Genomic DNA, 113682 nt, shown 5'->3' with positions numbered 1-113682 from the left:
GTCGTGAGGAGGCGGCCGATGCTCCTGACGGTGGCGTCGGAGCGTCGATCCACTGGGAGCGGCTGACCTGATCAGCCACCGACGACGTCGGTAAGGCCCAGCCAGCGGGCCATCTGGGCCAGCTCCTCGCTCAGCTCCCGCCTGTCGTCCGCTCCCCCACGGCCGGGTTCCCAGGTGATCCGGCGAGCGAGGAGTGCGCCGACGGCCCGGTCGGCCTTGAGGTCCACCCGCCCGACGAGCTCGTCGCCCAGGAGGAAGGGCAGCACGTAGTACCCGTGTACTCGCTTGGCGGCAGGTGTGTAGATCTCGAGCCGGTAGTGGAAGCCGAAGAGCCGCTCCACCCGCGGGCGGCACCACACCATGCTGTCGAAGGGAGACAGCAGCGCCCTGCCGTGCACGGCCCGTGGCCGGCGGGCGTCGACGTGCAGCCACGCCGGCTGCGGCCATCCCGTGACGGCCACGGGCTCGAGCTCCCCGACCTCCACGAGGGTGTCGATGGCCGGCCGGACCTGCCGACGCTCGAGGCGGAAGTAGTCCGCGAGGTCGGCCTCGGTCGCCACTCCCATGGCGCGGGCCGAGATGCGGATCAGCTCGACGTAGGCATCGGGCTCGGAGTGCCTGGCCGTGGGGTCGAGCCACACCTGTGCATGTGCCGGCGGGACGACGCGCTCGAGTGCCGCGTAACGACGCTCGAACTGCGTGGTGCGCCCGGCGGAGGAGATCTGGCCCGCCCAGAAGAGGTGCTCGAGGGCGTGCTTGGCGAGCGACCAGTTCCAACCCCAGTGCTCTCGCTCCCCGTCACGTCGGTGCCCGAGGGCGGCCTCCAGCTCGCGGGTGGTGCGCGGACGACCGGACCTGACCTCCTCCAGCACTGCGGCGACCACCTCGGGGTGCTCTCGCGCGACGCGCTGCATCCCACCCCAGGAGCCGTCGAGGGCCCGTCGCATCCGCGGGTGCTCCATGAGCGGCCAGGTGCTCGGCGGCATCAAGCTCGCCTCGTGGGCCCAGTACTCCACGAGCCGCCGCGGTGCGCGATCGCGCATCCGGTCCAGGAGCGTGCTGTCATAGGGACCCAGCCGGGAGAAGAAGGGCAGGTACTGGCTGCGGGCCACGACGTTGACGCTGTCGATCTGCACCAACCCGACGGTCTCGACCACTCGCTGCAGGTCCCGGGTCGTCGGGGTGTGCTGCGGTCTGGGCCGCGCCAAGCCCTGGGCAGCGATGGCGATGCGACGGGCGGCAGCCGGAGTCAGAGTGCGCACGTCGTCAAGACTGCCGTACCCCACCGACATCCTCGATCCGGCCGCGAGCCCAGGGCGAAGGTCGGGGCGGCAGGACTCATGGGCCAAGCCCGGCCGGACGACCGCACGCGAGGTGGCAGTCGCCCGAGCCGGGCTTCGTCGTCAGAGCCGTCCGAGCCCTCGCCCGGACCACTGAGCCATGGGATCGTCAGCGGACAGAGACCGGCTCCTCGACGGGCGTGCCGTTGACCGGCGAGGCCTCGTCGTGGTCCTGCACGTCGAGGTGGATGACGCCGTAGGACCATCCGCGTCGGCGGTAGACGACGCTCGGGCGGCCGTTGTCGGAGTCGTGGAAGAGGAAGAAGTCGTGCCCGACGAGCTCCATGCGTCGCACGGCCTCGGCGAGAGGCATCGGCACCGACTCGTGGATCTTCTCGCGGACCTCGATCGGACTGTCGCCGATCGTGCCGAAGGGGTCTGGCTCGTCCGCGAAGTCCTCGGTGGGCTGGTCGCCCGCGAGCGGCTCGGTCAGCGCGGCGGTTGCCTCGGCGACGGAGGTGCGGCGGCGACCGCGCAGGACGTTGCGCTTGTCGTGGGCCCGGCGCAGTCTCTCGAGGAGCTTGTCGACGGCGAGGTCGACGGCCGCCTGACGGTCGTCGTGGCCGGCCTCGGCGCGGATGACAGGGCCCTTGGAGCGGCAGGTGATCTCGACCCGCTCACTCGTCTTGGCCCTGCGTGGGTTGGGCTCGTGACTCACCATGACCTCGATCCGCTGGACGCGAGGATCGAGTTGCGGGACCTTCGACAGCTTGGTGTCGAGGTACTCGCGCAGTCGATCGGAGACATTGACGTTGCGTCCGGTGATGGCAATTTCCACGGAGTCCTCCTGGGGACGTCGGTGTTGCGAGTTGTCACGCCTGGCGAGGGCGTCCTGCTCCTGGCACCACCACCCATCCGGGGTGTGCGATCGTCGCGGGCTGCCGCCCGCGGACGCGGAAGGCCCCTGCGCCGCTCCGGTTAGTCCGGCCGTACGAGGGACCCATGACGACACGTTAGTCCGGGGGGCTGGATAAAGGTAGGGCGAGCGCTGGCAACCTTCGTGGGGTGACCATGCAGACGGCCATGCGCACCGTCCGGGCGTCGGCGGCCAGGAGTGCTCGGTGGCCCTCGGCGAGGGTCGCCCCCGAGGTGAGGACGTCGTCGACGAGCACGCAGTCCCGCCCGTGCACGGCCTCCGGTGACACCACGCGCATCGCCGTCGCCAGGTTGTCCTGCCGGGCTGCCCGGTCGAGGCCCGCCTGGTCCGCCGTCCCTCGCGCCATCGAGAGGACCGGAGCCATGACCACGTCCGACCCGACGAGTCGGGCCGCACGCCGCACGAGGATGGCGGTCGGGCGGTCACCGCGTCGCCGGGTGGTTGCCGGCGCGGACGGGATCGGGACGAGCACGACCGGGCGGTGGTCGACGTGGGGTGGGACCGCTGCCACGGCACGGGCCACGGCGTCCGAGAGCAGCCGCGCGAGCAGGTCGGCCAGGTCGCGCCGCCCACCGTCCTTGAAGGCCTTCATCAGGCGGGCGGACACCCCTTCGTAGCGCAGGGTCCCCGTGCACCCGGGCCAGTCCCGCGGCACCGGGCTCGGAGCCAGCGGACCGAGCTCCTGCAGGGCGAGACCAGCCAGCTCCCGGCGGCAGGACGCACAGACCCCCTCACCGGGTCGGCCGCACCCCGCGCAGGCGAGGGGCAGCACGAGGTCCAGCGCTGCCCGCAGCGTCTCCCCGACCCTCGCGCCACCCACGATCGAAGTCTCGACCGTCGCGCGGCACCCGGCCACCGACCCATCGGGGCGGTGGACGCGTCGTCCGACCAGATCGCCCCTGTGGATCACCTGCGGGGTCGCCCGCCCGGGTCACACTCCTGCCGCGACCGCTCCCGTGAGTGCCTTCAGCTCCTGCCAACGGCCTCCCGAGCGCTGGAAGACCCGGTCTCCCTCGGTCGTGAGGACGACATCCTTGTCATCGCCCGTGGTGGTGATGTCGACGGCTCCGGGCCGCTCGGTCATCGGCTCGACCTGCCCTCCCACGTGCACGAGATAGGGCTGCAGCACCGCTTGCTTGTCGCGTCGTCCGATGACCGCCAGGGTCGTGGGACCGACCCACACCGCGTCGATCATCTGGACGAGCGATGCTCCGAGCCGGAAGGTCTTCGGCGAGGTCTTGATCGGCAGGCCGTTGGCTCGCCGCACCACCCCGGTGACCTCCAGGGTGCTGCCTGCGCCGGGGACCTCCTCGGAGATGACCGCGATCCGGCTGCCCTCGGGCGAGACGACCGCTGCCTGGACGAGTCGCGAGCCGAGCCACGGGGTGGGGACGTGCCGCGGGGCAGCGGCCTTGACGTCGGTCGCGTCGACCGTCGCGTTGATGGCCCACAACCGGTTGCCGCTCTCGCGCCCGAGGCCGGACCCGCCGACCCACAGCACCCCTCCGTAGTCGTAGCAGGGGTCGGACATCCCTGCGGCGAAGGTCGGGACGTCGATGTGGTCCCCGTCCTCGCGGTACCTCACGAGGTCCCGGCCCGAGCGCGAGACCGCCGCGACCTCCTTGCCGTCAAGGCGGAGGGCCAGACGTCGTGACGAGGCGGGGATCGGCTTGAATGCCGAGGCTGCCGAGGTCATGTGCTGTCGTGAGACCGACCCGAGTCGGTCACCCACCCGCACCAGCTTGGTGCCGCTCCGCGCCATGACGATGGGGGTGCTGGTCTGCGTCCGGTCGACGAAACCGAGCTGTTCGGGCGTGGTGAGCGCGTCCTTGACCCCGAGGTCCATCTTGTTGCCCGAGAGGGTGATCACGACCTCGGTGACGGCAGGTAGCGACATCAGGGTCGCGACCATCTGGGCGGCCAGCTGCTTGCGAGTGGTCGCGTCCTCGGAGACCGAGTCGCTGTCGAGGTCGACGCGCGCGACGCCGTCCCGGACCGGGACCGCGTCGACGACGAGCCGGGCGCCCACGTCCGTGGACACGGCATCCTCGAGGTAGTCGGGTACCCGGCCCAGCTGGGCTCGGACCAGCCGGGTCGCCAGCTGGTCCTGGGGGAACCAGCGTTGGTCGACGACGAGGGTGTTCCACCCGATGGCCGGGTAGTGCACCGGGTAGTCGCGGAAGATGAAGCCGACCTCCTGCGCCTGCAGGATCCGCCCGAAGCCGCTGTCGAGCTCGCTGATGCGCCACTCGCCCCCCACCGTCATCACGGAGAAGTCGAAGGTTTCCCACAGGTTGGGCGGGGCCACCGAGTAGCGGCCCTCGGTGTCGATCGTGGCCTGGACGTGGACCCTCAGCCGGTAGGTGTCCTTCTGGCCCTTCACGGCGCGGACGGGCGGCTCTCCCCCGCCGTAGATGACGGTCTTGCTGTCCGGGATCCAGCCGCGGGCGAGGGTGTCCGTCAGATAGGAGCGCGTGACGTCGAGCCGCTCCCCGCTCGTGGCGCCCGCGTGGAGGAACCCGATGATGATCTGCTCGGGCGTGGCTCCCACGTCGGGCTTGTTGGGGATGCGGTTGAGCGGCACGGGCGGCTCGCCGTCGACCTTCAGACCGGGACGGACGGTCGGGTCCGCGCTCAAGCCGCACCCGGCGAGCGCCCCCACCGCGGCCAGGCCCAGCACACCGCGGCGCGTCATCCCCGGTCGGCGGGTCATGCGCTCGCTCCCGGGAGGTCTCCCTCACGTGGCGTGAGCGGAAGGGGGGAACCCGCGAGTGGTCCACCGGCGACCTTGGGAACGGTCAGCCGGAAGCGCGACCCGGCCCCGGGCTCGCCCCAGGCCTGCAGCCAGCCGTGGTGCAGCCGTGCGTCCTCGAGCGCGATCGCCAGCCCCAGGCCGGATCCGCCGGTGGTGCGGGTCCGGGCGGGATCGGCCCGCCAGAAGCGGTTGAAGACCAGCGAGGCCTCTCCTGCCTTGAGCCCCACGCCGTGGTCCTCCACCAGGACGGCAGCGGCCTCGTCGTCGGAGCCCACCCAGACGTTGACGGGCCGCCCTTCGCCGTGCTCGATGGCGTTGACGACGAGGTTGCGCAGGACCCGCTCGATGCGGCGGGCATCGACCTCGGCGATGGCCGTCTGCCCCGGTGCACGGTGCACGGTGACCTCGCTGCCGCGCGCGTCGGCGATCGACGTCGTGGACGCCACCACCCGGTCGATGATCGCGAAGAGGTCGACAGGGTCCTGCTCGAGCACCGCCGCGCCCGCGTCGTAGCGGCTGATCTCGAGCAGGTCGGCCAGCAGCTCCTCGAAGCGGTCGAGCTCGTCGTGGAGCAGCTCTGCGGAGCGTCCCGAGATGGGATCCATCTCGTCCCGCGAGGAGTGGAGCAGGTCGGCGGCCATGCGGATCGTCGTGAGCGGTGTCCGCAGCTCGTGCGAGACGTCCGAGACGAAGCGCTGCTGGACCCGGGAGAGGCCCTCGAGCTGACGGATCTGCGTCTGCAGGTTGTCGGCCATCTCGTTGAAGGACTGCCCGAGGAGGGCGAGGTCGTCGTGGCCGCGCGCCGACATCCGCTCGTTGAGGTGGCCGGCGGAGAGACGCTCGGCGGCCGCCGCGGCACGTCGCACCGGGGTGACGATCATGCTCGTCACGATGTAGGCGATCGCCGAGACGAGGGCGATGAGGAAGAGCGCACCGAGGATGAAGGACCTCGAGATCGTGCCGAGGGTCGCTTCCTCCTGGTCCATCGGGTAGATGAAGTAGATGTCGTACTTGTCGGCGCTCGGCACCTCGACCTGCGACCCGACGACGACCGCTGGGATGGTCTCGGAGCTGGCCGACTGCCCCGGGAAGGCGGACCCGACGGCATCGGGGGTCGGTCGATCGAGGTCGATGACCATCGTCTGCTGACGACTGGGGTCTGCCGAGACCGCCTGGCGCAGGGAGGCCGGGACGGACTCGAGGCTCACGTCGTCGGACTCCTCCGACGGGATCCGAACGTCAGAGCTGTTGTCGATGCTGCGGGTGAAGATGACGTAGCGGCTCTCGTCCCCCGCCGGCGCCTTGAGGGTGCGGTTGACGAGGTTGCTCGCGAAGACCGGCAGCTCAGGGGTGCCGGTGTAGCCGTTGAACCCGGCCTGCGCGTCGTCCGTGAGCTTGCGGGACTCGGTCTGGGCGAGCTTGATCCGGTTGTCAACCAGGCCGTCGGCGATCGACCGGTACATCGTCAGGCTGATGATCGAGACGACCACGAGACCGAGGATCAGCGTGCTGGTGACGACTCGGAAGCGCAGCGAGCGACGCCAGAGGTCGACGAGTGCCTTGACCTGACGCACGACGAAACCGTCACCGCGCGGCGCGGCGCCTGCCTCGACCTCGGGGCTGGACGCGTCCGGGGCCTCGGTCTCCTCCGTGAGGGGGCCCGAGGTCATCGTCAGGACGGCCCTGCCTTGTACCCGACACCCCGGACGGTGACGACGATCTGGGGGTTCTCGGGGTCGTGCTCGATCTTGCTGCGCAACCGCTGGACGTGGACGTTGACCAGTCGTGTGTCACCGGCGTGCCGGTAGCCCCACACCTGCTCGAGGAGCACCTCACGGCTGAAGACCTGCCACGGCTTGCGGGCGAGCGCCACGAGGAGGTCGAACTCGAGCGGCGTGAGGGCGAGGGACTGCTCGCCGCGCTTGACCGAGTGACCGGCCACGTCGATGGTCAGGTCCCCGATCGTCAGGCGCTCGGGCTCGGGCTCGTCACCGCGACGCAGCCGGGCTCGCAGACGGGCGATGAGCTCCTGCGGCTTGAAGGGCTTGACGATGTAGTCGTCGGCGCCCGACTCGAGGCCCACGACGACGTCGACGGTGTCGGTACGCGCCGTCAGCATGACGATCGGCACACCGGACTCCTGCCGCAGCCGGCGGCAGATCTCGATGCCGTCCATGCCGGGGAGCATCACGTCGAGGAGCACGAGGTCGGGGCGGGCCTCGTGGAAGGCGTCGATCGCCCGGGCGCCGTCGGCGACGTGCGCGACGTCGAGCCCCTCCTTGCGCAGGACGATCCCGAGCATCTCGGCCAGAGCCTGGTCGTCATCGACGACGAGGACACGTCCCTTCACGGTCTTCCCTCTCCCACGGGTGCTGCGGTCGGCCCATCATCACACAGGCCGCAGGTGACAGTGAGGAGCCGGCGCCGTAGCGTGGACGGCAGGTCCGGCGATCGGGCCTGCGGACGAGGGAGCCGTACCCGCACAGCGACAAGACGGACTCGGCAAGGAGTCCCATGTCCTGGATCGTGCTCATCGTCTCGGGGATGCTCGAGGCCGTCTGGGCCAGCGCCCTGTCCGCCTCCCGCGGGTTCACCCGCCCCGTTCCCTCCGTGCTCTTCCTCGTCTCGCTCGTCGCCAGCATGCTCGGCCTCGCGTGGGCGATGGCCAGCATCCCGACGGGTACCGCCTATGCGGTCTGGGTCGGCATCGGCGCGACGCTCACCGTCCTGTGGTCCATGGCGAAGGGGGACGAGCTCGCCTCGCCCGCCCGGCTGGCCCTCATCACCCTGCTCGTCGCCTGCGTCGCGGGCCTGAAGGTCGTGGCCTGATGCCGTGGATCATCCTGCTCGTGAGCGCCGTCTTCGAGGCCGTCTGGGCCACTGCGCTGGGCCACTCGGAGGGCTTCAGCAAACCCCTGCCGACCGTCGTCTTCCTCGTCGCCCTGGCCATCAGCATGGCCGGCCTGGGCATCGCCGTCCGTTCCATCCCCATCGGTACGGGCTATGCCATCTGGACCGGGGTCGGTGCCGCCCTCACCGTCATCTGGGCCATGGCCACCGGCGAGGAGGCCTTCTCCCCCGCCAAGGCCCTGCTCATCGCGGGGATCGTCGCGGCCGTCGTCGGACTGAAGCTCGTCCCCAGCCGCGCACGACCTTAGGGAGATGCGCCCCACGAGCGCACGACCTTAAGGAGATGCGGACAAGGTGCGCACGACCTTAAGGAGATGCGGACAAGGTGCGCGCAGAGGCCCGAAACCGGCCCCGCGGGCAGGTGCCCACGGGGCCGAGGTCGAGGCGGCTCAGTACCGGTAGTGCTCCGGCTTGTACGGGCCGGCGACGTCGACGCCGAGGTACTCGGCCTGGGCCTTGGTCAGCTCGGTCAGCTCGACGCCGAGGGCGTCGAGGTGCAGGCGGGCGACCTTCTCGTCGAGGTGCTTGGGCAGCACCGTGACGGACGGGTTGCCGTCGCTGTCGACGTACTCCTCTGCCTTGCCGAAGAGCTCGATCTGGGCGATCGTCTGGTTGGCGAAGGAGTTGCTCATGACGAAGCTCGGGTGACCCGTGGCGTTGCCGAGGTTCATCAGGCGCCCCTCGGAGAGCACGATGATCGAGCGGCCGTCGGGGTAGGTCCACTCGTGGACCTGCGGCTTGATCTCGGTCTTGGTGATGCCCTCGGTGCGGCCGAGACCGGCCATGTCGATCTCGTTGTCGAAGTGGCCGATGTTGGAGACGATCGCCTTGTTCTTCATCGCCGCCATGTGGTCGGCGGTGATGACGTCGTAGCAGCCGGTGGTGGTGACGAAGATGTCGCCGTAGGTGGCGGCCTGCTCCATCGTGGTGACCTGGAAGCCGTCCATCGCCGCCTGCAGCGCGCAGATCGGGTCGACCTCGGTGACGACGACGCGAGCGCCCTGGCCCGCGAGTGCCGCGGAGACGCCCTTGCCCACGTCGCCGTACCCGGCAACGACCGCGACCTTGCCACCGACGAGGACGTCGGTGGCGCGGTTGAGGCCGTCGAGGACGGAGTGACGGGTGCCGTACTTGTTGTCGAACTTGGACTTGGTGACCGCGTCGTTGACGTTGATCGCGGGGAAGAGCAGCTCGCCGGCCTCGGCCAGCTGGTACAGGCGGTGAACACCCGTGGTGGTCTCCTCGGTGACGCCCTTGATGGTGGCGGCGACCTTGGTCCACTTCTGCGGGTCGGTCTCGAGGGTGCGACGCACCAGAGCCTTGAAGACGGTGAACTCCTCGGAGTCCTCCTCGGTCGTGGGCGGCACCTGGCCGGCGGCCTCCCACTCCTTGCCCTTGTGGACGAGCATGGTCGCGTCGCCACCGTCGTCGAGGATCATGTTGGGCGCGGCGTCGTCGGCCCAGGTGAGGATCTGCTCGGTGCAGTCCCAGTACTCCTCGAGCGTCTCGCCCTTCCAGGCGAAGACCGGGACGCCCTGCGGGTCCTCGGGGGTGCCGGCGCCGACGACGATCGCCGCGGCGGCCTCGTCCTGCGTCGAGTAGATGTTGCAGCTGGCCCAGCGCACCTCGGCGCCGAGGGCAGTGAGGGTCTCGATGAGGACCGCGGTCTGCACGGTCATGTGCAGCGAGCCGGCGATCTTGGCGCCCTTGAGCGGCTGCGACTCCGCGAACTCGTTGCGGATGCTCATCAGGCCGGGCATCTCGTGCTCGGCCAGACGGATCTGGTGACGGCCGGCCTCGGCGAGGCCCAGGTCGGCGACCTTGTAGTCGAAGGACACGTGAAAACTCCTGTGACAGGTGGGGTTCGGACCCGGCGCGACCCTTCTGGGCTCTCGCGGGTCATCACCCACGCCGGCTGCGACCAGTCTAGGCGCTCGGGCCGGCGCAGCCCTCCAGGGCGGCAACGAGGCGGTTCGAAGAAGGAGCGCGACCTCGCAGTCGCGATCCTTCTTCGAATCCATCAGTCGTGCCCGGCGCCGTGCCTCACCATCCGCAGCTCGTCCGCGCCGACCCGGTCGTCGCGCTTGACCAGTCCGTCGGGCGCAAAACCCGCCGTGCGATAGAAGGTGATGGCCCGATCATTGCCCCTCACCACCCACAGGTGCGCGGGGGCGGACGAAGGGAGGACCGCGGCCAGCAGTCGTCGGGCCACCCCGCACCCGTGGTGCTCGGGAGCCACGTAGAGGGACCACAGCTCGGTGGCCGTCGGCGGGTCCGCGTCCCTCGGTGGCCCGGTCGTCGCCCATCCGATGGCCGTACCGCGCTCGTCATGCGCCACGAGGGTACGCGCTCCCTCGGGCGAGACTCCAGCGCTCTCGTGGGCAGCCGCCCGGTCACGCCAGACCCCGATGTTGGTCTCGTCATCCCGCGCCGCCAGAACGTCCGGCGGCAGCAGCCCCGCATAGGTGAGTCGCCACAAGCTGTTCTGCAGCACCGCGATCGTCCCCGCGTCCTCGACACGGAGCGGGGTGATGCGCAGGTCCACGTCGGTCTCAGTGCGCGGCGGCGCTCTCCCCTTCGGCCTTCTTGCCGAAGGGCAGGACGTGCATGATCGCGACGACGACCGCGCCGACGATGGCGCCGAGGACCGCGGAGGCGACGGTGTTGGTCAGCCAGCCGAGGATCCCGCCGAGGGGGCCGGTCGCGTCGTGGACGACCACCTCGAGGCGGTGGACGAACTCGTAGGGCTGCGGTAGCCACCCAGTCTCCTCGAGACCGACGAGGATGATGTGCCCACCCACCCACAGCATCGCGGCGATCCCGACGACGGACAGGACGGTGAGCAGCTTGGGCATGCCGGCGACGAGCGCGCGGCCGACCCTCTGCGACAGGCCCGACTCCCGCTTGGACAGCGCGAGCCCGATGTCGTCCATCTTCACAATGAGTCCCACGGTGCCGTAGACGGCGAAGGTGATGAGGACGGCGACGACCACCATGATGGCCAACAGGTACCAGAAGGAGTCGTTGAGACCCTCGTCGAGCACAGCCTTGAGCGAGATGACCATGATCTCGGCCGAGAGGATGAAGTCGGTGGTGACTGCCCCCTTGACGATCTCGTCCTCGTCCTTCTCGGCGGCTTCGAGCTCCGCGTCCGCGCCGTGGCCGGAGAGCTTCTCCCAGATCTTCTCGGCGCCCTCGAAGCACAGGTAGGTGCCACCCAGCATCAGGAGTGGTGAGAGCAGCCACGGCAGGAAGGCGTTGAGCAGCAGGATCGCCGGGACGATGAAGACCAGCTTGTTGCGCAGCGAGCCGAGGGTGATGCGCTTGATGATCGGCAGCTCGCGCTTGGGGTCGATCCCCTCCACGTAGCGCGGTGTGACCGCAGTGTCATCGACGACCACACCGGCCGCCTTGACGCTGGCCCGACCGGACGCGGCTGCCACGTCGTCGATCGATGCAGCCGCTGCCCTTGCCAGGACAGAGATGTCGTCGAGGAGCGCGAAGAGTCCGCCGCTCATCGCAGGGATCCGGTCGTCACGTGGGTGATCAGCACGGGCACAGCGTATCCGCGCGACGACGAAGGGTGGGCCTCACGCGAGCGGCGGCGACTCGCTGAGGTCCTCGCTCGGGTTGAGGTCGAGACCGAGGAGGGCGTTCTCGACGACCTCGGTGAGCGCGGGATGGATCCAGTACTGCCCACTGACCATCTCGGCCACCGGCTGGTCGAAGGCCATCATCTGGATGAGCGGCTGGATCAGCGTGGACGCCTGCGGCCCGACGAGGTGCCCGCCGACGAGCCGCCCCGTGCGACGGTCGGCGATGACCTTGCAGATGCTCGTCGTGTCCTCCATCGCCCAGCCGTAGGCGGTGTCTCCGTACTGCTGCACCTTGATCGTGATGTCGATGCCCTGCGCCCTCGCCTGCTCCTCGGTGAGGCCGACGGAGGCGATCTGCGGGTGGGTGAAGACGGCGGCAGGAACGGCGGTGTGGGTGTACGACCGGAGGTCGTCCGGGTGGGCGAGGTTGTGCGCGACGACCCTGGCCTCGTGGTTGGCGACGTGCTTGAGCTGGAAGGGGGAGCTGGCGTCACCGAGGGACCACACCCCCTCTGCGGTGGTCCGGCCGTGCTGGTCGACGACGACCCGCGCGTCGTCGTGCAGGTCGACCCCGGCGAGGTCGAGCCCCATGTCACGAGTGCTGGGACGGCGGCCGGTGGCCGCGAGGACGACGTCCGTGGTCACGGTCGAGCCGTCGCTGAGAGTGGCGGTGATGCCGTCCTCCACGCGGCGCAGGTCGGTCACGACGGTGCCGGTGCGCACGTCCCACTGCTCTCGGGCCGCGGCGGTGAAGGCCTCGGAGATGTCGGTGTCCTGGTGCCGCAGCAGGCTGTCGCCCCGTGCCGAGACGACCACCTCGGTACCGAAGGCGGAGAAGACGTGCGCCATCTCCATGGCGATGTACCCGCCGCCGATGACGAGCATGCGGGCGGGCAGCTCGGGCAACCGCATGACCGTGTCGGAGGTGTGGATCGTGATGCCCTCGCGCGTGGCGGCGAGGCCCAGCTCCTCCGGCCAGGTCGCGTACGCCCCCGTGGCGATCACGACCTGCCCGGCGCGCACGTGCTCGGTCGTGCCGTCGCGCAACTCGACCTCGAGATCGCGAGGTCCGGTGAACCGGGCCCGACCGCGCAGGAGGTGGACGTTGTCGCCGTCTCGGCGGTAGGCCTCACCGGCCTGGGAGATGGGGTCGATGCGGCCGAAGACCCGGTCGCGGACGTCGGTGAAGCGCACCTGCTCCAAGGTCGCGTCGACACCCAGGCGGCCCCCTTCGCGGATCGTGGTGGCCACCTCGGCGACGTGCACGAACATCTTGGTGGGGATGCACCCGACGTTGAGGCAGGTGCCTCCGAAGACGGCACCTGCCTCGATCATCGCGAAGGTGCGGTCCGCCAGGTCATCGGTGAGCAGGCTGTTGCCCGATCCGCTGCCGATGATGGCGATGTCGACGTCGATCACTCTGTTGCCTTCCGTGGGAGATGCAGGTCGGAGAGCCCGGGGACCGACGCCGGGTCGAGCCCGTGGCCGACCGCGAGGTAGACAGCGGCGAAGTCACCCAGGGCGACCAGCTCGGCCAGCCGCTCCAGGTCGTGCCCGGGAGTGGACAGGTGCTCGAGCACCCGCACACCGGACGAGGTTGCCCGGTCGGCCACCGACTGGGCGGTGTTGTGGCGCTCGTGCTCGGCGGGGTCGGCGTCCTCGGAGGGGACCGGGTCGCGCAGCAGCACCAGGCCCAGCTTCGGTCCGCTCGGTCCGTCGAGGTAGGGATCGGTGAAGATGTCGTGCGCTCCGCCGGTCCCTCCAGCCGGACCCGCGTAGGGACCGGAGAGACAGGCGACCACCTGGGCTGCCGCGTCGGGCAGCCGCCCCCACGTCGCGGGGGTACGCGCGGTGCGGGCGAGCATGGCGCTGGTCCGCTGGGCCGCCACACCGGCGACGGGTCCGTCACCGAGGACGACCGGCGTCAGCGCGGACAGGTCCAGTGCGAGCACCTTGGCAGGGTTGACGAAGTACTCCGCGTCGGGCCGGAACCGCTCCGCCTGCTCGTCGAGACGGTCCGCGACGGCGGACAGGACGGCCGGGCGGATGTCGATGACGTTGCAGGCGCTGATGGCCAGCACGGCCCGAGCGACCATGCCCCACAACGCCGCCCGGGAGTGACCGACTCCGGGGCCGATCGCCAGGTGGACCCCACGCGCCGCCGCGGCGGCCGCTGCCAACGGACTGTCAGCGGCCCCGATCGTCAGGACGTGCGCACCGCGACGAGCCGCCTCTCTCGCCTGGCGGACGGGACCCTCGGCGCGACCGGACAAGGAGATCGCCACGACGAGGTCGAGCGGGCCGACCCACCCCGGCAGGGGGCCCGAACCGTCACAGGTCAGCAGGACGGGACCGCTGCGGGAGATGAGCAGGTCGAGCACCGTGCTGACGCTCTCGGCGCCACCGACGGCGGCGACGTGCACGGCCCGGGGTCGCTCGCCGCCGGCCACCCGCGCCAGTTCGCTCTCGGCCGCGAGGGTGATCGCCTCGCGCACCTGGGCACCAGCGCCCGCGAATGCCCGCAGGAGGTCGGCCCGGTCGACGGCGCGGCGGCGCCCTTCGTCGTCGAGCAGCGTCTCGTCGAAGGGAGCCACGGTCGCCTCAGCCCCTCGGCCGGGCCTCGTCGACGAGGAGGACGGGGATCCCGTCGTCCACGCGATAGGTCAGACCGCACGACTCGCTGGTGCACGCGAGCTCAGGACCGGTCGCCCCGGTCTCGTCACGCAGCTCGGCGCGGCACGCGGGGCAGCGCAGGATCTCGCGCAGCCAGGGCTCGATCGTCGACTCACTCATGTCAGGCCTCTCGGATCATCGTCAGGACATCGTCTCGCACGCGCGCCATCGTCGCCTCGTCGGCCGCCTCGACATTGAGACGCAGGAGCGGCTCGGTGTTGCTCGGGCGCAGGTTGATCCACCACATGGGCTCGTCGTCGTCCCCCGGCTGGGTGATCGTCAACCCGTCGAGCTCGTCGACCGTGGTCGCGCCCGTCGCCCAGCGGTCCCGGACCCGCTGGGTGATCGCCGCGGCATCGGTGACCGTCGAGTTGATCTCGCCGCTCGCGACATAGCGCTCGAAGGGGGCCATCACCTCGCTGAGCGGGGCATCGGTCTCGCCCAGCGCGGCCAGGACGTGCATCGCCGCGAGCATGCCGGTGTCGGCGAACCAGAAGTCGCGGAAGTAGTAGTGGGCGGAGTGCTCGCCGCCGAAGACGGCGTCGTGCTCGCTCATGACCGCCTTGACGTAGGAGTGCCCGACGCGGGTGCGCACCGGACGGGCACCGTCCTGCGCGATGATCTCGGGCACCGCGGCCGAGGTGATGGCGTTGTGCACGATCGCCACGTCGGAGGCCGAGCGGCCGGCCGCAACCTCGCGCGCGATCTCGCGGCGGGCGATCATCGCGGTGATGGCGCTCGGGCTCACCGGATCGCCCAGCTCGTCGACGACGAAGCAGCGGTCGGCGTCCCCGTCGAAGGCGATCCCGATGTCGGCGCCGTGGGACCGGACGCGCTCCTGGAGATCGACGAGGTTCTTGGGGTCGAGCGGGTTGGCCTCGTGGTTGGGGAAGGTGCCGTCCAGCTCGAAGTACATCGGGTCGATCGTCAACGGCAGCTCGGGCAGTCCGGAGTCGGTGCCCAGGACGGCCGGCACGGTCAGCCCACCCATGCCGTTGCCGGCGTCGACGCTCACCCGCAGCGGGCGGCTGCGCGACAGGTCGACCAGGCCACGCAGGAAGCCCGCGTAGTCCGCCAGGACGTCACGCTGGGTGACCGAGCCGGGACGCACGCCGTCGAAGGCGGAGACTCCGCGGTCGAGGTGCTGCTGGGCGAGGTCCCGGACCCGGGCCAGGCCAGTGTCCTGACCGACGGGACGGGCTCCGCTGCGGCAGAACTTGATCCCGTTGTACTGGGCCGGGTTGTGGCTCGCGGTGAACATCGCGCCCGGGAGCCCCAACGCACCGCTGGCGTAGTAGAGCCCGTCGGTGCTGGCGAGCCCGATGAGGACGGCGTCGACTCCTCGCGCCGTGATGCCACGAGCGAGCGCGTCGACGAGCTCGGGCGAGCTCGGACGCATGTCGTGCCCGATGACGACGGCCGAGGCCCCCTCTGCGAGCGCGACGACCTCGGCGAAGGCAGCACCCAGGGCGTGTGCCACGTCGATGTTGAGCTGGTCGGGGACGACGCCGCGCACGTCGTATGCCTTGACGAAGTCAGAGAGCTGGGTGGTCACGTCGCCAGCCTAGTTCGCCACGGGAGTGGCTCCGCGTCGCACCTGCGGGGGTGGTGTCTCAGTCGAGATCGCGCAGGACACGCAGGTGGCCGCGTCGTCCCGTCTCGGTGACGCTGCTCGGCTCCGGACGCGAGGCCGTCGTCAGGTGCGCGGTGCGCTCCGAGTCGGTCGTGGCCTCGGGGCGCTTGCGCACGGCCTCGGCCACGGCGACGAGGTCGTCGTAGGTCGCCGGCGCCGGCTGGTCGATGGCCAGCCGCACGACGTCCCACCCGCGCGGAGCGGTGAGACGCTGCGCGTGGTCCTCGCACAGATCGTAGGCGTGCGGCTCGGCGTAGGTGGCGAGCGGCCCCAGCACGACCGTGGAGTCGGAGTAGACGTAGGTGAGGGTCCCGGCAGCCGGGCGTGCGCACGCGGCACGGGAGCACTGGCGGGAGAGAGTCACTCGTGCAGGTTAGGCCACGACACCCTCGATCCTCGCAGGCACGCCGAGGGCTGGAGCCTACGATCGAGGCGTGAGTCGCCATCGGGATCGTCGCGGCCGGGGCCTGCGAGGGCCGCTGGCACACCCCGCCGTGCCCTCCATGCCCACTCGCGCGGAGGCCTTCGACGACCTCGTCGTCGACACGGCACAGCGCTTCCGCCGAGTCCTGGGGCGGCGCTGGACGAGCGTGGAGTTCGCCGTCGAGGACGTCCCTCCGTCCGACCCCGCGCGGTGGGAGGACGCCGTTCCCCTGGCTCGGCTGTGGCCGGCCCAAGGGCCCATGCCGGCACGCATCGTCGTCTACCGGCGTCCGATCGAGAGCATCGTCCGCGGCGGAGACCTGGTGGAGCTGGTCCACGAGGTCATGGTCGAGCAGGTCGCCCTGCTCCTGGGGGTCGACCCCGACGAGGTGGACCCGGACCGTCGCTGACCCGACGCCGCCGACCTGCGCCCGCCTGTCTGCGGCAGATGGTCTCGAGGCCGGCCGGTCACCGCACCAGGGTCACCGGCCGGTCGCGCACGGCGACCCGCACCGGGAGGACCGGCAGCGACGTCGCCGCAGCGCGCGCGGCCCCGGGTCCCCCCACGATCATGACGGCCGCGTGCACCCGGCCGCGGCTCGGTCGCACCCAGACGGCACGTGCCCCGCGGGCATCGACCCGAGCACTGCGATCCTGCTCGATGTCGAGGCGCTCGGTCCGGACCTGGCCGTCCTCGAGCAGGAGCACGTCCACGCTCGCGGGACCTGCGGTCGCGGTGACGTCGACATACCGACGCACCCCGCTCGCCGGCACGGCAGGGAGCGCCGTGCCACCCAGGCTGCCGACGGACGGCGTCGCCACGGACCAGGCCATGTCGGAGCGCCCGGCGGCGTCCGTGGTGCTCAGGTGCGCTGCGCCGACGACGGGTTCGTCCGACTCGACGACCCAGCCCTGCACCCCGCTGACGTCGGGCAGGTCGACGTCCACCACGGTGTCGGCAGGGACCGTGACGACCTTGACCCCCCGGGACGCGCCCTCTCCCAGACGCCGGATCTGGACGACGGCGTCCTTCGACCCCGGTACGGCCAGCACGACCCCGCGGGCGCTCGCGTCGGCACTGCCGCTCAATTCGGCGCTGCCCGGCAGGACGAGCCGCTCGGCCGGAGCCGCAGTGGGCGAGACGGTCTCGACCCCGGCGGGGGTGAGCCCGTCGAGGTGGTGGTCGACGATGGTGGGGACGACGAGCCCCCCGGTCGTCGTGACGTGCACGGCCTGGGCCTGGTCGGTCCCAGCGATCGCGTCGAGGAGGACGACGCTTCGGCCGTGGGCCGGGACGACGATCGAGCGGTCGGCGGAGTCGGCGGTCTTGGTCCCCACGAGATCGAGTCTCGCAGTCACCGGGTTGCCGCCGGGGTTGGTCAGGACCAGTCGCTCCTGACGCCCCTCCGCTCCGCCGCCGGCCACCAGCCAGGCGTCGGCCGTCGGTGCGAGGCAGGGAGTGGCTGCGAGCCCGCTGACCTGCTTGCCGCTGGCCACGAACCCCTGCGCGGCGAGCAGACCCGGCGCACGCTCGGCGTTGCCACGCACCCGCTGCGGGTGCTGGTCCAGACGCTCGACGCTCTCGCTCATCGGCCCGCTGCGAGGCTTCGCGTCGGTCGATCCTTGCGGAGTTGCGCCGAGGTCCTCGATGGTGATCTCACCGGGCTCGTCGGACGGCGTGACGACGCCGTCGAGGACGGTGGGTGGTGCCGCTTGCGCGGCCACGCTCCCTCGGACGTCTGCCTTCGGGGTCCCCTTCTCCCCTGCGGCGAAGGGGTCCCCCGGGCAGTACGAGGTCGTGAGCGAGGTGGGCACGGACGGCAGTGCCGCCGGGGTCCGTGGTTGCGTCGGCGCGGCGCCCAGCCGCCCGGCTCCCAGGACGAGCCCGGTGGCCACTCCGGCCACGACGACCACCCGGCCGACGCCGTGCAGCCAGCGGCTGGGCAGGGAGACTCGGCTCATCAATCCTCCTCCGGGTCGACCCGGCGCTCCGTGGGGAGGGCCAGGTAGAGGGCGAGCAGGAGGGCCAGGCCCTGGAGGACCTTCCACACCGGGTGGCCGGCACCGACGGCGATGCTCACCCCGTCGCTGCCCTCGGGCAGGTCGTAGGTCGGGATCGCACTGTGGGTCTGGGCCTGCAGGAGCCGACCGTCGGCACGCACCTCGACCCGGTCGCCCCAGTCGAGGGACTGGGCCACCACCAGCTCGTCGGCCCCCGACACCGGCACCGAGCCGTCGGTGTCGCCATGACTGCGGCTGGGCAGCGGCTGGCTCGAGCCACCGGCCACTGCTCGCACCCGGCTCGGCGTGGCGCCATCGGTGACCGGTGCGCGGACCGCCCAGGTGGTGCTCCCCCCGCTCGAGCCGAGCCGGGCAAGCCCCGGCGAGGCGTCGACCAGTCGACGTTGCGCGTCACGGGAGCCGACCAGGACGAGGTGGGAGACACCGTGGCGAGCGAGCACGTCGCTCGGGACCCGGTCCCCTTCGCCCGCGCCCAGGAGCTGGGCCACCGCCGCGGCGACCTCTTCCTCCCCCGGCACCGGAGGCTCGGCGACGGGCAGGTCACGCACGAGGTCCCCCGGCTCGGAGCCGACGAGGCGATAGGTGACCCCGGTCTCGGTGCTCTCGACGACGAGGGTGCGGGCGGCCTGCGGCCCCTCGGCCGCCGCCGACGCCACGAGGGGGCGAGGGTCGCGCCAGGTGGTCAGGCCGTCGCCGTAGGAGTGCTGCCCGACGACGATCCCGCTGCCGATCGCCGCGACGGGCAGCACCAGGGCGGGCAGCAGGAACCATCGGCGGCGCCCGGTACCGCGCAGACTGTGGGGCAGCACGTCGGCCGCCGCGAGGATCGACACCACGGCAGCGCCGACGAGCAGCATCTGCCCGGTCCCGACCCACGGCGTGATGGCAGCCCCCGCATCGGCGACACCGTCGGGCCGGTGACCGAGGACGAGGCGCGGGGCCCCCACGGCCCACCCGAGACCCAGGACGGCGAGGAGCGCGGCTCCCCAGGAGGCCGGGCGACGGCCGGGGACCAGCAGCGCGACCAGGCCGAGGGCCAGGATCGCGGCGGTCCACCACGTGGTGACGGCCCCTCCGGGGAGCTGGCCGAGGGCGAGCCGGCCGATCGGGCCGACTCCGGGGGTGTCCGTCAGGCCCCAGCCAGCGAGGAGGCGGCGCGGGTCGCCCTGGAGTGCCAGCAGCCACGGACCGGCGAGCACGAAGGGGGTTGCTGCCAGCACGATGCCGCGGCCGCGCCGACGAGCGTCACCCACGAGCACGAGGCCCAGGCCGACCACGATGATCGCCACACCGGCGAAGGGAGCGACGGTCGCCAGCAGGCTGCCCCACAGGGCGGTCCGCACGACGTCGCTCAGCCTGCTGCTGCGCCGGGTCGCTCGCACGAGACCGGCCGCGAGCCGAGGGGCGAGGACGAGGAGGCACAGGGCGCCGATCCGGCCCTCCCCCACCGCCATGGCCGCGGGCACCGAGGTCACCCACGCGAGGGCTCCGGCGGCACGCAACCACCGGTGCTCGGTGAAGGTGCGGGAGGAGACGTAGGCGACGGCCGCGGCAAGCGGGAGCGCGGTCACGACGAGGAGGGAGAGCACGAGACCCGCCGGCGAGTGGGCGGACCCCAGGCCCGGGACCCACTCGACGACCTTGGCCAGCAGGGCGAGCACCACGAGCGCGGGACTCTGCTCGGTCGCGCCACCCCACCCCTGGCCGCGCCAGCCCATCCACCACGAGTCCCACAGCTGACCGGCGGTGGCCCGACCGCCGAGCAGCTCGCCACCCACCAGGCCGGAGCCGAAGCCCTGACGCAGCTCTCCGGTGATGTGCCGGGCGGACCAGCCGGACAGCAGGCTGGTGAGCAGGAGCAGCCACAGGAGGGGGTGGGCGAGCCAGCCGCCGCCGCGCTCCACCTCGAGCGAGCGCGCCTCGACCCCATCATCCCCGCCGACGGACCCGCGGGCCTCGTCGACCAGGCGTCTGCGCGCATCCTGCACGGAGACGAAGAGTGCGTCGAGGTCACCGCGGGAGACCTCGCGCGGAGCACGACCGCGCAACCGCGAGCGCAGGGTGCGCAGGTCGAAGGCTGCGGGGAGGCTGGCCAGCTCGTCGGCGCCCATGCCGGGGCGCTTGAGCACGACGAGGACCAGCCCGGTGAGCAGGCTGCTCACGGCGATCCACAGGGCGAGGAAGGGGGCCGTCGTGACGTGGGCGCGCGTGAGGGCGACCCGGCGGGCCTGGCGGCGATGACTGGCGGTCGGACGTCGCTCCGCGCTGGTCGGGCGCACCGCGACATGGGCGTCGGGGACGCGGACGACGCGACGGCCCGCGCGCTGCGAGCGCCACCCCAGGTCGAGGTCCCCGCCGAAGTCACCGAGAGTCGGGTCGTGACCGTCGAGGGACTCGTAGACCCCTCGGTCCACCAGGAGCCCGTCGAGCGGCGCGGCGATCGCGTCGACATCGGCGTCATGCTGCCCCTGGTCGGTCGTGCCGGCCATCGGGCCCGGGACGATGCGACCGGCACGCGTCACCTGCAGGCCGAACCGCACGATCAGCGTCGGGTCGCTCTCGTCGACGAGCTTGGGAGCAGCCATCCCGACACCTCGGCCCGAGGCCGCGACGAGCCGGCTCAGCGCCTGGGGGTGAGGGCGCGCACGTGAGGTCAGCACCCACACCAGGTCCCGTCCGACCGGGGCGCGCGGGAGGCGCTCGATCATCGCCGGCAGCACCCGGCGGATGCCTCGGCGAGGTCCCAGCGTGCTCGTCAGGACATCGATGCCCGCCTCGTCGACGGGGGCGAGGAGGGCCGTGGTGTCGCCCAGTCCGTCGAGGGAACCGTCGACGAGGAGGAGTCGATCGGGGAGACGGTCCTGCGCGAGGAGGGCGCTCAGGACCTGTCCCGTGTCTTCCCTGGTGCGTGCCACGACGACCGTGGTCACGGTCACCGGGGGCGCTGTCGTCCGCCGGGATGGAGAGGCGGAGGGCGACGTGGGGCTGGGCTGCGTCACGACCTCGTCAACGGTCAGACTGCGCGCTTCTTGAGCTTGCGACGCTCGCGCTCGGACAGACCGCCCCAGATGCCGAAGCGCTCGTCGTGCGCCAGCGCGTACTCGAGGCACTCCTGACGCACCTCACAGCCGACGCAGACCTTCTTGGCCTCGCGCGTGGAGCCACCCTTCTCGGGGAAAAAAGCCTCCGGATCCGTCTGCGCGCAGAGCGATCGCTCCTGCCATGACATCTCTGACGACTCGTCGGTGGTCTCGCCACCCATGATCAACTGAAGTTCGTGCATGGTCCCTCCTCGACCTCGGCACCCGACCCTGTCCTTCACGCCAGCACCGATGGTCCCGGTGCGTGACATGTCTGTAATTACATGCGTGTCATGCGTGCGTCGTCAAGCCGAGCAGGCTATGGAGTCTGCGAACGGTAGCCGAGTCACCGCCCCGACCGCCGGCCTGCGACGATGTGCGCATGCGCATCACCGTGATCTCCGGCGGGCTCGCCGGCGCCCAGCTCGTCAGCGGCCTCGTCGACCAGCTGCAGGACTCGCACGACCGGGCGGAGGTGACGGTCATCGCCAACACCGGCGACGACATCACCCTCGCGGGACTTCGCGCCTGTCCCGATCTCGATGCACTGCTCGCGCAGCTGTCCGACGCCTCGCCCGCCGCCACGACCGTGGTGAGCGACGAGCTCACCTCGCTCGGCGTGCACCCCGACTGGTACCGGGTGGGCGACGGCGAGCTCGCCGTCCAGCTGGCCCGCACGGCCTGGTTGGGCCAGGGCGCGACGCTCAGCGAGGTCACCGCCACGCTGGCGGAGCGACGAGGCCTGACCGAGCGGGGCGTCCGGCTGCTGCCGATGAGCGACGTGCCCGTCGAGACGCACGCCGTCCTCGACGGCGAGCAGGAGCAGCAGGCCGTCCACGTCCAGCAGTGGCGGCACGACCTCGGCGCTCCCCCCGCGACCCGCTTCATCGTCGCCGGGATGGACCGGGCCACCGCCGCCCCCGGCGTCCTCGACGCCCTCCGTGAGGCCGACGTCGTCGTGCTGGCGCCGGCCGACCCCGTCCTGTCGATCGGCATCGTGCTCGGTGTCGCCGGTGTCCGGGACGCCCTGCGTGGCACCTCTGCCCCGATCGTGGGCGTCACCCCCGATCTCGCCGACCTCGGCCCCTCCCTCGCGGCCGTCGACGTCGAGCGCACCGCCGACGGCGTCGCCTCGCTCTACCGCGACCTGCGCATCACCTGGCTCCCCGCGGACGCCTCCCCCGCTGACGTCCTCGCCATCACCAGGACCGGCTGACCACGCTCAGGGGCCAGTTCTCGTCCGAGGCCAGTTCTCGTCCGTCGCGGGCGACGACCGGGGTGGCCCTAAGGACGAAGCCGGCCCGTCTCCCTGTGCCTCACGCTGGTTCGCCAGCCGGCTTCGCCCATGAGTCGGGCCACCCCGGTGTCGCCCGCTCCTTCAGCCAGCCAGCCGTCCGCGCCGTCGGTCAGGTCCCCACGCGTCAGAAGCGCGTCGGCAGGTGCGTGGGCAGCGAGCGTCGGGGCCCGCGACGAGGGCGGTGGCCGGCCGTGGCCTGGATGATCCGCTGCGCGCGGTACCGGTGCCCCGCGTAGGGCGCGAGCAGCTCGGCCATGCGGGCGTCATCGCCGATCTCGCCGTCGAGCGCCAGGGTCACGTCCTTGGCGACGTGGTAGTCGCCGAAGCTCGGCGAGTCGGGATCTCCGAGGGCTCGTTGCGCGACCTCGGCGGCCGTCCAGACACCGATGCCCGGGAGTGAGCGCATCCGGGTGTGCGCCTGCTCAAGGGGCAGGTCGGCGCACTCGTCGAGGCGTCCTGCCACGCGCATGGCGCGGACGACGACGCGCGAGCGGGCTCCGTCGACGCCGGCCCGCAGCCAGGCCCACGAGGGGATCTGCGCCCAGTCGGCGGCGCTCGGAGGGCAGACCAGGCCGAGGGCCTCGCCAGCGCCCGGGGCCGGCGTGCCGAAGCGGCGCACGAGCTGGCGCTGGCTGGAGAAGGCCTCGCGTCCGGTGACCCTCTGCTCCAGGACGGAGCAGACGAGCATCTGCGCCACGAGGCCGTTGGCCGGGACCCGCCAGCGGGACAAGCGCGGCCAGCCCCGGGCGACGACGTCGTGGTGCGGTCTGAAGCCGCTCGCGTCGTCCCGCGCGCCGAGCAGGTCGGGCACCCGCTCGAGCATCCAGCCCGCCCCCTCGCCCCATGCGGAGGCCGCGGCTTCGCCCCCTTCGTCGACGAGGTGGAGCGTCACGGGCCCGTCCGGCGTCGTCCAGGCGAACCACCAGCCGTCCCGGCCGACCTGGCTCGTGGGGTCGCCCGCCCCCCGGACGAAGGGGGGAAGCACCAGATCGAGATCCACGGGAGCGGACGGTCGGTGCCGTCGGGTCATCGCTGCGGCCTGCGTGCTCACGGCTCGATTGTGCCTGCCCGCGTGCCCTACCGTGACGCGCATGCGACCGAGCGAGCACGTGCTGGACCTCTTCGCGGTGCCCGGCGACCTCGCACCGGTACCCGGCGGGCAGGGCCGCAGCGTGCGCGCCGGCGACCTCGTCCTGTCGCCGGACCGCGACCCAGCCACCCTGGACCGGCTCAACCCGGCCCTGGCGCGGCTGGCGGCCGACCTCGACACCCGTCCGGGGAGGGACCGCCGCGACCTGCGCATCGCCATGCCCGTCCCGGCACGCGACGGCAGCTGGGTCGTCGAGGGGTGGGGCGCGACCCGCTACGAGCCGGGGACCCAGCAGCTGAGGGACCTGACGGCGACCAGAGCGGTCGGCGCGATCCTCCACGCGGAGCTGGCCCGTGCCGTCTCGTCGTGGCCGCCAGCCGACCGCCTGCCCACCGACCCGACCGTGGCCGATCGCTGGTCGGTGGCGGAGCGGACCGCCTTCGAGCAGCTGCCGCTGCCCTCAGGCACCCTGGACGCAGCCGGTGAGCGGTTGCTACGCCGCCTGTCGTGGGCCCGCGACACCACCGACCTGGGCCCGGACCAGCTCGTCCACGGCGACCTCGCCGGCAACATCCTGCTCGATCCCGACGGTGCACCGGTGGTGATCGACGTCAGCCCGTACTGGCGGCCGGCCCTGTGGGCCGAGGCCATCGCGGTGCTCGACAGCGTGCTGCGGCTCGCCGCCGACCCCGACACGATGACCTCTTGGACCCGGGGCGCGCGGCGGCAGGCGATGCTGCGAGCGGCGATCTTCCGGTTGCTCAGCGACCGGCCGGCCGATGGCGCCGCCTACGAGGAGGTCCTGGCGCCGCTGCTCGTCCCCCTGCCACGGTGACCGTCGGCTCAGCGCCTGCGGAAGGTCAGGAGGATGAAGGTGTAGTCGAGGTCGACCCTGCCCCAGTGGACGGGCCGCTCCGTGTGCGACAGCGCCCGGTCGTCGAGCGTGCCGACCAGCTCGAGGTCGTGACGGTCGGCCATCGCCACGAGGTCGCGGATCTCCTGGGGCGAGAAGATGTGCACCTGGGACCCGTAGATCACCTTGCCGGTCGTGTCCGGCGGGTCCTGGTCGTAGTCGGTCGAGACCGCGAGGACGCCTCCGGGGCGCAGCAGCCGGGCCGACTCCGCGATGAAGCCCTCGAGCGGCACCCCGTGCTCGATGACCGACATGCAGGTGATGGCGTCGAGGTGGCCGGTGGGCAGCCCGGTGTCGGTGACGTCGCCGTAGCGGAAGACGACGCCGTCGCGGGTGACCTGCGACCCGAACTCGAGGTTGATGCCGATGAGCGAGCCGGCTGCTGCGCCGAAGCCGTAGAGGCGCAGCCACGGCAGGACCGGTGAGTACCGCGCGCTGCCGGCGTCCATGATCCGCGCGCTGCGCGTCCCGTCGTCGACGAGGTCGAGGACGGCGGCGACGGCACCGAGCGCATCCCAGTTCTTGGGCAGGTCCCGGTGCAGCGGGAGGCGCAGTCGCTTGGCCTCGGCCGTGGCCCGGCGCCAGGTGGCGGCATCCGTGAGCACCCCCGTGGGCGGGACGCTCGTGGGGACGGGGCGCGCTCCCCTGGTTCGGGCCTCGATCCGTCGCTGGACGGCCACCCGGCCCCACAGGAGGTGCTCGGCGCCCCGCTTGGCGACGGCCAGGAGCCGCCCGCCGGGGGGTGCAGCGACCTGGCTGGAGGAGGTGGAGTCAGACATGGAAGATCACCTTACGAGGAGGGAGTCGGGTCGAGGTCCGGCGCGGGGCCGGGCAGCAGGTGGTGCGACTTGGCCCAGAGCCAGCCGATGGCCGCCCAGACGACATCGGCGAGGACGGTGAGGAAGCGCGCGACGACGACGACCGCCGTGGCGGCCGAGATCGGCATCTGCGTGGTGAGGAGCAGGACCATGACGCCGTCGCGCACGCCCACACCGGCCGGCACCACGATGCTGAACATGCCGATGCCGGCTGCCAGCAGGTAGCCCGAGACCGCGACGAGCAGGAGCCTCGAGGCGTCGGCGTCGTCGGGCGCGACATTGCGGGCCATGACCCACACGGACAGGCCACCCACGAGCCACGACAGCAGGAACCACAGGCTCGACAGGCCGACCGCGGCGGGGGTGAGCGCGTGCTCCAGGGGCTCGCGACCGAGGAGCCGCAGCATCCTGCGGATGCCCCAGTTGAGCAGTGGCGGCCAGAGCAGGACGCCGAGCGCCACGATGATGAGCAGCAGCGACCACCACGGGATGACGGTGTCGCCGCGGGTGAGGAGCACGGGCAGGGCCGGCAGACCGGCGATCATCCCGGTGAGCGCCGACAGCGCGATGCACAGGAGCCCGACGACCGCGCTCCGACGCCGCGGCACGCCGAGCTTGGCGGCCATCTCGGTCTGCACGACGACCGACCAGACCGACCCGGGCAGGTACTTGCCCAGCTGTCCGACGAAGAAGACGCCGCTGGCCGGGGCGATGTGCAGACGCGAGCCGAGGTCGGCGAGCAGCACCCGCCACCCCAGGACGGTGAAGAAGGGCGACAGCAGCGCGAAGGCCGTGGCGCTGAGCAGGGTCACCGGCCCCAGCCTGCGCAGGTCGCCCCGGACCTGCGCCCAGTTGCTCCAGAGCGCGATGCCCACCGCGGCGAGCACGACGACGAGGAAGCCGATGCGCAGCACGTCGAGCACCCGCTTGCGGCCGCTGCGGCGCGGTGGCCGCGGGCTGGTCCCGGTCGTGCTCATCGGCGGCGCAGGGTCAGCCGGACGAGCGCGTGGGCCGCGTCCGGGTCAGAGCTGACCCGGGAGGCATGCCTCAGTCGCGCGGTGAGGTCGCCGTCCACGTCGCCGACGAGGTCCAGGCCGGCATCGGCGGCCCGTGCGACGACGGCCCGCAGGTCGGCGGCCCCGCCGATGACGTCGTCGGCGCTGCCGCCGATCGGCAGCGTCAGGCACAGCAGGCCACCCGCGCGCAGCGCCCACCCTGCCTGGGTGAGCGTCTCGTCGACGTCCGTGGCACTGGCGTCGTCGGGGTGCAGTCGGGTGACGAAGTCCAAGGTGGCGGTGTCGACGTCGAGCAGCGTCATGGACGATCGGGCGCCGGTCAGCTCGACCTCCACGGGTACGTACCCGGCGGCCCGGGCCCACCGGCCGAAGGGGGACCCGCCTCCGGAGGCGTCGATGATCAGGGCCTCGCGCCGGCCCCGGTCGCGCATGGTGACGAGCACCTCGAGTGCGCCGAGTGCGGCCCACTCGGCGATCTCGTCGCCGCCGCGCGGCAGACCGATCTCACGGGCGGCCTCGTGGGCACGTCGCGCGTCCTCGTCGTGGACCAGGACGTCGGTGGCGCGCACCCAGGACGGGAAGTCTGAGCGGTCGAGGTCCAGCCGGGGGCGGCGACGGGCCCGAGCAAGCCTCGCGAGCGTCACGAGGTCCTCCGCCCGGTCGGCCACCTGACCGAGACGGGACCGGCGCCGCACGGGCGCCGGGCGGGTGGGGTCGGCGAGCACGTCGGCCGAGCTGAGCGCCTCGAGGGTGCCCACGTAGCGGACCCACGGCTCCTGCAGGTCCGGCTGCGTGACGCCGGCGCGGATGCGGGCGACCTCGGCGGGGTCGCTCAGCCCCTGCAGCACCTCGACGAGCGCGTCCTCGTCCTCGGGCGGCACGAGATAACCGTCGACGCCGTCACGCACCTGGTCACCGAAGGTGCCCACGTCGGAGGCCAGGACGGCCAGACCGTGCTGGTGGGCGAGCAGGACGTTCTGGCTGGCGGTCGCGCTGCGGTAGGTCAGCGACAGCACGTCGTGCTGGGCCAGCAGCGGAGCGATCCGCTCGGCCGGGACGTAGCCGCTGTGGATCTGCACGCGGCCCCGCAGGTCGCGGTGCTCGGCGAGCCGCCGGATCTCCTCACCGGTGTCGCCCCACATCTCCCCGGCGACCGTGAGCGTCACGTCGGGCACCCGCACCATCGCGCGCAGGAGCACGTCGATCCCCTTGTAGCCCCGCACGAGCCCGAGGGCGAGGAGGCGGGCCGGCCCGTGGTGGGCGCGGCGCTCGACGGGGTCTCCCCCGGGCAGGTGGGGCGGCAGGTCCGTGACGACGACGTGCTCGGCGTCGAGCTCGCGCGCCAGCCGCGACTGCTCCGCGGAGTGGACGACGACGGCGTCGACCCGGCGGAAGAAGGTGCGCATCAGGGCCGCGTCACCCGGGTGCGGCTCGTGCGGCAGCACGTTGTGCGCGATGACGGCCGTGCGCGGACCGCGGCCGGTCAGCGCCGTGCGCCCGACCCCCGCAGCGCGCAGCAGGGTGAGATGGAGGGGCACGACGGGTGGGATGACGTGGACGACGACGATCAGGTCGACGTCACGCAGGCGGCGGCCGGCTCGCACGAGGGAGTCCGGGCGAGCCCACGACAGGGCCCGCACCGTGCGGGCGAAGGGAGGGACGTCCGGGTCGCCGGAGCTGGGGACCGACTGCTCCCCCGGGTAGAAGAAGCTCGGGTAGAGATGGCTCCACGAGACCAGGGTGACGTCGTGGCCGGCGGCCTCGAGCTCGTGGGCGAGGGTCGTGGTGTGCGACGCGACTCCACCCTTGTAGGGATGGGTCGGTCCGACGATCGCGATCTTCAGCGAGGCGTCACTCATCGGGGACGGTCGGCTCGGTGTCGTGGGGCTCACTCATCTCGGGGGGAAGCCTATGCGACCGGTGTGGTCATCGCGGGACGCGACCCGTCCACACGACGAGGCGCAACGGGTCCAGCCCCTCGGGCCTGCGGGTCAGTTCTTGGGCGTCCTCCATGAGCTGCGTGTCGAGGACCACGCGGACGTCGGTGGCACCCAGGTCCTGCAAGGTCTGCGGCTCCTTGTGGGCCACGAGCAGCACCCTGCCGCCGCGCGCGCGGACGCGCTCGTCCAGTCGTCTGGCGGCGGCGAGGACCTGCTGGGGGTCGTCCCGCAGCTTGCCCGTCGTCGCCACGGAGGGCACCCCGCACATGCCCCGGGTCACCTGGGTCCAGTGGTTGACCGCCCAGTCGTCCACGGCCAGCACGACGTCGTCCGGCTCGAGCGCGTCGCAGTACGTCCTGGCAGCGGCCAGCCCGCCAGCCTCCACCCGCTCGGCGCGGTGGGGCCACGTCGCCATGGCGGTCGGGACGGCGGTCGCGGCCAGGAGGACGACGAGGACGGTGGCACCCGCCGCGCTCCCCCACCGCTCCCGGGCGCGGGCCCCGGCCCACCATGCCGCGGCGACGCACAGGACCAGCGCGAGGGGAAGGGCGATGAGCAGCCGCCTGTCGGCCCAGGGGTGGTCCGGCGTGATCCCCGGACGCACCAGCGTCAGCAGGGTCGACCCGGTCGTGACCACGAGGGCCGCGCTCCACGCCGGGAGGGGACCTCCCTTCGCCCACCAGGTCCCGAGGCGATGGGCCAGGACCGCCAGCACCACGAGGGAGATGGTGACGGCGATCGGGCCGATCCACCACGCGAGCCAGTCGACGGAGTGCTCGGCATAGGTGCGACCGCCGTCGATCGGCAGACCCAGCTCGGCCTGCATGCGGGCGACGTACATGGCCCCGGGGTCGCGCGGGTCCTGACGAGTCGTCATGAAGGAGGGCCGCAGGGCCAGGAGCACGCCGACGACGACCACTGCCCCGGCAAGGACCACCGGCAGGCGGGCCGTGAGCCGATCCGGCAGTGACCAGCCGGCGCGAGCGCGGCGCAGCAGCCACCAGCAGCCGATCGACATGAGCACGACGAGTCCGACGAGCGGCACGAGCGACCCGCCGATCTCGCCGAGGTAGCGCCAGCTCATGACGCCGGCGACGGCAAAACCCGCGAGGGTGGTGCCGACCGCACCGCCCAGGAGATGACGTGCCCAGCCCCTCGACCTCGCAAGCAGCACGGCCGCGACGGGGATGAGCAGCATCGTCTCGCGCAGTGCGTCGATGCGCACGATCGCGGTCCCCCCGATGAGCGCACCGGCGACCAGCGCCGCGCCCCGCAACCTCCGGTCCGCAGTCTGCGCAGCCGACTCCTCGCGGGTGTCGTCGGCTGCCCGCAGGAGCAGGGTCAGGGCGAGGAACCCGGCGCCCAGCGTGAGGCCGGCGAGGGGTTCGGAGTAGGTGGAGCGAGCCGTGTGCAGCCACGGGAAGCAGGCACCGACCAGCAGTGCGGCCGGCGCCGCGGCGGACGGTGCCACGACCCGACCGACGAGCAGACCGATGGCCAGCAGCGCGAGGCCACCGATGACGGCGGGGGTCCACAACGTGGCGGTCGACCCGCCTGCCCACCACGGCAGCGAGTAGACCAGTGCCGGGCCGGGCATGAACTGCGGCTGCACCGAGGGGTCGGCCGGGGAACCGATCTCGTAGAAGGCGGGGGCCTCGAGGGTCAGCCCGTCCTCGGCGAGGGTCTGCGGCCCACCGATCGTCGCGGCATCGACGGCCACCGGCCGGCTGCCGGTCTCGGCCAGGTAGATCGTCGCCTGCAGATAGCTCGCGGAGTCCCGACGTGGGAGAACCTGCTCGGAGTGCGTCGCACCCGTCCAGACGGTCACCGCGATCACCCCGAGGACGAGTGCGCCCGCGGCCGCCGGTCCCAGCGGTCGCCCCGCGGGCGCGGGCAGATGCCGCGAGAGACGCACGGCCAGCGCCGCCGTCACGAGCGCCGTCGTGAAGCCCACGGCCGGGATCCACGCGCCGAGCCAGGCGATGACGGAGCCGACGAAGCCCAGGAGGACCACCCACAGTCCCGCTGCGACGACGGTGCGCTCGAGCAGGGGGGCCAGGTCTGCGCGCTCGGCCGTCGGGGTGTCCACGGCGGCCACGGTATCCGCCGGTGCGACCCTCCCTTCGTAGGCTGGGCCCATGTCCACTCCTGCAGAGGTCCTCGCCACGCTCCAGCGCACCGACTCCGCGGCGCCGCGGATCACCTGCTACGACGACCTGCCCGGCCCCACGGCCGGCGAGCGGGTCGAGCTGTCGGCGCGGGTCCTGGGCAACTGGGTCAGCAAGGCGGCCAATGCGTTGCAGGAGGAGTGGGACATCGAGCCCGGGTCCGTCGTGCACCTCGCGATGCGGCCGCACTGGCGCTTGGCCTACTGGGCGTGGGCGATCTGGTCGGTCGGCGCCGTGCTCGACCTCGACGGCGAGGGCTCGCCCGACCTGGTCGTGACCGACGACCCGGCCCGGCTGCCCCAGGACGGGCCGGCCGTGCTCGTCACGCGGGCCGCGCTCGCCCGCAGCGCAGGGGTGCCGCTCCCCGACGGGGTCATGGACGAGGCGGCCGACCTGTCCACCCACGGCGACCTCTTCGCGGCCTGGGCGGAGCCGCAGGGTGATGACATCGCCCTGCGCGTGGCCGGGCAGGAGACGAGCTATGAGGACCTCGGCGCCACGAGCACCCCCACGGCGAAGGGGGCGAGGGTCCAGCTCGTCGACCCGTCGGTCGAGGCCCTCCTGCGCACGGCCCTCACCGTGTGGTCGGCGCAGGGCTCGCTGGTCGTCCACCTGGGTCCGACCGACGAGCAGACACTCGCCCGCCGGGCAGACGCCGAGGGCGTCACCGCCTGACCGACGTGCGGTCGCGGTGACGCCCTCGGCGGCCGTCGCGCGTCAGCTCTTGGAGCGGATCTCGCGCTCGAGGGCCTGCCACGTCACGCTGCCGACATAGCCGGTCCGGGTGAGCTTGTGACGCGCCTGCAGCTCACGGACCGCGGCCTTCGTCGCCGAGCCGTAGCTGCCGTCCGCCTCCAGGCCCAGCGCGCTCTGGAGGGCGCGGACGGCCTGACCCGACGAGCCCGGCTTGAGGACGGTGCTGCGGTACCGCAGGAAGGGGTAGGCACGCCGCTCGAGCATGATCCACAGCTTTTCGTCGGCGATGCCGGTGACCCGCAGGCCCTCCTGCTCCTGGAAGGCACGGACCGCCTTGACGGTGCCACTGCCGTAGGAGCCGTCCACCGCGATGCCGCCCAGTGCGCGCTGGAGCACCTTGACCTCGGCGCCACGAGCACCGTTGGCCAGGACCGTCGAGCGCAGCTTGTCGAACTCGGTCGTGGTGACGACCTTGGCGCTCGCCGGGCGGGTCGTCGGCGTACTCGTCGCGCCGTCCTTGGTGTAGGTCTTGCCTGCCAGGGCCTTCCACACGTTGGGGGTGACGACACCGTCGACCTTGAGCTGCTTGGCCTTCTGGAAGGCCTTGACCGCCTGCTCGGTCTGCGGACCGAAGGCACCATCAGCCGTGACCTTCAGCTCCCGCTGCAACGCCTTGACCGCATCCCCACGCGAGCCCGACCGGATCGTCGTCGTCAGGTAGGCACCCAGACCTGTGGTGGCACCCGAGGTCGCACCGTCCTTGGTGTAGGTCTTGCCCGCCAGGGCCTTCCACACGTTGGGGGTGACGACACCATCGACCTTGAGCTGCTTGGCCTTCTGGAAGGTACGCACGGCCTGCTCGGTCTGCGGACCGAAGGCACCATCAGCCGTGACCTTCAGCTCCCGCTGCAACGCCTTGACCGCATCCCCACGCGAGCCCGACCGGATCGTCGTCGTCAGGTAGGCACCCAGACCTGTGGTGGCACCCGAGGTCGCACCGTCCTTGGTGTAGGTCTTGCCCGCCAGGGCCTTCCACACGTTGGGGGTGACGACACCATCGACCTTGAGCTGCTTGGCCTTCTGGAAGGTACGCACGGCCTGCTCGGTCTGCGGACCGAAGGCACCATCAGCCGTGACCTTCAGCTCCCGCTGCAACGCCTTGACCGCATCCCCACGCGAACCCGACCGGATCGTCGTCGTCAGGTAGGCACCCAGACCAGTGGTGGCACCCGAGGTCGCACCGTCCTTGGTGTAGGTCTTGCCCGCCAGGGCCTTCCACACGTTGGGGGTGACGACACCATCGACCTTGAGCTGCTTGGCCTTCTGGAAGGTACGCACGGCCTGCTCGGTCTGCGGACCGAAGGCACCATCAGCCGTGACCTTCAGCTCCCGCTGCAACGCCTTGACCGCATCCCCACGCGAACCCGACCGGATCGTCGTCGTCAGGTACGCGTCCAGACCAGTGGCGGTGCCCGAGGTCGCACCGTCCTTGGTGTAGGACAGGCCAGCCAGCGCGCGCCACACGTTGGGGGCCACGACGCCGTCGACCTTGAGCTGCTTGGCCTTCTGGAAGGCCTTGACCGCCTGCTCGGTCTGCGGACCGAAGGCACCGTCAGCGGTCACCTTCAGCTCACGCTGCAGCGCCTTGACCGAGTCCCCCGTGGACCCCAGGCGGATGGTGGTCTTGAGGTACTTGTCGAGCGCGCCCCCGGGCGTGGCTGCGCCACGGGCCGGGATGTCCCCGTTGCTCACCATCGCGTCCCAGGTGGCCTCGTCCAGGACCCCGGTGACCGCGACGCCGTTCTTGCTCTGCCAGGTGCGCAGTGCCGCCTTGGTCGCCGGACCGAAGACTCCGTCGGCCGTGACGCCGATGACCTTCTGGGCGAGCTGGACGTCCGGACCGGACGCCCCCTCGCGCAGGGTCGGGTACGAGGTCGCGTCCGGGAGCGGCACGACGGGACCGCCGGGACCCTGGGTGACACCTGTCCACGCGGCCCCGGTCCACCACGACGTGCGCTGCATCGCGCCGTCCCAGCTGAAGCTGAAGTGGATGTGGTCGGTGTGCGGGCTGCTGCCGTTGTAGGGGCGCCACCCGTCCTCCATCTGGTAGGTGCCCCAGATCTGGCGGTCGAAGATCATGTACATGATCCCGAAGCGGCGCGCCATCGCTGCGGGTCGACCCTCGGAGTCCGGTGCCAGGAGCCAAGACAGGACGCCATCGGCGACGGCCCGCTCACGCGGGTCGGAGGCGTCGAGCATCCAGTCCAGCGCGCGTCCCTCGGAGTGCTCCGTGAGGCCGTAGTTGCAGGCGCGGGAGATGCCGTAGTTGTACTCGTCGTAGTTGTTGGCCATCAACCGGGCGAAGGCCGTGACGCCGGGCTTCGGCGTCGGGTCGCACACCGACTGCGGGAGGTACGGCGACGCGACGTCGAGCTCCTTCGGGAGGTTCTTGTTCGTCGGCGGCGGCGGGATGTCAACGCTGCGAGCGGTGGCTGTGCCAGCCAGCGGCAGGGTGAAGGCCGGGATGAGGACAGCGCCGACCATGCGGACGGAACGAGACACGCGAGGCTCCTTGTGTGGACGCGGGCAGGGGACCCGATCAGGGGTGGCTGCTCGGTCTCGTCACACTTGCCACAGTGCTCCCAGCCATCACAACCAGTCACTCTTATTCCACGAGTCACACCTGACACGCCAGCCCCACGGGGGTAGTTACGTCCCTGTAATTCACTCCTGCTGCCAAGTGCCCGACGCGCACCACGCGTCCGGGCTGTGTCGTCCGCACCCGCGTGGCTGCCTGGTTCATGTCCTGCCCCCACACTCGCCGGGGTGGTCCTGACGGATACGGTGGCGGCATGGACAAGGTCGTCACCACCCCAGCCGAGGCCGTCGCGGACATCCCCGACGGCGCAACCCTGGCGGTGGGCGGGTTCGGGTTGTGCGGCATCCCGAGCGTGCTCATCGCGCAACTCCAGACGAAGGGGGTGCGTGACCTCGAGTGCGTCTCCAACAACTGCGGCGTGGACGACTGGGGCCTGGGCGTCCTGCTCGTCGGAGGCCAGATCCGACGGATGGTCTCCTCCTACGTCGGGGAGAACAAGGAGTTCGCGCGGCAGTACCTCTCCGGTGAGCTGGAGGTCGAGCTGACGCCCCAGGGCACCCTCGCCGAGAAGCTACGGGCCGGCGGAGCCGGCATCGCCGGCTTCTGGACCCGCACCGGCGTCGGCACCCAGATCGCCGACGGCGGCCTGCCCTGGCGCTACGACGACCAGGGCGCGGTCACCCTTTCCTCCCCCGCCAAGGAGACGCGCACCTTCGCCGTCGCCAGCCGAGAAGCAGACGGCACCACGACCACCGAGGAGCACGAGTTCGTCCTCGAAGAAGCCATCGCGACCGACTACGCGCTGGTGCGCGCCTGGAAGGGCGACCGTCACGGCAACCTCGTCTTCCGCACCACCTCCCGCAACTTCAACCCCCTGTGCGCCATGGCCGGTCGCGTGACGATCGCCGAGGTCGAGGAGCTCGTCGAGCCGGGCGAGCTCGACCCGGACTCGATCCACCTGCCCGGGATCTACGTGCACCGCGTCGTCCAGCTCACCCCCGAGCAGGCCGCCGACAAGCGCATCGAGAAGCGCACCGTCACGAGCAATAAGGAGGCCTGACATGGCACTCACCCGTGAAGAGATGGCCGCCCGCGCTGCCAGCGAGCTGACCGACGGCGACTACGTGAACCTGGGCATCGGCCTGCCGACCCTCGTGCCCAACTACGTCCCCGACGACGTCGAGATCGTGCTCCAGTCGGAGAACGGGATCCTGGGCGTCGGTGCCTACCCCAGCGATGACGCGGTCGACGCCGACCTGATCAATGCCGGCAAGGAGACCGTCACCCTGCGCAAGGGCGCCTCCATCTTCGACTCCGCCACCAGCTTCGGCATGATCCGCGGCGGCAAGGTCGACGCCGCGATCCTCGGCGCCATGCAGGTCGCCGAGAACGGCGACATCGCCAACTGGATGATCCCCGGCAAGATGGTCAAGGGCATGGGCGGCGCGATGGACCTCGTCCACGGCGCCAAAAAGGTCATCGTCCTCATGGAACACGTCGCCAAGGACGGATCACACAAGATCGTCCGCGAGTGCGCGCTGCCCCTGACCGGCAAGGGCGTCGTCCAACGCATCATCACCGACCTCGCCGTCATCGACATCACCGACGACGGCCTCGTCCTACGCGAGCTCGCCCCCGGCATCACCACCGAAGAGGTCATCGCCAAGACCGGAGCCGACCTGCGGGTCGAGCTCGACCGACGACCACCGCCGGGCCATCCGCAGCCCTCGCCGGTCAGGCGTCCCTGACCCGGGCGAGGGCTGTGGCCGTGACCCTCGTGGTCGAGCCGAAGGCCACGACGAGAGGCCATTGCGGGCTGCGCTGCACGAGACCGGTCGTCGGGGACGATGCGGACGAGGACACCACGAGAACGGGGGCGCCGAGCCCCGCCGCGAGGGCCGCGTCGCTCGTCTGGCCTGACGAGGTCCTCGCCAGGACGACGCTCGTGCCTGCATAGCTGCGCCGGAAGTAGTGCGCCAGATCTGCCGAGACCTGCGACGAGGTGGCGGCCCCGAAGCGCGAGGTGCGGAAGCCGTCACGCACGAGGTCGGCCTCGACCGCTGGCGGGACCTTCGTCGTCGACCCGAGCAGCCGCACCGAGCGCGCCCCGGCCCGGATCAGGGCCGCGGTGCTCCTCGGACCGACACCTGTCGACTCGGCCCACACGATGGGCTCGTGGCGCAGGCCCGCGACGGCGGAGAAGGCGCTGGCCTCCAGAAGCGACGACGCCGTCGTCACGCCCGCCCTCGTCACCGTTCCGCCCTGCGCCATGAGGTCGACGATCGCGGCGGACGTGTAGTCCTTGTTGCTCATCCCGACACGCGTCACCGAGATACCCCGGGCGCGCAGCTCGGCAACAACGGGGGTGCCAACCATGGGTCCCCCGGCCACGAGGTAGGCGCGCCTGACCCGCGAGCCGCGGCGATCCAGCTCACGGCGGGTTGCCGCGGTGAGCTGGCTGCGCCCGCTCAGCAGGAGCGGCGCCTGGAGCGACCCGGCCAACGGACGAGCCATGACAAGGTGCGCGACATCCGCCTCGTAGCTGCTCGCGATGACGACGGTGCTCGCGCTCAGGGGTGCGGTGCGTGCGGACGCGGCGGCGAGGTCCGGCGGGGTGGACCCGGCGACGCGAGTGGTCGGGCGGTGGATGGCCGCTGACGAGGTCCCCACGGCCCGCCGCATCTCGTCGCCACCCAGGGTCCTGGTCGTCCCGGCGCTCGAGGTCGCGAGGGCCTGCCGGACGGTCCCGGCGCTCGTGCGCTCGGACAGGTCGAGCGACGCGACGTCGGGCAGGCCGAAGGCCGAGGCCAGGCGCGCCGAGGTCACCGAGGCGCTCCACGTGCGTCGAGGGTTGTCCGCAGTGGTGCTCCACGAGTCAGCGACTCCCCGCAGGTATGGCACGGGGGCGCCCGGCCAGACGTCCTCGTTGTTGACCGTGCGGCCGCCCGAGGACGACGAGTAGAGGGCCTCGATGACCTGACCCTGGTACCGAGGCACGTATCCGGTCGTCGAGCTCCCACCGACTGCCACCGCCGACTGCCAACGCGACCAGTACGTGGCCTCGCCGCCCAGCGGGACAGGGCCGTAGACCTGGTCGCTGACTCCGTCCCGCACGTGGCACGCGCACTCGGCCCGCACGCCTGCCGACACCTTGCGCACCGCGTAGGCCCTGGCGGCGGCCGCCTGAGCCTCGAGTGCGGCGGCCGGCCAGGACCAAGGCACCTCGCGCAATTGATCGAGGTATTCGTCGGCCAGCCGGAGGTGCAGGACCCCTTCGAGCGTGGCCGCACCCGGTGTCGGCGTGATGACGAAGGGGGCGTGACGGTAGCGCCGACCCGAGACGGACAGCTCGGTGCGTTGCTCGTCCCAGGTCGCGGTGATCGAGGTGCCGCGGATCGACGTCGGGGTGCACGTGGAGCACGTGGCGACCACGGCGGCTCCCGAGCGCCCGATGGAGATCGTCTGCCCCGGGTCCGCCCGCATGCTCGTCTGTCCCGCAGTCACCCGCACGGCGCCACCTCCGCTCGAGCGCGTCCGGCCCACGACGGACGTCGAGGTCCGCCCACGCACGATGTTGACCCGGATCGTCTGGGTGTCCGGTACGGCGTCGTAGGTCGTCCCCCGGTAGTAGAAGGCCAGGATCTGCTGCGCGCTGCGACCGGCCTTCGCCTGCGCGAGCGCGCCGTACTGGCTCATGCCGACGCCGTGGCCGAACCCGGCCCCGCTGAAGGTCCACGGACCGGGTGCGGCGGACGAGACCGCGTGGTCGGCTGCTGCCGACGTGGTCGCGGCGCGCGCTCCGGTCGACGGCACCAGGACGAGGGACACGGTGAGCACGGTGCCGAGGAGGGCGGTGAGGCAGCGACGGCGAAGGGGGTCCGGCATGCCGTGATTGTGCACCGGTCAGTCCGTCGTGGACAGCCCTGCTGACAGGTGGGACGGGGAGGTGATGAAGCCCAGGCCCCACGACCAGTGCATCGTCGCGATCGCGACGGGGACCCGCACGCGGACCGCCGGGTCCTCCCCCTTCGAGATGGCCCATCCACCGAGGGTGACGCCCGCTGCATACCCCACCGGGACGAGCCACGCGGGGCGCCAGGCGAGACCGACCAGGGTCGCGGCGACGGTGCCCACCACCATCGTGGGCGGCGCGAGGTACCGGGAGTTGGCCGTGCCGGGGTGGAGGCGCGCGACGACGCGGCGCCACCGGCCGTAGTTGAAGTACTGGTCGGCGAGCGTCGACAGGCTCGAGCGCGGTCGATAGGTGACCACCAGGTCCGGCGTGAACCACACGCGCCCACCCGTCGTGCGGATGCGGTGGTTCATCTCCCAGTCCTGGGCCCGGGCGAAGTGCGGGTCGTAGCCACCGACCCGCTCGAGGGCCTCCCTGCGGAAGACCCCGAGGTAGACCGTGTCGGACTCGCCTGCCGTGCCCCCGACGTGGAAGCGGGAGCCGCCCACCCCGAGCGGGCTCTTCATCGCGCAGGCGATCGCCCGCTCCAGGGCACTGACCCCGACCGCGTCCATGATCCCGCCCACGTTGTCCGCGCCGGTCTCCTCGAGGACCGCCACGGCGTCCCGCAGGTAGTCACGGGGGATCTCCGCGTGCGCGTCGACGCGGGCGACGATCTCGCCGGTCGATGCAGCGATCGCGGCGTTGAGGCCTTCGGGGGTGCGCCCCGAGGGGTTGGGGACCGTCCGCACGCGAGGGTCGGCGGCGCTCAGCCGGGCCGCGATCTCGTCGGTCGCGTCGCTCGAGGGGCCGAGGGCCAGCACGAGCTCCAGCTCGCCGGGCCAGTCCTGGTCGAGCACCATCGCCACCGAGTCGGCGAGGTGCCGGGACTCGTTGAGGACGGGCATGATCACGCTGACACGGGGAGGCACGCCCTCAGTATGGACAAGGTCATCGTCGCTTCCTCGGGGACTCGCCGCTCTCGTACGGCGGGGTGCCAGCCTTTGCTCCTATCCTCCTTGACATGCCTGATCGTCCCCCCCGTCCCGGCCGGCCCGCCGGCGAGCGCCCCAGCGGCCGACGCCCCAGACCCCGTCGTCCCGACGACGACGCGATGACCTTCGACGTCCGCAAGGGTCCGCGCAGCGGCGACGACGCCCGCGCGATCCCCACCGGCAAGCGCCAGCGCCCTCGTCGTCCCGACCCCGCCGAGCAGGCCCCGCGCCCCCGGGCGCAGCGCCCCCCCCCCCCGGACCAGGCCCGCCCCCAGGACCAGGCCCCTCGCCAGGGTCAGACCCCTCGCCAGGGTCAGGCCCCTCGCTCGTCCTCTGGTCGCCGGCCCACCGAGGAGCCCCGCACGCGGGTCATGCCGGCCGGCACTCCCCCTTCGCGCCCGACCGCTGACCGGCCGGAGCGGCCGCAGCGCCGCACCCCTCCACCCGGAGGGTCGGGACCACGACGTCCCGCCGACCGCCCTCGTGACGCGGGCGGCCCCTCCGGCCGTCGTCGCCGACCGATGCGCACCTTCCTCACCGTCGTGCTGGTCCTCGCGCTCCTCTGGGGCGGCAGCATGGTCTGGGCGGTCAACTCCGCGTGGAACGAGGTCGCCAAGGTCGATGCCACCCCCGATGGCGATCGTCCGCAGGGCGGGCAGGGCCGCAACGTGCTGCTCGTGGGCAGCGACTCGCGCGCCGGTCTGTCGGCCGAGGACCGCAAGCGGCTGGGTACCGGCTCCGACACCGGAGGCGCACGCACCGACTCGATCCTCGTGCTGCACACCGGCAGCGGCAAGTCGACGCTCATGTCGATCCCTCGCGACTCCTACGTGGAGATCCCCGGCCAGGGGATGAACAAGATCAACGCGGCCTTCAGCATCGGCGGGCCCAAGCTGCTGGGTCAGACGATCGAGCAGAGCACCGGCCTCAAGATCGACGGCTACATGGAGATCGGCTTCGGCGGCTTCGCGAATGTCGTCGATTCCGTCGACGGGGTCAACATCTGCGTCAAGAACGACATGAACGACGAGAAGGCGCACATCAACCTCAAGAAGGGCTGCCAGGTCCTCGACGGCAAGAACGCCCTCGGCTACGTGCGTGCCCGCTACTCCGACCCGGAGGGCGACCTGGGTCGGGCCAAGCGCCAGCGCCAGTTCCTCGGTGCCCTCATGGGCAAGATCGCCACGCCGAGCACCGTCCTCCAGCCCTGGAAGGTGCACTCCATCGGCACCAAGAGCGCCGGAGCACTCACCGTGGGTGAGGACGACTCGCTCTTCGGCACCGCGCGGGCCTTCTGGGCCTTCCGCTCGATCGCCAAGGGCGACGGGTACTCCGTGACGGTCCCGGTCTCCAACAACGCGCTGCCGACTCCCGCCGGCACCGCGGTCCAGTGGGACGAGGCGAAGTCCAAGCAGCTCTTCGACGACCTGCGCGAGGACCGTCCGGTCGTGGTGCAGCCCAGCGACTCCTGATCAGTCACCGACGAGCAGCACGACGAGCGTCCGGGGGCCGTGCACGCCTTCGACGCGGCTGAGCTCGATGTCGCTCGTGGCGCTCGGTCCGCTGATCCACGTCTGGGGCCGCTGGGGGTCCAGCCGCCGGACGGCGTCGGGCACGTCGGGGACCACCTGCCCGGAGCGCACGATGCACACGTGCAGGTCCGGCAGGAGGGTCAGGGCCCGGCGGCCCTGGCCCTCACCGTGGTCGAGGACGACGGTCCCCGTGGCGGCGATCCCGGCCGCACACGTGGTGACGACCGCGTCGAAGCCCTCGAGCTCGCCGTGGTCGGCCGCGTCCCGTGCGACGGCGTCCTCGGCCAACCGCCCGACGACGGCCTCGACGACGGCCTCGGGCAGCCCCTCGGGCAGGATCACCCGCTGCGCGTCACGCAGTGCCTTCAGGACGTGAACGGACACCTGCGAGGACTCGCACCTGACGACGGTGGCCCGGTAGTCCGCGACGAGCTCGGCGAAGCGCTCGAGCATCGCCGCCCGGTCGACGGGAGGCACCGTGGGCTGCGGGGCGGGTGGCTGGCCACGGGGGGCGTCCCGGACGGCCTCGCGGACCGCGGCCAGGATCTCGTCGCGCGCGCTCATCGGGTCCTCTTCCACCAGCGTCGGAAGGATTCTGTGGGTGGGACCGGCAGGTCCCGGGTGCGGGTCCACGCGGAGCCGGGCGAAGGGAGCCAGCCCAGGACCTGTCGTCCGGACGAGTTGGTCCGGCGGCTGACCCGCCCCAGGACCGCTCCGGCGAGCCCGCTCGCCCGTTGCCCCAGGGCCATCCGACGCGAGGAGCTCAGGGCCCACGCGCTGGCCCGCATCACGGCCGGCTCCGCGTGCGGGCGCCGGTCCTCACGGTGGGCGTCGACGACCTGCGCACGCAGGTCGACCAGGACGGTCGGGATGTCGATCTTGACCGGGCAGACCTCGTAGCAGGCCCCGCACAGGCTGGAGGCGAAGGGGAGGGAGTCGACCTGCTCGTCGTGCCCCACCCCCTTCAGCAGGGGGTTGAGGATGGCCCCGATCGGTCCGGGGTAGACCGAGCCGTAGGCGTGCCCCCCGGTGCGCTCGTAGACGGGGCAGATGTTGAGGCAGGCCGAGCAGCGGATGCACCGCAGGGCCTGCCGGCCGACCTCGTCGGCGAGCGCGCGGGTGCGGCCGTTGTCGAGCAGCACGACGTGGCACTCCTGCGGGCCGTCGCCCTCGGTGACCCCGGACCACGTCGAGGTGTAGGGGTTCATCCTCTCGCCGGTGCTCGAGCGAGGGAGCAGCTGGAGGAAGACGTCGAGGTCGTCCCACGTCGGCACGATCTTCTCGATCCCCACGACGCTGACGAGGACCTCGGGCAGGGTCAGGCACATCCGGCCGTTGCCCTCGGACTCGACGACGACGAGGGTCCCGGTCTCGGCGACCGCGAAGTTGGCCCCGGACACCGCCATGCGGGCCCGCAGGAACTTCTCGCGCAGGTGCAGCCGGCTCGCCTCGGCGAGCTCCGCCGGGTCGTCGGTGAGGTCCTCGGGCGCGGCGCGGCCCACCTGCCCCATCTCGGAACGGAAGATGTCGCGGATCTCGGTGCGGTTGCGGTGGATGGCCGGCACGAGGATGTGGCTCGGCAGGTCGTGCCCGAGCTGGACGATGAGCTCCGCGAGATCGGTCTCCCAGGCGGAGATGCCCCGCGCCTCGAGCGCCTCGTTGAGCTCGATCTCCTGGGTGGCCATGGACTTGACCTTGACCACCTCGCTGACGTCGTGCGACTGCGCGATGTCACCGACGATGTCGCACGCCTCCTCGGCGGTGCGGGCCCAGTGGACCGTGACGCCGCGTGCGACCAGCTGCTCCTCGAGCTCGACGAGGTACCGGTCGAGGTCGTGCAGCGCCGTGTCCTTGATGAGAGCCGCCCGGGTCCGCAGCCCCTCCCAGTCGTCGAGCTCGTCGATGACGTGGGCCCGCTTGTCCCGGATCGTGCTCGTCGCCCGGTGCAGGTTGCGGCGCAGCTGCTCGTTGCCCAGCGCCTCGTGGGCCGCCTCGGGGAAGGGCGGCATCCCGAGGAAGGTCGGTGCGTCGGTGCTCATGCCGTCTCCTCCTGCGCCGCGAGGACCTCCGCCAGGTGCATGGTGCGCACCCCGGCTCGCTGGCGGGAGAGGACCCCGCCGATCTGCATGAGGCATGACGAGTCGCCGGCCACGAGCACCTCGGCCCCGGAGTGGACGACGCCGGCGGCCTTGTCCTGGCCCATGGCGCTGGACACCTCGGCGTTCTTGAGTGCGAAGGTCCCACCGAAGCCGCAGCACTCCCGCTCCCCCGGGAGGTCGACGAGCTCGAGCCCGCGGACCGCCTCGAGCAGGCGGCGGGGCCGGTCGCCGACCCCGAGCATGCGCAGCGAGTGGCAGGTCGGGTGGTAGGCGACGGTGTGGGGGAAGCTCGCGCCCACGTCGGTCACCCCGAGGACGTCCACGAGGAACTCGCTGAGCTCGTAGGCGCGGGGGGCCTGGCGCTCGACGGTGGCCACCAGGCCGGCGTCGCCGGAGCGCCGGGCGACGATCTCGTGCTGGTGGCGCACCGAGCCTGCGCAGGAGCCCGAAGGGAGCACCACGGCGTCGTGGTCCGCGAAGGCCCGGTGGTAGGCCCGCACCACGGGCTCGGCCTCGTCGAAGTAGCCGGTGTTGATCATCGGTTGGCCGCAGCAGGTCTGTGCCGCAGGGAAGTCGACGTCCACCCCCAGCCGCTCGAGCACGGTGACAGTGGCCTTGGCGACATCGGGGAACATCGTGTCCCCGATGCACGTGGCCATGAGCGCGACCCGCATGCGTGGCCCCCTTCATCGATGTTCGGCGGTCGGTCCTCAGGCTATGCCCCAGACCCGGTGCTGTGCGTCGCGTCACATCGACATATCGTGCAGTCCATGGACAACACGCTGCAGAAGATCGGGGTCGTGGGATGCGGCCTCATGGGTGCCGGCATCGCCGAGGTGTGCGCCCGGGCCGGCTCCGACGTCATCGTCGTCGAGTCGAGCCAGGAGCGCGCCGACGCGGGACGCGGCCGGTTGGAGAAGTCGCTGCGCCGCGCGGAGGAGCGCGGCCGCCTCGACAGTGCCGACGAGGTACTCGGGCGCATCCGCGTCGTCACCGAGCTCGGTGACCTCGCCGACCGCGACATGGTCGTCGAGGCGATCGTCGAGGACGAGGGGGCCAAGGTCGAGCTCTTCAAGCAGCTCGACGAGATCGTCACGTCACCCGACGCGATCCTCGCCTCCAACACCAGCTCCATCCCGATCATGAAGCTCGCGACAGTCACCAAGCGGCCCTCCAACGTGCTGGGCGTGCACTTCTTCAACCCGGTGCCGGTCCTCAAGCTCGTCGAGCTGGTCCCCTCGCTGATGACGGCGGACGACACCGTCGAGCGGGCCCGCACCTATGTCGACGGTGAGCTCGGCAAGCACGCGATCACCTGCCAGGACCGGGCCGGCTTCGTCGTCAACAGCCTGCTGATCCCCTTCATCCTCAGCGCGATCCGCATGTACGAGTCGGGCTTCGCGACGGCCGAGGACATCGACCAGGGCTTCGTCCTGGGCGCCGCGCACCCGCAGGGCCCCCTCGCCCTCGCCGACCTCATCGGCCTCGACACCACGATGGCCGTCGCCCAGTCCCTCTACGAGGAGTTCAAGGAGCCGCTCTACGCTCCCCCGCCGCTCCTGCAGCGCATGGTCGACGCCGGCCTGATGGGCCGCAAGTCCGGCCGCGGCTTCTACACCTACGACAGCTGACCGACGCGCACGTCCGGGTGCGGATGGAGGCTCGGACGGCCCCAAGACTCCGGCCGTGAACGGCCTGCGTCATGAGTCGGGCCGCCCCGACCTCCACCCACGCCCTCAGTGACCTCGTCGCTGCCTGGCGTCGTTGTGCGCGCCCGGCCCACCCTCTCGGGGGGACCGGGTGTGCACAACGACGACGGGCCCAAGGGGGGAAGCCGCCTCGAGTGTGGAGTGGCGCGCATCAAGAAAAGTCCGGACCGTCTACGCAACGTGACGTATGCGTAGAGCGGTCCGGACTTTTCAGTGCGCCACCCCATCCTCGAGGCGGCGTACCCGATCGAGGCGGCGTACCCGATCGGGGCGACGAACCGATCGGGGCGGCGAAGGGAGAGGGCTCAGCGAGCGGTCGGCAGGCCCTTGAGGAGCTGACGTGCCATGACGATCCGCTGCACCTGGTTGGTGCCTTCGTAGATCTGGGTGATCTTGGCGTCGCGCATCATCCGCTCGAGCGGGAAGTCGCGGGTGTAGCCGGCGCCGCCGAGCAGCTGGACGGCGTCGGTGGTGACCTTCATCGCGACATCGGAGGCGAAGCATTTGGCGGCGGCGCCGAAGAAGGACAGGTCTGCGTCGTGGCGCTCGGACTTGGCGGCGGCGACGTAGACCATCTGGCGGGCGGCCTCGAGCTCCATCGCCATGTCGGCGAGCATGAACTGGATGCCCTGGAACTCGGCGATGTTCTTGCCGAACTGCTTGCGCTCCTTGACGTACGCCAGGGCCTCGTCGAGGGCGCCCTGGGCGATGCCGACGGCCTGGGCGCCGATGGTGACGCGGGTGTGGTCGAGGGTGCGCAGGGCGATCTTCAGCCCCTCGCCCTCGGCGCCGACGATGCGGTCGCCGGGGATGCGGCAGTTGTCGAAGTGCAGCTCGCGGGTGGGCGATCCCTTGATGCCGAGCTTGCGCTCCTTCTCCGAGAAGCCGAAGCCCTCGTCGGACTTCTCGACGACGAAGGCGGAGATGTTGTTGCCGCGGGCGCCGTCGGGGTCGGTGACGGCGAGCACGGTGTAGAGCTCGGACTCGCCGGCGTTGGTGATCCACGCCTTCTGGCCGCCCAGGATCCAGTCGTCGCCGTCCTTGGTGGCCTTGCACTTCATGCCGGCGGTGTCGGACCCGGCCTCGCGCTCGGACAGCCCGTAGCTGAAGCCCTCGCCCTTGGCCAGGCGCGGCATGTACCGGGCGTTGATCTCGTCGGACCCGCCGAGGATGACGGGCATCGAGCCGAGCTTGTTGACGGCCGGGATGAGGGACGAGGAGGCGCACACCCGGGCGACCTCTTCGATGATGATGCAGACGGCGAGCGCATCGGCACCGACGCCGCCGTGCTCCTCGGCGACGTGGGCCGCGTGGAAGTCGCTCGCGATGAGCGCCTGGTTGGCCTCGGTCGGGTAGCGGGACTCCTCGTCGACCTCCGCGGCGAAGGGCTTGATCTTCGCCTCGGCGACCGCCCTCACCGCCTCGCGGATGGCCTCGTGGTCCTCGTTGGTCCGGAACAGGTCAAAGTCTGGGTTCGCGCTCACGGAGCCTGATGCTACCCGTGCCTCGCCGACCCGGTCCCGGACGTCCGGCGCAGGCTCGGGTCAGGAGTCGGTGCCGAAGAGGTCGCGGGTGTAGACCTTGTCGGCGACGTCTGCGAGGTCGGTGGTGCGGCGGTTGGCGATGATGACGTCGGCCTCGCGCTTGAAGGCCTCAGCGTCGCGGACGACGCGGGAGCCGAAGAAGGTCTCCTCCTCCATGGCCGGCTCGAAGATGATGACCTCGATGCCCTTGCCCTTCAGGCGCTTCATGATCCCCTGGATGGAGGAGGCGCGGAAGTTGTCGGACCCGGCCTTCATGATCAGCCGGTGCACGCCCACGACCTTGGGCTCGCGGCGCAGGATGTCCTCGGCGACGAAGTCCTTGCGGGTGCGGTTGGAGTCGACGATGGCCTGCATGAGGTTCTGCGGGACGTCCTCGTAGTTGGCCAGCAGCTGCTTGGTGTCCTTGGGCAGGCAGTAGCCGCCGTACCCGAAGGACGGGTTGTTGTAGTGGGTGCCGATGCGCGGGTCCAGGCCGACTCCGTCGATGATCTGGCGGGTGTCCAGGCCCAGTCGCGCGGCGAAGGTGTCCAGCTCGTTGAAGTACGCCACCCGCATGGCCAGGAAGGTGTTGGCGAAGAGCTTGATCGCCTCGGCCTCGGTGGAGTGGGTCAGCAGCACGGCGGTGTCGCTGTCCTCGGCGGCGCCCAGGAGCAGGTCGGCGAACTGCTGGCCGCGGTCGCTGACCTCGCCGACGACGATCCGGCTGGGGTGCAGGCTGTCGTGCAGCGCCTGGCCCTCGCGCAGGAACTCGGGGCTGAAGACCAGATTGTCCGTGCCCAGCTGCTCGCTCAGGCTGGCGGTGAAGCCGACGGGGATCGTGGACTTGACGACCATGACCGCCTGCGGGTTGATCCGCATGACATCGCGCACCACGCCTTCGACCGACGAGGTGTCGAAGTAGTTGGTGTCCGGGTCGTAGTCCGTCGGGGTTGCGATGACGACGAAGTCGGCGTCTGCGTAGGCCTGCTCGTTGTCGAGGGTGAAGGTCAGGTCCAGGTCGCGGTTGGCCAGGAAGTCGACGATCTGCTCGTCGTGGATCGGACTGCGGCCGGAGTTGAGCATCTCCACGCGGCGGGCGTCGATGTCGAATCCGACCACGTGGTTGTGCTGGGCCAGCAGGACGGCCATGGACAGGCCCACGTAGCCCGTCCCGACGACGGCGATCTTGGTAGTCACATGATCCTCACGGAGCTTGGTGGCGGGTGGTTCCTCGGCGCAGTATGACCGAAGGAGGAGGACATTCCATGAACAGCATGGCGTGGACCGTTGATTCCCGTCCTCGGGGAGCGTTGGATGGGTCACATGAGCCTCACGCACAAGAACGACACGGAGACGATGCGACGTCTCATCGCCGACCCCGGCACCTGGGTGGTCGTCGGGCTGAGCAACAACACCGAGCGTGACGCCCACCGCGTCGCCAGGTGGCTCAAGCACGAGATGCACAAGGCGATCGTCCCGGTCCACCCCGAGGCCGAGGAGGTCGACGGCGACACCGGCTACGCGACGATCTCCGACATCCCCGATGGTGACGTCAAGGTCGTCGACCTCTTCGTCAACAGCAAGGAGGTGGGAGCCGTCGTCGACGAGGTCATCGCCAACAAGGACCGCCTCAAGATCGACGCCATCTGGATGCAGCTGGGCGTCGAGGACCCCGCCGCGGCCGACCGTGCCCGCGAGGCGGGGCTGCTCGTCGTCATGGACACCTGCCCCAAGATCGAGTGGCGCCAGCTGCGCAACGAAGGCGCCTCCCGCTGACCGAGCGCCGGGTCAGTCCCCGGCGACCTGCCGACGCAGCCGCTCACCCTTGGCGTGAGCCTGCGCGGCCAGGTCGGTCGCGAAGTCCGCGAGCGCGGAGCGCAGGCGCGCCGCCTCATCGCCCTCGCCGGAGGCGAGGATGCGCACGGCCATCAGCCCGGCGTTGCGCGCCCCACCCACGGCCATGGTGGCGACGGGGATCCCGGCAGGCATCTGCACGATCGACAGCAGCGAGTCCATACCGTCCAGGTGCTTCAGCGGGACGGGCACGCCGACGACCGGCAGTGTCGTGACCGAGGCGAGCATGCCCGGGAGGTGGGCCGCTCCCCCGGCGCCCGCGATGATGACCCGCAGCCCGCGGTCGGCGGCCTCCTGCCCGTAGGCGATCATCTCGGTCGGCATCCGGTGCGCGGAGACGACGTCGGCCTCGTAGGCGATGCCGAAGTCGGAGAGGACGAGCGCTGCCGCCTCCATCGTGGGCCAGTCGCTGTCGCTGCCCATGACGAGACCGACCGTGGCGGTCGTGTCGACACTCGTGGCTGCGGTCATTCGGTGATCACTCCCTGGATGTAGTCGGCTGCGTGCCGGGCCCGCTCCCGCAGGTCGTCCAGGTCGCTGCCGCTGACGTTGACGTGCCCGATCTTGCGGCCGGGGCGCACGCTCTTGCCGTACATGTGCACCTTCAGCTCCGGGTCGCGGGCCATGAGGTGGCGGTAGGTCGGGTACAGGTCCGTGGGCTCCCCGCCGAGCACATTGCCCATGACGGTCCACGGCTCGCGGGCGCGGGGGGAGCCGAGCGGGAGGTCGAGGACGGCGCGCAGGTGCTGCTCGAACTGCCCGGTGACGGCGCCGTCCATGCTCCAGTGGCCCGAGTTGTGCGGTCGCATCGCCAGCTCGTTGACGACGACCGACCCGTCCTCGAGCTCGAAGAGCTCCACGGCCATGACGCCGGTGACCTCGAGGGCGGCAGCGATGTCGAGACCGATGACGGTCGCTGCCGATGCGGCCTGCGCGTCCAGCCCCGGGGCCGGCGCGATGACCTCGGTGCAGACCCCGTCGGTCTGCACCGTCTCGACGACGGGCCAGGCCGCGGCCTGGCCGGAGGGGCTGCGGGCCAGCAGGACCGACAGCTCCCGGACGAAGGGGACACGCTGCTCGAGCAGCAGCTGCTCGCCACGCTCGGCGGCCGCAGCCAGCCACTCACGGACGTCGTCGATGCGCTCGGCGAGGAGCACCCCCTTCCCGTCGTAGCCGCCCCGGGGGGTCTTGACGACGACCGGCCAACCCAGCTCGTCGGCGAAGGCGATCACGTCCTGCTCGCTGCTCGCCGCCGCCCACCGGGGGCACGGCACACCGGCCTCGGTGAGGGCCGCACGCATGACGAGCTTGTCCTGGGCGTGCAGGAGCGCTGCCGGTCCGGGATGGACGGCCACACCGTCCGCGAGGAGCGCATCGATCACCTCGGCAGGCACGTGCTCGTGGTCGAAGGTGATGACATCGCAGTGGCTGGCGAACTCGCGGACCGTCGCGACGTCGGTGTGGTCACCGACGGGGGCGAAGGGGGTGACGAGCGCTGCGGAGACGTCGGGCGCCTCAGCAAGGACTGCCAGGGTCACGCCGAGCTCGGCAGCAGGGCCTGCGCACATGCGTGCGAGCTGGCCACCGCCGATGATGCCGACGACGGGGAAGCCACCAGGGGCACGGGGGGGAATCGACACGTGCCGAAGGATACGTTGCGCGCATTCGGCCCGCCCGCGATTACGCTGCTCGAGATGTCCGAATCCACGCAAGCCTCCCGAGACGCCCCGACCGGCACGCCGTCCGCGCGCCGTCGAGGCGGCTTCGCACGCCTTGTCGACACTGTGTGGCACGAGATGGCGAAGTTCGGCCTCATCGGCGCGATCTCCTTCGTCATCGACCTGGGCGGGATGAACCTCCTGACGCACACCGTCCTCGACGACAAGGTGACGACGGCGCGCATCATCAGCGGGGTGACCGCCACGGCCTTCGCGTGGTTCGGCAACCGGAGCTGGACCTTCGCCCACCGGCGCTCGCGACCGGTCCACCACGAGGTCACCCTCTTCTTCGTCGTCAACGGCCTGGCCCTGATCATCTCCACGGCCTGCCTGGTGCTCTCGCACTACGGCCTCGACTACACCTCTCGGTTGGCGGACAACATCGCCACCGTGATCGGGATCGGGCTGGGCACGCTCTTCCGCTTCTGGGCCTACAAGCGCTTCGTCTTCGCCAACGAACCGATGGACGAGGGCACCTCGCCCCGGGTGCACGAGCCGGACGTCCAGGAGCTGGACGAGCCTCCCACGGTCTGAGTGGTCAGGCCGTGGTCAGGACCGGCTGCACGGCTGGCCCCGGGGCCGGAGGTCAGCGGCTCCCCGGCCCGGACAGGAAGAGCGCGAAGACGGCCGGCTGGGTCCTCACCAGCTGCAGCCTCCCGCCGTTGCGCTCCGCGAGCTGTCGGGCCAGGCCCAGGCCGAGGCCGGAGCCGTGGGAGGTGACCGAGCGCTCGAAGATGTGCGGCGCGATGGCCGCGGGCACGCCCTCCCCCTCGTCGCGGACCTCGATGACGACCGACCCTCCCGAGCCGCGCATCTCGATCTCGACGCGTCCGGCACCGTGGTCGAGCGAGTTCTCGATGAGGGTCTGCAGGATCTGCGCCAGGTCGACCGGCGCGGCCCGGACGGCGAGGCCCGGCGGGCCCTGCACCCGCATGCTGCGGTGGGCCGCGGTGAAGGCCGGCTGGTACTCCCGCTGCAGGCCGGCGAGGACGGAGTCCAGGGAGATCTCGGGCAGCTGCGCCTTCTCCCCCTTCGAGCGGGTGCGCATGGTGTCGACGACGCCGGTGAGCCGCTCGACCTGGGTCACCGCGACGGCCGCCTCGTCGCGCACGACCTCGATGTCGTCGGTCAGCCCGATCTCCTCCAGGCGCATCAGCAGCGCCGTCAGCGGGGTCCGCAGCTGGTGCGAGGCGTCCGCGGCGAAGTCACGGTCCAGCGCGCGCTGCTGGGCCAGCTCGCCCGCGAGCCGGGCGAGCTCCCCGGCGATCCCGTCGACGTCGCTCAGGCCCACGACCGCGCGGGGAAGCGCTCCGCCGCCGTCGCGGATCGCCGCCACCTGGTCGTGGATGTAGGTGATCCCCTGGGCTCGCCGCCGGTCGATGGACCGCAGGACGACCAGCGCCAGGCCGCCGCTGGCGGCCACGGCCAGGGCCGGTGCGATCAGGATCCACGCCAGCATGTCGATCCCGAGGACCCGCACCCCCTGCGAGCCCGTCGCCGCGATCGCCACGACGCCCAGGACCAACGCGGTGAGGGCTGCCGCACCGACCACGGCGGCAGCCACCATGCGGTGGACCTGGGTCGAGAAGGTCACGAGTCGAAGCGGAACCCGACACCACGGACGGTGGCGATGTGGCGGGGATCGGCGACGTCATCGCCGAGCTTGCGGCGCAGGACCGAGATGTGCATGTCCAGGGCCTTGGTCGAGCCGTACCACTCGGTCTCCCAGACCTCAGCCATGAGCTGCTCACGGGTGACGACCCGGCCGGTCTCCCTGACGAGGACGCTGAGCACGGCGAACTCCTTGGCGGTGAGCGACAGCTCGTCGCCGTGGAACCACACGCGGCGGCTGTCGAGGTCGATCCGCAGGGGTCCGGTGGGCTCGAGGGTGTCGTCGCTGCGGCGGCGCAGCAGGGCGCGCACGCGGGCCATCAGCTCCGCGAGGCGGAAGGGCTTGGTGACGTAGTCGTCGGCGCCCGCGTCGAGGCCGACGACCGTGTCGACCTCGTCGGCACGCGCGGTGAGGACGAGCACCGGGACGTCGGAACCCGTCGCCCGCAGCCGGCGGCACACCTCGAGGCCATCGAGCGTCGGCAGGCCCAGGTCGAGCACAAGGAGATCGGGAGGCGTGCCGAGGGCGGACTCGAGCGCGTCGCGCCCGTCCTCGTGGACGGTCACCTCGTATCCCTCACGGATGAGAGCCCTCGCCAACGGGTCTGAGATGGCGGCGTCGTCCTCGGCCAGCAGAACTCGAGTCATGGTCGGATCATAGGAAGAGTTCCTCAGACATGCGCGGTGACATCTCGAGATCGACGCACACCGGTCACCCGCACGAGGCGACTCGGGACGACCTCGCCGATGCCCCGCAGGGCTCGGGGGCGCGTGGGCAGGGTGGAGAAGCCACTCAGGGGTTCGAGCAGCCGGGCGAGCGCGTCGTCGACGAAGACACCCCCGGGAGGGGCCGCCGCCGTCAGGCGGCTCGCGCGGTTGACGGTCGTGCCGAAGACGTCCCCGAGCCGGCGCACGACCGGGCCGTGCGCCATGCCGACACGGGCCGAGGGCAGCAGGTCGTCCTCGCTCATCGCCTCGACGAGGTCGAGCGCGATCGCGGCGGCCGGGGCGACCTCGAAGGTCTGGAAGAGCACCTCGTCACCGACGGTCTTGATGACGCGGCCGCCGTGCGCGGTCACCACGTCGGTGCACAGGTCCTCGAAGCGCTGGACCATCCGAGCCAGGTCGCTCTCCGTGAGCCGGCGCACCACGGAGGTGAAGTTGACGAGGTCGGCGAAGCCGATGATCGAGGCCCGGGTGCTGTCGTCCTCGACGGTCAGCAGCCGTTGGATGGACGCAGTGAGCTGGCGCCGCCACACGTAGACGACGAGCGGCTCCAGCTCGTCGGTGAGCGAGGTCAGCCGGGCAGCGGCCGCGGCGGAGTCGCCGGCGGCGGCCTCGTCGGGGGCATCGCCGTGACGCAGGCGACCGATCTCCTCGCTGACGAGCTGCACCTGCCAGGCAGCGAGGCGGTCCATGGTCCTGGCGATGGCCCGGGTCATCGCCAGGGCGAAGTCCTCGGGGAGGCCCTCCTCGCGCACCATCGCGGCGACGCTGCTCAGCGCGGCGAGGTCGGCCTCGGTGAACATCGTGTCGCCCTCGTGGACGACGGGGAAGCCCATGGCGTGCCAGAACTTGCGGGCCGAGCGGATGGAGACACCCGCGCCGCGCGAGACCTCACGTCGGCCCATCGATGCGGGCCGCCCCAGGAGCGCGCGCTCGAAGGCCTCGAGGTCGGCCTCGGTGCCGGCAGGCTCGAGGGCCGGCTCGCCGTCGGGGACCTCGGGAGCTGCGTCGTGCGACAACGGCACCTCCGCGAGTCGGGATCGGGCAGGGCGGGAAGGGGGTGGCTCCCGTCAGGGGCGAGGCGGCACTCCCGCAGGGCGGATGTGCTGCACGTCACCAGCGGCCACGGTAGCGGAGCCCTCGGCGCCGGTGACGACGAGGCGACCGTCGTCGTCGACCCCGGTGGCGACCACCTGCTCCACCGAGCCGTCGGGGCGGTGCACGTCGACCTCCTTGCCGATGGTCGTGCACGCGACGCGATAGGCGGCGTGGACCCCCTTCGCCCGCTCCCCGCCGGCCACGAGGTCCTCGTGCCGGGCTCGCAGGTGGCGCAGCACGCCGGCGGCGAGGTCCGTGCGGTCGACGTCGGCACCGAGGAGGCGAAGGGAGGTGGCCGTCGGTACCGGCAGCTGGTCCCGCTCGTGGTGGACGTTGATCCCGATGCCGACGACGACGCCAGCGCCGTCGGGCAGCATCTGGCAGAGGATCCCGCACAGCTTGCGGTCGCCGTCGTCGGTGGCCAGCACGTCGTTGGGCCACTTCAACCCGACCGCGACTCCTGCGTCGGACAGCGCGGCCCTGACGGCCACCCCGGTCGCCAGGGGCAACCACCCGGGGGTCGGGGGGATGGGGACGAGCACGGACATGGCCAGCCCCGCTCTCGGCACCTCCTGCCAGGCCCGCCCGAGGCGCCCACGTCCAGCGGTCTGCAGATCTGCCAGGACGGGGGACCACGGCCGGGCGCGCTCGGCCGCCTCGGCATTGGTCGATCCGGTGACGTCGAGATGCACGACCGGGCCCCACGCGTGTGACGTCGGCAACTCTGTGGTCAGACGCTGGACGTCGATCGGAGTGAGCATGTCGGCAAGGCTAGGCTGCCGAGCATGTCCCAGAGCACCGAGACCACAGACGCTCAGGCGATCGGTGGCACCGACGTCCCCGCTGACATCGACATCCACACGACGGCCGGCAAGCTCGCCGATCTCAAGCGTCGCGTGGCCGAGGTGGCCAACGCCGGATCCGAGCGAGCCATCGAGAAGCAGCACGCGCGTGGCAAGAAGACCGCCCGTGAGCGCATCGCCCTCCTCCTCGACGACGACAGCTTCGTCGAGATGGACAAGTACGCGCGCCACCGCTCGACCGCCTTCGGGCAGGAGGCCAACCGTCCCTACGGTGACGGTGTCGTCACCGGCTACGGCACGGTCGACGGTCGGCAGGTCGCGATCTTCGCCCAGGACTTCACCGTCTTCGGCGGGTCGCTCGGTGAGGTCTTCGGCGAGAAGATCACCAAGGTCATGGACTTCGCGATGAAGATCGGCTGCCCGGTCATCGGCCTCAACGACTCCGGCGGCGCGCGCATCCAGGAGGGCGTCGTCTCCCTCGGTCTCTACGGCGAGATCTTCAAGCGCAATGTCCACGCCTCGGGTGTCATCCCCCAGATCTCGCTCATCCTGGGCCCCTGCGCCGGCGGCGCGGTCTACTCCCCCGCCGTCACCGACTTCACCGTGATGGTCGACCAGACCTCGCACATGTTCATCACCGGCCCCGACGTCATCAAGACCGTCACCGGTGAGGACGTCGCGTTCGAGGACCTCGGTGGGGCCCGCACGCACAACACCAAGTCCGGCGTCGCCCACTACATGGGCACCGACGAGGAGGACGCCATCGACTACGTCAAGGCGCTCCTGTCGTACCTGCCGAGCAACAACCTCGAGACCGCGCCCGTCTTCGGCGGCGAGCTCGACCTGGCGGTCACCGACACCGACCTGGCGCTCGACACGATCATCCCGGACTCGGCCAACATGCCCTACGACATGAAGGCCGTCATCGAGTCCATCGTCGACGACGGTGACTTCCTCGAGGTGCACCAGCTCTTCGCGCCCAACATGATCTGCGGCTTCGCCCGAGTCGAGGGCCAGTCCATCGGCATCGTGGCCAACAACCCGATGCAGTTCGCCGGGACCCTCGACATCGACGCGTCGGAGAAGGCCGCACGCTTCGTGCGTACCTGCGACGCCTTCAACGTCCCGGTCCTCACCCTCGTCGACGTCCCCGGCTTCCTGCCCGGCACCGACCAGGAGTGGAACGGCATCATCCGCCGCGGCGCCAAGCTCATCTACGCCTACGCCGAGGCCACGGTCCCGCTCGTCACCGTCATCACCCGCAAGGCCTACGGCGGCGCCTACGACGTCATGGGCTCCAAGCACCTCGGTGCCGACATCAACCTCGCCTGGCCCACGGCCCAGATCGCGGTCATGGGCGCCCAGGGTGCCGTCAACATCCTCTACCGCAAGCAGCTGGCTGCCGCCGAGTCCGAGGGGCGCGACGTCGACGCCGCGCGCCAGGAGTTCATCAGCGCCTACGAGGACGCCCTGGCCAACCCGTACGTGGCGGCCGAGCGTGGCTACATCGACACGGTCATCTCGCCGAGCAACACGCGGATGAATGTCTCCAAGGCGCTGCGGGCCCTGCGCACCAAGCGCGAGACGCTGCCGCCCAAGAAGCACGGGAACATTCCGCTATGAGCACCGCTCCCGAGCAGGCTCAAGGCTCCGAGTCCGTCGACGGCCCGGCGGCGCCGGCGGGCCCGCGCATCGAGGTCCTCGGTGATGCCTCCCCCGAGCAGGTCGCCGCGCTCGTCGCGGTCCTGTCCGGACTCGGTGGTGGCGAGGAGGAGGCCCCGCAGGCCCCCCCTTCGCGCTGGTCCGCCCCCGCGCGGCTGGTGCGCCACGAGGTGCACCCCTCGCCCGGTGGCTGGGTGGCCTCCGGCCTCCCCCGCTGACCCGAGCACAACCACAGCAGCTGATTCGAAGAAGGACCGCGACTCATGAGTCGCGGTCCTTCTTCGATCCACGCCCCTGGCCGGTGCACAACCGCGACCGTCCGCAGCGCTCCATCCACAGCGCAACCTCCCCGGTGCCACAGGCACCGACATGCGGAGACGCTCGTGACCATGGGCATCCGCCGAGACGTCGCCGACCGACTGCTGCGGGCGGCGAGCGACGCCGCAGACCCGAGGGACGGCGTGCTGTCCCGGGCCGACCTCCGGGCGCTGGGGGTGGGGCGCGACCGCGTGTCCTCGCATGTCCGCGCCGGCAGATGGAGGCTGCACGGGCGCCATACCGTGGCACTGCACACCGGTGAGCTGTCACCCACCGCTCACGCCTGGCGGGGTGTCTACGAGAGCACGGGCGACGCCAGGGTCGACGGCGTCACGAGCCTCAAGGCCGCCGGCGTCACAGGGCTCACCGACACGGTCGTGCACATCTCACTCCATCACCTGTGCCAGGTGCGCTGCATCGACGGCGTGGTCCAGCACAAGGTCTCGCGACGTCTGCCGGACGAGTGCGCGCTGCCCGGCCTCCCGCGGACCCCGCCGGCACTCGCTGCCTTGCGCGCCGCGCAATGGGCCGTGAGCGATCGACAGGCCGCGCTCTTCCTGGTGCTCCCCGTGCAGCAGCGGATCACCACGGCCGAGACCCTGCACGTGACGCACAGCCAGTACGCCGGACGACGTCGGCGCGCACTGATCGCCCAGCTCATCGACGACATCGCCGACGGCGCCCACTCGCTCGGCGAGCTCGACCTCGTCCCCGCGCTGCGTCGACGCGGTCTTCCCACCCCGACCCGGCAGGCGATCCGTCGGGTCGATGGCCGCACCCGATACCTCGACGTCTGCTGGGAGGACATCGGTCTGGCCCTCGAGATCGACGGTGCCGCCCACTCCGCCGGGCTCGAGGTCACCTTCGACCACTTCCGTCAGAACGCCATCACGCTCGGCGGAGACATCATCCTGAGGATGAACCTCATCGGCCTACGGCTGGGCCGTGAAGAATTTCTCGATCAGGTGGTGCGGGCCCACGCGGAGCTGACCGCTGGTCGGCGTGGATGAGCATGTGGCGACCGTGCACCGGTCACGATGCCGTTGGTTCGAAGAGGAGTCGCTGCTCATGGGTCGCGCTTCTTCTTCGAACCAGCAGTGGTGGGCGGCGGGCGGGTGGTCTTGGGCGACGACGGACCTGCCGAAGGGAGCGACGTAACCTCTCCTCGTGCCCTCCCCCATCCCCCACGTCCTGTCCGTCAACATCGGCCGCCCGATGGTCCAGCGGATCCCCAAGGGTCGACCCACGGGCATCGGCAAGCACCCCGTCGACGTCATCCGGGTGAGCGACCCGGGGCCCAAGCGGGTGGTCGACGGTGCGGGTGTCTCCGGGGTCGACGGCGACCACGTCGGCGACGGCCGCCACCACGGCGGCAGCGACCAGGCCGTCTACGCCTTCGCCCGCGAGGAGCTCGACGAGTGGGAGCGCGCCCTCGGGCGCGAGCTGCCCCACGGGATGTTCGGCGAAAACCTCACGACCCGCGGCCTCGAGGTCGACGCGAGCGAGGTCGGCGACCGCTGGCAGGTGGGCTCGGCCCTCCTCGAGGTGCGCGGCCCGCGCGTGCCCTGCGCGACCTTCGGCGAGCGCATGGGCGAGCGCGGCTGGGTCAAGCGGTTCGCCGCGCACGGCCGCAGCGGCGCCTACCTGCAGGTCGTCGAGCCCGGCGAGATCCGGTCCGAGGACACCATCGTCGTCACCCCGTCGGGGTCAGGGCTGAGCCTGCCGACCTACCTGCGCGCATGGTTCGGGGACGGTGACGCCGCCCGGGCCGCACTCGACTCCGGCGCGCTGACCGGCGAGCGCCGGGCGGAGCTGGAGCAGATCGCCGCCCGCTCCTAGAAGAGCGACAGCGGCTCGTCCGGCTCCTGCTCTGACTGCTGGACCGCGTGCTCGACGACTGCCTCCGCCGTACCCGACCGGGCACCCGGGATGCCGGGCCCTCTCTCGGGGGCGACCCCCTTCGCCCATGCGGCAGCCGCGGTCGTCGCGAGCCGGTCGGCCTCCTCGTTGAGCGGGTGCCCCGCGTGGCCCTTGACCCACTCGAAGGTCACCCGACGCCCGGCCATCGCCGCGTCGAGCGCCTGCATGATCTCGAGGTTGAGGACCGGCTTGCCGTCCTTCTTGCGCCAGCCCTTGGCCTTCCACCCCGGCATCCAGGACGTGATCGAGTTGATGACGTACTTGCTGTCGCAGATGACGTGCAGGTCCTCGTCGAGGTGGGCCGTCTGCTGCAGCAGGTCGAGCACCGCCGTCAGCTCGCCCATGTTGTTGGTGCCGTGCGGCCAGCCGCCGAGGTCCCAGCGGTCCGCGTCGATGTACCACCCCCAGCCGGCGGGGCCGGGGTTGCCGAGTGCGGAGCCGTCGGCGGCTGCGGTCAAGGTCATACGGTCACTCCGGGGGACGAAGGGGGACAAGGCTGCGGCTGTTTGTATCAGACGAAGATCATCAGGCGCGGGCGAGGACCTCGCCGTGCACGATGACGAACCACCCGTCCGGTGACGCCGTCCACTCCCGCCACCCCTCGACGACGCGAGCGATCTCCCCGTCGTCGGCCAGGCCCTGGGCGAGGACCTGGTCGCGGAAGCCGGAGTCCACGGCTCGCCGCTGCCACTGCCCGCCCCACCACTCGCGCGCCTCGTCGTCGGCGAAGCACCACACCGAGGCGGTCGCGGTGACCTCGGTGAGGCCGGCCTCGTGCGCCCAGCGAAGCAGGTGGCGCCCGGCGTCCGGCTCGCCGCCCGTGCCGCGTGCCGCCGCCCGGTAGAGCTCCAGCCACCGGTCCAGCCCGGGGTGCGCAGGCGCCCAGGTCATCGCCTCGTGGTCGGCGTCCCGCGCGGCGACGAGACCACCGGGTCGGGCGACCCGGGCCATCTCGCGCAGCAGACCCACCGGGTCGGGCACGTGCTGGAGCACCTGGTGGGCGTGGACGACGTCGAAGCTGTCGTCGTCGAAGGGCAGCCGCATCGCGTCCGCCACCTCGAAGTGGGTGTGCTCGTCGCCCGCGGCCTCGGCCGCTGCGCGAGCGGTGGCGATCACCGACTCCGACGCGTCGACGCCGACGACCTCACCCGGAGCCACGCGCTGCGCGAGCTCCAGGGTGATCGACCCGGGTCCGCAGCCGACGTCGAGCACGCGCATGCCCTCGCGCAGATGACCGGCGAGGTAGGCCGCCGAGCTGTCGACGGTGCGGGCGGCGTGGGCGGCGACGACGGGGGCGGCGTGGCCGTGGACATAGGACGTCATCGATCGATCGTGGCACCGTCGGCGCCCCTGGCCGGGCCACTCACTCATCGCGAGACGATCCGCGCCAGATGGCGAGACGCCGCCGACTGATGCCGCGACGGACGGGCGCCACAATGAGCGGGTGGACCTCGCCCTCACCCTCCTGGCCATCGCGGTCGCCTCCCTGCTCGTGCACGGGATCGCGTCGCGGCTCGGCCTGCTCACGCCGCTGCTGCTGCTCGCGGCGGGCGCGGCGGCCTCCTTCGTCCCGTGGTTCCCCGAGGTCACCCTCTCGTCGGAGGTCGTGCTCATCGGGCTGCTCCCACCGCTGCTCTACGCCACCGCCATCTCGACCTCGCTCGTCGACCTCAAGGCGCAGCGCGTGGCCATCGCAGGACTGTCCATCGCCCTCGTCCTCTTCACCGCCCTCGGGGTCGCCGTCGTCGCGAGCGCGCTGCTCCCGATCAGCTTCGCCCTGGCCTTCGCGCTCGGTGCGATCGTCGCCCCACCCGATGCCGTCGCCGCGACCGCCGTGGCCAGGAGCATCGGGCTGCCCCGACGCGCCGTCACGCTCCTCGAGGGCGAGTCCCTCCTCAACGACGCGACCGCCTTGGTCTCGCTGCGCACCGCCCTGGCGGTCGCGGGGCTGGCCGCGGGGCAAGGGAGCCAAGGTGTCCTCGACGTCTCGGTCCAGTCCGTCACCCTCGACTTCCTGCGAGCCGCGATCGGTGGCGTCGTCATCGGCGTCGTCGCCTACAAGCTCATCGCCGTGCTACGGCTCCACGCCAACTCGCCCGTGGCCGACACGACGATCAGCTTCATCGCCCCCTTCGCCGCCTACCTGCCCGCCGAGCTGCTCCACGCCTCGGGCGTCCTCGCCGTCGTGACCACCGGGCTGCTCCTCGGCCACCGCTCCCCCGTGCTGCAGAACGCCCGCTCGCGACTGTCGGAGCGGTCCAACTGGGCGAGCATCCAGTTCATCCTGGAGAACGCGGTCTTCCTCGTCATCGGGCTGCAGCTGAACAGCCTCGTCGAGGACGTGCAGGCCACCGATCTCGGTCTGAGTGCCACGCTGCTCGCCGGGCTCGCGGTCCTGGCCACCGTCCTCGTCCTGCGCCCCGTGTGGATCTTCCCCTTCCGCTGGCTGCGCTCCCTCACCTCCCACCGCGAGCGCGACGTGCTCAGTCCCTTCGGCGAGGGCGTGATCGTCAGCTGGGCCGGCATGCGGGGAGTCGTCACGCTGGCAGCCGCGCTCCTGCTCCCGCAGGAGACCCCGCACCGCCCCACACTCGTGCTCATCGCGATGATGGTCACCATCGGGACCCTGCTGATCCAGGGCACCACCCTGCCGGTCCTTGCCCGGGCGCTCGGGGTCCACGGGCCCGACCCACGCGAGGACGCGCTGCAGGAGGCCACCGTCACCCAGTCCGCGGTGAGCGCCGGGCTGCGCCGTCTCGACGAGCTGGACGACGTCGACCCGGACGTCGACGAGCGGCTGCGCCAGCAGGCCGCCATGCGGGTCAACCGGGTGTGGGAGCGTCTGGGCGGTCGCGACTCCGTGTCACCGAGCGATGCCTACCGGCGGGTCCGGCTACCGGTCCTGCAGGCCGAGCGCACCGAGCTGCTGCGCATCCGCGACCAGGGGGTCGTCGACCACCAGGTCCTCGCCGACGTCCTCGCCGCACTCGACGTCGAGGAGTCGACGATCGAGTCGATCGGCGCGCGGGTCGAGGCGATCCGAGAGGCTCCCCTCCGCGCCCCCGACCGGCTCACCGGTGAGTGCCAGCACCAGCGCGAGCTGCCCGAGTGCGTCGTCCCCCGGCAGCCCGAGGGCTGCGAGGAGTGCCTCGCCGACGGATCGACCTGGCTGCACCTGCGCGTCTGCCTCTCGTGCGGGCACGTGGGCTGCTGCGACTCCTCGCACGGCCACGCCTCGGCGCACTTCCGCGAGACCGGGCACCCGGTCATGCGCTCCCTCGAGCCGGGCGAGGCCTGGCGATGGTGCTTCATCGACGAGACGCTCGTGTGAGCAGCGGGGTAGTACCGTCCTGCGGGTGACCCAGGAGCAGAGCCGTCCCCAGACCGACATCGACCGCATCGCCGAGGCGCACCTCGACCGCGAGGTCGCCCTGTCCCCCATCACCGCGACCTACCTGGGCCTGCCGGGCCACGAGAGCGATCTCGACGACCTCTCACCGGCGGGCTACGCCGCGGCGTCCGCCCTGCGCCAGGAGACGCTCGCCGCGCTCGAGCAGGCCACTCCCGTCGACGACGTCGACCGCGTGACGCTCGAGGCGATGCGCGAGCGACTCGGGCTCGCCGAGGAGATCCACGCTGCCGGCCTGGACCTGCAGGAGATCAACGTCATCGCCTCGCCCATGCAGTCGGTACGGGACGTCTTCGACATCATGGCGACGGCGACGGCCGACGACTGGGCGACCATCGCCACCCGCATGGGCAAGGTCCCGCTCGCCCTCGAGCAGTGGACGCAGTCGCTGACCGCTGCCGCGGCGAAGGGGAGGATCGCCCCCCTTCGTCAGTACGAGCGGTGCATCGAGCAGTGCGCGGACCTCACCGCCCCGGACGGCTACTTCGCCGGGTTGCTCACCGGGGCCACCCTCGACGACGGCGCGCCCCTGCCCCAGGCGGTCGCCTCCGACCTGCGGCAGTCCGTCGAGGCCGCCGCCAGCGCCTACCGCGACCTCGCGGTCCGGCTGGAGCCCCTGCGCGACCGGGCTCCCGAGAGGGACGCCTGCGGTCGAGAGTCCTACCAGCTGCACTCCCGCGCCTTCCTCGGAGCCACGATCGACCTCGAGGAGACCTACGCGTGGGGCCAGGAGGAGCTCGCTCGGATCACCGCCCAGATGGAGTCGGTCGCCGAGGAGTTCCGCCCCGGGGCGAGCGTCAAGGAGGCCATCGCCCTCCTCGACGCCGACGAGCGCTACCAGCTGCACGGGACCGACGCACTGCGCGAGTGGATGCAGCGCACCGCCGACGAGGCGATCGAGCTGGTCGCCCCGCACATGGACATCCCCGAGCCGGTACGCACCATCGAGTGCCTCATCGCGCCGACCGAGACCGGCGGGATCTACTACACCGGGCCGAGCGACGACTTCTCCCGACCCGGCCGCATGTGGTGGTCGGTGCCCAAGGGCGTCACCGAGTTCGGCACCTGGCGCGAGCTGACGACCGTCTACCACGAAGGCGTCCCGGGCCATCACCTCCAGGTGGGCCAGACGATCTTCCGCAAGGAGCTGCTCAACCGCTGGCGCCGACTCGCCTCGTGGACCTCCGGGCACGGCGAGGGCTGGGCCCTCTATGCCGAGTGGTTCATGGCCGAGCTGGGGCACATGGACGACCCCGGCAACCGGATGGGCCTGCTCGACGGCCAGTCCCTGCGGGCGGCCCGGGTCGTCCTCGACATCGGCGTGCACTGCGGCTTCGAGGCTCCCGCCGAGGTCGGGGGCGGCGAGTGGACCTATGACAAGGCCTGGGCCTTCTTGTCGGCGCACGCCAACATGGACGACGGCTTCCTGCGCTTCGAGCTCGACCGCTACCTCGGCTGGCCCGGCCAGGCACCGAGCTACAAGATCGGCGAGCGGCTGTGGATGCAGCTGCGCGAGGAGACGGCACGCCGCGAGGGCGAGGACTTCGACCTCACCGCCTTCCACCGGCGGGCACTGGACATCGGCAGCGTCGGCCTCGACACCCTGAGGTCGGCCGTGCTGGGCAGCGCGCAGAGCTGAGCACGATGGCCCATGCACGGTCGCTGGACCGCACTACGATCGCAGGTGTGAGGTATTTCCGAGGGTCCCTGTGCATCGTGGCCGTGACGGTCGTCGTGACCGGGTGCTCCGCGCGCTCCGAGGGCACGCCTCCCGGACCCGAGACGGTCACCGTCACCTACTCCAGCTCGACGAGCAACGCCCCGACGACCCAGACGGTGACCAGCTCCCCGTCGTCGACGCGCGGCCCGCGGACCACGACCTCACCCGCCGCGTCGTCCTCCTCCACCTCCTCGTCCGCGTCGTCGGCGTCGGCGTCCTCGACGTCCGGCACCCCGTCATCGACCTCGACATCGACCTCGTCGCCGACGGGGACGCAGACGTCCAGCCCGAGCAGCAGCACGTCCCCCGACGACGAGGCGCGGCCGAGCCGCCCGGGCGACTACGCCGACGCCTTCATCCGTGCGTGGGGGCGGGGGGACCGCGCCTCGGCAGCCACCTATGGCACCGCTGCCGCCGTGAGCGCCCTCTTCGGTCAGATGCCCGCGGGGGGCCCCAGCTGGAGGCGTGCGTCGACGACCGAGTACGCCGGCAGCAGCGAGGTCACCTACTCCGACGGGTCACGCAGCCTCACCGTCGTCGTCGACCACGGCCGACTCGGCTCGGGCGCCGACCCCGCTGTGACCTCGGCCGTCCTGACCGGGTCGTCCACGCCCACCGACGCGCCGTCCACCGGCGCGCCGTCGCCGACGACGACCAGCTACGCCGACTCCTTCGGGCAGACCGGCAACGGCGACGGCCGCACCTGACGAAGGGAGCGGCACCGGTGATCGGTGTCGCTCCCTTCGCGTGGTGCCGGTCAGAGCCGCCAGCAGCTGTTCGGCTGGTTGCGTCCGGCGAAGCGGTCCTCGAAGAAGACCATCGACTTCGCGACGTGCGGCAGCATGCCCCCGACGTGCGTCGGGATGAGGCCGGCGTTGAAGGTCACTCGCGCGCCCTTGTCGCACCAGTCGCTGCCGAGCTGCTTGCCCACCGCGTAGGGGATGGTGTCGTCACCGATGGCGTGGTTGATGACGACCGGGGCGTTGGGCTTGATCTTGCCGATCCGCTGTCGCTCGACCGCTGCCCGGAAGGGCTGCTCGTCGAGCAGCTCGGACAGCTTCTTGCCGCTCACGGTGTACGTGCCCGAGTCCTTGAAGGCGTACTCGAAGAGGTCGAAGACGCACTTGTTCTCGACCCCCGCAGCCAGCTTCTGGCCCTCGGCGTTGAGGTAGGGGTTGGGGTCGATCCCCTCGGACTGGGCGACGCCCAGCAGGGCGAAGGTCGCGAAGGCGAAGTAGAGCGAGCCGTCGATGTTCTTGCCGACCTTGGCCAGGTCGGCAGGCGGGGCACCGATCGCCGAACCCTTGATGGGCAGCTCCGGGGCGTAGCTGCTGGCGAGCTCGGCCGCGGCGGCGGCCGCCCCGCCACCCTGCGAGTAGCCCATGAGACCGATCGGGTTGGCATTGGTGATGCCACTGCCCTTGAGGTTCTTGGTGGCGCGCGCCATGTCGAGCACGGCGCGGCCCTGCGCCTCGCGGACCATGTAGGTGTGCGTCCCCGGTGTGCCCAGGCCCTGGTAGTCCGTCATCGAGACGGCGTACCCGCGGCCGACCAGCGGTGCGATGCCCAGGCCTTCGTACTCGACGAGGTTCTCCATCTGCTTCGACGGTGCACAGGCATCACCCATGCCCTGCGTCCCGGCCGCGTACGAGACCAGCGGACGGGCGGACCTGCCGACGTACGTCGCCCTGGGCACGAAGACCGTGCCGGTCACGGCGATCGCGCGGCCCTTGCCGTCGGTCGAGGAGTACATGACGCGGGTCGCGGTGACCACGTTCTCGGACAGGCCCAGCGGGTCCAGGAGCAGCGGTGCCGGCTCTGACCGGATGAGCGTGCCCGGCGTCGAGGGGATGGTGGCCGGCGGCTCGTAGAAGGGGTCGCGGGCCGGCTCGGGGGTGTTGGTGAGGGTCTTGGCTCCGGCCGTGCCAGGCACGTCGGTGCGGTCGGCGCTGGCCTGGCCGGCGAGCGGGAGCGTGACGGCGACCGCGAGGGTCGCGGCAGCGACGGCACGGGTGGTGAAGGAGGTCATCTGGGTCCTGTCCTGAGCTGGTGAGCTCTTCGACCCGCGGGGGGTGGCCCGGGACTCGACGACCTCGACGATGTGGCGGTGAAGACAAGTTACTGGTGAGTTGGGCCGCTGACAACCAGAGGATGATGTGGGCATGCGCTCACTCGTCCTGGCCTCTGCATCATCCGCACGTCTGCATCTGCTGCGTTCCAGCGGCATCGATCCGCTGGTCGTGGTCAGCGCTGTCGACGAGGATGCCGTCGAGGCGGCCGCCCGCGAGCAGGATCCGCAGTTGTCGCCCTCCCGGCTCGCCCAGCTGCTGGCCGAGGCGAAGGGAGCGGCCGTCGCCGCGCTCTCCCACGAGGGACCGCCCCCCTTCGTCCTCGCCTGCGACTCCGTCCTCGAGGTCGACGGCCTGGTCCACGGCAAGCCGGGGACCGCCGACGTGGCGCGCGAGCGCTGGCGGCAGGTCCGGGGCCGCTCGGCGGTCCTCCACACGGGCCACCACCTCATCGACATGCGTGACGGCCGCACCGCCGGGGGTCCGGCGAGTGCGACCGTCAGGTTCGCCTCGTTGAGTGACGCCGAGATCGAGGGCTATGTCGCGACGGGCGAGCCGCTGCACGTGGCCGGCGGCTTCACGCTCGACGGGCTGGGCGCCCCCTTCGTCGAGTCGATCGAGGGCCACCCGAGCACCGTCGTCGGGCTGTGCCTGCCCCTGCTACGACGTCTCCTCGGCGACCTCGGGGTCGACTGGTGGTCCGTCGCCTCGGGTCAGGAGACCGGCGTGGCCACCGCGGCCTCGGCATCGACGATGCCGCGCCCGTAGAGCGGGCTGAAGCTGCCGCGCAGACCGAGCAGCGGCTGCCGCGAGGTCGTGAGGATCGCCTGCTCGACGCCGTCCAGGTCGCGGCCCTGCGCGAAGAGGAGCGCAGCGACACCGGCGACGTGGGGGGTGGCCATCGACGTGCCGGCGAAGGCTGCGTAGTCCTTGCCCTCACCGCACTCGTCGGTGCCGGTGCCCTGCGGCACGGTCGAGATGATGTCGTCGGAGCAGGGGCCACCGAGCAGACGCCCGGAGCCGCCCGGTGCGGCGACGCCCTTGCCGGAGAGCTTGATCGGCAGCTCGGAGAAGTAGGACTTCATCTCGTCGCGGTCGGTCGCGCCGACGCAGATCGAGTCGCTGCTGAAGGCGGGGTCGTTGCACAACAGGGTCGATGAGTTGCCTGCTGCCGCGACGGTCAGCGTGCCCTTGTCGCGGGCGTACTGGATCGCGTCCTTCATCGTCGTGTCGGCACCGAGGATGGTGAGCAGCTGGGTACCGGGCAGACCGCCGAGGCTCAGGTTGACGACATCGGCGCCGTTGTCGGCAGCGTAGCGGACCCCCTCGGCGATGTCCTCGGTCGTGCCGGAGCCGTCCTCGAGGACCTTGATCGGCATGATCTTGGCGTCCGGCGCGACACCGGCGACACCGATGCCGTTGTCGGCGACGGCCGCGATCGTGCCGGACACGTGGGTGCCGTGGACGTCGGGGTCCTGCCCGACACCGTCCCGGCCCTTCCAGCTGCCGTCACCGCAGGAGCCCGTGACGCCCTCTCCGCAGACGAAGTCGGCGCCCGGCACGAGACGCCCGGCGAGGTCGGGGTGGGTGAGGTCGACGCCGGTGTCGACGACGGCGACGACGGCACCCTCGCCCCGGGTCGTCGCCCACGCCTGCTCGGCCTGGACCTGGTCGAGGCCCCACAGGTCGGGGCGGAGGGGGTCGTTCGTGGCGGCACCGGCGGAGCCGGCGGTGGCCACGAGGCCGATCGCACAGGCCGCGGCGGCGAAGGGAGCGGTGAAGCGCTTCATCAGGGGATCCTTCGTCAGGGGAACGTTGGTTACCAAACGGTAACGACGAAACGCCACGCTCGCAGCGCGAGCGGATGGGAGGCAGGTCACTCCCCCCGTGACAGCCGTCCCACGATCGTCGACGACGACACCCTCCCTCCGCAGGAGGTGCGAACTCGTGCGAAGGGAGGGTGTCGGGTCACTCGAGGACCTCGCGGGCCCGGTCAGACCGGCGGGATCCCCCGGCGACGCTCGGAGAAGCTGCGGTCGCGACCCCGCGCGTGGCGCAGTCGCGCGAGCAGCTCGTCACGCAGCTGCTCCGGCTCGATGACCTGGTCGAGGACGAGGTCGGCCGCTAGCCGCTCGAGGTCGACGTCCTCCTCGTACTCGGCCCGCTGGGCGGCGATGTACGCGTCGCGAGCGGCCTCCCCTTCGTCGGCCTCGACCTGCGCGATCTTGTTGGCGTAGACGGCGTTGACCGCCGCCTCCGGCCCCATGACCGCGATGCGGGCGGTGGGCAGCGCGATCGTCGCGTCCGGCGCGAAGCCGGGGCCACCCATCGCGTAGAGCCCGGCGCCGTAGGCCTTGCGGATGATGACGCAGAACTGCGGGACGGTCGCCGACGCGACGGCCGAGACCATCTTGGCGCCGTGGCGGATGATGCCGCCGCGCTCGACCTCGGAGCCGATCATGAAGCCGGGCACGTCGGCCAGGTAGATGAGCGGGATCGAGTAGGCGTCGCACAGCCAGATGAAGCGGGCCGCCTTGTCGGCGCTGTCGGTGAAGAGCACGCCGCCCTTGGCCATCGAGTTGTTGGCGACGATGCCGACGGTCTCCCCCGACATCCGGCCGAGACCGACGACCAGCTCGGGGGCGAAGAGCGCCTTGACCTCGAAGAAGGAGTCGTCGTCGACGAGACCGTCGATGACCTCGTGGACGTCGAAGGGCTGCGACTCACGCTCGGGGATCGTCGCGCCCGTGAGCCGGGCGGAGGGCTCCTCCGGCGCGTACGAAGGGAGGGCACTGCGCCAGTTGAGCGGGAGGTAGCTCAGCCACAGCCGCGCCGTCTCGATCGCCTCGGTGTCGTCCTGGACGAGGACGTCGCCGACACCACTGACGGTGCAGTGCATGCGGGCACCGCCCATCTCGTCGAGCGACACCTTCTCGCCGACGACCATCTCGGCCATCCGCGGACTGCCGAGGTACATCGACGCATTGCCCTCGACCATGATGACGAGGTCGGTGAAGGAGGGGATGTAGGCCCCACCGGCAGCGCTCGGGCCGAAGAGGCAGCAGATCTGCGGGACCTTGCCCGACAGCGCGACCTGGTTGTGGAAGATGTGCCCGGCGCCGCGGCGGCCCGGGAACATCTCGACCTGGTCGGTGATCCGCGCGCCGGCGGAGTCGACGAGCCAGAAGACCGGCAGCTCCTCGCGCAGGGCCGTCTCGGTGGCGCGCACGATCTTCTCGACGGTGCGCGCACCCCACGAGCCGGCCTTCACGGTCGGGTCGTTGGCGATGATGATCACGGGCCGGTCGTCGACGAGAGCGCGACCGGTGACGACACCGTCAGCAGGGAGCCCCGCGGACAGCGAGTTGGCGTAGCGGCCGTCCTCGACGAAGGTCCCCTCGTCGATGAGCAGGGCGATGCGGTCGCGGACGTAGAGCTTGTTCTGCGACTCCAGCTTGGCGGCGGCCTTGTCGGTGGGCCGCTCCGAGGCGGCGTGTGCCTCACGCAGTCGCCGGCGGACGTCCTCGACCTTGGGGTCCAGGGGGTGAGTGGTCATGGTGCTCCTTCGCTCGGTCCGGCGCTCAGACCGGGAGGCCGAGGTGGCGGGCGATGACCATGCGCTGGACCTCGGAGGTGCCCTCGCCGATCTCGAGGATCTTGGCGTCGCGGTAGAAGCGCGCGACCGGGTACTCCTCCATGAAGCCGTTGCCACCGAAGATCTGGGTCGCGATCCGGGTCGCGCTCACCGCGGCCTCGGAGGTGTAGAGCTTGGCGATCGAGGCGGCCTTGGCGACCTCCTTGACCGAGCGACGGCCACGGTCGGCCTCGTCCTTGAGCCACGCGGCCTTGTAGGTGAGCACGCGCGAGGTCTCGGCCATGACCGCGAGGTCGGACACCTGGAAGGAGACGCCCTGGTTGGCACCGATCGGGCGACCGAAGGCGGTGCGGGTGTTGGCGTACTCGGTCGACAGCTCGAGCATCCGCTGGGTCAGGCCGGTGGCGAGCGCGGAGATCGCGATGCGGCCGTCGTCGAGGGTCTTGAGGAACTGGCGGAAGCCCTGCCCCTCGCCACCGACCAGGTTGTCGGCGGGCACGCGGCAGCCGGAGAAGCTCAGGCCGTGGGTGTCGGAGATGTTCCACCCGAGCTTGTCGTAGGGCGCCTCGACGGTGAAGCCGGGCGTGCCGCTCGGGACGATGATCGCCGAGATCTGCGGGCGCCCGTCGTCGCTCGTCCCGGTGCGGGCGGTGACGGTCACCAGCGAGGTGATGTCGGTGCCGGAGTTGGTGATGAAGGACTTGGCGCCGTCGATGACCCACTCGTCGCCGTCGCGCTTGGCCGTGGTGCGGGTACCGCCCGCGTCGGAGCCGGCGTCGGGCTCGGTCAGGCCGAAGCCGGCGAGTGCCTTGCCGGCGACGAGGTCGGGCAGCCAGGTGTCGCGCTGCTCGTCGGTGCCGTAGGTGAGGATCGGGTTGATGCCCAGGCCGACCCCGGCCGACAGCGTGATGCCGATCGACTGGTCGACCCGGCCGAGCTCCTCGATCGCGACGCACAGCGCGGTGAAGTCGGACTGCACGACGCCGTCGACGGTCTCGGCGGAGCCGCCCCATGCCTCGGGGACGACGAGACCGAAGAGGCCCAGGTCGCCCATGCGAGCGACGACCTCCGTCGGGAAGTGATGGTCCTTGTCCCACTGGGCGACGTGCGGTTCGACCTCCTTCTCCGCGAAGTCGCGCACGCTGGCGCGAAAGTCCTCGTGATCCTGCGAGAGCTCGAACATGCCCGGCCTTTCTCTGGCGCCGGGTCGGAGGGGCCGACCAGCACCGTTGCTTGACGTTGACGTCAACGTAAAGCATGCTCGCGGTCATGACAAGCCGGACGAAGGGGGCGACTCCCCTACCTGCAGCGGTGGCCGCAGGCGCACCCCCCGACCGGGAGCACACCTGGACGATCCGCGAGGTCGCGGACGAGTTCGGCGTCACCACCCGCACGGTGCGCCACTACGAGGACATCGGCCTGATCTCCCCGGAGCGGCAGGGCACAACGCGCCTGTTTCACCGTCGCGACCGGACGCGGCTGGCGCTCATCCTGCGCGGCAAGCGCCTCGGGTTTCCCCTCGATGAGATCGCCACGATCATCAACCTCTACGACGCCCCGCGCGGCCACCGCAGCCAGCTGGAGTACGTGCTCTCGCAGATCGACGAGCGGCGCGAGGACCTGGAGCAACGCCGGCGCGACATCGACGATGCCTTGTCCGAGCTGGAGACCTTCGAGCAGCGCTGTCGCGCAGATCTCGATGCCCGTCCCGACGCTGGCTGAGGAGCTTGCGCAGCAAGCATCTCGAAGCCAACGTCAGCCGCGAGTGGCGAGGTAGGCGTCGATCTCGGCGGCCGTGGGCGCGGTCGTCGGTCCGCGCCGGGTGACCTTGATGGCTCCTGCAGCATTGGCCCGGCGGCAGGCATCGGCCCACGGCGTCCCCTTCGCCCGCTCCGCGAGCAGGACTCCGGTGTGGGTGTCGCCGGCGCCGTTGGTGTCGACCGCCTTTTCCGGGTAGCCCGGCACGATCGTGGTCACGCCGTCGACGTGCACGGCGCATCCCTCCTCACCATCGCGCACGACGGCGACGGCGCCCGGCTTCAGCAGGGCAGCGACGGCCTCGGCGGCCGGCCCCATCCCCTTCGCCCGACCGAAGTCCTCGGACTCCTCGCCATTGCCGGTCCAGACATCGGTCAGCGCGACGATGCGGGAGCGAAGGGAGGAGTCCAGCTCCGCGAAGACCGCACCGGGGTCGAGCACGACGACGACCTCGTCGGGGAGCGACTCCAGCCAGGTGATGAGCGGGTCCCGGGTGCGCCCGACGAAGCTGTATCCACTCACGCAGACCAGGTCCCCCGCCACCGGTGCGCTCGTCTGCAGCGACTCCGGCGTGATCCGCCGCTCGGCCTCCTGCGTGGTGACGAAGGTGCGCTCGGCGGAGGGCTCGACCATGACCACGCAGACGCCCGTGTCCAGGTCCTCGACGACGGGCGCCGAGAGCGTCACGCCCTCGGCCGTCAGCGTTTCCCGCACGAGGTCGCCGTTGGGCCCCCGCCCGTGTGCGCCGGCGTGCACCGCTTCGGCTCCTGAACGCACGGCAGCCAGGAGGATGGTCACCGCTCCCCCGGCGTATCGCGTTGCGGCAGAAGCCATCACATTGCCACCTCGCCTGGGGAGGTCGGGCACTTCGACGACGAGGTCGACGAGCGCTTGCGCGGTGTGGATCACCCGGGGGTTCATGGAGGCTCACGCTACCCACGACTCCCACCCTCGGCGCCCGTCCACTCACTTAGGATCGCCATGTCACGCGTTGACATTTGCAATGGCAAACATCTAGATTGCAATCGCAAACATTCGTACGCCACACAGGGGAACCATCCGATGCATCTGACGACCACGGGCATGATCCGCGGGCTGCTCGCCGGCCTCCTGACCGGGACAGTTGCCTTGTCCGGCGCCGGCACCGCCAACGCCGCGACGTCCACCGCGCACCTCCCAGCCGCGACGGAGTCCTCGACCGACGTCCCGGGCAAGTTGCTGCTGATGCTCGACGCGTCCGGCTCGATGAACGAGGCCGACCCCTCCGGCGGGACCAAGATGGAAGCCGCGAAGAAGGCCCTCATCGGTGTCGTCGACAAGCTGCCCCAAGACACCAACGTCGGCCTGCGCGTCTACGGCGCCACCGAAGAAGGAGGCAAGCCCACCAAGGCCGCCTGCGCCGACACCCAGCTCGTCGCACCCATCGCCCCCCTCGACAAGCCAGCGTTGACCAAGGCCATCAACGACTTCGAGGCCAAGGGCGAAACGCCCATTGCCCACTCCCTCACCAAGGCCATCGACGACCTCGGCGACACCGGCCCACGCAATGTCATCCTCGTCTCCGACGGCGAGGAGTCCTGCGTGCCCGACCCCTGCCCCGTGGTCAAAAAGCTCACCAAGGGCGGCGTCGACCTACGCATCGACACCGTCGGCTTCGGCGTCAAGGACCCCGCCCGCAAGCAGCTGAGATGCATCGCCGACGCCGGCGACGGCACCTACTACGACGCCAAAGACGCCGACGAGCTCACCACCAGACTCAACAAGCTCTCCCAACAAGCCGTGCGCGACTTCACCTTCAACGGCACCCCAATCACCGGCATCGACCTCGTCGAGGACGAACAACCCCCCGCCGACCTGCCCAAGCTCACCCCCGGCCTCTACACCGACGAACTCACCGCGAACAAGGACACCTGGCGCGCGTACGAGGTCGAACGCACGACAGCGGAGTCGACGCTGCACGTCGCTGTGACCACCAAGCCCAGCACATACTCCAACCGTGCCGGGGATGACAACGAGCAGGAGAAGCTCGAGCTGAATATCCTCGCGCCGGACGGCACCACGTGTGCCAAAGAGACCACCTTCGAAGGGCCGGGCAACGGGTTCCGGCCCATCGTCACCGTGAGCGGACGGGTGCTCGGCCAGCCCCTCGAAGAGGGCCCCGACGATGATGCGTGCCAGGCGAAGGGGACCTTCACCGTCCTGGTGAACCGCCAGGCAGCCCAGCAGGAGGCCTCCGCGGAGATCCAGGTCATCGAGGAGCCTCCTGTCACCAACCTCGAGGCGCTTCCGGAGATCGTCGACGAGCATCCGGATCAGAAGGACCTGCCGGAGGGGGAGGCCAAGCCCGTCACCGGCGGACTCTCCTTTTCCGACGCTGCCGAGATCAGCAGCGGCACCTGGGTCGACACCCTTGTGCCCGGTGAGACGCTCCTGTACCGGGTCAAGGTCGAGGACGGCCAGATCGGAAGATTCACCGTCAACGGACCCACCCAGGGCTTTCGCTTCCCCGCGGACGCGGCGAACCACGAGCAGGTCTTCATCCAGGGGATGGTCTACTCACCCGACCGTCAGAACGCGGATGGCCTCACGCCTGTGCCGGGGACCTTCAGCCGAGGCGACAGCGATCCCCAGTCCATCTCGACCAGCCAGGTCCGTTACAAGAACCGTTACGCGGACACCCTCGGGGACCCTGACAGTGCTCCCGGGTCGAGCATGGGCGGCTGGTACTACTACTCGCTCAGCGTGAGCACGAAGGACGTCGGCGAGGATCTGACCGGACAGCCAATCAAGGTCGCCTTCACCGTCGATGTCGAGGGCAAGCCCTCCGGCGCGGTGAAGTACGACGGCCAAGACGGTTGGGACTCGGCGGCCACGGGCGCGCAGAAGGATGACAGCGGGAGCCAGGAGACCGGCACGTCCGATACCAGCAAGGACGAAGGGGGCTCCCCCCTTCCGTGGATCGGTGGCGGACTGCTCACGGCGGTCCTCATGGGCCTCGGTGTGTGGTTCGGCCTGCGGCGCAAGGGCGCTCAGGGCTCGGCGCGTTCCCAGGAGTAGGCGCCGTCACCAGCGCGACGGCACTGCACGTCGACGCCGTCCGAGGTCGTCTCCCGCATACCGACATCGCTGAAGGCGCACTGCTGCCCGACACGGGTGACGACGACCCCGACCTCGACGGACCCGGTCGTGCGGGTCGGCTCCGACGACTCGCTGGCAGGCGACGAGCTGGTCTCGCTCTCGTCCGGGCTGGTCGGCGTGCTGGCGCTCGATGAGGTCGTGCCCGGGCCCGCGCCGTCCCCGCCGGAGCTCTCCCCCGACCACGGGGACCAGACGAGCAGGACACCCGTGATGACCACCGCAGCCACCGCGGCCACGACGACGGCGATCCACGGCTGCGGTCGACGTTGCGGCTGCCGCTGCGGTCGAGGACCAGGGGATGCGCCCCCTTCGTCCTCGTCCTGGCGACCCCTCACCGAGGTGGTGGGCTCAAGGAGTCCGGCGTCGTCACCCTCGGTGTCGAAGACCTGACGCAGGACCTCGACATCACCTGCGGCCCCTGGCACCCACGCGAGCTCGGTGACGGTGAGCGCGTCCCGAGCACCGGAGGCGTCGGGCCGCGACGCCGGGTCCTCGGCCAAGAGCGCGCTCATGAGCTCCCAGAGGGAGTCGGGCACGTCATCCGGTCGGATCGCTTCGAGCGCTCCGTCCACGGGAGGGCGTTGGGCGGTGAGCATCTCGAGCGCGACTGCGCCCACCGCGTAGAGGTCGCTCGCCGGAGTGAGCTGTCCCCGACGCTGCTCCGGCGCCATGTAGCCGCGAGTACCGATGACCGCGTCCGTCTCGGTGAGCCGAGGGCCGTCGAGGCCGACGGCGATCCCGAAGTCGGTCAGGTACGCAAATGGACGCTCGCTCCCGGTGGCGCGCAGCAGGATGTTGGCAGGCTTGACGTCGCGATGGACGATGCCGGAGCCGTGCACGGTGGCCAGCGCGTCGAGCAGCTGACGCAGGATCTCGGCCACGAAGGGGGCCGGGAGCGGCCCGTGGTCCCCGACGAGTGTGGCGACGGAGCCTCCGTCGACGATCGGCATGGTGAAGAGGACCCGGTCGTCCTCCCCGGCCCAGCCGAGCGGGGTGACGACGTGCGGGTGCTGGATGCGCAGGGCGGTCTCGCGCACGAAGCGCAGCAGCGAGACAGCGTCGGACTGGCGCAGCACCTTGGCCGCGACGACCTCGTCGGTGCGCCGATCGTGGACCCGCCACACCGAGCCCATCCCGCCCTCACCGATGAGGTCGAGCAGCTCGTAGCGGCCGGCGAAGACCTCACCCACGGGTCGAGTCCTCTGCCGCCTCCTGCAGCAGGGCAGCCAGACGCGGGTGCCGATCGCGGATGAGGCGGGAGGCGTCGACGAGATCGTCCACTGACGCCGTCCGGCGCAGCACCGCCATGGCGGTGACGTGGTCGCCCTCCCCGGGCTGGCGACTCGTCGTGAAGGTCCCCTGCACCTCTCTGGCCGCCGCGATGCGGGCAGCGATCTCGTCCGGGGTGAGCCCGGGCGCCGCCTCCGCCGTGGCGAGCAGCTCCTGGAGCCGCTGGACGACCGCGGGGTTGCCGATCTTGACCCGGCGACCGGAGAGCAGCTGGGAGAGCATCGGCGCCGAGAGGCCCAGGGCCTCCGCGAGACGCCCCTGGGTCAGGCCGAGCGCCGTCATGACGCGGTCAGCGAGCTCGCGCAACGACGCTCCGTACAACTCGCGCTGACGGCTGAGGTTGCTGTCGATGTCCTCGGTCATGGGCCCTCCCTTCGCTCGTTGGCATCCTAGGAGGTCGCACGCACCTCCCGGCCCTCAGGCAGACTGCGACCATGACGCACACCCCCCGCTTCGCCTCCGTCGACGACGTCAGCACCCGCCTGGCCGAGCACGGCTATCTCGCCTCCGACGCGATCGCGACGACTGTCTATCTCGCTGACCAGCTCGGCAAGCCCCTGCTCATCGAGGGGCCGGCCGGTGTCGGCAAGACCGCGCTGAGCGCCGCCGTCGCGGACGCCACGGCCGGCGAGCTCGTGCGCCTGCAGTGCTACGAGGGTGTCGATGAGGCCCGCGCGCTCTACGAGTGGAACCACGCCAAGCAGCTGCTGCGCATCACCGCTGCAGGTGCCCACCACGACACGCGGGGCGCGGACGAGGCCGACTGGAGCTCGGTCAAGGAGGACATCTTCACCGACGAGTTCCTCCTCTCGCGCCCCCTGCTCACCGCGATCCGCAACGAGCACCCGACCGTGCTGCTCATCGACGAGCTCGACAAGGCCGATGTCGAGATCGAGGGGCTGCTGCTCGAGGTGCTCTCGGACTTCCAGGTGACGGTCCCCGAGCTCGGAACGATCCGGGCGAGCCAGACCCCCTTCGTCGTCCTGACCTCCAATGCCACCCGTGAGCTGTCCGAGGCGCTGCGCCGACGCTGCCTCTACCTGCACATCGACTACCCCGAGGCCGACCTCGAGCTGCGGATCGTGCGCCTGACCGTGCCCGACCTCGGGGAGACCCTCGCTGCGTCCGTCGTGCGACTCGTCGGCGCGCTGCGCGAGATGCGCCTGCGCAAGTCGCCGTCGGTCGCCGAGACGATCGACTGGGCGCGCACGCTGCTCAGCCTCGGCGCGGACGGCGACCTGCAGCCCGACCTGGTGCGAGCCACCCTCGGTGTCGTCCTCAAGCACCGCGAGGACATCGACCTCGCGGCCCGGACCTTGGACCTGGACCGGGCCCTTGCCTGATCCGCTCGGCGAGCGGCTCGTCGACCTGGCCCGCTCCCTTCGTCGGCACGGGGTGACCGTCGGCACCTCGGAGATCACCGATGCCGCCTCTGCCGCAAGGACGCTCGGCCTGGAGAACCGCGAGCGCCTGCGCACCGGGCTGGCCGCCACCATGATGCGTCGGTCCGCGGACCGGGCGGTCTTCGACCAGCTCTTCGACATCCACTTCCCCGCTGCGGTCGGGGCCCGGACAGGCGATGACGAGCCGTCCGCCCCGACGGACACCGCGGGCGCCCGTGAGCGTGCCGCCGCCATCCGCGACGAGCTCATCGACGCGCTGGCCCGCGGCGACGAGGCCGAGCTCGATCGACTCGCGTCTCGGGCGCTGCAGGAGCTGGGCCGCCTGTCCAACGAGTCGTCGTCGGGTGGCTGGTCGGCCAACCAGACCATCGAGCGCCTCGCCCCGCAGACGGCGATTGCCGCTGCGTTGCAGCGGGCCAGGGACGCCGGCGATGTGACCGGCGGTTCGGGCGAAGGGTCGGGCGGCAGCGGCTCCGGCAGCGGTGGGGCCTCCGGCGGCGGCCCCCCCGGAGGCGGGAGCGCATGGCGGCCCGAGCAGCTGAGCGACCGCTACGACCGCGACGAGATCCGCGGTCGGGTCGGGGCCTTCCGTCGCAAGATCGAGACCGAGGCCGCGCGCCGCAACGCCGAGGTCCGCGGACGCGAGCGCATCTCCCGCTACGGGGTGCGCGACCCCTTGGAGCGCAAGGACTTCCTTCTCACCGGGACGGCGGAGGCAGCCGAGCTGCACGCCGTCATCACGCCCCTGTCGCGCAAGCTCGCCGCCAAGCTGGCCGCCCGCCAGCGCCGCCAGTCGCGCGGCACCATCGACATCCGGCGCACCCTGCGCGCTGCGATGTCCACCGGCGGGGTGCCGGTGCGCCCCGCGTACAAGCGGCGCACCCGCAGCCGCGCCGACATCGTCCTGCTGTGTGACATGTCGGGGTCGGTCGCGGGCTTCTCCCGCTTCACGATGCTGCTGCTCCAGTCGCTGGCCGGGGCCTTCCGCCGGGTGCGCTTCATCGGCTTCATCAACACCTGCGACGACATCACCGAGCTGGTGCGCGAGGCGCAGTTCGGCGAGGACATCAGCGAACGCGTCTCCCGGGAGGCGCAGATGACCCGTTGGCACGGCTCGAGCGACTACGGCTCGGCCTTCGTCGACGCCGTCGAGCACCACCTCGATGCCGTGGGGCCGCGCTCGACCGTGCTCATTCTCGGCGACGCCCGCACCAACGGCACCGACCCGCAGGTGGACGCCCTGCGTGAGCTGGTCTCCCGGGCCAAGCACGCCGTCTGGCTCAACCCCGAGCGGTCGGGCATGTGGGACACCGGCGACTCGGTCGCCAGCCAGTACGGGCAGGTCGTCGACATGCACGAGGTGCGCAACATCGAGCAGCTGCGGCAGTTCGTCTCCCGCCTCCCGGTCGGGTGACCTCTCCCCCCTTCGCACGACCTTAAGGAAATGCGGGACTCGAGCGCCCGTGTCCGGATCTCCAGAGGATCTGCAGATTTACTCCCGGCGATCCCTTAGCGCGGCTGCCTAGATTGAGGGCATGCCTCCCACCCCCTCCCCGCGCGTCCTGATCGTCGAGGACGACCCGACGATCAACCAGGCCCTGACGGACCGCTTCGTGGCCGAGGGCTTCGAGGTCACGCGGGCCCACGACGGACCGAGCGCGGTGACCGCCTTCGCCGAGCACTCCCCCGAGGTCGTCGTCCTCGACCTCATGCTCCCCGGCTTCGACGGGCTCGAGGTCTGCCGTCGCATCCAGGCCGTGCGGCCGGTGCCCGTCCTCATGCTCACGGCCCGCGACGACGAGAGCGACATCATCGTCGGGCTCGGCGTCGGCGCCGACGACTACCTGACCAAGCCCTTCCGGATGCGCGAGGTCGTCGCCCGGGTCCGAGCCCTGCTGCGGCGGGTCGAGCGGGCGGCCGAGCTGGGTCGCAGCGACGACGGGCCGGTCCAGCACGACGGACTGCTCCTCGACGAGCGCACCCGACGCTGCACCGTCAGCGGTCACGCGGTGCACCTCACGCCGACCGAGTTCGACCTGATCACGCTGCTCGCCCGCGAGCCCGGAGTCGTTTTGCGCCGGGAACACATCGTCGCCGACCTGTGGGGCTGGGACGACGGGCTGGGACGCGGCAGCCTCGACAGCCACATCAAGTCCTTGCGCACCAAGGTGGGCGCGCACCGCATCCGCACCGTGCACGGCGTCGGCTACGCCCTCGACGACGGATCCGGGCAGTGAACCGCTCGCAGCCCCTCGCTGGGCTCAGCTCGATCCGCACCCGCCTGACCGTGCTCGTCGGCGCCAGCGTGCTCGTCGCCGCAGTAGTCGGCACGATCGGCACCGACGCAGGGGTCCCCCTGTGGCTCGGGCTGCCGGCGACCGTCGGCGTCGCCCTCGTCGTCACCCGGTGGCTCGCCTCGGGCATGACCACCCCGCTGCTGCAGATGACCGACGCCGCACAACGCATGGCGAAGGGGGACTACGCCGCAGCCATCACGACATCCAGCCAGGACGAAGTGGGTGTGCTCGCCCGCGCCTTCACCTCGATGGCCACCGAGCTCGAGCAGAGCGAGGAGCACCGTCGTCGCCTCGTCGCGACCGTCGCCCACGAGCTGCGCACCCCGCTGAGCGCACAGCAGGCCCTGCTGGAAAACCTCGCCGACGGTGTGACGCCCCCCGACGAGAGCACCCTGCGCGCAGCGCTGGCCCAGTCCGAGCGACTCGGCTCCCTCGTCACCGACCTGCTCGACCTGTCACGACCTGACGGACGCGGAGTCCCCTTCTCCCCCGGTCGAGTCCGCGTGCAGGACCTGCTCGACGAAGCCGTCGACGAGGCTGCCCTCCAAGGGCGCGGCGTCTCCCTCGTCGTCGACGTCGAACCCGTAGACCTCACCATCACCGGTGACCGGTCGCGCCTGGCCCAGGTCACCGCCAACCTGCTCGACAACGCCATCCGGCACAGCCCGAGCGGCTGCACGGTGACGATGACCGCCCGCACCGATGCCCACCAGTGGACCCTCACCGTCGCCGACGACGGGCCCGGCCTCTCGCCGGAGCGCGCCGAGCGCCTCTTCCACCGCTTCGGTCCCGGCGGGGACGGAGGGGGTGGCACCGGCCTCGGTCTGGCCATCGCCGCCTGGGTGGTCACCATGCACGGCGGGACCATCCGCGCGCTGCCTGCCGACGATGGCGCGCAGATCCGGATGACCTTGCCGCTCACCCCACCCAACTCCTCCCCTTCGCCCGCACCACTGGCCACCGACCGGCCCGTGCCCACACCGACCCAGGAGAGCACCATGTCCGTGCAGCCCGTCCCCACCACGCCTCCCCTTCGAGACGGCGCTGGCGCGCCTCCTCAGGGAGCGGTGCCGGCAGCACTCCCTTCGCTCTCGTGGTCGAGGTGGTGGCCCGAGAGGGTCACCGCACCGCAACCGAGGCTCGTCCTCGCCGCCCTCGCCGTCGGCCTCCTCGCGGCGATCGTGCTGCCGGACAACGCCCTCGGGCTCGGGCTGCTGCTGGTCCTCGTCGCGGGCGGCGCCTCGCTGTGGCTCGCCTCACCGCGCCGCTCCAACCGCTGGTCGTGGGTCACCGCGGCCCTCGCGCTCCCCCTCGGCCTGACGACGATCCTCACCGCGCACCCGGGCTACATCTTCCTCGCGGCCGTCATGGCCGGGGTGCTCGCCGCCGTCGCCTGCACCGACGCGCATCGCGTCAGCGCCATGGTCGCGTCGGTCGCTGCGTGGCCGGCCTCTGCGCTGCGTGGCCTGCCGCTCATCGACCGCACGGTCCGCCTGCTCGGGCAGCACGGCCGGACATGGGCGGCCCTGCGCACCAGCGTGGTCAGCCTCGTGCTGCTCCTGGTCTTCGGGGGCCTGCTCGCCTCCGCCGACGCCGTGCTCGGGTCCTGGGCGTCGGCGCTCGTGCCCGACATCAGCGACCTGCTCGTCTTCCGTGCCTTCACCCTCGTCTTCTTCGCCGGCGTGATGCTCGCCGGCCTCTACCTCGCGATCAACCCGCCGGCGGTCGACGAGCTGCGCACCAGCCGCCTCACCGACCGACGGATCCCGGTGCGCGAGTGGCAGATCCCGCTCGGTGTCGTCATCGCGGTCTTCGTCGTCTTCATCGCCGCCCAGGCCGCGGCGACCATCGGCGGGCACGACTACGTGATGCGCACCGCCGGCGTCACCTACGCCGAGTCGGCCCGGCAGGGCTTCGGCCAGCTGACCCTCGCGACCGCCCTCGTGCTCCTGCTCATCGCCGGCGTGCGGTCCTGGGGCCGCGCCGACACCGCAAGCGAGCGGCGCGTCATGACGGTCATGAACGCCGTCCTCTGCGTCCTCACCCTCCTCGTCGTCGCCTCCGCGCTGCGCCGGATGGCCCTCTACCAGGACGCCTTCGGCTACACGACCCTGCGGGTCAACGTCGACGCCTTCGAGGTCTGGCTCGGCATCGTCGTCCTCGGCGTGCTCGTCTCGCTCTTCGTCGGCGGTCGCTGGCTGGGACGGCTCGCGCTCGTCTCGGCGGCGGTCCTCGTCGCCGGGCTCTCGCTCGGCAATGTCAACGGCTTCGTCGCCGACCGCAACATCGCCCTCTACCAGGAGACCGGCGAGATCGACTCCTTCTACCTCTCGCAGCTGGGTGACGACGCCGTCCCGACGATCCACGAGAGCGACCTGCCGGCCGAGGTCAAGGCGTGCGTCATCTCCCGCTCGTCGACACAGGACGGAGGGAGCACCTGGCCCGAGTGGAACCTCGCCCGCTCCCGCGCCGACGACATCCGGGCGGGGTACTCCCTTCGTCCCGGGTGCACGCTGAGCAGCAGCGACCGCCGCTGACGGGCCGCGGTCCGCGTCGGTCCGGGCGAAGGGAGCGTGGCGCGGGCCACGATGCGGGCGGGCCACCGGACGCCTCGACCACCCAGTAGTCTGCGACCCATGGCCATCAGCAAAGTCCTCATCGCCAACCGCGGCGAGATCGCCGTCCGCATCGCCCGCGCCTGCGCCGACGCCGCCATCGGCTCCGTCGCCGTCTACGCCGAGCCCGACCGCGACGCCCTGCACGTCAAGGTCGCCGACGAGGCGTACGCGCTGGGTGGGACGACCCCCGGCGACTCCTACCTCCTGCAGGACAAGCTCCTCCAGGTCGCCAAGGACGCTGGTGCAGACGCGGTCCACCCCGGCTACGGGTTCCTCGCGGAGAACGCCGAGTTCGCCCAGGCCGTCCTCGACGCCGGGCTGATCTGGATCGGCCCGAGCCCCGCGGCCATCGACGCCCTCGGCGACAAGGCCAAGGCCAAGCACATCGCCGTCAAGGCCAACGCCCCGCTGGCCCCCGGCACCAAGGACCCGGTCAAGGACGCCGACGAGGTGGTCGCGCTCGCGCAGAAGTTCGGCCTGCCGATCGCCATCAAGGCGGTCTACGGCGGTGGCGGTCGTGGCCTCAAGGTCGCCCGCACCATGGAGGAGATCCCCGAGCTCTTCGACTCCGCGGTCCGCGAGGCCGTCTCGGCCTTCGGCCGCGGGGAGTGCCTCGTCGAGAAGTTCCTCGACAAGCCCCGCCACGTCGAGACCCAGTGCCTCGCCGACCAGCACGGCAATGTCGTCGTCGTCTCCACCCGCGACTGCTCGCTGCAGCGTCGCAACCAGAAGCTCGTGGAGGAGGCCCCCGCGCCCTTCCTCACCGACGAGCAAAATGCTGAGCTGGTCCGCGCCTCCAAGGCGATCCTCAAGGAGGCCGGCTACGTCGGCGCCGGCACCTGCGAGTACCTCGTCGCCCAGGACGGCACGATCTCCTTCCTCGAGGTCAACACCCGCCTCCAGGTCGAGCACCCCGTGAGCGAGGAGGTCACCGGCATCGACCTCGTCCGCGAGATGCTGCGCATCGCCGACGGTGAGGAGCTCGGCTACGACGACCCGATCGCCCGCGGTCACTCCTTCGAGTTCCGCATCAACGGCGAGGACGCCGGTCGCAACTTCATGCCGGCACCCGGCACCGTCACCAAGATGACCGTGCCGACCGGCCCGGGCGTGCGCTGGGACGCCGGCATCGTCGAGGGCGACACCGTCGCCGGCGCCTTCGACTCGATGATCGCCAAGCTCATCGTCACCGGCGCCACCCGCGAGCAGGCACTGGAGCGCTCCCGCCGCGCTCTCTCCGAGCTCGTCGTCGAGGGCATGCCCACGGTCGTCCCCTTCCACCAGACGATCGTGTCCGACCCGGCCTTCGCCCCGGCCGACGGCACTCCCTTCACCATCCACACCCGCTGGATCGAGACGGAGTTCGACAACCAGATCGCGCCCTACGGTGGCGAGATCGGCGAGGCCGCCGAGGACGAGGGCGAGCGCCAGAAGATCACCGTCGAGGTCGGCGGCAAGCGCCTCGAGGTCGTGCTTCCGGGCGGCCTGTCCCTCGGTGGTGGCGGTGGCGCCGCGGCCAAGAAGAAGGCTCCCAAGCGCTCCGGCGGAGGTGGCGGCGGTGCCGCTGCATCCGGCGACAGCCTGACCGCGCCCATGCAGGGCACGATCGTCAAGATCGCCGTCGAGGAGGGGCAGCAGGTCGCCGAGGGTGACCTGATCGTCGTCCTCGAGGCGATGAAGATGGAGCAGCCGCTCAACGCCCACAAGGCGGGCACGATCACCGGCCTCACGGCCGAGGTCGGTGCCACCGTCAGCAACGGCGCGGTCATCGCCGAGATCAAGGACTGATGAGCGCCAGCACCTCGAGCATCGACGCCGCCCCCGCCACGCCCACCGGGCGTGGCGGGGGCGGCGTCGTCATCGCGGTCCTCGCCCTGTGCGGCACCGTCGTCTCGCTCCAGCAGACGATGGTGCTTCCTCTCGTCCCCGACCTGCCCGGCCTCATCGGCACCACCGCCGGCAATGCGTCGTGGATGATCACCGCCACCCTCGTGGCCGGTGCCGTGGCCACGCCGGTCATCTCCCGCATGGCCGACATGTACGGCAAGCGCCGGATGATCCTGGTGACCCTGGCGATCGTCGCCCTCGGGGCGCTCGTGGGCGGGCTGTCGACCTCGCTCCCCTTCCTCATCCTCGCCCGGGCCCTGCAGGGCATGGGCATGGCGCTCGTGCCCATCGGTATCGCCACGATGCGCGACGAGCTCGACCCGGACAAGGTCCCGCTCGCCGTCGCCCTGATGAGCGCGACCCTGGCCATCGGTGCCGGCGTCGGCCTGCCCCTCGGCGGGTTCCTCGCCGAGGCCTTCGACTGGCACGTGGTGCTGTGGCTGCCCGGGGTGCTCGCTCTGCTGCTGATCGGGCTCGTCCTGGCCACCGTGTCCGAGTCCAATGTCCGCACGGCCGGAGCCTTCGACGTGCGAGGTGCCGTGCTGCTCAGCCTGGCGCTCGTGCTGCTGCTGCTCGCGGTCTCCAAGGGCTCCGACTGGGGCTGGATCGATGCCCGGACCCTCGGCTGCCTCGCCGCGGGCATCGTGCTGCTCGCGGTCTTCGTCCCGCTCGAGCTGCGCATCCCCAGCCCCCTCGTCGACATCCGCACGGCCGCACAGCCCGTCGTCATGGTCGCCAACGCCATCTCGATCTTCATGGGCTTCGCGATGTTCATCAACATGCTCGTGTCGACCCAGCAGCTGCAGACCCCCGTCGAGACGGGCTACGGTCTGGGCCTCGACGCCCTGCACGCCGGGCTGTGGATGGCCCCGTCAGCGGTCGCCTTCGGCGTCCTCGCACCTCTCTCAGGGTGGGTGACCCGGCGCTTCGGCGCCGAGATCGCCATCGCTGCGGGGGCCGCGATCATGGCCGTGTCGTACCTCGCCCGGATCCCGTTCAGCGACACGATCGCGTGGGTGGTCATAGGCACCGTCGTCGTCACCGTGGGCACCGCGCTGGCCTACTCGGCGCTGCCGACACTGATCATGCAGTCCGTGCCCGTCACCGAGACGGCCGCGGCCAACGGGCTCAACACCCTGCTGCGCTCCGTCGGGACCTCGACCGCCAGCGCGGTCACCGCCGCCGTCCTCGCGGCGACGATCACCAGCGGCAGCGCCTTCCCGACCTTCGGTGGCATGGCGACGATGTTCGTCCTGGCCGCTGGCGCCTCGGTCGTGAGCCTCGGACTCGTCCTGCCCTTCGCCCGCCGACGGCTCGCCGAGGGCGACACCCGCTCCCCCGAGTCCCTGACCGCCGACCACGTGGTGCGCGGCCAGGTCGTCGACGCCCAGGGAAGGGGGATCGGCGGCGCCGTCGTCACCGTGATGGGGGGCCGTGGCAGCCACATGGACTGGTCGCACACCGACTCCGCAGGTGACTTCAGCGTCGCGACGGGGGGCCCGATCCGCCACCTGCTCGTGGCCACCGCCCCGGGCTGGTCACCGGTGTCGGCCTATGTCGACCTCACCGACAGCCAGCGGCTGTCCCCCTTCGTCATGACCGACCGCCTCACGGTCAGCGGCAAGGTCACCGACGAGCGCGGCAGGCTCCGCCCCGGTGCGTCGGTCGTCATCACCAAGCGCACCGGCGGCTCGGTCTCGTGGGTGCGCACCGATGACGAAGGGCGCTACCGCCTGCCGTTGCCTGCGGCGGGCTCGTACGACCTCACCGCCGTCGACCGTGGTGTGGGGACGAGCCGCAGCCAGATCCTCACGGTCGGCGGTCAGTCGTTGACCGTGGACCTGCAGCTGGATCAGCCGGGCAGCTTGCCCGGTCCCGTCGAGTCCGACTGACCCTCGGGCTGGGCCGGCTCGGCCTGGGGCTCCGGCGTCGGCTCGGCCTTGGGCTCGGCGGACGAGTCGGCCTTGGGGTCGGCGCGGGGCTCGTCCTTCGTCTCCGCCGGCAGACCGAGCTTGTCCTCGACGAAGTCGCCAGCCTTCTCGATCAGCGACCCGAACTTGCCACCGGTGCGCCGGTTGGCCGCCTCCTGGACCTTGTCGATCGCGCTGCGCGCCTTGTCAGGGTTGTCCCTGGCCGCGTCACGCGCCTTGTCGACGTACTCGCCACCGTTGAACTTCTGCGGGTTGTTGCTCATGCTCGGCCCTCTCGACACCGGGCCGGCGGTCGGCCCTGCATCGACCCTAGCCGCGCTTCACCCCCCGTGGAGAGGGTGCAGCCGTCGGGCCGCCTCGGCGAGCGTGCCGGTGAGCGAGGGGTAGACGGTGAAGGTCGAGGCCACCTGGTCGACCGACAGCCTGTTCTGCACCGCGATGGCCACGGGGAAGATCAGCTCGGAGGCGCGCGGTGCGACGACGACCCCACCGAGCAGCGTGCCGGTCCCCCGGTAGGCGAAGAGCTTGACGAAGCCCTCGTCGATGCCGAGCATCTTGGCGCGGGCATTGCGGGAGAGAGGCATCATGACCGCCTCGACGTCGGAGTTGTCCGCCGCGTCCGCGGCGCTCATCCCGACGGTCGCGATCTCCGGATCGGTGAAGACATTGGCCGACACCGCCGAGAGGCGAAGGGGGGTCACCGCGTCACCCAGTGCGTGCGCCATCGCCGTGCGGCCCTGCATGGCCGCGACCGAGGCGAGCGCGAAGACACCGGTGCAGTCGCCGGCGGCGTAGACGCCACGCACCGAGGTGCGCGAGACCCGGTCGGTGACGATGTGCCCGGACTCGCTGAGCTCGACGCCGATGTCCTCGAGGCCGATGCCGCTCGTGTTGGGCACGGCGCCGACCGCGATGAGGACGTGGCTGCCCTCGACCTCGCGACCGTCCTCGAGGGTGACGACGACCCCGTCGCCGCGACGCTCCGCGGAGGCCATCCGTGAGCGGTTGAGCACCGTCATGCCGCGGCGGCGGAAGACGTCCTCGATGACCGCGGCCGCGTCCTGGTCCTCGCCGGGCAGGACGAGGTCGCGCGAGGAGATGAGCGTGACATCGGTGCCCAGACCGAGGTAGGCCTGCGCCAGCTCGGCGCCCGTGACTCCCGAGCCGACGACGATCAGCTTGTCGGGGATCTGCGGCAGCGCGTAGATCTGCTGCCAGGTGAGGATCCGCTCCCCGTCGGGCTGCGCGGTGGGCAGGACCCGTGGCGTCGCACCGGTGCTCACCAGGACCACGTCCGCGTGGAGGGTCTCGGGGGTCCCCCCTTCGCCCTCGACGACGACCTCACCCGGGGCGGCCAGCCGACCGGCCCCGGGGACAACCCGCACACCGACCTCGGCCAGCCGCTCCGAGATGTCCGCCGACTGGGCGGCCGCGAGGCTGAGCACCCGACGGTTGATCGCGTCGAGCTCGGCGACGGTCTGCGTGGCGACGTCACCCTCGTGGTCCTCGAGGTGGACACCGAGGTCGGCCGCCGTCTCGATGCCACCGAGGTAGTCGGCGGTCGCGATGAGGGTCTTGCTCGGGACGCAGTCGGTGAGCACCGCGGCGCCCCCGATGCCGTCGCGGTCGACGATGGTGACGTCGGCCCCCAGGTGCGCGGCGACGAGTGCTGCCTCGTAGCCACCGGGTCCGCCGCCGAGGATCACAACTGAGCTGGTTCGAGTCACGCCACCCATCCAACCACCCTTGTAGATTGCGGCTGTGACCGAGCAGACCGACAGCCAGGACCCCTTCGCCCTCGCCCGTGACGCCGCGGCGGTGATCGCCGAGCGCACCGGCGTCGCGAGCCACGACATCGCCCTCGTCCTCGGGTCCGGCTGGGGGCAGACCGCCGACCTCGTCGGGGAGACCGTCGCCACCGTCGAGCAGGCCGAGGTGCCGGGCTTCGCGGCCGCGGCCGTCGCCGGGCACTCCGGGCAGATGCGCTCGATCGACATCGCGGGCACGGGCCGTCGTGCCCTGGTCTTCGGCACCCGCACCCACTTCTACGAGGGCCGCGGCGTGCGCTCCGTCGTGCACGCCGTGCGCACCGCGGCGGCCGCCGGCTGCCGGGCGATCGTCCTGACCAACGGGTGCGGCGGGCTGCGCCCGGAGTGGGCGCCGGGCACCCCCGTCCTCATCAGCGACCACATCAACCTCACGGCGACCTCCCCGATCGAGGGGGCCAACTTCGTCGACCTCACCGACCTGTACTCGCCCCGCCTGCGTGGGCTGGCCCGTGAGATCGATCCCGGCCTCGACGAGGGCGTCTACGCCCAGTTCCCCGGCCCCCACTACGAGACGCCGGCCGAGGTGCGCATGGCCGGGATCCTCGGTGCCGACCTCGTCGGCATGAGCACGGCGCTGGAGGCCATCGCCGCTCGCGAGGCCGGACTGGAGCTGCTGGGCGTCTCCCTCGTCACCAATGCCGCAGCCGGCATCAGCGACGCGCCCCTCGCGCACGACGAGGTGGTGGCCGCCGGGCAGGCTGCAGCGGAACGCTGCGGGACCCTCCTGGCGAGCGTCGTCGGGCGCATCTGATGGTCGAGTACGCGGCTCGCCACACCAGCACGGGCGCCATCGACGACCTCGTCGGCGCCGCCCGCGAGTGGGCCGCCGACGACCCCGACCCGGCCACCCGCGCAGAGCTCGAGGCGGTCATCGCTGCTGCCGAAGGGGGTGACCCCACCGCGGTCGCCGACCTCACCGACCGCTTCACCGGCCTGCTCCAGTTCGGCACCGCCGGACTGCGCGGTGCCCTCGGCGCCGGCCCGCACCGGATGAACCGCGCCGTCGTCATCCGCGCCGCCGCGGGCCTGGTGGCCCACCTCAAGACCGTGACGGACTCCCCCCTTCGAGGCGCCCACGCGGAACGTGGGACCCACTCCGTCGCACCTCTGGGCGGCGCCTTCGTCGTCATCGGTCGCGACGCCCGCCACAACTCCGATGCCTTCGCCACCGACACGGCCGCGGTCGTCGTCGGGGCCGGTGGCCGCGCGGTGCTGCTGCCCGAGCCGCTGCCCACGCCGGTGCTGGCCTTCGCCATCCGGCACCTCGGCGCCGACGCGGGCGTCATGGTCACCGCGAGCCACAACCCTCCGCAGGACAACGGCTACAAGGTCTACCTCGGCGACGGCAGCCAGATCGTGCCGCCGAGCGACGAGCAGATCGCCGCGCAGATCGCGCGCGTCGCGACCGTCGCATCGGTCCCCCGGGCGGAGGCCGGGTGGGAGGTCCTCGGCGACGAGCTGCTCGAGGCCTATCTCGACGCGGTGGCCGGCGTGGTCGCGGCGGACACCCCGCGCGACATCACCGTCCTGCACACGGCGCTCCACGGGGTCGGTGACGCGACGGTCGAGCGGGCCTTCGTCCGAGCCGGGTTCGCCGCACCGAGCAAGGTGGCGTCGCAGGCCGAGCCCGACCCCGACTTCCCGACGGTCGCCTTCCCCAACCCCGAGGAGGACGGCGCCCTGGATGCCGCCCTGATGGCGGCTCGTGAGCAGCAGCCCGACCTCGTCATCGCCAACGACCCGGACGCCGACCGGTGCGCGGTCGCCGTCCCCGACACCGCGGTCGAGGGTGGCTGGCGACTGCTGCGCGGCGACGAGCTGGGTGCGTTGCTCGCCTCGCACCTGCTGATGCGCGGCGTGCCCGAGGGCCGCCGGATGGCCAGCTCCATCGTCTCCTCGCGCCTGCTGGCCGCGATGTGCCGTCAGTCGGGCGTCCCCCACGAGGAGACCCTCACGGGCTTCAAGTGGATCGCCCGCGTAGAGGGCCTGCACTACGGCTACGAGGAGGCGCTCGGCTACTGCGTCGCGCCCGACCTCGTCAAGGACAAGGACGGGATCTCCGCCGCGCTGCTCATCGCCGAGCTCGCCGCGATCCTCAAGGCCGAAGGGAGGACCCTCCAGTCGGTCCTCGACGACCTGCACACCCAGCTCGGCGTCCACACCACCGATGCCTTCTCCATCCGCGTCGAGGACCTCGCGGACATCGGCCGGATCATGGCCCGACTGCGGCAGTCCCCACCGGCCGAGGTCGCCGGGTCGCCGGTGGCGAGCGCCGAGGACCTGGCCGCCGGTGCCGGGGGCCTGCCGCCCACCGAAGGTCTGCGCTACCTCCTGGCCGACGACTCGCGGATCATCGTGCGACCCTCCGGCACCGAGCCCAAGCTCAAGGTCTACCTCGAGGCGATCGAGCCGGTCGCCGGCCCCGAGGACCTGACGGGCGCGCGCGAGCGGGCCGCCCGGCGCCTGGCCGCTGTACGCGCCGCCATGGAGGGGCTGACCGCCCTCTAGACTCTCCCTTCGTGCCCACGCCTGCCCCGTCCCTCCCCCACGGCCGTGTCGTGGTGCTCGCCGGGCCGAGCGGGTCGGGCAAGTCGCGGCTGGCGGACCGGTTGCGCCGGGCCCATGGCTGGCCGGTCGTGCGGCTCGACGACTTCTACAAGGACGCCGACGCACCGGGCCTGCCGGTGAGCGCGGAGCTCGGAATGATCGACTGGGACCACCCCGACAGCTGGGACGAGGACGCGGCGATCGTCGCCCTGCGCACCCTCCTCACGACGGGCACGGCGGCCATGCCCGTCTACGACATCAGCGTCTCCCGGGCCGTGGGGCAGCACACGATCACCGCGCTCCCGGACGACCTCGTCATCGCGGAGGGGATCTTCGCCGCCGAGGCGATCCCGGCGCTGCGTGCCGCGGGTCTGCTGCACTCGGCGTGGTGCATCCGCCACCACCGGCTCAAGACCTTCTTCCTCCGGCTGGCGCGGGACCTGAAGGAGCGCCGCAAACCGCCGCTGACACTCGTGCGTCGCGGGCTCGTGCTCATGCGCGACGAGCCGCGGGTCGTGGCCCGGCACGAGGCGCTCGGCGCCCGGTGCGCGACGCCGACCCGGGCCGAGCGCGAGCTGTCCGGAGCCTGACGCACCGATGACCACCACGTCCTACCTCACGATCGCCCGCGACGGCGAGGCCGAGCTGGAGGTCAAGCGCTCCCGGTTCCTGTGCACCCTCGAGCGGGTGGAGTCGGAGGACGACGCGCGGGCCGTGGTCGAGAGGCTGCGCAGGCAGCACTGGGACGCGCGCCACCACTGCTCGGCCTTCGTCATCGGGCCCGGTGGCGAGATCGCCAGGTCCTCGGACGACGGCGAGCCGTCGGGCACGGCGGGCGCCCCGATGCTCGAGGTCCTCATGGGCCACGAGGTCTCTGACGTGGTCGCGGTGGTCACGCGCTGGTTCGGCGGGGTCCTGCTGGGGACCGGTGGGCTCGTGCGGGCCTACGGCGACTCGGTCCGGGCCGGGCTGGATGCCGTGGGCACCCTGCGCCGGGCCCTGGTGCTCGAGCACGAACTGGTCGTCGCGCACACCGAGGCCGGGAGGCTCGAGCACGAGCTGCGCTCCCGCGGGGTCCATGTGCTCGACACCGAGTACGGCGCCGAGGTGACCCTGCGGCTCGGTGTGCCGGCCGATGACCAGGAGGCGCTTGCTCCGCTCGTCGCCGAGCTCACTACGGGTGCGGGGCAGGCCCGCCAGGTGGGGTCGCGCTGGGTCGACCACCTAGGGTGATCTCATGACTCGTCGTCCCCCCTTCGCCCCCGGCTCGACGCTGTCCGTCCAGGACGTCGCCGACCTGATCGACCACGCCCTGCTCAAGCCGGAGCTGACCCCGGACGAGGTCGCGGACTCTGTCCGCGAGCTCGCCGCCCAGCGCATCTGGAGCGTCTGCGTGCGGCCGAGCGATGTGGCCCTCGCCAAGGCCACCATCGCCGAGGTCGAAGGGAGCCCGACGCGCGTGTGCACGGTCATCGGCTTTCCCCACGGCACGACCTCGACGGCCGCCAAGGTCGCGGAGTCGCGGCAGGCGCTGGCCGACGGCGCCACCGAGCTGGACATGGTCCTCAACATCGGCCGTCTGCGGGGTGGGGACGTCACCGCCGTGCGTGACGACATCGCCGCGGTCGTCGAGGTCGGTCACGCAGCCGGGGTCATCGTCAAGGTGATCTTCGAGACCGCGCTGCTCGACGAGCGCGCCAAGATCGACGCCTGCCGGGCGAGCGCCGACGCGGGCGCGGACTTCACCAAGACCTCCACGGGTTTCGCCGGAGGCGGCGCCACCCTCGCCGACGTCGCCCTGATGCGCGCCAACACCCCGCAGCAGATGGAGGTCAAGGCCTCCGGCGGCGTCCGCGACATCCCGACCCTGCTGGCGATGGCCGCCGAGGGCGTCACCCGCATCGGCACCTCGAGCACGGCCGGTCTGCTGGCCGAGGCCGAGCAGGTCGGCGCTGCGGGCCTGGTCGTCCCCGAGCCCGGCCGGACCGCCGACGCCGCGCCTTCCTCGACCTACTGAGGCCTCAGCCACCCGGTGGAGGCCCCAGCCACCCGGTGGAGGTAAACGCGCGGACGATTCCTGGGCGAGTCGGCATCCACTGGAAGATCAGAGGCGCTGGTTGGAAGGGAGCTCGCCGACCTTTCGTCCGCGCGTATACCTCCAACCAGCATCGGGACGGCTGCTCGGCGCTCAGGCGTAGGCAGCAGCCGCGTACGCCGGCTTGATCGTCTGCTCGATGAGCTCCAGTCGCTCGTCGAAGGGGAGGAAGGCCGACTTCATCGCGTTGGTCGTCACCCACCGCAGGTCGTCCAGCTCCCAGCCCGCCTCGCTGACGAGCGCGTGCATCTCCCGGGTCATCGACGTGTCCGACATCAGCCGGTTGTCGGTGTTGAGGGTGATGCGGTAGCGCAGCCTGGCCAGCAGGGTGATCGGGTGCGCGGCGATCGACGGAGCCGCGCCGGTCTGCACATTGCTGTGCGGGCACATCTCCAGGGGCACGCGGGTGTCCCGGACGAAGGCGGCCAGACGGCCGAGGCGCAGCTGCGACGGGTCCTCCCTCGCGGCCTGGTTGGCTGCGAGCGGGTCGTCCGTGACGGTCGCCCCGCGGAAGCCGATGTCGTCCACGATGCGCACGCCGTGCCCGAGCCGATCTGCGCCGCACCACTGCAGCGCCTCCCAGATGCTGGGCAGCCCGAAGGCCTCACCAGCGTGGATCGTGAAGTGGGCGTTCTCGCGGCGCAGGTACTCGAAGGCGTCGAGGTGGCGGCTCGGCGGATGCCCGGCCTCGGCCCCGGCGATGTCGAAGCCGGCCGCCCCCTTGTCGCGGTAGCGCACGGCCAGCTCGGCGATCTCGCGCGACTTGGCGGCGTGCCGCATCGCCGTGAGCAGCGCCCGCACGACGATCGGGTGCCCTTCTGCGGCAGCCTGCTCCTCCCCTTCGCGGAAGCCGGCGTTGACCTCGTCGACCACCTGCTCGAGGGTCAGCCCGCCCTCGAGGTGCTGCTCGGGCGCGTAGCGCGACTCGGCGTAGACGACGCCGTCACGGGCGAGGTCGAGCACTGACTCCCGGGCGACCCGGCGCAGCGCCGGGGCGGTCTGCATCACGCCGACGGTGTGCACGAAGGTCTCGAGGTAGCGCACGAGCGAGCCCGAGTCGGCCGACTCGCGGAACCATCGCGCCAAGCCCTCGGCGGTGCGCTCGTCGCCAATGACCGGCAGCTCGTGGCCCACCTCGTCGGCGATCTCGAGGACGGTGGCCGGCCGCACACCGCCGTCGAGGTGGTCGTGCAGCAGCACCTTGGGAAGGGAGCGGATCGCGGCCTCGTCGAGGATCATCCCTCGTCCTCCCGGTGCACGGTGTCGGGAGCGAAGGCGGGCGTGCAGATCGCCACGTACTCGGCGCCCTCGGGGCCGGTCGAGTAGCGCACCCGCTCACCCGCCCGGGTGACGATGCTCTGACCGGCTCCGACCGTCGTGGTTCCGCCGTCGTGCTCGACGAGCACCGTGCCGGCGACGACGACGGTCACCTCGTCGAAGTCGGGTCGCTGCGCCGGCTCCGACCAGTCGGCCGGGGCCTTCATGTGGGCGACGGACATCGCCTCGCTGCCGGTGGCGACCCGGCCGACGTGCTCGGCGATGACCTTGCCGCCGGGCACGTCGATGATCGACGGGGTGTCGTTGAGCTCGGGCATGTCAGGCCTCCTGGGCGGTGATCCGGTCGAGGACGACGGGGCCCCTGGCGGGCGCCTGGGGCGCGATCCGCCAGCCTCCGACCAGCGACTCCTGGGCCCGGGCAAACCGCTCGGGGGTGTCGGTGTGCAGGGTCATGAGTGGCTGCCCCTTGGCGACCTTGTCCCCCGGGCGGGCATGCAGCTCGACCCCCGCGCCGGCCTGCACGGGGTCCTCCTTGCGGGCACGGCCCGCGCCCAGGCGCCAGGCGGCCATGCCGACCGCCATCGCGTCGAGGTGCTCCAGATGCCCGTCGGTGTCGGCGACGACCGTCTGCGTCTCGGCAGCGGTGGGCAGCGGCGCATCGGCGTCGCCGCCCTGTGCGGAGATCATCCGGCGCCAGACGTCCATGGCCCGGCCGTCGGCCAGCGCAGCACGCAGCTCGTCGGGGCCGACGTCCTTGCCGGCAGCGCGGGTCATCTCGTCGGCCAGGGCGACCGTGAGGTCGACGACGTCCTGCGGGCCCCCGCCGGCGAGGACCTCGACGGACTCGCGCACCTCGAGGGCGTTGCCTGCCGTCAGGCCGAGCGGCACGGACATGTCGGTGATCAGGGCGACCGTGTTGACGCCGGCGTCCGTCCCGAGGTCGACCATCGTGCGGGCCAGCTCGGTGGCGTCCTCACGGGTCTTCATGAAGGCTCCGGACCCGACCTTGACGTCGAGGACGAGTGCGCCCGTGCCCTCGGCGATCTTCTTGCTCATGATCGAGCTGGCGATGAGCGGGATCGCCTCGACGGTGCCGGTGACGTCACGCAGGGCGTAGAGCTTCTTGTCCGCCGGAGCCAGCCCCGCGCCGGCGGCGCAGATGACGGCACCGACGTCGTCGAGCTGGGCGAGCATCTGGGCATTGCTCAGGTCCGCGCGCCACCCCGGGATCGACTCGAGCTTGTCCAGGGTCCCGCCCGTGTGGCCGAGACCGCGGCCGGAGAGCTGGGGCACGGCGATGCCGAAGACGGCGACGAGCGGGGCCAGCGGGAGGGTGATCTTGTCCCCCACGCCGCCCGTGGAGTGCTTGTCCGAGGTGGGCCGTGCCAGGCCGGAGAAGTCCATGCGCTCACCGCTGGCGATCATCGCTGCGGTCCAGCGGGCGATCTCGGGACGGGTCATGCCGTTGATAAGGATGGCCATGGCGAGCGCCGACATCTGCTCGTCGGCGACGACGCCGCGGGTGTAGGCGTCGATCACCCAGTCGATCTGATCGTCGGTGAGCACACCCCGGTCGCGCTTGGTGCGGATGATGTCCACGACATCGTGCTGCTCGGTCATCGTGCTCCCTTGGTCAGGTCGTCCGCCCCGAAGGCCTGCGGCAGGATCTCGGCGAGCGAGCGCTCGCCCTCCGGTGTCTGGATGCGGCACTGCTCGCCCCCGTGCTCCCAGAGGAGCTGGCGGCAGCGGCCGCACGGCATGAGGGTCTCCCCTCGGGAGTCGACGCACCAGACTGCGACCAGGCGTCCACCGCCGGTGCGCACCAGGTCGCTGACGAGTCCGCACTCCGCGCACAGGCCGACGGCATAGGAGGCGTTCTCGACATTGCAGCCGCTCAGCAGACGGCCGTCGTCCGCCAGTCCGGCGACCCCGACCGGGAAGTTGGAGTACGGCGCGTAGGCCTGCCCCATCGCCTCGACCGCCGTGCTGCGCAGCAGCTCCCAGTCGTCCTGCGTCAGAGCCGGCGCCATGTCAGTGCCCCTCTCCTCGTCGATAGACCTTGCCGTTGGCCGCCGGCATCCGCAGGCGTTGGCTGGCGAAGGCGAGGACGAGCAGTGTCGTCAGGTGGGGGGCAAATCGGGTGACCTCGCCCGGGATGCTGTCGCTGACCGCCCACAGGACCATGACGACCACACCGGTGACGATGGCGATGGCGCCTTGCACGTGCGCGTGGCGTCGCAGGATCTGCCAGAGGCCGATGACGAGCAGCAGGACCCCGATGAAGAGCAGCATCGCGTGCAGCGCCGAGCCTCCACCGCGCAGCTGCAGGGCGTCCATGTAGCCGAAGAGGCCCGAGCCCATGAGCACGCCGCCCGGGCGCCAGTTGCCGAAGATCATGGCCGCGAGGCCGATGTAGCCGCGCCCACCGGTCTGGTCCTCGCGGTAGGCGTTGGAGGCGACCATCGCGAGGAAGCCACCGCCGAGGCCGGCGAGACCGCCGGACGCGGTGACGGCGATGTACTTGTAGAGGTAGACGTTGATGCCGAGGGTCTCCGCGGCGACCGGCGACTCGCCGCAGGAGCGCACCCGCAGGCCGAAGGCGGTGCGCCACAGCAGCCACCAGGTGCCGGCGAGGAGGAGCAGCGCGATGACGGTGAGCAGGGACAGGTCGGTGGTCGCCGCGCGCAGCATGGCGGCCAGCTCGGAGACGAAGAACCACCCCTTGTCCTCCACGCTCTTCAGCGGTTCGGACAGCCCCGGGATGCCGACCCGCGGGAGCGAAGGGAGGGGCGGCGACTGGACGTCGCTGCCTCCCTTCAGGTCGCCGAAGAAGCGCGCGGCGAGGTAGCTCGCGACGCCCAGGGCGACGATGTTGAGGGCGACACCGGAGACGATGTGGTCGACGCCGAAGGTGACCGTGGCCAGCGCGTGCACCAGCCCACCGAGCGCACCGCAGACGACGGCGCCGACGACTCCCATCCACGGGCCGCCGTGGATGGCGCCGAAGGCCGCCCCCCAGGTGCCGAGGATCATCATCCCCTCGAGGCCGATGTTGATGACGCCCGCGCGCTCGGACCACAGACCGCCCAGTCCGGCGAGGGCGAGGGGCATGGCCCAGGCGAGGGCCGCGCCCAGGGTGCCGGAGGAGGAGATGTCGTCCTGACCGGTGATCATCCGGATGATCGACAGGACGACGAGCAGGGCGGCGAGGCCCAGGGGCCAGGCCCAGAAGGGGATGCGCCGCGTGGCCGGCGTGGCCGGGGCGGTCTCGATCTCGGTGCCGACGCTGAGGGTCATGCCGCAGCTCCTTCCGGGGTGGCGGTGTCGAGCTGGCGGGTGACCTGCTTCTGCTCCAGCCGCCGCTCGAAGCGGGCGACGACCTCGTAGGCGATGACGACCGCGAGGAGGATGACGCCCTGGATGATGTAGACGAGCGCCGGTGAGACGCCGGCCTGCAGCTGCAGCCCGTCGCTCGCCTTCTCCAGCCACGACCACAGCAGTGCGGCGAAGGCGATGCCGACGGGATGGTTGCGTCCCAGGAGCGCGATGCCGATGCCGATGAAGCCGACGCCCTCCTGGAAGTTCAGGCCGTAGCTGTGGTCGGCGCCGAAGAAGGCGGGCATGCTGATCAGGCCGGCGACGGCGCCGGAGGCGATCATGGCGATGAGCACCATGCGCGGCACCTTGACGCCGCTGGCCACAGCGGCCGTCTCGGACTCCCCGGTGGCCCGCACGTCGAAGCCGAAGCGGGTGCGGTTGATGACGAACCAGTAGACGATGCCGACGAGGATCGCGAGCACGAGGAGGGTGTACACCCGGTTGGGGGCGTCCGCGACGAGCTTGAAGCCCTCGAGCTGGCTGGACTCCGGGATCTGCGTGGTGTTGCGGGTGTTGCTGCCCTCGGCGCGGGTGCCCCAGCTGCGCAGCCCCCAGCCGACCAGGCCGGCCGAGATGGTGTTGAGCATGATCGTCGAGATCACCTCTGAGACACCGCGGGTCACCTTCAGCCAGCCGGCGATGCCCGCCCAGAAGCCGCCGACGAGCATGGCCACGAGCATGGCCAGGACGATGTTGAGGCCGCCCGGGAGCCAGGCCTGCCCGGCGACGAGCGCCGCGGCGAAGGCCGCGATGCGGTACTGGCCGTCGACACCGATGTTGAAGAGCTTCATCTTGAAGCCGATCGCGACGGCGACGGCGGCGATGTAGTAGGTGATGGCGCTGTTGAAGATGTTGACGAGCGTGCGCGGGCGCGGCTCGGACAGCAGCGTGGACCACACCTTGCCCACGGGGTCGCCCACGGCGACGAGCACGAGGGAGGTGATGACGAAGGCGACGACGACGGCGAGCACCGGCGCGGCCAGGGTCAGCACCAGGCGGCGCGGAGTGAACTTCATGAGGCGTCCTTCCCGGCGCCGGTCATGGCGCTGCCCAGCTCCTGGCTCGTGACCACGTCGGGGTCGAACTCCCCGGTGATGCGACCACGTAGGATGACCTTGATGGTGTCGGAGAGGCCGATGAGCTCCTCGAGGTCGGCGCTGATGAGCAGGACCGCCAGGCCCTCTCTGCGCGCCTCACGGATGAGATCCCAGATCGCCGCCTGGGCGCCGACGTCAACCCCTCGGGTCGGGTGCGAGGCGACCAGCACCTTGGGGGCATGGCTCATCTCGCGGCCGATGATCAGCTTTTGCTGGTTGCCACCGGACAACGACCCCACGGTGACGTGGATGCTGGGCGTGCGCACGTCGTACTCACGCACGATCCGCTCGGTGTCGGTCCGTGCAGCGGCGTTGGTGAGGATGCCGTTCTTGGATGCCGGCTCCTGTGTCTGGTGACCGAGCATCCGGTTTTCCCAGAGGGGCGAGTCCAGCAGCAGACCCTGGCGGTGGCGGTCCTCGGGGATGTAGCCGACACCCGCCTCGCGGATGCGGCGCACGTCCCAGTCGGAGATGTCGGTGCCCTCGAGCTCGATCCGTCCGCGGGCGGGCTCACCCATGCCCATGACGACCTCGACGAGCTCGGCCTGGCCGTTGCCCTCGACACCTGCGATGCCGACGACCTCACCGGCGTGCAGGTCCAGGGTGACGTCCTCGAGCACAGTGCGGCCGGCGCCGGCGAGGGTCACGTCGGCGATCGAGAGCACGACCCTGTCGGTGACGGTGGACTCCTCGGTTTGCGGCGTCGGCAGCTCCGAGCCGACCATGAGCTCGGCGAGCTGGCGCGAGGTGACGTCCTGAGGCAGGACGGTGTCGATGGTCATCCCCCGGCGGATGACGGTGACCCGGTCGGCGACCGACAGGACCTCGTCGAGCTTGTGGGAGATGAAGAGGACGGTGATGCCCTCACGCTTGAGCTCGCGCAGGTTGCCGAAGAGCTCGTCGACCTCCTGCGGGACGAGCACCGCGGTGGGCTCGTCGAGGATGATCGTGCGGGCGCCGCGGTAGAGCACCTTGAGGATCTCCACCCGCTGTCGGGCGCCGACTCCCAGGTCGGCGACGAGGTCACGCGGGTCGATCCCGAGGCCGTACTCGTCGGAGATGCGGGTGATCTCGGCGCGTGCACCCGCGCCGATGCCGTGCAGCTTCTCCGCCCCGAGGACGACGTTTTCGGTGACCGTGAGGTTGTCGGCGAGCATGAAGTGCTGGAAGACCATGCCGACGCCGTGCTTGATCGCGTCCGCGGGGCTGTGCAGCGAGACGCTCTCGCCGTTGATCCGGATGGTGCCCTCGTCGGGGCGCTGCACCCCGTAGAGCATCTTCATCAGGGTCGACTTGCCCGCACCGTTTTCACCCACGATCGCGTGGACCGTCCCCCGGGCCACCGCGAAGGTGACGTCCTGGTTGGCGATGACGCCGGGGAAGCGCTTGGTGATCCCCTCGACCTCGACGGCCAGGTCGGTGGCGTTGCCGGCTGCCGAAGGGGGGTCAGTGACGGTCGTGCTCATGGTGCCTCCGTGGTGCATCAGCGACATGGGTGCGCAGGCGAAGGGTAGCGCCCGCGGACGGGACGGGGCCCGATCACACGCGTCGCGTGTGATCGGGCCCCGAGCTGCCCGTCAGCGTCACTTCGCGGGAACGGTGATCTTCCCGTCGATGATCTGCTGCTTGTAGTCGTCGAGCTGATCCGTGATGTCGTCGATCTTGCCGCCGGTCGTCGTGTAGCTGACGCCGCCGTCCTTGAGGTCGAACTCTTGCGGACCGGACATCTGCTCGCCGTCGACGGAGGCCTTGATGTAGTCGAAGACCGCGACATTCACGTTCTTGACCATCGAGGTGATGATGACGTCCTGGACGTCCTTCTCCGCGGTCTTGGCCTGGTCGGAGTCGACACCGATGGCCATCTTCTTGTTGGCCTTGGCCGCCTCGAAGACACCCGCACCGGAGCCACCGGCCGCGTGGTAGATGACGTCCGCGCCCTTGTCGTACATGCCCTCGGCGGCCGTCTTGCCCTTTGCCGGGTCGGCGAAGCCGGAGCCGTCCTCGGCCAGGTACTTGGTCTGGATCTCGATCTTGGGGTCGACGGCCTTGGCGCCGGCCTTGAAGCCCGCGTCGAACTTGTTGATCAGCGGCACGTCCATGCCACCGATGAAGCCGACCTTGCCGCTCTTGGACTTCAGCGCCGCCGCTGCGCCGACGAGGAAGGAGCCTTCGTTCTCGGCGAAGACGAGCTGGGCGACGTTGTCGCCCGCGGAGTCGGCCGAGGCGTCGTCGACGATCGCGAAGGAGATGTCGGGGTTGTCCTTGGACGCGGCACCGATCGCCTTGGCGTAGATGAAGCCGACACCGACGATGTTGGTGCAGTCGGCGTCGACGAGCTGGTTGAGGCGGTCCTCGCGAGCCGCGTCATTTTCGCCCTGGCTCGCCTCGACCTCCTCGATCTGGACCCCGAGCTCGTCCTTGGCCTGGTCCAGGCCCTTGGCTGCGGAGTCGTTGAACGACTGGTCGCCACGGCCACCGACGTCGTAGGCGAGGCAGGCCTTGATGTCGCTGCCGCCGTCTGCGCCAGAGGTGGCGTCGCCGCCCGAGTCACTGCCACCGCACGCGGTGAGGGCCAAGGCGGCCACGGACAAGATCGATGCGGCCTTCACGGTGTGGCGCAAGGCGCTCTCCTTCTCAGCAGGGGTGTATCGGCACGCACGTGCCATCCCGGGATGCTACGACGCGGTAGCCCGCACACCAGAGGCGATGTGGTGGATGGGACCAACTGTTATGAGACCGCGACCGTCGCAGGCGCCGGGAGGGATAACCCTCCCCGTCGCTCAGTCGCTCTCGACGCGGGTCCACTCCCCCGCGGCTGCGAGGCTCAGCAGCGCGGTGCCGTTGCGCACGGCGCCCTCGTCGACGACGAGGTCGCCCTGGTGCAGGTCGAAGCTGCGGCCTCCGTGGGTGCGGGTCCCCAGACGGGCCATCGCCCCCTCGGCCTCGTGCAGCATCCATGCGAAGTCCTCGCCGCCGAGGCTGTGCGGCGTCGGCACCGGCCGCAGACCGGCGGCCATCGTGGCCCGACCGAGCGCCGCGACCGCAGCCGGGTCGTTGACGACGGGCGGCACCCCGCGCACGTGATCGATCGTCGCCGCGACGCCGTAGGGCCGCACGACGTCCTCGACGACCTCGTGCAGGAGCGGACCGATCCTGTCCCAGACGCCGACGTCGAGCATCCGCACGGTCCCCTGGGCGACACCGGTGGACGGGATGACGTTGATCGCCTCGCCCGCGGAGACCCGGCCCCACACGACGACGAGACCGGCCCGTGGGTCGACCCGTCGACTCAGCACCGCCGGGACGTCGGTGATGACCTTGGCTAGGGCATAGGTGAGGTCCTCGGTGAGGAAGGGGCGGGAGGTGTGACCACCCCGCCCGCGCAGCGTGACCGTCACCTGGTCGGCCGCGGCCGTGAGCGCTCCCTCGCGCAGGCCCACCTCCCCGACGTCGAGGGAGGGGTCGCAGTGGACGGCGTAGGCCGTGTCGACACCGGACATCACCCCCGACTGGACGAACTTCAGGGCGCCACCGGGCATCTGCTCCTCGGCGGGTTGGAAGATCAGGCGGACCCCGACATGACGCGCGGCGAGCTCGTCGGCCACCTCGGCGAGCGCCAGCCCGGCGCCCAGGAGGACGGTGGCGTGCACGTCGTGGCCGCAGGCGTGGCAGACGCCGTCGACGGTCGAGGTCCAGTCCAGGCCCGTGCGCTCACGGACCGGCAGGGCGTCGATGTCGCCGCGCAGGGCGACCCGGCGACGCGGCTCGCTGGCCCCCAGGTCCACGACGAGCCCCGTCTCGCTGACAGACCTCGGCGCCAGCCCGGCCGCCTCCAGGCGCTCGCGCAGCCTGGCCGTCGTGCGGTGCTCCTGGAAGGACAGCTCGGGGTGGGCGTGCAGGTCCCGACGGAAGTCGACCAGCTCGGGGACGAGGTCGTCGATGACGCGCAGGAGCGTCGGGGCGAGGGGGGCAGTCATGGCGTGGCGACTCTACCGAGGTCAGGTCGTCACGACGGGGAGGTGACCATCGGGTGAACCGAGCGGGTCACACGAGGTCGGATCGACCGGCGGCCTTGAGCGCCTCGACGACGAGCTTGACGTCCTGGGCCCGCTCACGGCTGGCGACCAGGAGCGCGTCGGCGGTCTCGACGACCACGACGTCCTCGAGCCCCACGACGGCGACCATCCGGCCGGACTCGGAGACCACGAGACCACCGGAGTCGATGGCCTGCACCTGGGCAGGGTCACCGACGACGGTCATCGAGCCCTCTCCCTTCGGCAGCAGCCCGGACAGCGACTTGAAGTCGCCGACGTCGTCCCAGTCGAAGTCGCCGGGCACGACCGCGACGAGGCCCTCGTCGGCTGCCGGCTCGGCCACCGCGTGGTCGATCGCGATCTTCTCCAGCCCCTCCCACCGCTCCTCGAGCAGAGAGGGGTCGGCCGCGATCTCGCGCAGGCCGGCCGCCAGGTCGGGGTGCCACTCGGCGAGCAGGTCGAGCAGCCGCGTGGCTCGCACGACGAACATGCCTGCGTTCCAACGGAACTCACCCGTGGCCAGGTATGAGGCGGCGCGGCGGGCGTCGGGCTTCTCGACGAACTGGCGCACCCGGGTGGCCGTGGGGTGGGCGCGCAGCCGCGGGCCCATCTGGATGTAGCCGAAGCCGGTGGAGGGGTAGGTCGGCTCGATGCCGATCGTCACCAGCAGGTTGTCGCGCTGGGCGACACCGACGGCCTCGGTGACGGCCCGACCGAAGGCCGCTTGGTCCGTGATGACGTGGTCGGCCGCGAAGGAACCGATGATCGCCTCGGGGTCACGCAGCTCGAGCACGGCCGCGGCCAGCCCGATCGCGGCCATCGAGTCACGCGGTGAGGGCTCGGCGAGCAGCAGGTCCGCCGGCAGGTCGGGCACCTGCCGGGACACGGCCTCGGCATGGGCTCTGCCGGTCACCACGAGAACCCGCTCCCCGGCGAGGACGCGCAGCCGGTCGACGGTGGCCTGGATCAGGGTGCGTCCGCTGCCGGTGAGGTCGTGCAGGAACTTGGGCGAGGAGGCCCGGGAGACCGGCCACAGGCGCGTCCCGGCACCACCGGCGGGCACCACGGCCCAGAAGCGCTCGAGATCGGGAGTCGTCGTCATGGGCGCACCGTACCCGGACGACCAAGACGTCACCTGATGCTCACCGGACACCCCCCTTCAGGTCACCGGTCCGGGCAGGGCCGCGAGGACAGTGAAAACCGTGAGAGTGGCAATTGCGACCGAGTCCTTCCTGCCCAGCCTCAACGGCGTGACCACGAGCGTCTGCCGGGTGGCCGAGAACCTGCGCGAGCAGGGCCACAAGGCGATGATCATCGCGCCGGGCCCGGCGCCGGCGACCTTTGCCGGTCACACCGTGCGGACCCTGCCGGCGGTGCCGGTGCGCGGCTTCCGCGCGGGAGTGCCGACGGGTGCGGTGCGGCGAGCGCTGCGCGACTTCCGCCCCGACGTCGTCCACGTCGCCTCCCCCTTCCTCGTGGGTGCTCGTGGCCTGCACGCCGCCGAGCACTTCGACCTGCCGACGGTCGCGATCTACCAGACGGACATGCCCAACTACGTCAAGCAGCACGGCCCCGGTGCCTTCGGTCGCGGCGCCTCCTCGCTGACCTGGGAGTGGGTGCGGCGCCTCCACGAGCGCGCCGACCTGACGCTCGCCCCGAGCCGGCCGACCCTCGAGGAGCTGCGCGCCCACCGCATCCCCCGCACCGATCTGTGGGGCCGCGGGGTCGACACCCGCTTGTTCACCCCCGAGTGGAAGCAGGACAGCGAGACGCTCGCCCTCAAGCGCGCGCTCGCGCCCAACGGTGAGCTGCTCCTCGGCTACGTCGGACGACTCGCACCGGAGAAGGAGCTGCACCGGCTCGCGGAGCTCGCCCAGCTGCCCGGCACGCGCCTGGTGCTCGTCGGCGAGGGCCCGAGCCGCAACGAGCTGGGCGCTCGTCTCGCCGAGGCCGTCGCCTCGAGCTCGGGGCGACCCAACCTGCCGCCCGCCTTCCTCGGCCCGCGCACGGGCGAGGACCTCGCTCGCGCGTACGCGACCTTCGACATCTTCGTCCACACGGGCACCAAGGAGACCTTCGGGCAGACCCTGCAGGAGGCCGCCGCAGCCGGCCTGCCCGTGGTCGCTCCCGCCGTCGGCGGACCGCTGGACCTCGTCGCCCACGGTGAGAGCGGCTACCTCTTCGACCCGGAGGTGCGGGGTGACCTCGCCCGCTGGGTCGCCGAGCTCGTCGACTCGCCGACCCAGCGCGAGCGGATGGGTGGGCACGGCCCGGCGATGGTGGCCCAGCGCTCGTGGAGCAGCCTGACGGAGCAGCTCGTCGGTCACTACGAGGGCGCGATCTCCTCGCACGCCGCCTGAGGACGAAGGGAGGATCCCCCCTCGCCTCGTCGCACCCGAGCGGAGGGTCTGGGATGATCCGGGCATGGAACCACGCTGGCTCGACGATGACGAGATGCGCACCTGGCTGCAGGTGATCGCCCTCGCCGAGGTCCTCCCCGCTCGCCTGGACGCCCAGGTGCGTCAGGACTCGGGGCTGACGCACTTCGAGTACCAGGTGCTCGCGATGCTCTCCGAGGCCCCGGAGCGGACGCTGCGCATGTCGTGGCTGGCCCGGCGCGCCAACTCGACGCTCCCCCGCCTCTCCCACGTGGTCAAGCGTCTCGAGGACCGCGGGCTCGTCTCCCGCTCACGCAGCGACCTCGACGCCCGGGCCACCGACGCCGTGCTCACCGATGAGGGCTGGGCAAAGATCGTGTCGGCGGCACCCCACCACGTCAGCTTTGTCAGGGAGCACGTGCTCGACCAGCTGACGCCCGGTCAGGTGCGGGCACTCGGTGAGATCGCCGGCGCCGTCCTCAGGAGCCTGGACCCGTCCGGGGACCTCACGATGAGGGCTGCAGACGCTCCCCACTGAGCGCGAAGGCCGTGACGGGCCGCCACACGCCATCGTCCCCGTGGTCGTAGAGGTGGAAGTCCTCGACCTCGAAGCTGGTGTCGAAGAAGGCGAGCTCGTCGAAGGCCCGGTCCAGACCCGGGTCGGCGATCCCGTGCGCGATGGTCACGTGCGGGTGGTACGGGAACTCGAGGTCTCGTGAGACCGGCCCGCGGCGCACCGCCTGCTCGAGGCGCTCGCACATCGGGATGCCCTGGGCCACCTGGACGAAGACGACCGGGCTGACCGGACGGAAGGTGCCGGTCCCACGCAGCCGCATGGAGAAGGGGCCGTGCTGCTTGGCCACGCTCTCGAGGTGGGTGCGGAAGCGGTCCATCTCGGACTCGGCGATCTCGGTCGGCGGCATGAGCGTGATGTGCGGCGGGATCGCCTGCGCCAGAGGGTCTCCGACGTCCTCACGCAGCTGCTGCAGCTGCGCGCACCACGGCTCGGGAACCGCGATCGACACACCGTGGACGGCCACCGGTCAGATCCTCGGTGCCAGCAGCCCGACGCGGTCGTACACGCGGTCTCGGGTGGCCGAGGCGACCTCGGAAGCGCGGGCGGCTCCCTTCGCCAGGATGTTGTCGAGCTCGGCCGGGTCGGACATCAGCTCGTCCATGCGCTGCTGGTAGGGCTCGAGGGCGGTCACGACGACGTCGGCGACCTCCTGCTTGAGGTCCCCGTACCCCTTGCCGGCGAAGCTGGTCTCGAGGTCCGCGATCGACGTGCCCGAGAGCGCCGAGTGGATCGACAGCAGGTTGGACACACCGGGCTTGGCCTCGGCGTCGTAGCGGACCTCGCCCTCGGCGTCGGTGACGGCCGAGCGGATCTTCTTGGCGATCCGCTTGGGGTCGTCGAGCAGCGAGATCAGGCCCTTGTCGGAGGAGCTGCTCTTGCTCATCTTGGAGGTCGGCTCCTGCAGGTCCATGATCCGCGCCGACTCCTTGAGGATGTGCGGCTCGGGGACGACGAGGGTGTCGCCGAAGCGGGCGTTGAAGCGCTCGGCGAGGTCGCGGGTGATCTCCAGGTGCTGGCGCTGGTCGTCGCCGACGGGGACGCGGGCGGCGTCGTAGACGAGGATGTCGGCGGCCATGAGGATCGGGTAGGTGAAGAGCCCGACGTTGGCGTTGTGGCCCTTGGTCGTCTTGTCCTTGAACTGCGTCATGCGACTGGCCTCACCGAAGGCGGTCTGGCAGGCCAGTACCCACATCAGCTCGGTGTGCTCGCGGACGTGGCTCTGGCAGAAGATCGCCGAGCGCTCGGGGTCGACGCCACCGGCGATGTACTGGGCCGCGGTGACCCGGGTGCGGCGGGTGATGTCGGCCGGGTCCGTCGGCACGGTGAGCGCGTGCAGGTCGGCGACGAAGTAGTAGGCGTCGAAGTCCTCCTGCAGTCCGACCCAGTTGACGAGTGCCCCGAGGTAGTTGCCGAGGTGCAGGGAGTCACTGGTGGGTTGCATCCCCGAGAGGATGCGCTGCTTGGCCGTCGTCATGTGCGTCATTGTGACAGTTGGGTGACGGCCTTCTGCAGCCGCTCCGCGAAGCGCTCCGGGGAGAAGGCGTCGACGTGCGCCCTGACCGCCTCCGAGTCCCACGTGCTCTCCCGCGTGGCAATGACGGCCCGACGGATCGCCTCGGCGGTCGGCTCGTCGAAGAAGGTGCCGTTGACCCCTTCGGCGATCGTGTCGAGGTAGCCGCCCGCCCTCAGCGCGAGGGTCGGCTTGCCGAAGGCCCCAGCCTCGAGGGGCGTCAGTCCGAAGTCCTCGTGGCTCGCGGCGACGAGCGCGACCGCGTGCTCGTAGGCCCAGCGCATCTGGGCGTCGCTCAGGTTGGTCGCGATGCGCACGTTGTCGGGGGCGCTGGTCCGCAGCTGGTCCAGGAGCGGACCGGCGCCGATGACGAGGAGGCGCTCGGGCAGGCCGGCAAAGGCCTCGATGACGACGTCGACGTTCTTGTACGGCATCAGCCGGGAGACGACGAGGTGGAAGCCGTCGGTCCAGTCAGCAGCCTCGGGCACCGGCTCACGCTCGCCAGCGGTGTCCACGGCGAAGGGAGGCGGCAGTACTTCCGCGTCGGTGCCGTACGCGTCGCGGATGCGCTCGCGGACGACATTGCTGTTGGCGAGGTAGGCGTCACCCGTGCGGGCCGCCCGCTGATCCCAGGCACGAAGGGGGGCCCGTAGCGCGAGCAGCGCCAGCCCGACCGGTGAACGGCGGGGGTCGCTGCCGAGGTAGCGCTCGGACTGGTAGAGCCAGCGGGCCGGTGCGTGGCAGTAAACGAGCTTGCGTCCGGTCGTGGGGAACCCGTGCGCCCACCCGCTGCTGCTGGCGATGACGAGGTCGGCGTCGATGCGCAGGCGGCTCGAGGCGAAGGGGAGGAAGGGCAGCGCGGCCCGGTGGTTGCGGCGCAGCGGGCCGACGCGGTTGAGCGGGCTGACCCGGATGTCGTGGTCGCGGAACTCCGGGAAGGTTGCCGCAGGGTCGTAGAGCGTCGTGTGGATCGTGGCGCCGGGGAAGGCACGGGCCATCTCGAGGACCACCCGCTCCGCTCCCCCACGTTGGGTCAGGTAGTCGTGGGCGATGGCCACGCGTGGCCGGGTCAGGCCGGCAGCCTCCCGCCAGACCCTGGTGAGGGTGTCCATGCTCGGTCCGATACCCAGCGCGGTGCGGGCCCGCTCCCAGCCGGCCCGCCCCCTTCGCTCGGACTCGTCAAGGTCGGACAGGGCGGTGTCCATGGCTGTCGCGAGCGCGTCGACATCTCGGGGCGGGACGAGCCAGCCCACGGGCTCGGCGCCGCCCAGGACGATCTCGGGGACGCCACCTGCGTCGGTCGCGATGACCGGGACCCCGCGGGCCATCGCCTCGGCCACGACCTGGCCGTAGGGCTCCGGGACGGGCGAGGCGTGGACGGCGAGGGTCATCCGGTCGAGCTCGGCGCTCGGGTGGGCGCTGAATCCGGGCAGCTCCACCCGGGTGCCCAGGCCGAGCTGCTCGATCTCGCGACGGATCTCCTGCTCGTGCTCCTCCTGGCCAAACATCGGCGAGCCGATGATGCGGAAGGTCACGTCGGGGTGCCGCTGTGCGATCCGGCCGGCCGCGCGGACGAACTCGAGCTGGCCCTTGGTCGGCGAGATGCGTCCGATGATCCCGACGATGCGGCGGTCCGGCTGGGGGCGGGGCGACGACGCGATCTGCTCCGGCGCGAGGCCGGGGTAGGCGACGGTCAGCCCGCGAGCACCGGGGAGGGTCGCGGCGGTGGCGCGGGAGTTGGCGATGACACGCTGCGGCGCGGTCCGCGCGACGGAGCGCATGAGGTGCACGAGGGGCGAAGGGAGGTAGTCCGGCGCGATGCGGTCGCGGACGTGCCAGACGAGCGGGAGTCCGGCCAGACGTGCCGCGGGCACGCCGAGGAGGTCGGCCTTGAGGGTGGTCGTGTGGACCACGTCCACGTCCATCTCGCGCAGGCGGTTGGCCAGCCTCCGGACGAAGGGGACTGCCCCCACCACGGAGGTCAGCGCGGTCCGCAGGCCGGCCGCCTCGTGTCGGGTCGTCGTGCCCAGAGCCTCGTCGATGGGCAGCACCTCGACCTCGTGCCCCCGCTCGCGGAGCCGTCCGACGAGCGGGCCGTCCGCGAAGAGCAGGACCCGCACCTGCACGTCATCGCGCTCGGCGAGCGCGTCCATCTGACGCACCAGCGCCAGCTCGACTCCCCCTAGTTCGGCCGTGTGGTCGAGGATCGCTACCCGCACCGGTCTGATCGACTTCCCCCCACAAACTGACATCACTGAACGAAGCCTAGATGTTGGAGCCGTTGCCTTTAGCGCCTCGTGAGGAGGGCCCACTCCATCGGGCACGGCCGGTGCTCGTCGAGGACGCGCGCCGTGTGTGAGGTCAGCTCCGGGTAGTCCGCTTCTCTCCGTGGCCTGGTGGCGACGAGCCGCGCCTCATGGGTATCGCGGAAGCGAGCCAGGATGGTCCCCTTGATCGATGGATCGACGAAGTCGTGGAGCTCGACCAAGTGGTCGACACGGCTCAGCGCCGGTGCCACGTCGGGGTCCAGCAAGGCCAGCTCCCCTCCCTCGATGTCCATGAGCACCAAGGTCCTGCCCTCTGGGACATCTGTCAGGTCCTGCGGCGTGAATGTGCCTCGCACCTCCACGCGCACCGAGTTGAGCTGCGCCATCGACGCACAGAGCTCACGACCCGCTGGGCTCGTCTCGTATGCGATGACCTTCGCCTGCGGGCACCTCAGTGCAAACCCGACTGCGTAATACCCCTCAGCAGCCCCGACGTTGATGATGACGTCGTAGTTCGCGGCAACCAGCTGCTCCACCGTCTCGTGGAGCTCCTCCTCATAGGAGCCGAGGACCTTCGCCCCCAGGTCTCCGTAGGCTTCGACATACTTCATCCCTCGGAAGGGCCCGCGCTGCACGACCCAACCAGCAGACTCAGCCACCGAGATGCCCGCTGCCGTGTCGCGTCGATGGCGCCTGCGCGCCGTGACGGCTGACGGGCGCAGGCGATAAACCGATCGGCCCGCCGCGAAGAGTGGCGGCGGAAGATGGCTTCGCAGCTGTTCCTTCAGTGCCATGCAGGCAGCATGGCAGCACAGCCACTCGAATAGTGCCTCACTGTCTCGAACTTCCTCGTACTCTTCCCTTGTGACGGCGGGGCCCTCTGCGCGGACCTATTGGCCGGGGCTGGACGGGCTCCGGGGCATCGCTGCGCTCGCAGTCATCATCTTCCACGCGGGTCTCGGACCCGCTGTCAACGGGTACGTCGGTGTGGATGTCTTCTTTGCCCTCTCCGGCTTCCTGATCACGTCATTGCTGTTGGTCGAGGCTCAACGCCACGGCCGCATCCGGCTGTTGAGGTTCTACACGCGCCGGATGCTGCGCCTCTGGCCAGCGCTGGTCGCCACGTGCATCCTCGTCATTGCAGCGGCTGCCGCCACCGGGCAACTCAGCGAGGCGGCCCCCGGCACATTGGCGGTGCTGTTCTACCTCGGGAACTGGTGGATGTACACCGGACGTTCAGCGCCCCTGCTCGACCACACGTGGACCCTCGCCATCGAGGAGCACTTCTACGCGGTGTGGCCCGTGCTCCTGATCGGCCTGTGCTCTCGCCGCCGTGCGTTGAGAGCCTTTGCCGTGATCGCAGCAGTCGTGGGCGTCGCTCTCATCTTCACTCCGTGGCCCGAGCCGATCACCGACGTGCGCGGTACATATCTGCGGGGTTTCCCCATCATCTGGGGCTCGCTCTTGGCATGGGTGGTTTCCCGGCGTCGCGAGGCCACCTCCAGTCGAGCGCTGGGCACCATCGGCAACGGCGCCCTCTTGGTTCTCCTTGGTGTTCTGCTGATCCCATGGACCTTGCCAGAGCGCTGGCTCACCGGGCCGAGCAGTGGGACGGGCATCCTGTCGTTGTTCGTCCTTGCAGGCATCGTCCTGTCGCCACGATCCGCGGCCGCAACTCTCTTGGCCTGGCCTCCACTGCGATGGGCGGGCACCCGCTCGTACGGCCTGTATCTGTACCACTTCCCCGTCCTCCAGGTCCTGCGGCATCACGTGCAGGTAGGGCCCGAGTGGTTCCGGATGGTCGTCGGAATCATGGCAACGATCATCATTGCCGAGGCCTCCTTCCGCTGGCTGGAAGCGCCCTTCCTCCGCCTCAAGGACCGGCTCGGACGCCACACCGCCTCGGTCCCGAACCTCCCTCTCGGCCCGCGGACCGCGACCGACTCCCGCGGCTAGAGTGACGCCATGGCGGGGAACGATCCGGGGGCTGCACTCCGCAAAGGTGCCGTCGATTCCGAAGACGTGGCACGGCGGGTGCATTGGTTGACCTTGTACACCTCTGTGCCCATGGGGCAGCAGACCTACGAGACGAGCATCCAGCAGGCGATCCTCGACCTAGCGGAGCCCGGGTGGGACTTCCGCGCGGCCAGCGTCGGCAGCGGTCGCAGCGCTGCCACCTACCGCGTGCCGCACCGGGTGCTCGACCACCCGATCGGCGCACGCGCCGTGGGGACCATTACCGGCCTGGGGTCCGATCTGGTGCACCGGTTCGACCTGCGAGTCCCCGGCCCACAGCGACCGCACGTTCTGACCCTCCACGACCTCCCCCCAGCACGCTTCCCGGACGAGGGACGCCTCCCTGACTGGTGCATGCGCCCCCTCCGTGACGACGTCGAGGTGATCTGCCCGTCCGAGTTCGCCGCACACGAGGTCCGTGAGCTCCTCAGCGCGCAGCGAGTGAGCGTCATCCCCTACGGCGTCCGGCCAAGCTTCCAGCAGCCCGCACCACTCGACGCCTCCGCACTCAGGGGCCTCGGGATCACCAGGCCCTTCTTCGTACATGCCGCCGGCGTCACCCGCCGCAAGAATCTCGAGGGCCTTGCGAGCGCGTGGGAGCTGGTGGCTCCTGCACTCACGGACCACGAGCTCGTGCTGCTCGGCCCCCCCTCGGGACGTCGCGAAGAACTCTTCGGCCATCTCCCCCGGGTCGTCCTAGCAGGCAAGATCGAACTCGACCGTGTCGGTCGGGTGATGGCCGCCGCTGAGGCCGTCGTCGTGCCGAGCATCTACGAGGGCTTCGGGCTCCCGACACTCGAGGGTATGGCGGTCGGCACCCCCGTGATCGCGGTCGACCGCGGGGCGACACCAGAGGTCGCAGACGGCAATGCCCTGATGACCGAGCCCGATGGTGCCGCGATCGCCGAGGCCATGCGCGCCGTCGGTCGTCGAGAGATCGATCGTGATGACCTCGTGCGGCGCGGACTCGACCGGGCCGCGACCTTCGCGTGGGACAAGGCCGCGCGCGCCCACCTCGACGTCTACCGCAAGGTGCTCGGGTGAGCGCCTACCAGCGACTGCGGATCTGGTTGGCCCCCAGTGCCTTCCACCCTTCACGTGGCGGGGTCGAGGAACTGACCCTGCAGCTTGCCCGCGACTACCAGCAGCGCGGCCATGACGTCACCGTCGTCGTGCATCGACACCCTCGCGTCCTCCCCACCGAGGACCTCGTCGAGGGCGTTCGAGTCCGGCGCCTGGATCTCGACTTGCCCGGCTCCCACCCCGCGCGCCTCCTGACCTACCCGCTCGCCCTGCGCAAGCAGCTGGCATCCCTGGACGCGCTCGGCCCACGACCCGACATCGTCCACGTGCAGTGCGCCGCCAACCAGGTCCTTGCGCTCACGGCGTGGAGCACCCTTCGACGCGTGCCCCTCGTGCTGACGACGCAGGGCGAGGTGACGATGGACGCCGGTCGGATCTATGAGCGCAGCCTCCAGGTCCGCACGAGCCTGCGGATCGGCTCGGTCCGCGCCGCCGCACTCACGGCTTGCTCTCGCCGAGCCGGTGACGATGCTGCGACCGTCGCGCGACCCTTCGAGGGATGCGACGTCGTCCCCAACGGTGTTGACCTGTCCCAGTGGACGACCACTCCCCTACCGGCAGCACCCGTCTTCGCCGCGTGGGGCCGGCACGTCCCGCAAAAGGGTTTTGACCTGCTCATCGAGGCGTTCGCGCGCGTGCGTCGCGCACTCCCCGACGCCGTGCTGCGCATCGGCGGCGATGGCCCGGAGAGCAGCCGACTGCAAGCGATGGCTGGCCCCGGGGTGGAGTTCCTCGGCCCCCTCGACCGAAAAGGGGTGGGGAGCCTGCTCGAGAGCGCTCGCGTCGTCGTGGTGCCGAGCCGCTTGGAACCCTTCGGCATCGTCGCCGTCGAGGCGATGGCCGCAGGACGCGGGGTCGTCTGGAGCACCAACGGAGGACTCGCCGATGCCACCGGCGGCCTGGGCCGGGGTGCGGACCCGACTGACGTGGAGGCTCTCTCTGAGGCCATGGCGTCGGCACACCGTGATCCGCTCGAGCCCGAGACGGCAAGACGGCACGCAGAGTCATTGTCGTGGAGCCGAATCGGTACGCGCTATCTCGACCTGTACGCGTCCGTGATCCAACCCGCCGGGAGGGTGTGACTGCATGCGCGTCCTCATGTGGATCAACAGCGGGTCTGAGATCCCCGGCGGCCACCGGGTCCAGCTGCAGCAGACGGCTCGGGCACTGCGCGCGCTGGGTGTTGAGGTCGACGAGCACGATGGGCCTTTCCTGCCCGACGGCGACTGGGACATCGTCCACGGGTTCCAGCTGAGCGCCGGCGAGGTAGCACAGGCCCGGCAGCAGGGATTCCCCGTCGCGATGTCGACGATCTATGTCGGGCTGGCCTACGGAACCGCAGCAGGTGGTGGCGGCCCGACGCTGCGTGACGGAGCGGGTCGTACCTACCGCGGCATGCGGTACCTCCGTGCGAGCCTGCGTGGTCGCGAGCCTCTGACCCGACTGGCGACCCTCGAGATGGAAGACCAGCTCGACCGGATGCGCGCCTGGTCCATGGCCGACGTCCTGCTTCCCAATGCTGAGGGCGAGGCCCGGCACATCCGCGATGACCTAGGGGTGCTCACGCAGACGTCCATCGTGCCGAATGCGATCGATGCACGCCTCTTCGCCCCGGGATTCGATCGCCCTCGACTGGCCGGCACGGTGCTGAGCGTGGGCCGCATCGAGCCGCACAAGGGCCAGCTCGCCGTCATCGAGGCACTCCGTGGCCTGCCGGACGTCACGCTGACCATCGTGGGACCCACGCACCCTCATCACCGCGAATACGCCAATCTGTGCCGAACTGCGGCGACGGACAACGTGACGCTCCTGTCGGGCGTCGAGCACAACGAGCTGCCTGACCTGTACGCCCGTCACCACACCCACGTCCTGGCCTCCTGGTACGAGACGACCGGCCTGGTCTCGCTGGAAGCCGCGGCCTCCGGCTGCACGATCGTCACCACCGACCGGGGGCACGCCCGTGAGTACCTCGGCGACGACGCCCGGTACTGCGACCCCGCCGACCCCGCAACCATTCGCCAGACCACCCTGGCCGCGCTCGGCGACAGCGCCTCTGCCAGCCTCCGCGACCGCGTGACCTCTCAGTTCACGTGGGAAGACACCGCTCGAGCCACGTTGGCGGCCTACGAGCGCGTCGTCGCCCTTCGCGGTCCCCGCACATCCGCGGCCGCCGACTGACGCGGAGACGATCCAAATGGAGCCACCTCTCGTCACTGTCGTCATCCCGACGTTCAACGACGCCCCCGAACACCTGCGGAAGTCCGTCACCTCGGCTCTGCAGCAGTCGTATGAGCCGCTCGAGATCGTCGTAGTGGACGACGGCTCAAGCTCACCGGTGACCGCGCGCGAACTTGGGAACCCCCGAGGTGTCGAGATCATCCGGCAGTCGAACTCAGGGCCGGGTGAGGCAAGAAACGCGGGGATCCGAAGTGCTCGGGGTGAGTTCATCCTTCCACTGGACGGGGACGACTGGATCGAACCCGACACGGTCAAGCTGTTGGTACAGGCCTTGGAGACCAGTGACGCTGTCGCGGCGTTTCCGAAGGTCCGCAGGTTTGGAGCTGCGGACGGGGTCCAGGATGCGCCCCCGATCGTCCGTCTGGAGGACATAGCGGTCACCAATCAAGTGGTCGCATGTGCCCTATACCGTCGGCAGGTGTGGGAAGACGTGGGGGGATACCGAACGACCGACATCATGGACGAAGACTGGTTCATGTGGTTGAAGGTCCTTGGACACACGCGGGGAACCATGATCCAAGTCCCCGACGCTGTGCTCCACTACAGGCTCCGTCCGAGATCGCGCAGCGAGGGGCGCGCGACGCAGGCGGGCAGTGTCCAGCGCGCTTTCGTCGACTTACGGCCGGATCTCGCTAATGACCTATTCCTCGCGGCTGCCCTGGAGGCGCAAGTACTGAAGAGCGAGCTAGAAGACCTGAGGGCCTTCCACAACGCGTGGTCGCCCCGCGTTGCCCCCTTGCTACGACTCAGGGGCCAGGCGCGGAGACTACTACGGGCTTACGCTGCGGAGCCCCGAGGACGACGCCGACACTGAGCTCTCAGGACTCAGGAGTCCCAACCGCCCGGGATATTGGACACGATGTCCCACCGCGGA

104 protein-coding genes and 1 riboswitch (2 of these 105 running past the window's edge) are annotated in these 113682 nt (G+C 71.2%); of the genes, 41 read left to right on the top strand and 63 right to left on the bottom strand.

From position 1 onward, the window contains the following. On the top strand, window positions 1–71 hold the 3' portion of the coding sequence (locus tag EXU32_RS03280; RefSeq protein WP_130628614.1) for a GNAT family N-acetyltransferase. Its footprint begins 1087 nt before the window's first position; only the last 71 of its 1158 coding nucleotides appear in the window; its start codon lies off the left edge, out of view; it ends in the stop codon at window positions 69–71. Here the strand turns inward: EXU32_RS03280 and EXU32_RS03275 are convergent, their stop codons facing one another. The 6 genes from EXU32_RS03275 to mtrA form a co-directional block, all read right to left on the bottom strand. Then, entirely contained in the window at window positions 72–1262 is a 1191-nt protein-coding gene (locus EXU32_RS03275; RefSeq protein ID WP_242612869.1) for a winged helix-turn-helix domain-containing protein, read from the bottom strand. Between the two features lie 187 nt (window positions 1263–1449). Continuing rightward, on the bottom strand, window positions 1450–2118 hold the full coding sequence (gene hpf, locus EXU32_RS03270; RefSeq protein ID WP_130628612.1) for a ribosome hibernation-promoting factor, HPF/YfiA family: 669 nt from the start codon (window positions 2116–2118) through the stop codon (window positions 1450–1452). Between the two features lie 175 nt (window positions 2119–2293). Then, a complete protein-coding gene (locus tag EXU32_RS03265; RefSeq protein ID WP_130628611.1) occupies window positions 2294–3037 on the bottom strand; it encodes a ComF family protein in 744 nt (247 codons plus the stop codon). A 111-nt stretch (window positions 3038–3148) separates the two neighbouring features. After that, a complete protein-coding gene (locus EXU32_RS03260; protein WP_130628610.1) occupies window positions 3149–4930 on the bottom strand; it encodes a GerMN domain-containing protein in 1782 nt (593 codons plus the stop codon). Next, window positions 4927–6642, bottom strand: a complete 1716-nt coding sequence (gene mtrB, locus EXU32_RS03255; RefSeq protein ID WP_130628609.1) for an MtrAB system histidine kinase MtrB — start codon at window positions 6640–6642, stop codon at window positions 4927–4929. The genes EXU32_RS03260 and mtrB overlap by 4 nt, the downstream gene beginning before the upstream one ends. A gap of 2 nt (window positions 6643–6644) precedes the next feature. Beyond that, window positions 6645–7322 carry an MtrAB system response regulator MtrA gene (gene mtrA, locus EXU32_RS03250; RefSeq protein WP_130628608.1) on the bottom strand — a complete coding sequence of 226 codons (678 nt, stop codon included), beginning with the start codon at window positions 7320–7322 and terminating at the stop codon, window positions 6645–6647. A gap of 87 nt (window positions 7323–7409) precedes the next feature. Further along, window positions 7410–7476: riboswitch (guanidine-III (ykkC-III) riboswitch) on the top strand. A gap of 10 nt (window positions 7477–7486) precedes the next feature. Between mtrA and EXU32_RS03245 the strand changes: the two genes are divergently transcribed. Both EXU32_RS03245 and EXU32_RS03240 read left to right on the top strand, forming a co-directional pair. Next, window positions 7487–7801, top strand: a complete 315-nt coding sequence (locus EXU32_RS03245) for a DMT family transporter (protein WP_130628607.1) — start codon at window positions 7487–7489, stop codon at window positions 7799–7801. Further along, the gene (locus EXU32_RS03240; protein WP_130628606.1) at window positions 7801–8130 is read left to right on the top strand and encodes a DMT family transporter; all 330 of its coding nucleotides are present in this window, start codon (window positions 7801–7803) and stop codon (window positions 8128–8130) included. The genes EXU32_RS03245 and EXU32_RS03240 overlap by 1 nt, the downstream gene beginning before the upstream one ends. A gap of 141 nt (window positions 8131–8271) precedes the next feature. Here the strand turns inward: EXU32_RS03240 and ahcY are convergent, their stop codons facing one another. The 8 genes from ahcY to EXU32_RS03200 form a co-directional block, all read right to left on the bottom strand. Continuing rightward, window positions 8272–9720 (bottom strand): adenosylhomocysteinase, encoded by a 1449-nt coding sequence (gene ahcY, locus EXU32_RS03235; protein ID WP_130628605.1) that lies wholly within the window; start codon window positions 9718–9720, stop codon window positions 8272–8274. 182 nt (window positions 9721–9902) lie between these two features. Next, complete coding sequence (locus EXU32_RS03230; RefSeq protein WP_207233867.1) at window positions 9903–10427, bottom strand: GNAT family N-acetyltransferase; 525 nt, start codon at window positions 10425–10427, stop codon at window positions 9903–9905. Window positions 10428–10434: 7 nt separating this feature from the next. Then, a complete protein-coding gene (locus tag EXU32_RS03225; protein ID WP_130628604.1) occupies window positions 10435–11400 on the bottom strand; it encodes a DUF808 domain-containing protein in 966 nt (321 codons plus the stop codon). Window positions 11401–11472: 72 nt separating this feature from the next. Further along, complete coding sequence (locus EXU32_RS03220; RefSeq protein ID WP_130628603.1) at window positions 11473–12897, bottom strand: mycothione reductase; 1425 nt, start codon at window positions 12895–12897, stop codon at window positions 11473–11475. Then, window positions 12894–14072, bottom strand: a complete 1179-nt coding sequence (locus EXU32_RS03215; RefSeq protein WP_130628602.1) for an SIS domain-containing protein — start codon at window positions 14070–14072, stop codon at window positions 12894–12896. Before EXU32_RS03215 ends, EXU32_RS03220 begins: the two co-directional genes overlap by 4 nt. A gap of 7 nt (window positions 14073–14079) precedes the next feature. Then, a complete protein-coding gene (locus EXU32_RS03210; RefSeq protein WP_130628601.1) occupies window positions 14080–14271 on the bottom strand; it encodes a Trm112 family protein in 192 nt (63 codons plus the stop codon). Window position 14272: 1 nt separating this feature from the next. After that, on the bottom strand, window positions 14273–15706 hold the full coding sequence (locus tag EXU32_RS03205) for a phosphomannomutase/phosphoglucomutase (protein ID WP_130628600.1): 1434 nt from the start codon (window positions 15704–15706) through the stop codon (window positions 14273–14275). Window positions 15707–15764: 58 nt separating this feature from the next. Next, window positions 15765–16148, bottom strand: a complete 384-nt coding sequence (locus EXU32_RS03200; protein ID WP_130628599.1) for a DUF3499 domain-containing protein — start codon at window positions 16146–16148, stop codon at window positions 15765–15767. Between the two features lie 139 nt (window positions 16149–16287). Between EXU32_RS03200 and EXU32_RS03195 the strand changes: the two genes are divergently transcribed. After that, a complete protein-coding gene (locus EXU32_RS03195) occupies window positions 16288–16617 on the top strand; it encodes a metallopeptidase family protein (protein WP_130628598.1) in 330 nt (109 codons plus the stop codon). A 58-nt stretch (window positions 16618–16675) separates the two neighbouring features. Here EXU32_RS03195 and EXU32_RS03190 read toward each other — a convergent pair whose 3' ends face one another. The 3 genes from EXU32_RS03190 to EXU32_RS03180 all read right to left on the bottom strand — a co-directional run bounded on the left by EXU32_RS03190 (window position 16676) and on the right by EXU32_RS03180 (window position 21512). Further along, window positions 16676–18169 (bottom strand): DUF5719 family protein, encoded by a 1494-nt coding sequence (locus tag EXU32_RS03190; protein WP_130628597.1) that lies wholly within the window; start codon window positions 18167–18169, stop codon window positions 16676–16678. Then, on the bottom strand, window positions 18169–21165 hold the full coding sequence (locus EXU32_RS03185; RefSeq protein ID WP_165399560.1) for a glycosyltransferase: 2997 nt from the start codon (window positions 21163–21165) through the stop codon (window positions 18169–18171). Before EXU32_RS03185 ends, EXU32_RS03190 begins: the two co-directional genes overlap by 1 nt. 77 nt (window positions 21166–21242) lie before the next feature. Then, window positions 21243–21512 carry a WhiB family transcriptional regulator gene (locus tag EXU32_RS03180; protein WP_130628595.1) on the bottom strand — a complete coding sequence of 90 codons (270 nt, stop codon included), beginning with the start codon at window positions 21510–21512 and terminating at the stop codon, window positions 21243–21245. 179 nt (window positions 21513–21691) lie between these two features. Between EXU32_RS03180 and EXU32_RS03175 the strand changes: the two genes are divergently transcribed. Continuing rightward, complete coding sequence (locus tag EXU32_RS03175; RefSeq protein WP_130628594.1) at window positions 21692–22525, top strand: 2-phospho-L-lactate transferase CofD family protein; 834 nt, start codon at window positions 21692–21694, stop codon at window positions 22523–22525. Window positions 22526–22730: 205 nt separating this feature from the next. Here EXU32_RS03175 and EXU32_RS03170 read toward each other — a convergent pair whose 3' ends face one another. Next, window positions 22731–23657: a DNA-3-methyladenine glycosylase family protein gene (locus EXU32_RS03170; RefSeq protein WP_242612868.1), complete on the bottom strand. Its 927-nt coding sequence runs from the start codon at window positions 23655–23657 to the stop codon at window positions 22731–22733. A 40-nt stretch (window positions 23658–23697) separates the two neighbouring features. Between EXU32_RS03170 and EXU32_RS03165 the strand changes: the two genes are divergently transcribed. Continuing rightward, on the top strand, window positions 23698–24531 hold the full coding sequence (locus EXU32_RS03165) for an aminoglycoside phosphotransferase (protein WP_130628593.1): 834 nt from the start codon (window positions 23698–23700) through the stop codon (window positions 24529–24531). Window positions 24532–24539: 8 nt separating this feature from the next. On the opposite strand, the gene EXU32_RS03160 is transcribed toward EXU32_RS03165, so the two are convergent. The 4 genes from EXU32_RS03160 to EXU32_RS03145 form a co-directional block, all read right to left on the bottom strand. Continuing rightward, on the bottom strand, window positions 24540–25388 hold the full coding sequence (locus EXU32_RS03160; RefSeq protein WP_130628592.1) for a methyltransferase domain-containing protein: 849 nt from the start codon (window positions 25386–25388) through the stop codon (window positions 24540–24542). A gap of 11 nt (window positions 25389–25399) precedes the next feature. Further along, window positions 25400–26404: a lysylphosphatidylglycerol synthase transmembrane domain-containing protein gene (locus EXU32_RS03155; RefSeq protein WP_130628591.1), complete on the bottom strand. Its 1005-nt coding sequence runs from the start codon at window positions 26402–26404 to the stop codon at window positions 25400–25402. Beyond that, window positions 26401–28302, bottom strand: coding sequence for a glycosyltransferase family 4 protein (locus EXU32_RS03150; protein WP_130628590.1), 1902 nt, complete (start codon window positions 28300–28302; stop codon window positions 26401–26403). The genes EXU32_RS03155 and EXU32_RS03150 overlap by 4 nt, the downstream gene beginning before the upstream one ends. A 67-nt stretch (window positions 28303–28369) precedes the next feature. Beyond that, window positions 28370–30472 (bottom strand): hypothetical protein, encoded by a 2103-nt coding sequence (locus EXU32_RS03145; protein ID WP_130628589.1) that lies wholly within the window; start codon window positions 30470–30472, stop codon window positions 28370–28372. Between the two features lie 49 nt (window positions 30473–30521). Here EXU32_RS03145 and EXU32_RS03140 point away from each other — a divergent pair, with 49 nt between their 5' ends. Beyond that, window positions 30522–31226, top strand: a complete 705-nt coding sequence (locus EXU32_RS03140; RefSeq protein ID WP_130628588.1) for a TIGR03089 family protein — start codon at window positions 30522–30524, stop codon at window positions 31224–31226. A gap of 42 nt (window positions 31227–31268) precedes the next feature. Here EXU32_RS03140 and EXU32_RS03135 read toward each other — a convergent pair whose 3' ends face one another. After that, window positions 31269–33809: a peptidoglycan-binding domain-containing protein gene (locus EXU32_RS03135; RefSeq protein ID WP_130628587.1), complete on the bottom strand. Its 2541-nt coding sequence runs from the start codon at window positions 33807–33809 to the stop codon at window positions 31269–31271. A gap of 290 nt (window positions 33810–34099) precedes the next feature. Here EXU32_RS03135 and EXU32_RS03130 point away from each other — a divergent pair, with 290 nt between their 5' ends. Together EXU32_RS03130 and EXU32_RS03125 are read left to right on the top strand one after the other, a co-directional pair. After that, window positions 34100–34906, top strand: a complete 807-nt coding sequence (locus EXU32_RS03130) for a CoA transferase subunit A (RefSeq protein WP_130628586.1) — start codon at window positions 34100–34102, stop codon at window positions 34904–34906. A gap of 1 nt (window position 34907) precedes the next feature. Continuing rightward, window positions 34908–35594 carry a CoA transferase subunit B gene (locus EXU32_RS03125; RefSeq protein WP_130628585.1) on the top strand — a complete coding sequence of 229 codons (687 nt, stop codon included), beginning with the start codon at window positions 34908–34910 and terminating at the stop codon, window positions 35592–35594. Here EXU32_RS03125 and EXU32_RS03120 read toward each other — a convergent pair. Then, entirely contained in the window at window positions 35581–37731 is a 2151-nt protein-coding gene (locus EXU32_RS03120; RefSeq protein ID WP_130628584.1) for a SpoIID/LytB domain-containing protein, read from the bottom strand. The two genes, EXU32_RS03125 and EXU32_RS03120, sit on opposite strands and share 14 nt — an antisense overlap. 18 nt (window positions 37732–37749) lie before the next feature. Continuing rightward, window positions 37750–38706, bottom strand: a complete 957-nt coding sequence (locus EXU32_RS03115) for a glycosyltransferase family 2 protein (RefSeq protein WP_130631026.1) — start codon at window positions 38704–38706, stop codon at window positions 37750–37752. A gap of 116 nt (window positions 38707–38822) precedes the next feature. On the opposite strand from EXU32_RS03115, the gene EXU32_RS17400 reads away from it, so the two are divergent. After that, window positions 38823–40265 carry an LCP family protein gene (locus EXU32_RS17400; protein WP_242612867.1) on the top strand — a complete coding sequence of 481 codons (1443 nt, stop codon included), beginning with the start codon at window positions 38823–38825 and terminating at the stop codon, window positions 40263–40265. Here the strand turns inward: EXU32_RS17400 and EXU32_RS03105 are convergent, their stop codons facing one another. The 3 genes from EXU32_RS03105 to EXU32_RS03095 are packed head-to-tail and all read right to left on the bottom strand — an operon-like array spanning window position 40266 to window position 43098. Further along, window positions 40266–40889, bottom strand: a complete 624-nt coding sequence (locus tag EXU32_RS03105; protein WP_130628583.1) for a LutC/YkgG family protein — start codon at window positions 40887–40889, stop codon at window positions 40266–40268. It abuts the gene before it with no gap. After that, window positions 40886–42364, bottom strand: a complete 1479-nt coding sequence (locus EXU32_RS03100; protein ID WP_130628582.1) for a LutB/LldF family L-lactate oxidation iron-sulfur protein — start codon at window positions 42362–42364, stop codon at window positions 40886–40888. Before EXU32_RS03100 ends, EXU32_RS03105 begins: the two co-directional genes overlap by 4 nt. Further along, window positions 42361–43098 carry a (Fe-S)-binding protein gene (locus EXU32_RS03095; RefSeq protein WP_165399559.1) on the bottom strand — a complete coding sequence of 246 codons (738 nt, stop codon included), beginning with the start codon at window positions 43096–43098 and terminating at the stop codon, window positions 42361–42363. Before EXU32_RS03095 ends, EXU32_RS03100 begins: the two co-directional genes overlap by 4 nt. 96 nt (window positions 43099–43194) lie before the next feature. On the opposite strand from EXU32_RS03095, the gene EXU32_RS03090 reads away from it, so the two are divergent. Then, window positions 43195–44055: a 3-hydroxybutyryl-CoA dehydrogenase gene (locus EXU32_RS03090; protein WP_130628581.1), complete on the top strand. Its 861-nt coding sequence runs from the start codon at window positions 43195–43197 to the stop codon at window positions 44053–44055. 383 nt (window positions 44056–44438) lie between these two features. On the opposite strand, the gene EXU32_RS03085 is transcribed toward EXU32_RS03090, so the two are convergent. Beyond that, window positions 44439–45617, bottom strand: coding sequence for an acyl-CoA dehydrogenase family protein (locus EXU32_RS03085; protein WP_130628580.1), 1179 nt, complete (start codon window positions 45615–45617; stop codon window positions 44439–44441). Window positions 45618–45677: 60 nt separating this feature from the next. Then, window positions 45678–46805 carry a nucleotide sugar dehydrogenase gene (locus EXU32_RS03080; protein WP_130631023.1) on the bottom strand — a complete coding sequence of 376 codons (1128 nt, stop codon included), beginning with the start codon at window positions 46803–46805 and terminating at the stop codon, window positions 45678–45680. Window positions 46806–46979: 174 nt separating this feature from the next. Here EXU32_RS03080 and EXU32_RS03075 point away from each other — a divergent pair, with 174 nt between their 5' ends. Then, window positions 46980–47432 carry a CoA-binding protein gene (locus EXU32_RS03075; RefSeq protein ID WP_431603040.1) on the top strand — a complete coding sequence of 151 codons (453 nt, stop codon included), beginning with the start codon at window positions 46980–46982 and terminating at the stop codon, window positions 47430–47432. Between the two features lie 12 nt (window positions 47433–47444). Here the strand turns inward: EXU32_RS03075 and purE are convergent, their stop codons facing one another. Continuing rightward, the gene (gene purE, locus EXU32_RS03070) at window positions 47445–47981 is read right to left on the bottom strand and encodes a 5-(carboxyamino)imidazole ribonucleotide mutase (protein ID WP_130628578.1); all 537 of its coding nucleotides are present in this window, start codon (window positions 47979–47981) and stop codon (window positions 47445–47447) included. Further along, window positions 47978–49150, bottom strand: a complete 1173-nt coding sequence (locus tag EXU32_RS03065; RefSeq protein ID WP_130628577.1) for a 5-(carboxyamino)imidazole ribonucleotide synthase — start codon at window positions 49148–49150, stop codon at window positions 47978–47980. Before EXU32_RS03065 ends, purE begins: the two co-directional genes overlap by 4 nt. A gap of 54 nt (window positions 49151–49204) precedes the next feature. Between EXU32_RS03065 and EXU32_RS03060 the strand changes: the two genes are divergently transcribed. Continuing rightward, window positions 49205–49762, top strand: a complete 558-nt coding sequence (locus EXU32_RS03060) for a GtrA family protein (RefSeq protein ID WP_130628576.1) — start codon at window positions 49205–49207, stop codon at window positions 49760–49762. 52 nt (window positions 49763–49814) lie between these two features. Here EXU32_RS03060 and EXU32_RS03055 read toward each other — a convergent pair whose 3' ends face one another. Genes EXU32_RS03055 through EXU32_RS03040 form a run of 4 tightly spaced genes read right to left on the bottom strand, consistent with a single transcriptional unit; the run spans window position 49815 to window position 53424 of the window. After that, entirely contained in the window at window positions 49815–50822 is a 1008-nt protein-coding gene (locus EXU32_RS03055) for a sensor histidine kinase (protein WP_242612866.1), read from the bottom strand. Beyond that, window positions 50819–51487, bottom strand: a complete 669-nt coding sequence (locus EXU32_RS03050) for a response regulator transcription factor (RefSeq protein ID WP_130628575.1) — start codon at window positions 51485–51487, stop codon at window positions 50819–50821. Before EXU32_RS03050 ends, EXU32_RS03055 begins: the two co-directional genes overlap by 4 nt. Before the next feature lie 23 nt (window positions 51488–51510). After that, window positions 51511–52590, bottom strand: coding sequence for an adenylate/guanylate cyclase domain-containing protein (locus tag EXU32_RS03045; protein ID WP_130628574.1), 1080 nt, complete (start codon window positions 52588–52590; stop codon window positions 51511–51513). A 45-nt stretch (window positions 52591–52635) separates the two neighbouring features. Continuing rightward, window positions 52636–53424: a biotin--[acetyl-CoA-carboxylase] ligase gene (locus EXU32_RS03040; protein ID WP_130628573.1), complete on the bottom strand. Its 789-nt coding sequence runs from the start codon at window positions 53422–53424 to the stop codon at window positions 52636–52638. A 24-nt stretch (window positions 53425–53448) separates the two neighbouring features. On the opposite strand from EXU32_RS03040, the gene EXU32_RS03035 reads away from it, so the two are divergent. The 4 genes from EXU32_RS03035 to EXU32_RS03020 all read left to right on the top strand — a co-directional run bounded on the left by EXU32_RS03035 (window position 53449) and on the right by EXU32_RS03020 (window position 57285). Then, complete coding sequence (locus tag EXU32_RS03035) at window positions 53449–55089, top strand: acyl-CoA carboxylase subunit beta (protein WP_130628572.1); 1641 nt, start codon at window positions 53449–53451, stop codon at window positions 55087–55089. Beyond that, window positions 55086–55346, top strand: coding sequence for an acyl-CoA carboxylase subunit epsilon (locus tag EXU32_RS03030; protein ID WP_130628571.1), 261 nt, complete (start codon window positions 55086–55088; stop codon window positions 55344–55346). The genes EXU32_RS03035 and EXU32_RS03030 overlap by 4 nt, the downstream gene beginning before the upstream one ends. A gap of 171 nt (window positions 55347–55517) precedes the next feature. Next, a complete protein-coding gene (locus EXU32_RS03025) occupies window positions 55518–56456 on the top strand; it encodes a hypothetical protein (protein WP_130628570.1) in 939 nt (312 codons plus the stop codon). 157 nt (window positions 56457–56613) lie between these two features. Next, window positions 56614–57285: an MOSC domain-containing protein gene (locus tag EXU32_RS03020; RefSeq protein WP_242612865.1), complete on the top strand. Its 672-nt coding sequence runs from the start codon at window positions 56614–56616 to the stop codon at window positions 57283–57285. Here EXU32_RS03020 and EXU32_RS03015 read toward each other — a convergent pair. After that, on the bottom strand, window positions 57282–57830 hold the full coding sequence (locus EXU32_RS03015; protein ID WP_130628569.1) for a ribonuclease H family protein: 549 nt from the start codon (window positions 57828–57830) through the stop codon (window positions 57282–57284). The two genes, EXU32_RS03020 and EXU32_RS03015, sit on opposite strands and share 4 nt — an antisense overlap. A gap of 61 nt (window positions 57831–57891) precedes the next feature. Then, the gene (locus EXU32_RS03010) at window positions 57892–58689 is read right to left on the bottom strand and encodes a methyltransferase domain-containing protein (protein ID WP_130628568.1); all 798 of its coding nucleotides are present in this window, start codon (window positions 58687–58689) and stop codon (window positions 57892–57894) included. Between the two features lie 121 nt (window positions 58690–58810). Here EXU32_RS03010 and EXU32_RS03005 point away from each other — a divergent pair, with 121 nt between their 5' ends. Then, window positions 58811–60697, top strand: a complete 1887-nt coding sequence (locus EXU32_RS03005) for a Na+/H+ antiporter (RefSeq protein WP_130628567.1) — start codon at window positions 58811–58813, stop codon at window positions 60695–60697. Between the two features lie 19 nt (window positions 60698–60716). After that, window positions 60717–62414 (top strand): DUF885 domain-containing protein, encoded by a 1698-nt coding sequence (locus EXU32_RS03000; protein ID WP_431603059.1) that lies wholly within the window; start codon window positions 60717–60719, stop codon window positions 62412–62414. A gap of 157 nt (window positions 62415–62571) precedes the next feature. Here the strand turns inward: EXU32_RS03000 and EXU32_RS17105 are convergent, their stop codons facing one another. Beyond that, on the bottom strand, window positions 62572–62796 hold the full coding sequence (locus tag EXU32_RS17105; protein WP_165399558.1) for a hypothetical protein: 225 nt from the start codon (window positions 62794–62796) through the stop codon (window positions 62572–62574). A 115-nt stretch (window positions 62797–62911) separates the two neighbouring features. On the opposite strand from EXU32_RS17105, the gene EXU32_RS02990 reads away from it, so the two are divergent. Next, complete coding sequence (locus EXU32_RS02990; protein WP_130628565.1) at window positions 62912–63202, top strand: hypothetical protein; 291 nt, start codon at window positions 62912–62914, stop codon at window positions 63200–63202. Window positions 63203–63252: 50 nt separating this feature from the next. Here EXU32_RS02990 and EXU32_RS02985 read toward each other — a convergent pair whose 3' ends face one another. Beyond that, window positions 63253–64524, bottom strand: a complete 1272-nt coding sequence (locus tag EXU32_RS02985) for a lipase family protein (RefSeq protein ID WP_130628564.1) — start codon at window positions 64522–64524, stop codon at window positions 63253–63255. A gap of 133 nt (window positions 64525–64657) precedes the next feature. Between EXU32_RS02985 and EXU32_RS02980 the strand changes: the two genes are divergently transcribed. After that, the gene (locus EXU32_RS02980) at window positions 64658–65332 is read left to right on the top strand and encodes a nucleoside triphosphate pyrophosphatase (protein WP_130628563.1); all 675 of its coding nucleotides are present in this window, start codon (window positions 64658–64660) and stop codon (window positions 65330–65332) included. On the opposite strand, the gene EXU32_RS02975 is transcribed toward EXU32_RS02980, so the two are convergent. From EXU32_RS02975 to EXU32_RS02965, 3 genes are all read right to left on the bottom strand, one after another. After that, window positions 65278–66354: a S8 family peptidase gene (locus EXU32_RS02975; RefSeq protein WP_165399557.1), complete on the bottom strand. Its 1077-nt coding sequence runs from the start codon at window positions 66352–66354 to the stop codon at window positions 65278–65280. The genes EXU32_RS02980 and EXU32_RS02975 overlap by 55 nt on opposite strands. Before the next feature lie 203 nt (window positions 66355–66557). After that, on the bottom strand, window positions 66558–68120 hold the full coding sequence (locus EXU32_RS02970; protein WP_130628562.1) for an acyl-CoA carboxylase subunit beta: 1563 nt from the start codon (window positions 68118–68120) through the stop codon (window positions 66558–66560). A 25-nt stretch (window positions 68121–68145) separates the two neighbouring features. Then, entirely contained in the window at window positions 68146–69342 is a 1197-nt protein-coding gene (locus EXU32_RS02965; protein WP_130628561.1) for an acyl-CoA dehydrogenase family protein, read from the bottom strand. Between the two features lie 86 nt (window positions 69343–69428). On the opposite strand from EXU32_RS02965, the gene EXU32_RS02960 reads away from it, so the two are divergent. Then, a complete protein-coding gene (locus EXU32_RS02960) occupies window positions 69429–69881 on the top strand; it encodes a MerR family transcriptional regulator (RefSeq protein ID WP_130628560.1) in 453 nt (150 codons plus the stop codon). Window positions 69882–69914: 33 nt separating this feature from the next. Here the strand turns inward: EXU32_RS02960 and EXU32_RS02955 are convergent, their stop codons facing one another. Then, the gene (locus tag EXU32_RS02955) at window positions 69915–70838 is read right to left on the bottom strand and encodes a PfkB family carbohydrate kinase (protein WP_130628559.1); all 924 of its coding nucleotides are present in this window, start codon (window positions 70836–70838) and stop codon (window positions 69915–69917) included. 141 nt (window positions 70839–70979) lie between these two features. On the opposite strand from EXU32_RS02955, the gene EXU32_RS02950 reads away from it, so the two are divergent. Beyond that, window positions 70980–72974 carry a vWA domain-containing protein gene (locus EXU32_RS02950; RefSeq protein ID WP_165399556.1) on the top strand — a complete coding sequence of 665 codons (1995 nt, stop codon included), beginning with the start codon at window positions 70980–70982 and terminating at the stop codon, window positions 72972–72974. On the opposite strand, the gene EXU32_RS02945 is transcribed toward EXU32_RS02950, so the two are convergent. Then, entirely contained in the window at window positions 72947–74245 is a 1299-nt protein-coding gene (locus EXU32_RS02945; RefSeq protein WP_130628557.1) for a serine/threonine-protein kinase, read from the bottom strand. The genes EXU32_RS02950 and EXU32_RS02945 overlap by 28 nt on opposite strands. Beyond that, window positions 74238–74708: a helix-turn-helix domain-containing protein gene (locus EXU32_RS17395; protein ID WP_130628556.1), complete on the bottom strand. Its 471-nt coding sequence runs from the start codon at window positions 74706–74708 to the stop codon at window positions 74238–74240. The genes EXU32_RS02945 and EXU32_RS17395 overlap by 8 nt, the downstream gene beginning before the upstream one ends. Window positions 74709–74779: 71 nt before the next feature. On the opposite strand from EXU32_RS17395, the gene EXU32_RS02935 reads away from it, so the two are divergent. The 6 genes from EXU32_RS02935 to EXU32_RS02910 all read left to right on the top strand — a co-directional run bounded on the left by EXU32_RS02935 (window position 74780) and on the right by EXU32_RS02910 (window position 84442). After that, window positions 74780–75688, top strand: a complete 909-nt coding sequence (locus EXU32_RS02935; protein ID WP_130628555.1) for an AAA family ATPase — start codon at window positions 74780–74782, stop codon at window positions 75686–75688. Next, complete coding sequence (locus EXU32_RS02930; protein ID WP_130628554.1) at window positions 75681–77162, top strand: VWA domain-containing protein; 1482 nt, start codon at window positions 75681–75683, stop codon at window positions 77160–77162. The genes EXU32_RS02935 and EXU32_RS02930 overlap by 8 nt, the downstream gene beginning before the upstream one ends. A gap of 121 nt (window positions 77163–77283) precedes the next feature. Next, complete coding sequence (locus tag EXU32_RS02925) at window positions 77284–77985, top strand: response regulator transcription factor (protein ID WP_130628553.1); 702 nt, start codon at window positions 77284–77286, stop codon at window positions 77983–77985. Beyond that, on the top strand, window positions 77982–80582 hold the full coding sequence (locus EXU32_RS02920) for a DUF4153 domain-containing protein (protein WP_165399555.1): 2601 nt from the start codon (window positions 77982–77984) through the stop codon (window positions 80580–80582). The genes EXU32_RS02925 and EXU32_RS02920 overlap by 4 nt, the downstream gene beginning before the upstream one ends. 99 nt (window positions 80583–80681) lie before the next feature. Continuing rightward, the gene (locus EXU32_RS02915) at window positions 80682–82451 is read left to right on the top strand and encodes an acetyl/propionyl/methylcrotonyl-CoA carboxylase subunit alpha (protein WP_130628551.1); all 1770 of its coding nucleotides are present in this window, start codon (window positions 80682–80684) and stop codon (window positions 82449–82451) included. Then, window positions 82451–84442: an MFS transporter gene (locus EXU32_RS02910; protein WP_130628550.1), complete on the top strand. Its 1992-nt coding sequence runs from the start codon at window positions 82451–82453 to the stop codon at window positions 84440–84442. The genes EXU32_RS02915 and EXU32_RS02910 overlap by 1 nt, the downstream gene beginning before the upstream one ends. On the opposite strand, the gene EXU32_RS02905 is transcribed toward EXU32_RS02910, so the two are convergent. Both EXU32_RS02905 and EXU32_RS02900 read right to left on the bottom strand, forming a co-directional pair. Then, window positions 84403–84744, bottom strand: a complete 342-nt coding sequence (locus EXU32_RS02905; protein WP_130628549.1) for an antitoxin — start codon at window positions 84742–84744, stop codon at window positions 84403–84405. The two genes, EXU32_RS02910 and EXU32_RS02905, sit on opposite strands and share 40 nt — an antisense overlap. Window positions 84745–84801: 57 nt before the next feature. Beyond that, on the bottom strand, window positions 84802–86217 hold the full coding sequence (locus EXU32_RS02900; RefSeq protein WP_130628548.1) for an NAD(P)H-quinone dehydrogenase: 1416 nt from the start codon (window positions 86215–86217) through the stop codon (window positions 84802–84804). Between the two features lie 25 nt (window positions 86218–86242). Here EXU32_RS02900 and EXU32_RS02895 point away from each other — a divergent pair, with 25 nt between their 5' ends. Genes EXU32_RS02895 through deoC form a run of 5 tightly spaced genes read left to right on the top strand, consistent with a single transcriptional unit; the run spans window position 86243 to window position 90874 of the window. After that, complete coding sequence (locus EXU32_RS02895; protein ID WP_130628547.1) at window positions 86243–87061, top strand: purine-nucleoside phosphorylase; 819 nt, start codon at window positions 86243–86245, stop codon at window positions 87059–87061. Further along, entirely contained in the window at window positions 87061–88818 is a 1758-nt protein-coding gene (locus tag EXU32_RS02890; protein ID WP_130628546.1) for a phospho-sugar mutase, read from the top strand. Before EXU32_RS02895 ends, EXU32_RS02890 begins: the two co-directional genes overlap by 1 nt. 11 nt (window positions 88819–88829) lie before the next feature. After that, window positions 88830–89447: a uridine kinase family protein gene (locus EXU32_RS02885; protein WP_242612864.1), complete on the top strand. Its 618-nt coding sequence runs from the start codon at window positions 88830–88832 to the stop codon at window positions 89445–89447. Window positions 89448–89454: 7 nt separating this feature from the next. Continuing rightward, window positions 89455–90090, top strand: a complete 636-nt coding sequence (locus tag EXU32_RS02880) for a YigZ family protein (RefSeq protein WP_130628545.1) — start codon at window positions 89455–89457, stop codon at window positions 90088–90090. A 4-nt stretch (window positions 90091–90094) separates the two neighbouring features. After that, window positions 90095–90874 (top strand): deoxyribose-phosphate aldolase, encoded by a 780-nt coding sequence (gene deoC, locus EXU32_RS02875; RefSeq protein WP_130628544.1) that lies wholly within the window; start codon window positions 90095–90097, stop codon window positions 90872–90874. Between the two features lie 171 nt (window positions 90875–91045). Here the strand turns inward: deoC and EXU32_RS02870 are convergent, their stop codons facing one another. From EXU32_RS02870 to EXU32_RS02825, 10 genes are all read right to left on the bottom strand, one after another. Further along, entirely contained in the window at window positions 91046–92191 is a 1146-nt protein-coding gene (locus tag EXU32_RS02870; RefSeq protein WP_130628543.1) for an adenosine deaminase, read from the bottom strand. Next, window positions 92188–92547 carry a cupin domain-containing protein gene (locus EXU32_RS02865; RefSeq protein ID WP_130628542.1) on the bottom strand — a complete coding sequence of 120 codons (360 nt, stop codon included), beginning with the start codon at window positions 92545–92547 and terminating at the stop codon, window positions 92188–92190. Before EXU32_RS02865 ends, EXU32_RS02870 begins: the two co-directional genes overlap by 4 nt. 1 nt (window position 92548) lies before the next feature. Further along, a complete protein-coding gene (locus tag EXU32_RS02860) occupies window positions 92549–93850 on the bottom strand; it encodes a thymidine phosphorylase (protein ID WP_130628541.1) in 1302 nt (433 codons plus the stop codon). Then, window positions 93847–94260 (bottom strand): cytidine deaminase, encoded by a 414-nt coding sequence (locus tag EXU32_RS02855; RefSeq protein WP_130628540.1) that lies wholly within the window; start codon window positions 94258–94260, stop codon window positions 93847–93849. The genes EXU32_RS02860 and EXU32_RS02855 overlap by 4 nt, the downstream gene beginning before the upstream one ends. Window position 94261: 1 nt before the next feature. Next, a complete protein-coding gene (locus EXU32_RS02850; protein ID WP_130628539.1) occupies window positions 94262–95527 on the bottom strand; it encodes an ABC transporter permease in 1266 nt (421 codons plus the stop codon). Beyond that, window positions 95524–96624, bottom strand: coding sequence for an ABC transporter permease (locus EXU32_RS02845; RefSeq protein ID WP_130628538.1), 1101 nt, complete (start codon window positions 96622–96624; stop codon window positions 95524–95526). Before EXU32_RS02845 ends, EXU32_RS02850 begins: the two co-directional genes overlap by 4 nt. Further along, window positions 96621–98171: an ABC transporter ATP-binding protein gene (locus tag EXU32_RS02840; protein ID WP_130628537.1), complete on the bottom strand. Its 1551-nt coding sequence runs from the start codon at window positions 98169–98171 to the stop codon at window positions 96621–96623. The genes EXU32_RS02845 and EXU32_RS02840 overlap by 4 nt, the downstream gene beginning before the upstream one ends. 117 nt (window positions 98172–98288) lie before the next feature. Next, window positions 98289–99326 (bottom strand): BMP family lipoprotein, encoded by a 1038-nt coding sequence (locus tag EXU32_RS02835; RefSeq protein ID WP_165399554.1) that lies wholly within the window; start codon window positions 99324–99326, stop codon window positions 98289–98291. 159 nt (window positions 99327–99485) lie between these two features. Then, window positions 99486–100682 carry an amidohydrolase gene (locus EXU32_RS02830; RefSeq protein ID WP_130628535.1) on the bottom strand — a complete coding sequence of 399 codons (1197 nt, stop codon included), beginning with the start codon at window positions 100680–100682 and terminating at the stop codon, window positions 99486–99488. A gap of 67 nt (window positions 100683–100749) precedes the next feature. Then, window positions 100750–101841: a mannose-1-phosphate guanylyltransferase gene (locus tag EXU32_RS02825; protein WP_130628534.1), complete on the bottom strand. Its 1092-nt coding sequence runs from the start codon at window positions 101839–101841 to the stop codon at window positions 100750–100752. Between the two features lie 100 nt (window positions 101842–101941). Between EXU32_RS02825 and EXU32_RS02820 the strand changes: the two genes are divergently transcribed. Together EXU32_RS02820 and EXU32_RS02815 are read left to right on the top strand one after the other, a co-directional pair. Then, window positions 101942–103099, top strand: coding sequence for a glycosyltransferase family 4 protein (locus EXU32_RS02820; RefSeq protein WP_130628533.1), 1158 nt, complete (start codon window positions 101942–101944; stop codon window positions 103097–103099). A 64-nt stretch (window positions 103100–103163) separates the two neighbouring features. Then, the gene (locus tag EXU32_RS02815) at window positions 103164–103655 is read left to right on the top strand and encodes a MarR family winged helix-turn-helix transcriptional regulator (protein ID WP_130628532.1); all 492 of its coding nucleotides are present in this window, start codon (window positions 103164–103166) and stop codon (window positions 103653–103655) included. On the opposite strand, the gene EXU32_RS02810 is transcribed toward EXU32_RS02815, so the two are convergent. The 4 genes from EXU32_RS02810 to EXU32_RS02795 form a co-directional block, all read right to left on the bottom strand. Then, on the bottom strand, window positions 103624–104157 hold the full coding sequence (locus EXU32_RS02810) for a 2'-5' RNA ligase family protein (protein WP_130628531.1): 534 nt from the start codon (window positions 104155–104157) through the stop codon (window positions 103624–103626). The genes EXU32_RS02815 and EXU32_RS02810 overlap by 32 nt on opposite strands. A 3-nt stretch (window positions 104158–104160) precedes the next feature. After that, window positions 104161–105168, bottom strand: a complete 1008-nt coding sequence (gene trpS / locus EXU32_RS02805) for a tryptophan--tRNA ligase (RefSeq protein ID WP_130628530.1) — start codon at window positions 105166–105168, stop codon at window positions 104161–104163. 5 nt (window positions 105169–105173) lie between these two features. Then, a complete protein-coding gene (locus EXU32_RS17635; RefSeq protein WP_165399552.1) occupies window positions 105174–107423 on the bottom strand; it encodes a glycosyltransferase in 2250 nt (749 codons plus the stop codon). Between the two features lie 68 nt (window positions 107424–107491). Next, window positions 107492–108082: a hypothetical protein gene (locus tag EXU32_RS02795; protein ID WP_130628528.1), complete on the bottom strand. Its 591-nt coding sequence runs from the start codon at window positions 108080–108082 to the stop codon at window positions 107492–107494. A 253-nt stretch (window positions 108083–108335) separates the two neighbouring features. Between EXU32_RS02795 and EXU32_RS02790 the strand changes: the two genes are divergently transcribed. The 5 genes from EXU32_RS02790 to EXU32_RS02770 all read left to right on the top strand — a co-directional run bounded on the left by EXU32_RS02790 (window position 108336) and on the right by EXU32_RS02770 (window position 113622). Next, entirely contained in the window at window positions 108336–109427 is a 1092-nt protein-coding gene (locus EXU32_RS02790; protein ID WP_165399551.1) for an acyltransferase family protein, read from the top strand. 111 nt (window positions 109428–109538) lie between these two features. Then, window positions 109539–110531, top strand: a complete 993-nt coding sequence (locus EXU32_RS02785; protein ID WP_165399550.1) for a glycosyltransferase — start codon at window positions 109539–109541, stop codon at window positions 110529–110531. After that, window positions 110528–111652, top strand: coding sequence for a glycosyltransferase family 4 protein (locus EXU32_RS02780; RefSeq protein ID WP_165399549.1), 1125 nt, complete (start codon window positions 110528–110530; stop codon window positions 111650–111652). Before EXU32_RS02785 ends, EXU32_RS02780 begins: the two co-directional genes overlap by 4 nt. 4 nt (window positions 111653–111656) lie before the next feature. Next, window positions 111657–112748, top strand: a complete 1092-nt coding sequence (locus EXU32_RS02775; RefSeq protein ID WP_130628524.1) for a glycosyltransferase family 4 protein — start codon at window positions 111657–111659, stop codon at window positions 112746–112748. 16 nt (window positions 112749–112764) lie between these two features. Beyond that, window positions 112765–113622, top strand: a complete 858-nt coding sequence (locus EXU32_RS02770) for a glycosyltransferase family A protein (protein ID WP_130628523.1) — start codon at window positions 112765–112767, stop codon at window positions 113620–113622. Between the two features lie 11 nt (window positions 113623–113633). Here EXU32_RS02770 and EXU32_RS02765 read toward each other — a convergent pair whose 3' ends face one another. Beyond that, a protein-coding gene (locus EXU32_RS02765; RefSeq protein ID WP_130628522.1) for an alpha-1,2-fucosyltransferase crosses the window boundary here: on the bottom strand, window positions 113634–113682 show its 3' portion. The gene runs 809 nt beyond the window's last position; the window shows 49 of its 858 coding nt (coding positions 810–858); its start codon lies off the right edge, out of view — the gene reads right to left on this strand; its stop codon occupies window positions 113634–113636.

Origin of the sequence: Janibacter limosus (genome assembly GCF_004295485.1) — a bacterium.
In the GTDB taxonomy this organism is placed as follows: domain Bacteria; phylum Actinomycetota; class Actinomycetes; order Actinomycetales; family Dermatophilaceae; genus Janibacter; species Janibacter limosus_A.
The sequence above is the reverse complement of the archived record's forward strand: the minus strand, read 5'-3'. Positions and strand labels throughout refer to the sequence as shown.

What these genes read in the sequence shown, in the direction of transcription:
- EXU32_RS02855 (WP_130628540.1), bottom strand. Translation starts at nt 94,260, where the DNA reads ATGGCGCCGGCTCTGACGCAGGACGACTGGGAGCTGCTGCGCAGCACG.
- EXU32_RS03125 (WP_130628585.1), top strand. Translation starts at nt 34,908, where the DNA reads ATGGCACTCACCCGTGAAGAGATGGCCGCCCGCGCTGCCAGCGAGCTG.
- EXU32_RS02850 (WP_130628539.1), bottom strand. Translation starts at nt 95,527, where the DNA reads ATGACCCTCAGCGTCGGCACCGAGATCGAGACCGCCCCGGCCACGCCG.
- EXU32_RS03115 (WP_130631026.1), bottom strand. Translation starts at nt 38,706, where the DNA reads ATGCCCGTCCTCAACGAGTCCCGGCACCTCGCCGACTCGGTGGCGATG.
- EXU32_RS03120 (WP_130628584.1), bottom strand. Translation starts at nt 37,731, where the DNA reads ATGCCGGACCCCCTTCGCCGTCGCTGCCTCACCGCCCTCCTCGGCACC.
- trpS (WP_130628530.1), bottom strand. Translation starts at nt 105,168, where the DNA reads ATGACGACGGCCAAGCAGCGCATCCTCTCGGGGATGCAACCCACCAGT.
- EXU32_RS02845 (WP_130628538.1), bottom strand. Translation starts at nt 96,624, where the DNA reads ATGAAGTTCACTCCGCGCCGCCTGGTGCTGACCCTGGCCGCGCCGGTG.
- EXU32_RS03015 (WP_130628569.1), bottom strand. Translation starts at nt 57,830, where the DNA reads ATGACCTTGACCGCAGCCGCCGACGGCTCCGCACTCGGCAACCCCGGC.
- EXU32_RS02840 (WP_130628537.1), bottom strand. Translation starts at nt 98,171, where the DNA reads ATGAGCACGACCGTCACTGACCCCCCTTCGGCAGCCGGCAACGCCACC.
- EXU32_RS02905 (WP_130628549.1), bottom strand. Translation starts at nt 84,744, where the DNA reads ATGAGCAACAACCCGCAGAAGTTCAACGGTGGCGAGTACGTCGACAAG.
- EXU32_RS03195 (WP_130628598.1), top strand. Translation starts at nt 16,288, where the DNA reads ATGCCCACTCGCGCGGAGGCCTTCGACGACCTCGTCGTCGACACGGCA.
- EXU32_RS02950 (WP_165399556.1), top strand. Translation starts at nt 70,980, where the DNA reads ATGCATCTGACGACCACGGGCATGATCCGCGGGCTGCTCGCCGGCCTC.
- EXU32_RS03030 (WP_130628571.1), top strand. Translation starts at nt 55,086, where the DNA reads ATGAGCACCGCTCCCGAGCAGGCTCAAGGCTCCGAGTCCGTCGACGGC.
- EXU32_RS17400 (WP_242612867.1), top strand. Translation starts at nt 38,823, where the DNA reads ATGCCTGATCGTCCCCCCCGTCCCGGCCGGCCCGCCGGCGAGCGCCCC.
- EXU32_RS03025 (WP_130628570.1), top strand. Translation starts at nt 55,518, where the DNA reads ATGGGCATCCGCCGAGACGTCGCCGACCGACTGCTGCGGGCGGCGAGC.
- EXU32_RS02960 (WP_130628560.1), top strand. Translation starts at nt 69,429, where the DNA reads ATGACAAGCCGGACGAAGGGGGCGACTCCCCTACCTGCAGCGGTGGCC.
- EXU32_RS03165 (WP_130628593.1), top strand. Translation starts at nt 23,698, where the DNA reads ATGCGACCGAGCGAGCACGTGCTGGACCTCTTCGCGGTGCCCGGCGAC.
- mtrB (WP_130628609.1), bottom strand. Translation starts at nt 6,642, where the DNA reads ATGACCTCGGGCCCCCTCACGGAGGAGACCGAGGCCCCGGACGCGTCC.
- EXU32_RS03035 (WP_130628572.1), top strand. Translation starts at nt 53,449, where the DNA reads ATGTCCCAGAGCACCGAGACCACAGACGCTCAGGCGATCGGTGGCACC.
- EXU32_RS02815 (WP_130628532.1), top strand. Translation starts at nt 103,164, where the DNA reads ATGGAACCACGCTGGCTCGACGATGACGAGATGCGCACCTGGCTGCAG.
- EXU32_RS02865 (WP_130628542.1), bottom strand. Translation starts at nt 92,547, where the DNA reads ATGCCCGAGCTCAACGACACCCCGTCGATCATCGACGTGCCCGGCGGC.
- EXU32_RS03075 (WP_431603040.1), top strand. Translation starts at nt 46,980, where the DNA reads ATGAGCCTCACGCACAAGAACGACACGGAGACGATGCGACGTCTCATC.
- EXU32_RS02830 (WP_130628535.1), bottom strand. Translation starts at nt 100,682, where the DNA reads ATGACTGCCCCCCTCGCCCCGACGCTCCTGCGCGTCATCGACGACCTC.
- EXU32_RS03245 (WP_130628607.1), top strand. Translation starts at nt 7,487, where the DNA reads ATGTCCTGGATCGTGCTCATCGTCTCGGGGATGCTCGAGGCCGTCTGG.
- EXU32_RS02795 (WP_130628528.1), bottom strand. Translation starts at nt 108,082, where the DNA reads ATGAAGTATGTCGAAGCCTACGGAGACCTGGGGGCGAAGGTCCTCGGC.
- EXU32_RS17395 (WP_130628556.1), bottom strand. Translation starts at nt 74,708, where the DNA reads ATGACCGAGGACATCGACAGCAACCTCAGCCGTCAGCGCGAGTTGTAC.
- EXU32_RS03140 (WP_130628588.1), top strand. Translation starts at nt 30,522, where the DNA reads ATGTCCACTCCTGCAGAGGTCCTCGCCACGCTCCAGCGCACCGACTCC.
- EXU32_RS02965 (WP_130628561.1), bottom strand. Translation starts at nt 69,342, where the DNA reads ATGTTCGAGCTCTCGCAGGATCACGAGGACTTTCGCGCCAGCGTGCGC.
- EXU32_RS03130 (WP_130628586.1), top strand. Translation starts at nt 34,100, where the DNA reads ATGGACAAGGTCGTCACCACCCCAGCCGAGGCCGTCGCGGACATCCCC.
- EXU32_RS03095 (WP_165399559.1), bottom strand. Translation starts at nt 43,098, where the DNA reads ATGCGGGTCGCGCTCATGGCCACGTGCATCGGGGACACGATGTTCCCC.
- deoC (WP_130628544.1), top strand. Translation starts at nt 90,095, where the DNA reads ATGACTCGTCGTCCCCCCTTCGCCCCCGGCTCGACGCTGTCCGTCCAG.
- EXU32_RS03010 (WP_130628568.1), bottom strand. Translation starts at nt 58,689, where the DNA reads ATGACGTCCTATGTCCACGGCCACGCCGCCCCCGTCGTCGCCGCCCAC.
- EXU32_RS02775 (WP_130628524.1), top strand. Translation starts at nt 111,657, where the DNA reads ATGCGCGTCCTCATGTGGATCAACAGCGGGTCTGAGATCCCCGGCGGC.
- EXU32_RS03060 (WP_130628576.1), top strand. Translation starts at nt 49,205, where the DNA reads ATGTCCGAATCCACGCAAGCCTCCCGAGACGCCCCGACCGGCACGCCG.
- EXU32_RS02825 (WP_130628534.1), bottom strand. Translation starts at nt 101,841, where the DNA reads ATGACGACGACTCCCGATCTCGAGCGCTTCTGGGCCGTGGTGCCCGCC.
- EXU32_RS03210 (WP_130628601.1), bottom strand. Translation starts at nt 14,271, where the DNA reads ATGAGTGAGTCGACGATCGAGCCCTGGCTGCGCGAGATCCTGCGCTGC.
- EXU32_RS03180 (WP_130628595.1), bottom strand. Translation starts at nt 21,512, where the DNA reads ATGCACGAACTTCAGTTGATCATGGGTGGCGAGACCACCGACGAGTCG.
- EXU32_RS02980 (WP_130628563.1), top strand. Translation starts at nt 64,658, where the DNA reads ATGCGCTCACTCGTCCTGGCCTCTGCATCATCCGCACGTCTGCATCTG.
- EXU32_RS02870 (WP_130628543.1), bottom strand. Translation starts at nt 92,191, where the DNA reads ATGATCCTCGACGAGGCCGCGATCCGCTCCCTTCCCAAGGTGCTGCTG.
- EXU32_RS02970 (WP_130628562.1), bottom strand. Translation starts at nt 68,120, where the DNA reads ATGACCACTCACCCCCTGGACCCCAAGGTCGAGGACGTCCGCCGGCGA.
- EXU32_RS02985 (WP_130628564.1), bottom strand. Translation starts at nt 64,524, where the DNA reads ATGACCTCCTTCACCACCCGTGCCGTCGCTGCCGCGACCCTCGCGGTC.
- EXU32_RS02975 (WP_165399557.1), bottom strand. Translation starts at nt 66,354, where the DNA reads ATGAAGCGCTTCACCGCTCCCTTCGCCGCCGCGGCCTGTGCGATCGGC.
- EXU32_RS03105 (WP_130628583.1), bottom strand. Translation starts at nt 40,889, where the DNA reads ATGAGCGCGCGCGACGAGATCCTGGCCGCGGTCCGCGAGGCCGTCCGG.
- EXU32_RS02935 (WP_130628555.1), top strand. Translation starts at nt 74,780, where the DNA reads ATGACGCACACCCCCCGCTTCGCCTCCGTCGACGACGTCAGCACCCGC.
- EXU32_RS03150 (WP_130628590.1), bottom strand. Translation starts at nt 28,302, where the DNA reads ATGAGTGACGCCTCGCTGAAGATCGCGATCGTCGGACCGACCCATCCC.
- EXU32_RS02925 (WP_130628553.1), top strand. Translation starts at nt 77,284, where the DNA reads ATGCCTCCCACCCCCTCCCCGCGCGTCCTGATCGTCGAGGACGACCCG.
- EXU32_RS02770 (WP_130628523.1), top strand. Translation starts at nt 112,765, where the DNA reads ATGGAGCCACCTCTCGTCACTGTCGTCATCCCGACGTTCAACGACGCC.
- EXU32_RS03190 (WP_130628597.1), bottom strand. Translation starts at nt 18,169, where the DNA reads ATGAGCCGAGTCTCCCTGCCCAGCCGCTGGCTGCACGGCGTCGGCCGG.
- EXU32_RS02910 (WP_130628550.1), top strand. Translation starts at nt 82,451, where the DNA reads ATGAGCGCCAGCACCTCGAGCATCGACGCCGCCCCCGCCACGCCCACC.
- EXU32_RS03175 (WP_130628594.1), top strand. Translation starts at nt 21,692, where the DNA reads ATGCGCATCACCGTGATCTCCGGCGGGCTCGCCGGCGCCCAGCTCGTC.
- EXU32_RS02880 (WP_130628545.1), top strand. Translation starts at nt 89,455, where the DNA reads ATGACCACCACGTCCTACCTCACGATCGCCCGCGACGGCGAGGCCGAG.
- EXU32_RS03040 (WP_130628573.1), bottom strand. Translation starts at nt 53,424, where the DNA reads ATGCTCACTCCGATCGACGTCCAGCGTCTGACCACAGAGTTGCCGACG.
- EXU32_RS03155 (WP_130628591.1), bottom strand. Translation starts at nt 26,404, where the DNA reads ATGAGCACGACCGGGACCAGCCCGCGGCCACCGCGCCGCAGCGGCCGC.
- EXU32_RS03090 (WP_130628581.1), top strand. Translation starts at nt 43,195, where the DNA reads ATGGACAACACGCTGCAGAAGATCGGGGTCGTGGGATGCGGCCTCATG.
- EXU32_RS02915 (WP_130628551.1), top strand. Translation starts at nt 80,682, where the DNA reads ATGGCCATCAGCAAAGTCCTCATCGCCAACCGCGGCGAGATCGCCGTC.
- EXU32_RS03260 (WP_130628610.1), bottom strand. Translation starts at nt 4,930, where the DNA reads ATGACCCGCCGACCGGGGATGACGCGCCGCGGTGTGCTGGGCCTGGCC.
- EXU32_RS03160 (WP_130628592.1), bottom strand. Translation starts at nt 25,388, where the DNA reads ATGTCTGACTCCACCTCCTCCAGCCAGGTCGCTGCACCCCCCGGCGGG.
- EXU32_RS03080 (WP_130631023.1), bottom strand. Translation starts at nt 46,805, where the DNA reads ATGGCCGTCCTGCTGGCCCAGCACAACCACGTGGTCGGATTCGACATC.
- EXU32_RS02860 (WP_130628541.1), bottom strand. Translation starts at nt 93,850, where the DNA reads ATGACCGAGCAGCACGATGTCGTGGACATCATCCGCACCAAGCGCGAC.
- EXU32_RS02900 (WP_130628548.1), bottom strand. Translation starts at nt 86,217, where the DNA reads ATGGGTGGCGTGACTCGAACCAGCTCAGTTGTGATCCTCGGCGGCGGA.
- EXU32_RS03100 (WP_130628582.1), bottom strand. Translation starts at nt 42,364, where the DNA reads ATGAGCACCGACGCACCGACCTTCCTCGGGATGCCGCCCTTCCCCGAG.
- purE (WP_130628578.1), bottom strand. Translation starts at nt 47,981, where the DNA reads ATGACCGCAGCCACGAGTGTCGACACGACCGCCACGGTCGGTCTCGTC.
- EXU32_RS03240 (WP_130628606.1), top strand. Translation starts at nt 7,801, where the DNA reads ATGCCGTGGATCATCCTGCTCGTGAGCGCCGTCTTCGAGGCCGTCTGG.
- EXU32_RS03050 (WP_130628575.1), bottom strand. Translation starts at nt 51,487, where the DNA reads ATGACTCGAGTTCTGCTGGCCGAGGACGACGCCGCCATCTCAGACCCG.
- EXU32_RS02890 (WP_130628546.1), top strand. Translation starts at nt 87,061, where the DNA reads ATGGTCGAGTACGCGGCTCGCCACACCAGCACGGGCGCCATCGACGAC.
- EXU32_RS02955 (WP_130628559.1), bottom strand. Translation starts at nt 70,838, where the DNA reads ATGAACCCCCGGGTGATCCACACCGCGCAAGCGCTCGTCGACCTCGTC.
- EXU32_RS02785 (WP_165399550.1), top strand. Translation starts at nt 109,539, where the DNA reads ATGGGGCAGCAGACCTACGAGACGAGCATCCAGCAGGCGATCCTCGAC.
- EXU32_RS03225 (WP_130628604.1), bottom strand. Translation starts at nt 11,400, where the DNA reads ATGAGCGGCGGACTCTTCGCGCTCCTCGACGACATCTCTGTCCTGGCA.